The 115343-nt window shown below is 45.5% G+C and carries 119 protein-coding genes, 1 tRNA gene, 1 other RNA gene and 1 pseudogene; 60 read left to right on the top strand and 62 right to left on the bottom strand.

From position 1 onward, the window contains the following. Positions 1-315: 315 nt before the first annotated feature. Genes ICN40_RS08375 through dacB form a run of 4 tightly spaced genes read left to right on the top strand, consistent with a single transcriptional unit; the run spans position 316 to position 5775 of the window. Positions 316-1158 carry a diguanylate phosphodiesterase gene (locus tag ICN40_RS08375; RefSeq protein WP_216243353.1) on the top strand — a complete coding sequence of 281 codons (843 nt, stop codon included), beginning with the start codon at positions 316-318 and terminating at the stop codon, positions 1156-1158. Beyond that, positions 1158-1781, top strand: coding sequence for a response regulator transcription factor (locus tag ICN40_RS08370; protein ID WP_072582788.1), 624 nt, complete (start codon positions 1158-1160; stop codon positions 1779-1781). The genes ICN40_RS08375 and ICN40_RS08370 overlap by 1 nt, the downstream gene beginning before the upstream one ends. A 6-nt stretch (positions 1782-1787) precedes the next feature. Further along, on the top strand, positions 1788-4214 hold the full coding sequence (locus tag ICN40_RS08365; protein WP_216243351.1) for an ATP-binding protein: 2427 nt from the start codon (positions 1788-1790) through the stop codon (positions 4212-4214). A 31-nt stretch (positions 4215-4245) separates the two neighbouring features. After that, the gene (dacB, locus tag ICN40_RS08360; RefSeq protein ID WP_216243349.1) at positions 4246-5775 is read left to right on the top strand and encodes a D-alanyl-D-alanine carboxypeptidase/D-alanyl-D-alanine-endopeptidase; all 1530 of its coding nucleotides are present in this window, start codon (positions 4246-4248) and stop codon (positions 5773-5775) included. On the opposite strand, the gene ICN40_RS08355 is transcribed toward dacB, so the two are convergent. The 7 genes from ICN40_RS08355 to ICN40_RS08325 all read right to left on the bottom strand — a co-directional run bounded on the left by ICN40_RS08355 (position 5721) and on the right by ICN40_RS08325 (position 13251). Further along, positions 5721-6827, bottom strand: a complete 1107-nt coding sequence (locus tag ICN40_RS08355; protein ID WP_072582785.1) for an L-threonylcarbamoyladenylate synthase — start codon at positions 6825-6827, stop codon at positions 5721-5723. The two genes, dacB and ICN40_RS08355, sit on opposite strands and share 55 nt — an antisense overlap. A 2-nt stretch (positions 6828-6829) precedes the next feature. Further along, positions 6830-8014, bottom strand: a complete 1185-nt coding sequence (locus ICN40_RS08350; RefSeq protein ID WP_216243347.1) for a 5-(carboxyamino)imidazole ribonucleotide synthase — start codon at positions 8012-8014, stop codon at positions 6830-6832. 4 nt (positions 8015-8018) lie between these two features. Beyond that, positions 8019-8513, bottom strand: coding sequence for a 5-(carboxyamino)imidazole ribonucleotide mutase (gene purE, locus ICN40_RS08345; protein WP_216243346.1), 495 nt, complete (start codon positions 8511-8513; stop codon positions 8019-8021). A gap of 49 nt (positions 8514-8562) precedes the next feature. Continuing rightward, positions 8563-9462 carry a phosphoribosylaminoimidazolesuccinocarboxamide synthase gene (locus ICN40_RS08340; RefSeq protein WP_216243344.1) on the bottom strand — a complete coding sequence of 300 codons (900 nt, stop codon included), beginning with the start codon at positions 9460-9462 and terminating at the stop codon, positions 8563-8565. Positions 9463-9469: 7 nt separating this feature from the next. Further along, positions 9470-10534: a class II fructose-bisphosphate aldolase gene (gene fba, locus ICN40_RS08335; protein ID WP_216243343.1), complete on the bottom strand. Its 1065-nt coding sequence runs from the start codon at positions 10532-10534 to the stop codon at positions 9470-9472. Positions 10535-10600: 66 nt separating this feature from the next. Continuing rightward, complete coding sequence (gene pyk, locus ICN40_RS08330) at positions 10601-12037, bottom strand: pyruvate kinase (protein WP_216243342.1); 1437 nt, start codon at positions 12035-12037, stop codon at positions 10601-10603. 2 nt (positions 12038-12039) lie between these two features. Next, positions 12040-13251 carry a phosphoglycerate kinase gene (locus ICN40_RS08325; RefSeq protein WP_216243341.1) on the bottom strand — a complete coding sequence of 404 codons (1212 nt, stop codon included), beginning with the start codon at positions 13249-13251 and terminating at the stop codon, positions 12040-12042. Positions 13252-13461: 210 nt separating this feature from the next. Between ICN40_RS08325 and ICN40_RS08320 the strand changes: the two genes are divergently transcribed. From ICN40_RS08320 to ICN40_RS08300, 5 genes are read left to right on the top strand one after another with little or no spacing between them, the layout of a single operon-like run. Continuing rightward, positions 13462-14385, top strand: coding sequence for a branched-chain amino acid transaminase (locus ICN40_RS08320; RefSeq protein WP_072582778.1), 924 nt, complete (start codon positions 13462-13464; stop codon positions 14383-14385). Between the two features lie 35 nt (positions 14386-14420). After that, positions 14421-14609: a zinc-finger domain-containing protein gene (locus ICN40_RS08315; RefSeq protein ID WP_072582777.1), complete on the top strand. Its 189-nt coding sequence runs from the start codon at positions 14421-14423 to the stop codon at positions 14607-14609. Between the two features lie 46 nt (positions 14610-14655). Further along, positions 14656-15696, top strand: a complete 1041-nt coding sequence (waaF, locus tag ICN40_RS08310; RefSeq protein WP_216243340.1) for a lipopolysaccharide heptosyltransferase II — start codon at positions 14656-14658, stop codon at positions 15694-15696. A gap of 17 nt (positions 15697-15713) precedes the next feature. Next, positions 15714-16148 (top strand): nuclear transport factor 2 family protein, encoded by a 435-nt coding sequence (locus ICN40_RS08305; protein WP_215358600.1) that lies wholly within the window; start codon positions 15714-15716, stop codon positions 16146-16148. Between the two features lie 5 nt (positions 16149-16153). Then, positions 16154-16774, top strand: a complete 621-nt coding sequence (locus ICN40_RS08300) for a DUF2946 family protein (protein WP_216243339.1) — start codon at positions 16154-16156, stop codon at positions 16772-16774. Here the strand turns inward: ICN40_RS08300 and ICN40_RS08295 are convergent. Next, a complete protein-coding gene (locus ICN40_RS08295) occupies positions 16771-18471 on the bottom strand; it encodes a M48 family metalloprotease (RefSeq protein ID WP_216243338.1) in 1701 nt (566 codons plus the stop codon). The two genes, ICN40_RS08300 and ICN40_RS08295, sit on opposite strands and share 4 nt — an antisense overlap. Before the next feature lie 23 nt (positions 18472-18494). Between ICN40_RS08295 and moaC the strand changes: the two genes are divergently transcribed. The 3 genes from moaC to ICN40_RS08280 are packed head-to-tail and all read left to right on the top strand — an operon-like array spanning position 18495 to position 20676. Further along, positions 18495-18974: a cyclic pyranopterin monophosphate synthase MoaC gene (gene moaC / locus ICN40_RS08290; protein WP_216243337.1), complete on the top strand. Its 480-nt coding sequence runs from the start codon at positions 18495-18497 to the stop codon at positions 18972-18974. Between the two features lie 20 nt (positions 18975-18994). Further along, positions 18995-19444: a DUF2844 domain-containing protein gene (locus ICN40_RS08285; RefSeq protein ID WP_216243335.1), complete on the top strand. Its 450-nt coding sequence runs from the start codon at positions 18995-18997 to the stop codon at positions 19442-19444. Continuing rightward, positions 19441-20676, top strand: a complete 1236-nt coding sequence (locus ICN40_RS08280; RefSeq protein WP_216243334.1) for a DUF3443 family protein — start codon at positions 19441-19443, stop codon at positions 20674-20676. The genes ICN40_RS08285 and ICN40_RS08280 overlap by 4 nt, the downstream gene beginning before the upstream one ends. 36 nt (positions 20677-20712) lie before the next feature. Here ICN40_RS08280 and ICN40_RS08275 read toward each other — a convergent pair whose 3' ends face one another. The 8 genes from ICN40_RS08275 to ICN40_RS08240 all read right to left on the bottom strand — a co-directional run bounded on the left by ICN40_RS08275 (position 20713) and on the right by ICN40_RS08240 (position 26820). Beyond that, the gene (locus ICN40_RS08275) at positions 20713-21234 is read right to left on the bottom strand and encodes a pilin (protein ID WP_216243333.1); all 522 of its coding nucleotides are present in this window, start codon (positions 21232-21234) and stop codon (positions 20713-20715) included. A gap of 127 nt (positions 21235-21361) precedes the next feature. Continuing rightward, positions 21362-22063: a TerC family protein gene (locus tag ICN40_RS08270; RefSeq protein WP_072582761.1), complete on the bottom strand. Its 702-nt coding sequence runs from the start codon at positions 22061-22063 to the stop codon at positions 21362-21364. Between the two features lie 90 nt (positions 22064-22153). Beyond that, on the bottom strand, positions 22154-23047 hold the full coding sequence (gene sucD / locus ICN40_RS08265; protein WP_072582760.1) for a succinate--CoA ligase subunit alpha: 894 nt from the start codon (positions 23045-23047) through the stop codon (positions 22154-22156). Positions 23048-23062: 15 nt separating this feature from the next. Further along, positions 23063-24232 (bottom strand): ADP-forming succinate--CoA ligase subunit beta, encoded by a 1170-nt coding sequence (sucC, locus tag ICN40_RS08260; protein WP_011903667.1) that lies wholly within the window; start codon positions 24230-24232, stop codon positions 23063-23065. 188 nt (positions 24233-24420) lie between these two features. Next, positions 24421-24942, bottom strand: coding sequence for a recombination regulator RecX (gene recX / locus ICN40_RS08255; RefSeq protein WP_216243332.1), 522 nt, complete (start codon positions 24940-24942; stop codon positions 24421-24423). A gap of 4 nt (positions 24943-24946) precedes the next feature. Further along, a complete protein-coding gene (gene recA, locus ICN40_RS08250) occupies positions 24947-26032 on the bottom strand; it encodes a recombinase RecA (RefSeq protein WP_370623247.1) in 1086 nt (361 codons plus the stop codon). 114 nt (positions 26033-26146) lie between these two features. Then, on the bottom strand, positions 26147-26689 hold the full coding sequence (locus tag ICN40_RS08245; RefSeq protein WP_216120315.1) for a DUF2878 domain-containing protein: 543 nt from the start codon (positions 26687-26689) through the stop codon (positions 26147-26149). A 54-nt stretch (positions 26690-26743) separates the two neighbouring features. Continuing rightward, a tRNA-Met gene (locus tag ICN40_RS08240) sits at positions 26744-26820 on the bottom strand. 229 nt (positions 26821-27049) lie between these two features. Here ICN40_RS08240 and ICN40_RS08235 point away from each other — a divergent pair. Continuing rightward, positions 27050-28108 (top strand): restriction endonuclease PLD domain-containing protein, encoded by a 1059-nt coding sequence (locus tag ICN40_RS08235; protein WP_216243331.1) that lies wholly within the window; start codon positions 27050-27052, stop codon positions 28106-28108. Here ICN40_RS08235 and ICN40_RS08230 read toward each other — a convergent pair. Beyond that, on the bottom strand, positions 28093-29190 hold the full coding sequence (locus ICN40_RS08230) for a DNA cytosine methyltransferase (protein ID WP_216243330.1): 1098 nt from the start codon (positions 29188-29190) through the stop codon (positions 28093-28095). The genes ICN40_RS08235 and ICN40_RS08230 overlap by 16 nt on opposite strands. A 44-nt stretch (positions 29191-29234) precedes the next feature. Next, the gene (locus ICN40_RS08225) at positions 29235-29585 is read right to left on the bottom strand and encodes a polyhydroxyalkanoate synthesis regulator DNA-binding domain-containing protein (protein WP_216243329.1); all 351 of its coding nucleotides are present in this window, start codon (positions 29583-29585) and stop codon (positions 29235-29237) included. Between the two features lie 156 nt (positions 29586-29741). Here ICN40_RS08225 and ICN40_RS08220 point away from each other — a divergent pair, with 156 nt between their 5' ends. From ICN40_RS08220 to ICN40_RS08205, 4 genes are all read left to right on the top strand, one after another. Continuing rightward, on the top strand, positions 29742-30056 hold the full coding sequence (locus ICN40_RS08220) for a hypothetical protein (RefSeq protein ID WP_216243328.1): 315 nt from the start codon (positions 29742-29744) through the stop codon (positions 30054-30056). Between the two features lie 313 nt (positions 30057-30369). Next, complete coding sequence (locus tag ICN40_RS08215) at positions 30370-31338, top strand: YafY family protein (RefSeq protein ID WP_216243326.1); 969 nt, start codon at positions 30370-30372, stop codon at positions 31336-31338. Positions 31339-31415: 77 nt separating this feature from the next. Further along, positions 31416-32687: a phage integrase SAM-like domain-containing protein gene (locus tag ICN40_RS08210; protein WP_216243324.1), complete on the top strand. Its 1272-nt coding sequence runs from the start codon at positions 31416-31418 to the stop codon at positions 32685-32687. A gap of 40 nt (positions 32688-32727) precedes the next feature. Then, entirely contained in the window at positions 32728-33060 is a 333-nt protein-coding gene (locus tag ICN40_RS08205) for a hypothetical protein (protein ID WP_216243322.1), read from the top strand. 80 nt (positions 33061-33140) lie between these two features. Here the strand turns inward: ICN40_RS08205 and ICN40_RS08200 are convergent, their stop codons facing one another. Genes ICN40_RS08200 through ICN40_RS08190 form a run of 3 tightly spaced genes read right to left on the bottom strand, consistent with a single transcriptional unit; the run spans position 33141 to position 34235 of the window. Next, the gene (locus ICN40_RS08200; RefSeq protein ID WP_216243321.1) at positions 33141-33536 is read right to left on the bottom strand and encodes a hypothetical protein; all 396 of its coding nucleotides are present in this window, start codon (positions 33534-33536) and stop codon (positions 33141-33143) included. 55 nt (positions 33537-33591) lie between these two features. Continuing rightward, positions 33592-33741: a hypothetical protein gene (locus ICN40_RS08195; protein ID WP_161484694.1), complete on the bottom strand. Its 150-nt coding sequence runs from the start codon at positions 33739-33741 to the stop codon at positions 33592-33594. Positions 33742-33797: 56 nt separating this feature from the next. Beyond that, positions 33798-34235 (bottom strand): DUF6641 family protein, encoded by a 438-nt coding sequence (locus ICN40_RS08190; RefSeq protein WP_068319951.1) that lies wholly within the window; start codon positions 34233-34235, stop codon positions 33798-33800. A gap of 145 nt (positions 34236-34380) precedes the next feature. On the opposite strand from ICN40_RS08190, the gene ICN40_RS08185 reads away from it, so the two are divergent. Together ICN40_RS08185 and ICN40_RS08180 are read left to right on the top strand one after the other, a co-directional pair. Continuing rightward, entirely contained in the window at positions 34381-34764 is a 384-nt protein-coding gene (locus tag ICN40_RS08185; RefSeq protein WP_216243320.1) for a hypothetical protein, read from the top strand. Positions 34765-35452: 688 nt separating this feature from the next. Beyond that, the gene (locus tag ICN40_RS08180) at positions 35453-36019 is read left to right on the top strand and encodes a site-specific integrase (RefSeq protein WP_216243319.1); all 567 of its coding nucleotides are present in this window, start codon (positions 35453-35455) and stop codon (positions 36017-36019) included. Here the strand turns inward: ICN40_RS08180 and ICN40_RS08175 are convergent. After that, the gene (locus tag ICN40_RS08175) at positions 36011-36793 is read right to left on the bottom strand and encodes a hypothetical protein (RefSeq protein WP_216243318.1); all 783 of its coding nucleotides are present in this window, start codon (positions 36791-36793) and stop codon (positions 36011-36013) included. The two genes, ICN40_RS08180 and ICN40_RS08175, sit on opposite strands and share 9 nt — an antisense overlap. Before the next feature lie 139 nt (positions 36794-36932). Between ICN40_RS08175 and ICN40_RS08170 the strand changes: the two genes are divergently transcribed. Genes ICN40_RS08170 through ICN40_RS08155 form a run of 4 tightly spaced genes read left to right on the top strand, consistent with a single transcriptional unit; the run spans position 36933 to position 39299 of the window. Further along, a complete protein-coding gene (locus ICN40_RS08170; RefSeq protein WP_216243317.1) occupies positions 36933-37724 on the top strand; it encodes a hypothetical protein in 792 nt (263 codons plus the stop codon). A 19-nt stretch (positions 37725-37743) separates the two neighbouring features. Beyond that, complete coding sequence (locus ICN40_RS08165) at positions 37744-38454, top strand: AAA family ATPase (RefSeq protein ID WP_216243316.1); 711 nt, start codon at positions 37744-37746, stop codon at positions 38452-38454. 52 nt (positions 38455-38506) lie between these two features. Continuing rightward, positions 38507-38806 (top strand): hypothetical protein, encoded by a 300-nt coding sequence (locus ICN40_RS08160; RefSeq protein WP_216243315.1) that lies wholly within the window; start codon positions 38507-38509, stop codon positions 38804-38806. Positions 38807-38816: 10 nt separating this feature from the next. Beyond that, positions 38817-39299 (top strand): hypothetical protein, encoded by a 483-nt coding sequence (locus tag ICN40_RS08155; protein WP_216243314.1) that lies wholly within the window; start codon positions 38817-38819, stop codon positions 39297-39299. Positions 39300-39391: 92 nt separating this feature from the next. On the opposite strand, the gene ICN40_RS08150 is transcribed toward ICN40_RS08155, so the two are convergent. Together ICN40_RS08150 and ICN40_RS08145 are read right to left on the bottom strand one after the other, a co-directional pair. Continuing rightward, complete coding sequence (locus ICN40_RS08150) at positions 39392-40381, bottom strand: catalase family peroxidase (protein WP_216234740.1); 990 nt, start codon at positions 40379-40381, stop codon at positions 39392-39394. Positions 40382-40406: 25 nt separating this feature from the next. Continuing rightward, positions 40407-40694: a cupin domain-containing protein gene (locus tag ICN40_RS08145; RefSeq protein WP_255561292.1), complete on the bottom strand. Its 288-nt coding sequence runs from the start codon at positions 40692-40694 to the stop codon at positions 40407-40409. 127 nt (positions 40695-40821) lie between these two features. Here ICN40_RS08145 and ICN40_RS08140 point away from each other — a divergent pair, with 127 nt between their 5' ends. Then, a complete protein-coding gene (locus ICN40_RS08140; RefSeq protein WP_216243313.1) occupies positions 40822-41250 on the top strand; it encodes an organic hydroperoxide resistance protein in 429 nt (142 codons plus the stop codon). 90 nt (positions 41251-41340) lie between these two features. On the opposite strand, the gene ICN40_RS08135 is transcribed toward ICN40_RS08140, so the two are convergent. Continuing rightward, positions 41341-41790 carry a bacterioferritin gene (locus ICN40_RS08135; RefSeq protein ID WP_216243312.1) on the bottom strand — a complete coding sequence of 150 codons (450 nt, stop codon included), beginning with the start codon at positions 41788-41790 and terminating at the stop codon, positions 41341-41343. Between the two features lie 148 nt (positions 41791-41938). On the opposite strand from ICN40_RS08135, the gene ICN40_RS08130 reads away from it, so the two are divergent. From ICN40_RS08130 to ICN40_RS08110, 5 genes are read left to right on the top strand one after another with little or no spacing between them, the layout of a single operon-like run. Next, entirely contained in the window at positions 41939-42853 is a 915-nt protein-coding gene (locus ICN40_RS08130) for a DUF6662 family protein (protein WP_216243311.1), read from the top strand. Positions 42854-42883: 30 nt separating this feature from the next. Next, positions 42884-43063, top strand: coding sequence for a hypothetical protein (locus tag ICN40_RS08125; protein WP_216243310.1), 180 nt, complete (start codon positions 42884-42886; stop codon positions 43061-43063). Between the two features lie 43 nt (positions 43064-43106). Then, complete coding sequence (locus ICN40_RS08120) at positions 43107-43649, top strand: FMN-binding protein (RefSeq protein WP_216243309.1); 543 nt, start codon at positions 43107-43109, stop codon at positions 43647-43649. Continuing rightward, the gene (locus tag ICN40_RS08115; RefSeq protein ID WP_216243308.1) at positions 43646-44458 is read left to right on the top strand and encodes an FAD:protein FMN transferase; all 813 of its coding nucleotides are present in this window, start codon (positions 43646-43648) and stop codon (positions 44456-44458) included. Before ICN40_RS08120 ends, ICN40_RS08115 begins: the two co-directional genes overlap by 4 nt. After that, positions 44455-44889 carry a hypothetical protein gene (locus ICN40_RS08110; protein WP_216243307.1) on the top strand — a complete coding sequence of 145 codons (435 nt, stop codon included), beginning with the start codon at positions 44455-44457 and terminating at the stop codon, positions 44887-44889. The genes ICN40_RS08115 and ICN40_RS08110 overlap by 4 nt, the downstream gene beginning before the upstream one ends. Before the next feature lie 127 nt (positions 44890-45016). On the opposite strand, the gene ICN40_RS08105 is transcribed toward ICN40_RS08110, so the two are convergent. The 4 genes from ICN40_RS08105 to ICN40_RS08090 form a co-directional block, all read right to left on the bottom strand. Then, positions 45017-45679 (bottom strand): hypothetical protein, encoded by a 663-nt coding sequence (locus ICN40_RS08105; protein WP_216243305.1) that lies wholly within the window; start codon positions 45677-45679, stop codon positions 45017-45019. Then, complete coding sequence (locus ICN40_RS08100) at positions 45672-46145, bottom strand: hypothetical protein (protein WP_216243304.1); 474 nt, start codon at positions 46143-46145, stop codon at positions 45672-45674. The genes ICN40_RS08105 and ICN40_RS08100 overlap by 8 nt, the downstream gene beginning before the upstream one ends. Before the next feature lie 43 nt (positions 46146-46188). Then, complete coding sequence (locus tag ICN40_RS08095; protein WP_216243303.1) at positions 46189-46995, bottom strand: TIGR04255 family protein; 807 nt, start codon at positions 46993-46995, stop codon at positions 46189-46191. Between the two features lie 344 nt (positions 46996-47339). After that, the gene (locus tag ICN40_RS08090; protein ID WP_216243301.1) at positions 47340-47771 is read right to left on the bottom strand and encodes a hypothetical protein; all 432 of its coding nucleotides are present in this window, start codon (positions 47769-47771) and stop codon (positions 47340-47342) included. 57 nt (positions 47772-47828) lie between these two features. Between ICN40_RS08090 and ICN40_RS08085 the strand changes: the two genes are divergently transcribed. Together ICN40_RS08085 and ICN40_RS08080 are read left to right on the top strand one after the other, a co-directional pair. Then, positions 47829-48152 carry a DUF6150 family protein gene (locus tag ICN40_RS08085; protein WP_216243300.1) on the top strand — a complete coding sequence of 108 codons (324 nt, stop codon included), beginning with the start codon at positions 47829-47831 and terminating at the stop codon, positions 48150-48152. A gap of 29 nt (positions 48153-48181) precedes the next feature. Beyond that, positions 48182-48793 carry an MOSC domain-containing protein gene (locus tag ICN40_RS08080; protein ID WP_216243299.1) on the top strand — a complete coding sequence of 204 codons (612 nt, stop codon included), beginning with the start codon at positions 48182-48184 and terminating at the stop codon, positions 48791-48793. Between the two features lie 66 nt (positions 48794-48859). On the opposite strand, the gene ICN40_RS08075 is transcribed toward ICN40_RS08080, so the two are convergent. After that, the gene (locus tag ICN40_RS08075) at positions 48860-50530 is read right to left on the bottom strand and encodes an MFS transporter (protein ID WP_216243298.1); all 1671 of its coding nucleotides are present in this window, start codon (positions 50528-50530) and stop codon (positions 48860-48862) included. Between the two features lie 176 nt (positions 50531-50706). Then, on the bottom strand, positions 50707-51336 hold the full coding sequence (locus ICN40_RS08070) for a trimeric intracellular cation channel family protein (RefSeq protein ID WP_216243297.1): 630 nt from the start codon (positions 51334-51336) through the stop codon (positions 50707-50709). Positions 51337-51426: 90 nt separating this feature from the next. Between ICN40_RS08070 and maiA the strand changes: the two genes are divergently transcribed. Then, positions 51427-52107, top strand: coding sequence for a maleylacetoacetate isomerase (gene maiA / locus ICN40_RS08065; RefSeq protein WP_216243296.1), 681 nt, complete (start codon positions 51427-51429; stop codon positions 52105-52107). Here maiA and ICN40_RS08060 read toward each other — a convergent pair. The 3 genes from ICN40_RS08060 to ICN40_RS08050 are packed head-to-tail and all read right to left on the bottom strand — an operon-like array spanning position 52078 to position 54818. Beyond that, the gene (locus ICN40_RS08060; RefSeq protein WP_216860754.1) at positions 52078-53007 is read right to left on the bottom strand and encodes an AEC family transporter; all 930 of its coding nucleotides are present in this window, start codon (positions 53005-53007) and stop codon (positions 52078-52080) included. The two genes, maiA and ICN40_RS08060, sit on opposite strands and share 30 nt — an antisense overlap. A 27-nt stretch (positions 53008-53034) precedes the next feature. Continuing rightward, positions 53035-53559, bottom strand: a complete 525-nt coding sequence (locus tag ICN40_RS08055) for a gamma carbonic anhydrase family protein (protein ID WP_216243295.1) — start codon at positions 53557-53559, stop codon at positions 53035-53037. A gap of 56 nt (positions 53560-53615) precedes the next feature. After that, entirely contained in the window at positions 53616-54818 is a 1203-nt protein-coding gene (locus ICN40_RS08050; RefSeq protein ID WP_216243294.1) for an ammonium transporter, read from the bottom strand. A 136-nt stretch (positions 54819-54954) separates the two neighbouring features. Here ICN40_RS08050 and ICN40_RS08045 point away from each other — a divergent pair, with 136 nt between their 5' ends. Beyond that, the gene (locus tag ICN40_RS08045; RefSeq protein WP_072582900.1) at positions 54955-55317 is read left to right on the top strand and encodes a Rap1a/Tai family immunity protein; all 363 of its coding nucleotides are present in this window, start codon (positions 54955-54957) and stop codon (positions 55315-55317) included. A gap of 47 nt (positions 55318-55364) precedes the next feature. After that, positions 55365-55652, top strand: coding sequence for a glycine zipper domain-containing protein (locus tag ICN40_RS08040; protein WP_215391629.1), 288 nt, complete (start codon positions 55365-55367; stop codon positions 55650-55652). Positions 55653-55720: 68 nt separating this feature from the next. Here ICN40_RS08040 and ICN40_RS08035 read toward each other — a convergent pair whose 3' ends face one another. Together ICN40_RS08035 and ICN40_RS08030 are read right to left on the bottom strand one after the other, a co-directional pair. Then, on the bottom strand, positions 55721-56110 hold the full coding sequence (locus ICN40_RS08035) for an OsmC family protein (RefSeq protein WP_216243293.1): 390 nt from the start codon (positions 56108-56110) through the stop codon (positions 55721-55723). Positions 56111-56154: 44 nt separating this feature from the next. Beyond that, positions 56155-56565, bottom strand: coding sequence for a rhodanese-like domain-containing protein (locus ICN40_RS08030; RefSeq protein WP_216243291.1), 411 nt, complete (start codon positions 56563-56565; stop codon positions 56155-56157). Positions 56566-56623: 58 nt separating this feature from the next. Here ICN40_RS08030 and ICN40_RS08025 point away from each other — a divergent pair, with 58 nt between their 5' ends. From ICN40_RS08025 to ICN40_RS07985, 9 genes are all read left to right on the top strand, one after another. Further along, the gene (locus ICN40_RS08025) at positions 56624-57886 is read left to right on the top strand and encodes a putative Na+/H+ antiporter (RefSeq protein WP_216243290.1); all 1263 of its coding nucleotides are present in this window, start codon (positions 56624-56626) and stop codon (positions 57884-57886) included. A 66-nt stretch (positions 57887-57952) separates the two neighbouring features. Further along, complete coding sequence (gene miaB / locus ICN40_RS08020) at positions 57953-59299, top strand: tRNA (N6-isopentenyl adenosine(37)-C2)-methylthiotransferase MiaB (protein ID WP_216243288.1); 1347 nt, start codon at positions 57953-57955, stop codon at positions 59297-59299. Further along, positions 59289-59762, top strand: coding sequence for an rRNA maturation RNase YbeY (ybeY, locus tag ICN40_RS08015; protein ID WP_216243286.1), 474 nt, complete (start codon positions 59289-59291; stop codon positions 59760-59762). The genes miaB and ybeY overlap by 11 nt, the downstream gene beginning before the upstream one ends. Before the next feature lie 30 nt (positions 59763-59792). Beyond that, the gene (locus ICN40_RS08010; protein ID WP_216243285.1) at positions 59793-60632 is read left to right on the top strand and encodes an HlyC/CorC family transporter; all 840 of its coding nucleotides are present in this window, start codon (positions 59793-59795) and stop codon (positions 60630-60632) included. 38 nt (positions 60633-60670) lie between these two features. Then, positions 60671-62170, top strand: a complete 1500-nt coding sequence (gene lnt, locus ICN40_RS08005) for an apolipoprotein N-acyltransferase (RefSeq protein ID WP_072582899.1) — start codon at positions 60671-60673, stop codon at positions 62168-62170. A 59-nt stretch (positions 62171-62229) separates the two neighbouring features. Then, positions 62230-63120, top strand: a complete 891-nt coding sequence (glyQ, locus tag ICN40_RS08000; RefSeq protein ID WP_068319536.1) for a glycine--tRNA ligase subunit alpha — start codon at positions 62230-62232, stop codon at positions 63118-63120. A 27-nt stretch (positions 63121-63147) separates the two neighbouring features. After that, positions 63148-65286, top strand: coding sequence for a glycine--tRNA ligase subunit beta (glyS, locus tag ICN40_RS07995; protein ID WP_216243283.1), 2139 nt, complete (start codon positions 63148-63150; stop codon positions 65284-65286). Further along, positions 65283-65855 carry a D-glycero-beta-D-manno-heptose 1,7-bisphosphate 7-phosphatase gene (gene gmhB / locus ICN40_RS07990; RefSeq protein WP_216243279.1) on the top strand — a complete coding sequence of 191 codons (573 nt, stop codon included), beginning with the start codon at positions 65283-65285 and terminating at the stop codon, positions 65853-65855. The genes glyS and gmhB overlap by 4 nt, the downstream gene beginning before the upstream one ends. Positions 65856-65862: 7 nt before the next feature. Beyond that, positions 65863-66597: a 1-acyl-sn-glycerol-3-phosphate acyltransferase gene (locus ICN40_RS07985; RefSeq protein ID WP_216243276.1), complete on the top strand. Its 735-nt coding sequence runs from the start codon at positions 65863-65865 to the stop codon at positions 66595-66597. A gap of 48 nt (positions 66598-66645) precedes the next feature. Here ICN40_RS07985 and rsmA read toward each other — a convergent pair whose 3' ends face one another. The 4 genes from rsmA to ICN40_RS07965 are packed head-to-tail and all read right to left on the bottom strand — an operon-like array spanning position 66646 to position 72384. After that, positions 66646-67422, bottom strand: a complete 777-nt coding sequence (gene rsmA, locus ICN40_RS07980; RefSeq protein WP_216243275.1) for a 16S rRNA (adenine(1518)-N(6)/adenine(1519)-N(6))-dimethyltransferase RsmA — start codon at positions 67420-67422, stop codon at positions 66646-66648. Positions 67423-67425: 3 nt separating this feature from the next. After that, a complete protein-coding gene (pdxA, locus tag ICN40_RS07975; protein WP_216243274.1) occupies positions 67426-68433 on the bottom strand; it encodes a 4-hydroxythreonine-4-phosphate dehydrogenase PdxA in 1008 nt (335 codons plus the stop codon). Then, positions 68408-69853, bottom strand: coding sequence for a peptidylprolyl isomerase (locus tag ICN40_RS07970; RefSeq protein ID WP_255561291.1), 1446 nt, complete (start codon positions 69851-69853; stop codon positions 68408-68410). The genes pdxA and ICN40_RS07970 overlap by 26 nt, the downstream gene beginning before the upstream one ends. Positions 69854-69861: 8 nt before the next feature. Next, positions 69862-72384, bottom strand: a complete 2523-nt coding sequence (locus tag ICN40_RS07965) for an LPS-assembly protein LptD (protein ID WP_216243272.1) — start codon at positions 72382-72384, stop codon at positions 69862-69864. A gap of 33 nt (positions 72385-72417) precedes the next feature. On the opposite strand from ICN40_RS07965, the gene ICN40_RS07960 reads away from it, so the two are divergent. The 10 genes from ICN40_RS07960 to ruvB all read left to right on the top strand — a co-directional run bounded on the left by ICN40_RS07960 (position 72418) and on the right by ruvB (position 82030). Beyond that, the gene (locus ICN40_RS07960) at positions 72418-73419 is read left to right on the top strand and encodes an aminoglycoside phosphotransferase family protein (RefSeq protein ID WP_216243271.1); all 1002 of its coding nucleotides are present in this window, start codon (positions 72418-72420) and stop codon (positions 73417-73419) included. Between the two features lie 10 nt (positions 73420-73429). After that, positions 73430-74146 carry an N-acetylmuramate alpha-1-phosphate uridylyltransferase MurU gene (gene murU, locus ICN40_RS07955; protein ID WP_216243270.1) on the top strand — a complete coding sequence of 239 codons (717 nt, stop codon included), beginning with the start codon at positions 73430-73432 and terminating at the stop codon, positions 74144-74146. Next, positions 74139-75506, top strand: a complete 1368-nt coding sequence (pepP, locus tag ICN40_RS07950; RefSeq protein ID WP_255561290.1) for a Xaa-Pro aminopeptidase — start codon at positions 74139-74141, stop codon at positions 75504-75506. The genes murU and pepP overlap by 8 nt, the downstream gene beginning before the upstream one ends. Before the next feature lie 16 nt (positions 75507-75522). Then, entirely contained in the window at positions 75523-76680 is a 1158-nt protein-coding gene (locus ICN40_RS07945) for an FAD-dependent monooxygenase (RefSeq protein ID WP_216243268.1), read from the top strand. Positions 76681-76819: 139 nt separating this feature from the next. Continuing rightward, positions 76820-77836, top strand: coding sequence for a tRNA dihydrouridine synthase DusB (gene dusB / locus ICN40_RS07940; protein WP_216243266.1), 1017 nt, complete (start codon positions 76820-76822; stop codon positions 77834-77836). Between the two features lie 57 nt (positions 77837-77893). Then, positions 77894-78133, top strand: coding sequence for a helix-turn-helix domain-containing protein (locus ICN40_RS07935; RefSeq protein ID WP_072582732.1), 240 nt, complete (start codon positions 77894-77896; stop codon positions 78131-78133). A 51-nt stretch (positions 78134-78184) separates the two neighbouring features. Beyond that, entirely contained in the window at positions 78185-79765 is a 1581-nt protein-coding gene (gene purH, locus ICN40_RS07930) for a bifunctional phosphoribosylaminoimidazolecarboxamide formyltransferase/IMP cyclohydrolase (protein ID WP_216243264.1), read from the top strand. Positions 79766-79791: 26 nt separating this feature from the next. Next, a complete protein-coding gene (ruvC, locus tag ICN40_RS07925) occupies positions 79792-80322 on the top strand; it encodes a crossover junction endodeoxyribonuclease RuvC (protein WP_072582730.1) in 531 nt (176 codons plus the stop codon). Positions 80323-80351: 29 nt separating this feature from the next. Next, positions 80352-80933 (top strand): Holliday junction branch migration protein RuvA, encoded by a 582-nt coding sequence (gene ruvA, locus ICN40_RS07920; RefSeq protein WP_072582729.1) that lies wholly within the window; start codon positions 80352-80354, stop codon positions 80931-80933. A gap of 26 nt (positions 80934-80959) precedes the next feature. Then, a complete protein-coding gene (gene ruvB, locus ICN40_RS07915) occupies positions 80960-82030 on the top strand; it encodes a Holliday junction branch migration DNA helicase RuvB (protein ID WP_072582728.1) in 1071 nt (356 codons plus the stop codon). On the opposite strand, the gene tyrS is transcribed toward ruvB, so the two are convergent. After that, the gene (gene tyrS, locus ICN40_RS07910) at positions 82027-83259 is read right to left on the bottom strand and encodes a tyrosine--tRNA ligase (protein ID WP_216243383.1); all 1233 of its coding nucleotides are present in this window, start codon (positions 83257-83259) and stop codon (positions 82027-82029) included. The two genes, ruvB and tyrS, sit on opposite strands and share 4 nt — an antisense overlap. 76 nt (positions 83260-83335) lie before the next feature. Between tyrS and ICN40_RS07905 the strand changes: the two genes are divergently transcribed. Further along, positions 83336-84463 (top strand): anhydro-N-acetylmuramic acid kinase, encoded by a 1128-nt coding sequence (locus tag ICN40_RS07905; RefSeq protein ID WP_216243263.1) that lies wholly within the window; start codon positions 83336-83338, stop codon positions 84461-84463. A gap of 40 nt (positions 84464-84503) precedes the next feature. Here the strand turns inward: ICN40_RS07905 and erpA are convergent, their stop codons facing one another. The 4 genes from erpA to rplM form a co-directional block, all read right to left on the bottom strand. Continuing rightward, positions 84504-84878: an iron-sulfur cluster insertion protein ErpA gene (erpA, locus tag ICN40_RS07900; RefSeq protein ID WP_068319574.1), complete on the bottom strand. Its 375-nt coding sequence runs from the start codon at positions 84876-84878 to the stop codon at positions 84504-84506. Between the two features lie 68 nt (positions 84879-84946). Further along, on the bottom strand, positions 84947-86005 hold the full coding sequence (gene argC, locus ICN40_RS07895; RefSeq protein WP_216243381.1) for an N-acetyl-gamma-glutamyl-phosphate reductase: 1059 nt from the start codon (positions 86003-86005) through the stop codon (positions 84947-84949). 120 nt (positions 86006-86125) lie between these two features. Beyond that, a complete protein-coding gene (gene rpsI / locus ICN40_RS07890) occupies positions 86126-86527 on the bottom strand; it encodes a 30S ribosomal protein S9 (RefSeq protein ID WP_072582726.1) in 402 nt (133 codons plus the stop codon). 9 nt (positions 86528-86536) lie between these two features. Next, positions 86537-86965, bottom strand: coding sequence for a 50S ribosomal protein L13 (gene rplM, locus ICN40_RS07885; protein WP_072582725.1), 429 nt, complete (start codon positions 86963-86965; stop codon positions 86537-86539). Positions 86966-87371: 406 nt separating this feature from the next. Between rplM and ICN40_RS07880 the strand changes: the two genes are divergently transcribed. Then, entirely contained in the window at positions 87372-87794 is a 423-nt protein-coding gene (locus ICN40_RS07880; protein WP_216243262.1) for an OsmC family protein, read from the top strand. On the opposite strand, the gene rnpB is transcribed toward ICN40_RS07880, so the two are convergent. The 13 genes from rnpB to ICN40_RS07815 form a co-directional block, all read right to left on the bottom strand. After that, positions 87795-88101: RNase P RNA component class A (gene rnpB / locus ICN40_RS07875), an RNA gene on the bottom strand. A gap of 59 nt (positions 88102-88160) precedes the next feature. Next, entirely contained in the window at positions 88161-89219 is a 1059-nt protein-coding gene (gene pyrC / locus ICN40_RS07870; protein ID WP_216243261.1) for a dihydroorotase, read from the bottom strand. Position 89220: 1 nt separating this feature from the next. Next, positions 89221-90573, bottom strand: a complete 1353-nt coding sequence (locus ICN40_RS07865; protein WP_216243260.1) for a glycerate kinase — start codon at positions 90571-90573, stop codon at positions 89221-89223. A gap of 9 nt (positions 90574-90582) precedes the next feature. Continuing rightward, positions 90583-92406 (bottom strand): ABC transporter ATP-binding protein/permease, encoded by a 1824-nt coding sequence (locus tag ICN40_RS07860; RefSeq protein ID WP_072582721.1) that lies wholly within the window; start codon positions 92404-92406, stop codon positions 90583-90585. Positions 92407-92443: 37 nt separating this feature from the next. Next, complete coding sequence (nudB, locus tag ICN40_RS07855) at positions 92444-92887, bottom strand: dihydroneopterin triphosphate diphosphatase (protein ID WP_216243259.1); 444 nt, start codon at positions 92885-92887, stop codon at positions 92444-92446. 21 nt (positions 92888-92908) lie between these two features. Further along, positions 92909-94708: an aspartate--tRNA ligase gene (aspS, locus tag ICN40_RS07850; RefSeq protein WP_215358653.1), complete on the bottom strand. Its 1800-nt coding sequence runs from the start codon at positions 94706-94708 to the stop codon at positions 92909-92911. A gap of 16 nt (positions 94709-94724) precedes the next feature. Continuing rightward, complete coding sequence (locus ICN40_RS07845; RefSeq protein ID WP_072582718.1) at positions 94725-95378, bottom strand: DUF502 domain-containing protein; 654 nt, start codon at positions 95376-95378, stop codon at positions 94725-94727. A 52-nt stretch (positions 95379-95430) separates the two neighbouring features. Beyond that, positions 95431-97017 (bottom strand): ubiquinone biosynthesis regulatory protein kinase UbiB, encoded by a 1587-nt coding sequence (gene ubiB, locus ICN40_RS07840; protein WP_216243257.1) that lies wholly within the window; start codon positions 97015-97017, stop codon positions 95431-95433. A 3-nt stretch (positions 97018-97020) separates the two neighbouring features. After that, positions 97021-97641: an SCP2 domain-containing protein gene (locus ICN40_RS07835; RefSeq protein ID WP_216243255.1), complete on the bottom strand. Its 621-nt coding sequence runs from the start codon at positions 97639-97641 to the stop codon at positions 97021-97023. A gap of 53 nt (positions 97642-97694) precedes the next feature. Then, positions 97695-98603 carry a Tim44 domain-containing protein gene (locus ICN40_RS07830; protein WP_216243253.1) on the bottom strand — a complete coding sequence of 303 codons (909 nt, stop codon included), beginning with the start codon at positions 98601-98603 and terminating at the stop codon, positions 97695-97697. Positions 98604-98673: 70 nt separating this feature from the next. Continuing rightward, positions 98674-99417, bottom strand: a complete 744-nt coding sequence (gene ubiE, locus ICN40_RS07825; RefSeq protein WP_072582714.1) for a bifunctional demethylmenaquinone methyltransferase/2-methoxy-6-polyprenyl-1,4-benzoquinol methylase UbiE — start codon at positions 99415-99417, stop codon at positions 98674-98676. Then, entirely contained in the window at positions 99417-99815 is a 399-nt protein-coding gene (locus ICN40_RS07820; protein ID WP_216243251.1) for a gamma-butyrobetaine hydroxylase-like domain-containing protein, read from the bottom strand. The genes ubiE and ICN40_RS07820 overlap by 1 nt, the downstream gene beginning before the upstream one ends. Next, entirely contained in the window at positions 99815-103654 is a 3840-nt protein-coding gene (locus ICN40_RS07815; RefSeq protein WP_216243249.1) for an FAD/FMN-binding oxidoreductase, read from the bottom strand. Before ICN40_RS07815 ends, ICN40_RS07820 begins: the two co-directional genes overlap by 1 nt. Before the next feature lie 134 nt (positions 103655-103788). Here ICN40_RS07815 and ilvA point away from each other — a divergent pair, with 134 nt between their 5' ends. From ilvA to queF, 3 genes are read left to right on the top strand one after another with little or no spacing between them, the layout of a single operon-like run. Beyond that, positions 103789-105309, top strand: a complete 1521-nt coding sequence (gene ilvA, locus ICN40_RS07810) for a threonine ammonia-lyase, biosynthetic (RefSeq protein ID WP_216243247.1) — start codon at positions 103789-103791, stop codon at positions 105307-105309. Positions 105310-105321: 12 nt separating this feature from the next. Then, the gene (locus ICN40_RS07805; RefSeq protein ID WP_215362217.1) at positions 105322-106230 is read left to right on the top strand and encodes a 5'-nucleotidase; all 909 of its coding nucleotides are present in this window, start codon (positions 105322-105324) and stop codon (positions 106228-106230) included. 39 nt (positions 106231-106269) lie between these two features. Beyond that, on the top strand, positions 106270-107097 hold the full coding sequence (queF, locus tag ICN40_RS07800; protein ID WP_216243245.1) for an NADPH-dependent 7-cyano-7-deazaguanine reductase QueF: 828 nt from the start codon (positions 106270-106272) through the stop codon (positions 107095-107097). Between the two features lie 8 nt (positions 107098-107105). On the opposite strand, the gene ICN40_RS07795 is transcribed toward queF, so the two are convergent. The 3 genes from ICN40_RS07795 to ICN40_RS07785 all read right to left on the bottom strand — a co-directional run bounded on the left by ICN40_RS07795 (position 107106) and on the right by ICN40_RS07785 (position 110201). After that, positions 107106-108341 (bottom strand): hypothetical protein, encoded by a 1236-nt coding sequence (locus ICN40_RS07795; RefSeq protein WP_216243242.1) that lies wholly within the window; start codon positions 108339-108341, stop codon positions 107106-107108. A gap of 138 nt (positions 108342-108479) precedes the next feature. After that, positions 108480-108935, bottom strand: coding sequence for a single-stranded DNA-binding protein (gene ssb / locus ICN40_RS07790; protein ID WP_072582708.1), 456 nt, complete (start codon positions 108933-108935; stop codon positions 108480-108482). An 81-nt stretch (positions 108936-109016) separates the two neighbouring features. Further along, positions 109017-110201 carry an MFS transporter gene (locus ICN40_RS07785; RefSeq protein ID WP_216243241.1) on the bottom strand — a complete coding sequence of 395 codons (1185 nt, stop codon included), beginning with the start codon at positions 110199-110201 and terminating at the stop codon, positions 109017-109019. Between the two features lie 37 nt (positions 110202-110238). On the opposite strand from ICN40_RS07785, the gene uvrA reads away from it, so the two are divergent. After that, positions 110239-113136 (top strand): excinuclease ABC subunit UvrA, encoded by a 2898-nt coding sequence (gene uvrA / locus ICN40_RS07780; protein ID WP_216243239.1) that lies wholly within the window; start codon positions 110239-110241, stop codon positions 113134-113136. A gap of 14 nt (positions 113137-113150) precedes the next feature. Here uvrA and ICN40_RS07775 read toward each other — a convergent pair whose 3' ends face one another. Beyond that, the gene (locus tag ICN40_RS07775; protein ID WP_216243237.1) at positions 113151-115133 is read right to left on the bottom strand and encodes a monovalent cation:proton antiporter family protein; all 1983 of its coding nucleotides are present in this window, start codon (positions 115131-115133) and stop codon (positions 113151-113153) included. Between the two features lie 11 nt (positions 115134-115144). On the opposite strand from ICN40_RS07775, the pseudogene ICN40_RS11730 reads away from it, so the two are divergent. After that, a pseudogene (locus ICN40_RS11730) lies at positions 115145-115343 on the top strand (KpsF/GutQ family sugar-phosphate isomerase); the annotation flags it as partial.

The raw sequence follows: 115343 nt of genomic DNA, 5'->3' as shown, positions 1-115343 counted from the left end.
ACACATTGCAAGAAAATTTGCGAAAGAGTTCCCGGACTTTGAGGGCTCGAAGCAATATTTTCAAGATATATGATAAATATGGGTGTAATTTTCAAGATGCTTGACGAATCGTTTTCAAGCTAACTGATTAAAAATTTGCAACCTATTGATTTATAAGCGCTGACATTTTTAAGATGGCTAAATATCATCAGATTTAGCCTATTTTTATAATAGGGACAGGCTGGTAGGTCAATTCCTACAGATAAATCAGCTTAAAGCCCTTACCGCTCCAATCCGTCCTGCCTAGACTGGATAGTCACCGATTGGAGAATGCTGATGAGCCCGAAATCCCGGCTGTACACGCTTGTAAAGGCATGGAAGAACAAACCCTTCCAAGAAGTACGAGACGCCTGTGGCGATCCCTGGCTTGGCCTTAGTAACCAAGCCCTTGAAGAACACCAATCCTGGTCTAAACGACAAGCGATTAGTCATGAACCCATTTTTAACCGCAAGGGAACCAAACTGACAGGATCTTTATTTAGACCATTACTGACTGCCTCTGACGTGCAATTGCTACGCCTTTTTATGGAAGGCTTGGACACCATCGCATATTGGTATCGCAGTGGTCGCTTTATTCCTGGAATTTTGCCAATACCAACACATGCCATAGCCTCAAGCGGCTACGTGGATGCAATGAGTGAACTGATTTTGAACTCACGCCTACCAGTGGGCTTGGTAAGTATCGGTATTCAAACTATTCCTGAGCCCGACAGCGCTGATGCTTGCAAAGAAGGATTACTTCGTTTGCGACGGCTTGGCGTCTTGTTGCACTTCCTTACATTCACTGGAAGCATTGAAGAGTTGCAGTGGATCACGGAAATGCAATTAGAAGGCGTTCATATCGATATGAGTCAAATACGTGAACATGAGATGGCAAGCGATGCCCTTTCTCAACTCAGGCAATCGCCCTATTCACCTACACAAATTTATGCCAGCAATATTGGATTGGTAAAAGATTTAGAAAACGCCTCCACTCTGATTGCTGACCATTCTTATGGTGGTCTCATGATGTCGCCTGTAAGCCGCCATCAGATGCTGCAGATTAACGATAGCCGTATCGCTAAAGCCATTTTTTCGCTGCACCCTCATCAACACCCAAACCAAAACGGAGACAAGTAATGAGAAAACGCGTGATGTTGGTAGATGACCATCCGGCAATGCTGATGGCTCTTAAAAGTATGTTGCAGGACCAGTTGCTATTTGAGATCGCAGGGCAAGCTCAGAATGGAGAGGAGTGCCTTAGGTCCATGAAAGAGGTGAACCCCAATATGGTGATCTTGGATCTCGATATGCCCAAGACGGATGGCTTTGATGTTATACGCCGTATTGGATTAATGTATCCCGAAGTTCGAATGCTGGTTCTTTCTAGCATGGACGAGGCTGTTTATGGCGGGAGAGTGCGCTCATTAGGTGGACATGGTTTTGTAAACAAAACTGCAGGTGCAGATGTCATCCTAGCTGCCTGCGTTGCAATATCCCAAGGCTATAACTTTTTCACTCACGGCAAAAATGGCAATAGCTCATTAAGTGACAACGATAAGCTTGCGTTAATTTCTGATCGTGAGTTACAGGTTATGAAATACCTGGGCAAAGGGAACTCAAACCAACAAATCTCTGAAATGCTACATATCAGCAATAAGACAGTAGCCACTTATAAGACCAGAGTTTTTGACAAGCTAGGTATTAACAATATTGCAGACTTGATTTTGTTCTGTCGCATGAACAACATTATCGAAAGCTAAATCAGCATGCATCGATCCATCACCCGCATATGCCTCTTTATCCTATTAAATGGGATATTAGGAAATACCTATGCGAACTTACTGAACTCAGCCGAGCAACGGTGGATCGATGCCCATCCCGTAGTACGTTTTAGCATTCATGAAAAATATGCACCTTACTTGGATGCCAATGAAAAGGGTGAGTCTGGGGTTTTCCATTGCTTTCTAAAAAAGCTCAGCGAATTTACCCAACAGGAGTTTTTACCGAAGTGGCGAAAGAGCGATCGAGAGGGGCTTCAGCAACTAGCCAATGGAGAGGTAGATTTCATCATTGATCCGCCCGCTATAGATGATGAGTATCTGAAATTTGGGTCCTTATCAGAAGCAATCTTTTGGGGGCATGACGCTATTCTGACTAAACGGTCCAAAAACGATGCGCCTATTGAGCCAATTAATATCGCCTACTTTGACCGTGGCTTTGAAAATCCACCAATACCCAATCACCCCCAAGCCAGCGTATCCGGCCATGCGGAAAAATTAGTATTTGATCTTCTCAAAAACGATATTGAAGCGCTTGTCTTACCGCTTCGTCTTGCGCAACAACTCATTCAGAAATTAAACGCAGACAAGTTACAGGTTGACGGGCTTTACAGTAGAGAGCCCTTTGAATATCGCTGGCTTATCTCGAATCAAGATGAAGCTTTGCATGGAGTACTTGAGCAGTTTCTCAATAATCTAGATCCAATCGCATCACGAGATCTTTTTAACATCAACGTGTCTACTTTTGAAAGAGGCCACTCATCCCCACCCAACCATTTACCTTGGCTCTCCACTTTGGCAATCCTACTGATAGGCTTTACCTTGCTTTGGCGTATGCATCAGAGACAAACAATTCAAAAACAAGAAGCGAAACACCTTATTTCATCGAAGGAGCAGGCAGAAAATGCAAACGCTGCAAAGTCTGTCTTCCTAGCCACAATGAGTCATGAGATCCGTACGCCAATGAATGCCATTTTGGGAGTGCAGGAGTTATTGCTCAGCAGCTCCCTACCTGCAAATGAAAAAACTTTACTGAAGAGCGCACACTCATCAGCAGAATCTCTTTTGGGAATCCTAAACCAGGTTTTGGATCTATCAAAGATAGAGGCAGGCAAGCTTACACTCAATATTGAGCCCTGCAATCTCAATGCTTTGATTGATGACATCGATTCGGCATTTTCGACCGTGGCCCATAGACAGAGTCTCAAGCTACATACTTCTAAAGATCCGCGCATTGCAGAAGTCTTGTTGTTGGATTCTTTACGTTTACGCCAAATACTGCAGAACCTGATTAGTAACGCCATTAAGTTCACCGATCATGGTGAAATCTATTTCTCTATCAGCGTGCTGGCAGATGATCATGCGGGACAATTAGTTGAATTCAGAGTCATTGATACCGGTGTTGGCATGGGTACAGAAGAGATTGCCATAGCACTCCAAGCTTTTGAGCAAATACCAGGCAATACCGAACAAGCGAATGGCACTGGTCTTGGCCTTACCATTACCAACCACTTAGTTACCTCCATGAACAGCCAACTTTACTTTGAGAGCGCACCTGGCTTTGGTAGCAATATTCATTTTTGCGTTGCATTTCCACGCACCAGCATTGCTGCAAACAGAGCCTCAAGACCTGAACATAGCAATATATCCAGAAAGCTAGTCTCCAAGCATGCTCAAAATAATGAGTCCTCATTACAAGCATTAGTTGTTGAAGATCATGCTGCAAGTCGCCAAATTATCTCGCTTCAACTTCAAGCCTTAGGGATTGAAGTATCGGTTTGCGATAACGCCACCACAGCTCTGGATCTCATCAGTCAACGGCATTTTGATCTTCTGCTAACCGATCAATCTATCCCAGGCATGCAGGGTTCAGAGCTTGCCAAGCACATACGTAATACAGGCAATCAAGATCTCATCATCATCGGCATTACTGCAGATATCTATGCCCTAGATTCACGCCATCAATTCTTGGAGGCGGGCATGAATGGTGTCCTGATCAAACCTTTAAGTCTCATGACTTTAGAGAATGAGCTGTCACGCTATTTCCAAGTCGAAGAATTAACTGAGACTACAACTCAAACTGGAGGTCTGGAGGAGTATTCATTTGATGCCTTTGGAAACCTCCTCAGAAATAGCCCAGAGTACATTCTGGTGATCTTGGAAGAAATTAAAAAGGTGCATGATGAGACCCTACTCACCCTAAGAAATGAAGCCGTAGATGAAGGCGCCTTCAGAAACATGGTTCATAAAGTCAAAGGAGGGGCTCAGCTCCTCAATGCCAAAAACTTTACTAGGGCATGTGAGGTCCTGGAGCAAGAGAAGAATTTAGATGCTCGAATTACCACCTTTATTCAATTGCTGGAGGACCAAAATCTAATTATTACTAGGTATCAATCTCAATATGCAAAGCTTTAATCTTTGATGCGGTGGGTTTATCCTATGGGAGATGCGTTTTTCTCCTCTTCGCCCATCCGCTTTTATCGCAATCCTCCTTTGGACGGCTAGTTCTTTAGCCTTTGCCGGCGAGACTGCATCCCCAGTAATTCCACCATCCGTAGCGAGTAGCCTCGAGCGCAATCAAATTCCTCTTGATACGGTAAGTATTTCAGTTCTAGAGATCGAACCCGGTCGCCCCGGAAAGAATGTAGCTAAGAAAGTTTTAGATTGGCGCGGTGGCGATCCAATGAACCCCGCTTCAACGATGAAGTTATTAACAACGCTTTCTGGTTTAGACATCTTAGGTCCTCAATATCGTTGGCGCACTAATGTCTATACCGATGGTGTTATTCGTCAGGGAGCTCTGAAAGGTAATTTATATTTACAGGGAACTGGTGATCCCAAGCTTGTTCCGGAAGAGTTAGCTAAGATGATGAAGGACCTTCAAGGTCTGGGTATCCAGAAGATTGATGGCAATCTATTCTTTGATCGCAGTGCTTATGCGGCTAATGTCATGGAGCAAAATACTATTGATGGCGAAGCTCTGCGTGCATACAACGTTCCGCCAGATCCTCTGCTCTATGCATTTAGAACTTTGTCGTTTCAACTAGGTAAGTCACGCACTGCGGATTTTATTGACATTAGTTACACCCCATCCCTCTCCCAGCTAAAGGTATCCAACCAAATGCAGCTGGTCGATCGCTCATGCGATAACTGGAAAAGCAATATCCGCTTTAATTTAGATCCGGAAGGTGTCACCAATACCGATCAGCCTTTAACTGCACAGTTCTCTGGGGCGTTCCCAAGCTCCTGTAAGGGAGTGAACTTTAACGTTGTTGCGCTTGACGCCAATACCTTTCTAACGCAAGGCTTCGCAGCCGCCTGGGAATTAGCTGGTGGCAGCTGGGCACAAGCTCCTATCGGTAAAGATGGTTCAGTTCCTTTAGCCGCCCGACTTCTTTTGCAATTTGAAGGCAGCAAACTTGCCGATGATGTCTTAGACATCAACAAGTACTCAAATAACGTCATGGCACGCCAAGTTCTTTTGACTATGGCTTTAGAGAAAATGGGTAAGCCAGCAACAACTGCCAATGGTGAGTTAGTGATTCAGAGTTGGCTCAAACAAAATGGTTTGGACTTTCAGGGGCTGGTGATTGAGAATGGCTCTGGGCTATCTCGCAACGAAGCAATCTCTGCCAGTCAAATGAATCAGCTCTTGCTCACTGCTCGTAATTTACCAGTGGGTGATATTTTATATAACAGCCTACCAATTGCAGGTACCGATGGCACGATGCGCAATCGCTTAATGGTTCAACTACGCAAGTTTTTACATCTGAAGAAAAAACCAGAAGCCAGAATTAAAACCGGTTCTCTTGCAGATGTGCGAGCGATCTCAGGTTATGTAATGAGTAAATCTGGAAAGATGTATGCGGTGACTTCATTCATCAACCACCCCAATGCTTGGAGGGGTCTAGAGGCGCACGATCAGTTGCTATCGTGGCTGCTTGAAGATGGGCCAGAACCAAAGCATGCGCGCTGAAGACGATCTCTAACGCCGTCCCACTCCTCGCCCGCTGGCGGTTCAGGGAACAAAATCAAATCCCAACCTTGCTGATCTAAATCACGCAAGGAGCGATATAGCCGACTCGCAAAGGCACCGCTATCGCTTGGAACCTCAACCTCCTCAAAGTGGGCCGAAGGATGCCCATCTTCGCTTAAGGAGGATTCTGAATCCCACACCGCTACAGCAACGCGCGATTTAATATCTGGATATTCAGTCAAGGCATCCAAGACACGACCCGGGGCATATAGGCGCAAAGGCGTAGTTGGTGCGTAATGGGCTTTGAGACTTCCAGATACCCTTGGTAGATCTGCCGTTGCTTCATTGGGCGCTTCATTCCCTTTTACTTCTCCAGGCTGATAAACCTTTACACCTGTCTTGGTAAAAATTTCACTTGGAGTGATTGCGCCGGGTCTGAGTAGCACAGCCTTATCGCCAGATGACAAATCAATGATGGTTGACTCGATACCGACTTCACAATCGCCACCATCCAAAATCATTAAATCCAACATACCCTCGAACTCATTACGGACGTCGGCAGCACTAGTCGGCGATACCTTACCAAAGCGATTGGCTGATGGCGCAACAACTCCGCCTTTAAATTTACGTAATAACTCCTGTGCAACAGGATGAGAAGGAGCCCGAATCGCTACCGTATCTTGGCCGCCAGTCAGTTCATTTAAAACACTTTTATCTTTCTTGAAGACTAAAGTTAATGGCCCTGGCCAAAAGGCGTTAATGAGCTTTAAGGCTTCCTCGGATAAGTCTCTTACCCACGGTGCCAAGAGCGCAACCCAATCGATTTGAGTTTGATCGAATTTATCTGGCGCAGCTAAATGAACAATTAGGGGGTGATTTGATGGGCGACCCTTAGCGGTAAAGATTTTCTTAATCGCTTCAGGATTTTTAGCATCCGCGCCCAAGCCATAAACGGTCTCTGTGGGGAATGCAACCAAACCACCGTCACGCAAGCTTTGTACTGCCTCATTAATCACTGCAGAAGATTGCAAGTGGGTACTGTCTGCGGACATTTCTAGGGCTCGATCCCTAGTTCGGTAGCAACAGCTACGCAATTTTTCCGAGCCTCATTGAGATTCTCGCCTAAGCAGTTAATGTGACCCATTTTTCTACCAATGCGTGGCGCAGATTTGCCATACAGGTGTAGCTTTGCATCAGGGTGAGCCAGAACTTTATTCCATGCAGGCTCTTTTGGTTGATCTTCACTACCCTCAAACCAAAGATCACCCAACAAGTTCAACATGGATACAGGCGCAAGCTGACGGGTATCACCCAAAGGCAAACGAGCCATTGCTCGTACCTGCTGTTCAAACTGACTGCTCACACAAGCATCCATGGTGTAGTGACCAGAGTTGTGCGGGCGTGGTGCGATTTCATTAGCCACGATGTCGCCGTTCTTCAGCACAAAGAATTCTACGCAAAGAACACCAACGTAATCGATCTTCCGAATCAGCGCCTTGGCTGCATCAATGATTTTCTTTTCCTGAGCAGGCTTCAGTGAAGGGGCTGGCACAGTCGAGGTATGCAAAATACCGTCACGATGGATATTTTGGGCCACTGGATAGGCTACTACAGCATCGTCATAACCACGCACTACCAAAGCTGACACTTCAAAATCTAATTCCATGCGCTTTTCTAAAACACAAGGTACGCGCCCGAACTCATTCCATGCGGTAGTCAATTCTTCTACGCTATAAACAGTCGCCTGACCTTTGCCGTCATAGCCCATGCGTGCAGTCTTTAAGATTCCAGGGAAGAGCTCCTTTGGAGTATGGGCAATATCAGCCTCATGCTCAATTACAAAGTTGGGAGCTGGGCCAATATTGGTTTCTGACTTCCAGGTAGCTAAGAAATTTTTCTCGGCAATACGATTTTGGGCAAGAGAAACGCAGCTACTGCGCGGCGCCACAAACACACCCAAAGACTCAAGCTCATCTAAAGCTTGAGCGGGAACGTTTTCAAATTCAGTGCTCACTGATGAACACAATGCAGCCATCTCTTTTAAAGCGGCGCTGTCAGTGTATTGCGCTTGAATAAATTTTTCGGCAATGGAGCCTGCGGGACTATCAGAGCCAGGGTCGAGTACGCAAACCTTGTAGCCCATCGCTTGAGCGGCTTGAGTAAACATCCGCCCCAATTGACCGCCACCTAAAATTCCTAAATATGAACCCGGCAAAATGGGTTCCATACGATCTGCCATGTAATTAATATCCCGGCAAATTCATTGAGCGTGCAGCATCAGACTGCTTGGCACGGAAATCTTCTAAGCGCTTAGCTAATTCAGCATCATGCAAAGCTAAACCTGCAATCACATGCAAAGCAGCATTTGCTGCGCCGGCTTCACCAATCGCAAAAGTAGCAACCGGAATACCTTTAGGCATCTGCACAATAGAGTAAAGAGAGTCTTCACCACGCAAATATTTACTAGCGACAGGTACGCCATAAACAGGAACAATGGTTTTTGAGGCAAGCATGCCTGGTAAATGGGCTGCGCCACCCGCTCCAGCAATGATCGCCTGCAAGCCATTGGCTTGCGCTTTTTCTGCATACTGAAACATATCGTCTGGCATGCGGTGTGCGGAGAGTACTTTTGCCTCATGAGCAATGCCAAATTGCTCAAGCATTTGAGCGGCGTGCTGCATGGTGTCCCAATCTGAATTGGATCCCATCACTATTCCGACGATTGGCTTCTTGCTCATTTACCTCTCCAAATGCCTTATAACCATTAAGGACTCTATTATCCCTGACTCAAGAAGTCTCAGTAAGACGGGTAAGCGCTTCACGATACTTCTGGGCAGTCTTTTCAATCACATCCGCTGGCAATTGCGGTGCGGGGGCTGTTTTAGGCCATAACTTACCATCCACCATCGCGGTTTCCAGCCAATCACGCACAAACTGCTTGTCATAAGAAGGTGGGTTTGAACCTACATAGTAGGTTTCTGCAGGCCAAAAACGAGAAGAGTCGGCCGTCAGGATCTCATCCATCAGTACCAACTGCCCATTGGCATCTAGCCCAAATTCAAACTTGGTATCGGCAATGATGATTCCACGAGTAGCAGCGTACTCAGAGGCCTCTTTGTACAAACGAATACTCACTTCACGAATTTGATTGGCTAACTTTTCACCAATGAGCTCGATGACTTTTTCAAATGAGATGTTTTCATCATGTTGCCCAAACTCCGCTTTAGCAGCAGGAGTAAAAATAGGCTCAGGTAATTTCTGGGCATTCTCCAAACCTTCCGGCAAAGCAATACCGCAAACCTTGCCAGTTTCTTTGTAGTCTTTCCAGCCACTACCAGCCAAGTAACCACGAACTACTGCCTCAACCAAAATGGGCTTTAAGCGTTTAGCCACTACTGCACGACCCTTGACTTGGTTAACCTCATCCGCTGCCACCACGGTAGCAGGATCAATACCAGTCAAATGATTGGGAATCACTGCAGCTAATTTATCAAACCAAAAATTAGCCATTTGATTGAGAACTACACCTTTCTCAGGAATGGGCTCACCCATCACCACATCAAACGCAGAAAGACGGTCAGTAGTAATCATCAATAACTTGTCGTCATCTAATGCATAAACATCGCGCACTTTACCTTTGGATAACAAAGGTAAAGACTTAATAGAGGTAGCGTACAAAGCAGGCATATTTAAATCACTTCACAATTTGTGTTAATTTGCCGCTCTTGTATAGCTCAGCCATCTGCTCTAAAGAAATCGGTTTAATTTTAGAGGCTTGACCAGCAGAACCAAATGCCTGGAAGCGTGCAATACAAACCTTCTTAGCGGCTTCACGAGCTGGCTTCAAATAATCGCGTGGGTCAAACTTGCTTGGATTTTCAATAAAGTAACGGCGGATCGCACCAGTCATCGCCAAACGAATATCCGTATCGATATTGATCTTACGAACACCGTTCTTAATACCTTCTTGAATCTCTTCTACAGGAACGCCGTAGGTCTCCTTCATATCGCCACCGAATTCACGAATCTCAGCGAGCAATTCTTGTGGGACACTCGAAGAACCGTGCATTACTAAATGGGTGTTTGGGATGCGCGCATGAATTTCTTTAATGCGATCAATTGCCAAAATATCGCCTGTTGGCATTTTGCTGAACTTATATGCGCCATGGCTAGTGCCAATCGCAATCGCTAAAGCATCACACTGGGTTTCTTTCACAAAATCAGCGGCTTGCTCAACGTCAGTCAATAATTGCTCACGAGTCATCTTGCCATCAGCACCATGACCATCTTCTTTATCACCCTGCATTGTCTCCAATGAGCCCAATACGCCTAATTCAGCCTCAACCGTAACTCCGATGGAATGAGAGAACTTCACCACCTCTTTAGAAACCCCTACGTTGTACTCATAACTAGCCACTGTTTTGCCATCAGCCTCTAAGGAACCATCCATCATCACGCTGGTAAAACCACTTTTGATCGCAGCCATACAAACTGCCGGGCTTTGACCGTGGTCTTGATGCATCACCACCGGAATATGCGGATAAGCCTCAACCGCAGCAGAAATCAGATGGCGCAAGAATGCTTCACCAGCATATTTACGTGCGCCTGCTGAAGCTTGCATGATGACTGGGGAGTCAGCTTCATTTGCCGCTTCCATAATCGCCGTTACTTGCTCTAAGTTATTCACATTAAATGCTGGCAGGCCGTAACCGTTTTCAGCAGCATGATCCAAGAGTTGTCTTAAAGATACTAAAGCCATGATGTTCTCTTAATAAATAGTAAGGAGGTTAAAAATAAATCTGTTTTGAATCTTTTTAAATGCGAATTACTTCACATGAATAATCTTGAGGGTATTAGTGCCACCAGGCTCGCCCATGGGCTCACCTGAGGTGAGCACAACGGTATCACCTGTTTTGACAGCGCCCAATTTTTTCAGGCAAGTCTCTACCTCTTGTAGCGCGGTGTCACGATCTTTTGTGTAATCCAAGCCGATTGGGGTGACATTGCGATAGGTGCTTAATGCACGCTGCGTAGCGATCTTGGAGGTCAACGCAAAGATTGGTACGTGAATATTATGACGACTCATCCAAATTGCCGTTGAGCCGGAGTCAGTTAAAGCTGCGATCGCGTCGGCATTCAAATGATGGGCAGTAAATAAGGCTCCCAAGGCAATCGTTTGATCGATACGAGTAAAAGTCTGATCCAAGAAGTCGGTATCGAGTTTCACGCGATCTGACTTTTCTGCCTCAACGCAGATCTCTGCCATTGCCTTAATGGTTTGCACTGGATACATGCCTGCAGCAGACTCAGCAGATAACATCACCGCATCAGTGCCGTCCAATACCGCATTAGCAACGTCGCTGACTTCTGCACGCGTTGGTACTGGCGCATTAATCATCGACTCCATCATTTGCGTAGCCGTAATCGTAAATTTATCTGCCTCACGCGCCCAAGCAATCATGCGCTTTTGTAATGCAGGCACTGCTGCATTACCCACTTCAATGGCGAGATCCCCACGAGCAACCATGATGCCGTCACTCTCAGCAATAATGCTTTTAAGGGCTTCAGGCTCAATCGCTTCTGCACGCTCTACCTTGGCAATGGTTCTGACTTTGCCAACACCATACTTGACGCTTGCAGCATCTGCCAACTGACGGGCATAGGCCATATCAGCACCGTCTTTAGGAAAGCTAATCGCCAAGAAATCTACGCCCATTGAAATTGCGGCATCTAAGTCAGCAATATCTTTTTCAGTCAGCGCAGGAGCAGTTAAGCCACCACCAGCACGATTAATACCTTTGTTATTGGAGAGTGGTCCGCCCTGCTCAACAATCGTAAATATCTCTCCGCCTCTAACACTGTCAACCGTCAGCACCACTAAACCATCATTTAACAAAAGACGGTCGCCCGGCTTTACGTCGCCTGGCAACTCCTTGTAGTCAAGACCAACGCACCCTTGGCTACCCATCTCGCAATCAACATCCAGAGTAAATTTGTCACCTTCTTTCAGAAGAATTTTGCTATCCGCAAATTTACCCACACGAATTTTGGGGCCCTGTAAGTCGGCCATGATGCCAACCTCTTTACCCACTTCAGCGGAGATAGTTCGCACTAAATCGTGACGCGCTTTATGGTCAGCAACGGTACCGTGAGAGAAATTCATGCGCACTACATCTACACCCGCACGAATCATGTCACGCAACACTTCGGGCTTCTCGGAAGCAGGTCCTAAGGTTGCAATGATCTTGGTTGCTCTCAACATATTTAGTCTTTCGCTCTTTCAGCAAGTACCGCAAAGGCTGGCAAGGTTTTGCCTTCTAAGAACTCTAAGAAAGCGCCGCCACCAGTAGAGATGTAATCCACTTGATTCTCAATACCGTACTTTGCAATCGCCGCCAAAGTATCGCCGCCACCAGCAATCGAGAATGCAGGTGAGTGCGCAATGGCTGCGGCCAACATCTTGGTACCGCCTCCAAATTGATCAATTTCAAATACGCCCAATGGACCATTCCAAACAATCGTGCCAGCGTGAGCGAGCATGATGGATAAACGTGCAGCAGTCTTTGGACCAATGTCCAAGATCATGTCGTCTTCTGCAACCTGATCCGCAGGTACGCGGTTTGCGCGGGCTAATGGAGACAACTCATTGGCAACCACTACGTCTTCAGGAATCGGCACATGAGCGCCACGCTTTTCCATGATCTCCATGATCTCTCTAGCTTCATCAACCAAATCAGGCTCAGCAAGAGATTTACCAATAGGCAAACCTTTGGCCAGCATGAAGGTGTTTGCAATGCCGCCACCAACGATGAGCTCATCCACTTTCTCAGACAAGGCCTTCAAAATAGTAAGCTTGGATGAAACTTTAGATCCAGCAACAATGGCGACTAAAGGACGTTTTGGACTGGCTAGTGCACGACTTAGCGCATCTAATTCAGCAGCCATCAAAGGACCGGCACACGCTACTGGTGCGAACTTCGCTACACCGTAGGTGGTGGCTTCAGCGCGATGCGCCGTACCAAATGCATCGTTGACATACACATCACACAATGCAGCAATTTTTTTCGCTAATTCGTCGCTATTCTTTTTCTCACCCACATTGAGACGACAGTTTTCCAGCAGGACTACCTCGCCAGGATTCACTTCAAAGCCGCCATTCACCCAATCGCTAATTAAAGGCACTTTACGATTCAGCAAACTGGCAATGCGATCGGCTACCGGAGCCAAACTATCTTCGGGTTTAAATTCCCCTTCGGTTGGACGACCTAAATGCGAAGTCACCATCACTGCTGCCCCAGCATCCAAACACATCTGTACAGCAGGCATCGATGCCCGAATACGCGTGTCTTCTGTAATGTTGCCTGCCTCATCTTGCGGAACGTTCAAATCGGCACGGATAAATACCCGCTTACCCTTTAATTGACCTGATTGGGCTAATTCACTTAAACGCTTAACTTTAAATAAGGATTCCGGCATGAGTTTTGGTAAAGAAGTGGTTTATGGGGAATGTTCCATTCTAAAGGCTCTTGGCCCATCCACCCCCGAGGATCGGAGCCGACAGACTGCCCTGCCTGCTCTACAATAAGGACTTAAATGCATTCTGGGCCGGAAGACCAAACACTGCCAGCCTAGTGCTCTGCTTAAACCGCTGTTACAGATACTTAATAGACACAAAAGGTAAAGAAAATGTCGATGTCCGACCGCGATGGCTTTATTTGGACTGATGGGAAGCTAATTCCTTGGCGCGAGGCCAATATTCACGTGCTAACCCATAGCCTGCACTACGGAATGGGCGTATTTGAGGGCATCCGAGCCTATAAAACCCCCCAGGGAACCGCGATTTTCCGCCTTCCAGAGCACGTAAAGCGCCTTTTTAACGGCACTAAGATCTTCCAAATGAATATGCCTTACAGCCCAGAAGAGATCACCAAGGGCATTATTGACGTAGTTAACAGCAATAAGCTCGAAGCCTGCTATATACGCCCAATTATCTTTATCGGCTCCCAAAAACTCGGAATCTCCCCCAAAGGCAACAGCATCCACACCTCGATCGCCGCCTGGGAATGGGGTGCTTATTTGGGTGAAGATGGCCTAAATAAGGGTATTCGAGTTAAAACCTCCTCATTTACACGTCATTTCGTCAATTCTTCACTCGTTCGTGCCAAGGCATCGGGCTACTACATCAACTCCATTTTGGCTAACCAAGAAGTGACTGCCAATGGATACGACGAAGCTCTGTTGCTGGATACCGAAGGTTATGTTTCTGAAGGCTCCGGTGAAAACCTCTTTATGGTTCGCAACGGGATTGTGTACACACCAGATTTAGCCTCATGTTTAGATGGCATCACACGTGACTCCGTTATCCAGATCGCCAAAGATCTTGGCTATGAAGTTCGTGAAAAACGTCTGACTCGCGACGAAGTCTATTCCGCTGATGAGGCCTTCTTCACTGGTACTGCTGCTGAAGTAACTCCTATTCGCGAATTAGACGACCGCACTATTGGTGATGGCAAGCGTGGTCCTATCACTGAAAAAATTCAAAAGACGTATTTCGACGCAGTCTACGGAAGAAATGACCAATACAAATCTTGGCTCACTTACGTTAAGTAAAACATTAAGTAATTTCAGCAATTAGGAAACAGCACATGACTCAAGCTCAAGTGGTTATGGTGGATGGCAAAGATTTACCTTTACATTGCCCCACCAATAAAACTCCAGCATGGAACTCGCATCCACGCGTTTTTCTAGATATCACTGAGACCGGTGAAGCCAAGTGCCCATACTGTGGCACTGAGTACAAACTCATTCCCGGCACTGAGCCGCACGGCCACTAAGCCTTATCAGCACCTCTTCTTGAGGTGCTGAGTCGGGATACATTACATGCACGGTATTCTGATCATTGCCCCAAACTGGATTGGGGACGCTGTGATGACTCAGCCATTATTAGCATCTCTCAAAAAACAATATCCAGAAGCAAACATTGACGTACTCGCCAGCACTTGGGTTGCTCCAATTTATCGCGCTTGCTCTGAAGTACATGAAGTCATCGAAGCTAAGTTTGAACACAAACAATTGCAGTGGGGCTTACGCAAAAAACTAGCAAAAGAACTAGCGATAAAAAAATATCAAGCTTGTTTTGTTTTACCCAATAGTCTTAAGTCAGCACTCATTCCTTGGCTCGCTAATATTCCTTTTCGGGCGGGCTATCGCGGTGAATTACGCTTTGGCTTAATCAACTTATCACTAGATAATCCAAGCAAGGTAAATCGCCCGCCTATGGTGGAGCACTATCTTGCATTAAGCCAACTGCTTAATGAAGGGCAATCTGCATCAACAGGAAGCAATCTCGTACCCAAGTTAAATGTATCCTCTACCGCTAATCAATCGGTGAAGACCAAATTACTCAATGCCAAAGTTGATCCAGCTAACGTCTACGTGATGTGCCCTGGCGCTGAGTACGGCCCAACGAAACGTTGGCCCACAAGTCACTTTGCACAATTGGCGCAAAAACTCATTGCCAGCAATCCGCATAGTCAGATCATTCTTTTGGGTAGCAAAGGCGACCATGCACTTGCCCAAGAAATTCAGTCCCAGGCAAAGCAAAATAGTCACATTCATAACTGGTGTGGAGATACTTCACTAGATGAAGCGATTGCCTTGATCGGCATGGGCAAAGCGGTTATCAGCAATGACTCCGGCTTAATGCACATTGCGGCAGCCCTCAGAACCCCTCAAGTTGCCATTTTTGGATCAAGCGACCCAGCCCATACCCCACCTTTATCAGATAAAGCTAAGGTAATTTGGCTCAAGCTGCCTTGCAGTCCATGCCATAAAAGAGAATGCCCACTGGGTCACTTAAAGTGCTTAAACGACATCTTGCCAGAACAAGTATTCGCTACACTGAATGCATTGCAGCCATAACTCAGGAACAGTAAGCCATGACCAAACTTGCCAGACTTTTTCACAGTGCGGACGATGTTGTCGAAGCATGGCGAGATGCCTTACGTCATCGTGATATTCAAGGTGCTCTGGATATTTGGTTAGATGATGACTCCATTACCTGCGTTCTGCCAGAAGGTCATCGCCTAACGGGTCATGCAGAAATTCGTGAGGGCCTAGAGAGATTGCTCGCAAAGCAACCTTTATTCTTAGAGCCCATTGCTTGCATTAGCCATTCCGTTTTAGGTGCTGCGGTATACGACACTACAGAAGCAGTTCATCTGAGAGCCGATCAAGTGGAAGCAGAATTTTTTCTGAATATCACACTCGTGCTTCTACAAGACAGTCAAGGCTGGCGCATCGCGCATTTACATGCCAGTCACTCCACCGAAGAAACTTTCGACGCTCCCTCTACGCCCCACGGCTTGCACTAAACATCATGGATGATCAAGTGCTTCGGTCACTCATGAAGTGGCCCAATGTACCTGATTGCTATGGCTGGCTTGCATTAGATCGCCGCGGCCAATGGCGCATGCGGGATGAGTTCGCACAACAAAATAATCTCCCAGGGCAAGTAATTCAACATGCTGCACTTAATGATTTCATTGAGCGTAACTATGCTTGCGATGAGAGCGGTAGATACTTTTTCCAGAATGGCCCGCAACGCGTTTTTATTACCTTAGATGCGACCCCTTGGATAGTACGAATTATTCCAAGTGACGCTGGAACGCATCTCACTAATCAATGCCATCAAACCATGGAGCCCACTGCTGCTCTAAGCGATGAGAAAGGCAATATTTATATTGTTGGCACAGTAAATCAAACGATTTATAGCAGGAATAAAAATGACAACAATCAATTTGTTAAAAGAGATAGTCAAACAGTTGCCCTGTTACACGATCACGATCTTGATCATTTTGCTGAGCTAGCCAAGCTGCGTGAAGAGGCTTGCAGCTTTGGTGGCTCCTGGACATGGCAAGACAAACAACTGCCTCTAGACCCCATTCACTCCGAAGAGCTAGCCTCTCGCTTTAACTATATAGCGCAGCCACAACCTTAGCCAGGCATCTGCTTGCCCTGCTCCTTGAGCTCATCTTGGTATTGACGCTGCATTTCTCGTAAACGGGCATCAATGCTCGAGCCTTGATAAAAATCGGCGCCACCTGCTGATCTAGCAATACGGAGTTGTTCAATTGCCGAAGGCCAAGCGCCCTCAAGAGCGTATTTTTCTCCGAGCGCGTAATGACGCATGGGAATATTGCCGGCTTGATCATAGGATTGAGATAGTAGATTCCACCACACTACTTCGTTAGGCTGAGCTCTCGTGCGCGCCTTTAACCAAGTAATCGCATCATTGGTGCGGCCGAGTTTTAAATCCGCATTAATCATGGCGGCACCAGCAGCGTATGACTGGGGGTAAGCACGCAAAGTCGCTTGGGCTATTTGCAATGCCTCCTCCCCTTTGCCTTTTGCCAGGGCAAGCTCAGAGGCAGTGATATCCAGAGATAGACTCTGTCTTTGAATAGGTGATCCTGGTGCACTTGCCTTCTGAGCTAGATTGCGAGCTTGCTGCAAATCAGCCTCTGCTTGGTCTATTTTTCCTTGACGTTGCGCTATCAAGGCTAGTCCATAAAAACCCTCTAACTGCTTACCAATCGGCTGCTGTTTACTCAAACTCTCAAAGGTATTTTTTAAGTCGTACATTCCACTAGATGTTCCAGCCTGCTCCATGCGCGCACGAGCCTTAATGAAATAGAACTCAACTGAGGTAGGTACATTACGCGATGCAACAGTGCGCGCCCTATCTTGCATATCTGCAATACGGTCGGTTGTTAAAGGATGGGTGCGCACATAAGCAGGTACACCTTTATCCATAATTCCGGTGGCTTTTTGCAAGCGCTGGAAAAATCCTGGCGCACCATTGACGTCATATCCACTGGCATCTAATATCTGAAAGCCAACACGATCAGCCTCGCGCTCGGCGTCTCTCGAATAAGAGAGTTGATTATTCACTGCCACTGCTTGCCCACCTTGCATCAAGCCAGCTCCGGCCTGCGGGTTGCGAGACATTGCCAATGCACCGAGCACCATACCGGCAATGGCAATCATGGTATTGGTTGTTTGCTTATCCATCTGACGTGCCAAATGGCGCTGCAAAACGTGGCCAGTTTCATGACCCATTACAGAGGCGACTTCAGAATCCGATTCGGCACTCACAATCAAACCCGTATGAAATCCAATAAATCCACCAGGTAATGCAAACGCATTTATGCTGCTGTCTTTAACAGCAAACACCTCAAAGTTATATGCGCCACTGCCCTGCTCATTAGCACCACCGAGTTGTAACTTTTTGGCAGCTTGTAATAAGCGATGCTCCATCTGATTTAAAAAATCGTAGAGCGGCAAATCATTTGAATAGTCAGGATCTGGACGAATCTGGCGCATGATCATTTCGCCATACTTACGCTCATCCACTCGACTTAAGGCATCGCCACCTGGATCACCCATATCAGGCAAAACAATAGTGGGCTGACTTTGCATAGTGCTACGTGTAGGCGCATTAGCGGGACGTGCATCGGGTGACTGCATTGCCCTACCGATATTCTGAATAGCGGCTGAATTACCCTCCACTGACACATCACCAGCAGGGGTAGCTGCATATGCAGGAAACCCAGAGCAAGCCAATCCCAACATCAGCTGAACAGCCAAAGCACGGCGCAAAAAAGAGGTTTTTGGAGCTGACTTTATGTCTTGCATCTCTATATGGTAAAACTTATCCCATGAACAAACTAACTCATTTTGATGCCAGCGGGCAAGCCCATATGGTAAACGTTGGCGATAAACCGAATACCCACCGTATAGCCGTCGCTACGGGCAAGATCACCATGCTTCCCGAGACCTTCAAAATGGTAGAGGCTGGTACCCACAAAAAGGGTGATGTTTTAGGAATCGCCAGAATTGCAGGTATTCAGGCATCCAAAAGAACATCAGATCTCATTCCTCTATGCCATCCGCTGGCGCTAACTCACGTTAGCCTAGAGCTCCAAACCAACCTAGGTGAATACAGCATTACCTGCCAAGTCAGAGCAGAAACCACTGGACCAACCGGTGTAGAAATGGAAGCCCTCACCGCAGTCCAAGTCGCCCTACTCACAATTTACGATATGTGCAAAGCAGTAGACCGAGGTATGGTGATGGGTGATGTCAAGCTACTCGAGAAAAGTGGTGGCAAGAGTGGGGAGTGGAAGTCCGAGAAGTAAATTTTACAAAAGAAGGCTTTATGAAATGCCAAAAATATGTTTTTACTAGCCTTTTCTTTTTAGGACTCGCTCTACCGGTAGTTTGTTTTGCAGAATTAGGCGGCACTACTGCTTCTATATTGGCAGAGCAAAAACAATTTAATTCACAGCTTACTTCTTCACAGCAAAACGGTTATTCGCTTTATACCCAAACCCTCGCTTCTGGAACTAGCTTTCAAGAATACGTATCGCCTAGTGGCATTGTTTTTGCAATCAGCTGGAGCGGTCCAACCCTCCCAAATATTCAAGCTATTTTCGGGAGCTACTATGGCAATTATTTATCTGCTGCCCAGCAATCCCGTCGCTCCATTTACAGCAGCAGTGACTCTCTCGTGATTCAGTCGACAGGGATGATGGGTGCATTTCAGGGCTTTGCTTTTCTGCCTAAGCAAGCCCCTACTGGCTTCACCGTAAACAATCTACCCCAATGAAAACCCAATATTTTTTCAAAGGGGTTTGCATATATCTATTGGTGTTGACGCTCTTTGCCTGTGGCGGTGGAGGCGGCGGATCAAGCAGCTCAAGCACCTCGAGCAACACCCCCACTCCCGATACTCCAGTTCCTATACCTGACTATATAAGCAGCAATATCGCTCCGAACGCAATTAGTTTTAGCGTGCAAAAAAGTTCTGGCAACAGCGTTAATGTTCCTTATGTCAGTGTGACCATCTGTCAACCAGGTACCACTCAATGCCAAACTGTCGGAAATATTATTCTAGATACGGGATCTAGCGGGTTAAGGGTACTGTCATCAGCACTGGGATCCCTACAACTCAATACACAAACAAACAACAACTCACCAGTTCTAGAGTGCGCATCTTTTTTATCTGGACTTACATGGGGACCAGTCAAAACCGCTGATATCAAAATGAGTTCGGAGGTCGCAAGCGCTATACCCATTCAAGTAATCGGTGACACCGACTATCTAAGCGCCCCAAATAGCTATTGCAATGGTTTGCCTCCATTACAGGATACGACTACCCTCAAAGCAAACGGCATTTTGGGTGTGTCCTTACTTATTTCAGATAATCAAGACTATTTCTCCTGCAGCGACACTCAGAATGCTACCTGCACAGCCATCACTCAAACCGCTAGCTTACAAGTCAAAAATCCTGTGGCAGCATTTGCTGCAAATAATAATGGCCTGGTAATGCAAACCCCCGCCATTAGCCCTGCAGGAGCAAGCTCAGCCACAGGGACTTTGTACTTTGGCGTGGATACTCAGAGCAATAACTCCTCAAGTGGAGCAAGCATCATCCCAACCAATAGCATTGGTTTATTCACCACTACTTTTAACGGGCTTAGCTTTAGTAGAAGCTTTATTGACAGTGGAAGTAATGGGCTTTTCTTCCCAGCCGGCAGTCAAAGCACTATCCTGAAAGCATGCAGTTTAAGCGCCGGCTTTTACTGCCCCAGCTCTACGCAAAACTATACCGCTTCAGTGCCACTCAGAAATAATGTGACCGACACCATTAACTTCTCAGTCGCTAATGCAGATACTTTATTTGCTTCTAATAACTATGCTTACTCGAATTTGGCTGGCAACCTACAAGGCCAATTCGATTGGGGTCTGCCATTTTTCTTCGGCAAGACAGTGTTCTTTGGAATTTCCGGAAAATCCAGCGCCAATGCTGGTACAGGGCCTTACTATGGCTATAAATAAAAAAACCGCTTCATGAGCGGCATTTTATTTAGTTGATTATTTACCTATTCTGCATTCCGAAGGCAATAACTGAGAAATCAAATTAGTCTCCGTAGACCTACATGACCAACCACCCGCCCAAGTTGCTCCCTCTGGCTTGGATAGATCTATAGGCTTAGGAGAATTCGCATCAGGCTCGTTAGTTGGCACTAGATGAAGTGTATTTTTACCTTCAGGCGCCACACTGACTTGATAGTCAATCGCAATTGCGCCCGAGGGAGTGATCTCAATTAACTTGACGCTACGTGTTGGCGTAAAAGTAAAAGCCCCATTTGTTGCATCATCCATGGGCACTGTACCGCGACTTGCAAAAGCCTCTGTCACAGCAAGCTTAGCGCTAGAGGATAAATTCATACCTTCCACAACCCTGCTTCGAGCAATGTAGTCTTGATACTGAGGAACGGCTACCGCAACCAAAATGCCAATAATGGCTACCACCACCATCACCTCAATCAAGGTAAAGCCTGTTTCTGGATCGTTTTCTGAATTTTGAATATCTTGAATGTCTTTAATCTGCATATTTTCTAGCTCCCGAGGTCAAATGCCTCATCATCCAGTCTAAGCCTTTAATCCTCAAGAAACTTAGTCGTAAAAAAAGCCAGCTTTTATCGCTGGCTTTTCTGATTCAGAAGAAGGTTGAAGAAGCTTATGCGTTAGCTTGATTCTTTTTCTTCAAATAGGTGCCTAGCAAGATCACAATAGCGACTCCAATACCCTCAAAAATCATATGAGCATCTTCCATCGCGCCTTGAATGGAATCCTTGATCGCCGGATCTTCCACCAACATACCACCAGCCAATAGACCCAATAATCCAGCGCCCAAAGTAATGATGACCGGGAAACGATCCATCACCTTTAAAAGCATGGTGCTACCAAAGATGATCAATGGAATAGACAGGCCAAGACCAATGATTAAAAGGGCTAAACGAGTTTCTTCGGGGCCCTTTTGAGCAGCAGCAGCTACGGCAATAACGTTGTCCAAACTCATCACCAAGTCCGCTACCAAGATTGTGCGTATCGCACCCCAAATATTGGAGTGACCATCCATCTCAGCCTCATCATCGCTATCAGCCAATAATTGCACGCCAATGTAGACCAGCAAAATAGCGCCAACGATTTTTAGATAAGGAAGGCTGAGGAGTTGTACCGCAGTGATCGTCAAAACAACACGTAAAATAATGGCTGCTGCGCTACCCCAAAAAATCGCTTTCTTTTGTTGATTTGCTGGCAGATTGCGTGATGCTAATGCAATCACTACTGCGTTATCACCAGATAACAAGATGTTGGCAACAATGATTGACAAAAGTGCAGCCCAAAATGCAGGGCCTGAAAATACTGAAAAATCCATGAGTTGTCTCCCTGCGTTATTTTTATGTTTTAACTACTGATACAACAAAAAAGGATGCTGTTTAATCAGCATCCTTTTTCTCATTACCAATTACAACATTGCCTTTAGCAAAGCAGCCATTTCTGAAGGGTTCTTGGTTACCTTGAAACCACACTCTTCCATAACGGCAAGCTTAGCATCTGCAGTATCAGCACCGCCTGAGATCAAGGCACCTGCGTGACCCATACGCTTGCCTGGAGGCGCTGTTACGCCGGCAATAAAGCCAACTACTGGCTTCTTCATATTGTCTTTACACCAGCGAGCAGCTTCTGCTTCGTCTGGACCGCCGATTTCACCAATCATGATCACAGCATCTGTTTCTGGATCTTCATTGAACATTCTCATGATGTCGATGTGCTTCAGACCATTGATTGGGTCGCCACCGATACCAACTGCTGTGGACTGACCTAAGCCAATGGCTGTCAACTGACCAACTGCCTCGTAAGTCAAGGTACCGGAACGGCTAACAACGCCAATGCGACCCTTCTTATGAATATGGCCGGGCATGATGCCGATCTTCAGCTCATCTGGAGTGATGATGCCTGGGCAGTTAGGGCCAAGCAATAAAGTCTTCTTGCCACCAGCAGCTTCTTTAGCATGCATCTTGTTACGCACTTCAAGCATGTCGCGCACTGGAATGCCTTCAGTAATACAGATTACGAAGTCAAGGTCAGCTTCAACAGCTTCCCAAATCGCAGCCGCAGCACCAGGAGGCGGAACATAGATAACAGAAGTCGTTGCACCCGTTTGCTGAGCAGCCTCTTTTACAGTTCCATAAATAGGAATATTGAAAATAGACTCGCCCGCTTTTTTAGGATTTACACCAGCAACAAAACAGTTTTTGCCGTTTGCGTATTCCTGACATTTTTCAGTATGGAACTGACCGGTCTTACCAGTAATACCTTGTGTAATGACTTTGGTGTTTTTATTGATCAAAATAGACATATTGAAATTCCTGGATTATTTGTTTTTGGCAACAGCAGCAACTACCTTGGTAGCAGCTTCAGCCATTGAATCGGCGCTAATAATTGGCAAACCAGAGTCTGCAAGAATCTTCTTGCCTAGCTCTTCGTTTGTCCCCTTCATACGCACAACCAAAGGTACTGTTAGGTTGACTGCTTTACATGCAGTAACAACGCCGTCAGCAATCACGTCGCAACGCATAATGCCGCCGAAGATGTTTACCAAAATCGCCTCAACACTCTTGTTCTTCAACATGATCTTGAATGCTTCAGTTACTTTTTCTGCTGTCGCACCACCACCAACGTCCAAGAAGTTTGCTGGCTCGCCACCGAACAACTTAATAGTGTCCATGGTAGCCATCGCCAAACCTGCACCGTTCACCAAACAGCCGATATTGCCGTCCAATGAGATGTAAGCGAGGTCAAATTTAGAGGCTTCGATTTCAGCAGCATCTTCTTCATCAATGTCGCGGTACGCAACGATTTCTGGATGACGGAACAATGCATTTGGATCAAAGTTGAACTTCGCGTCCAAAGCTTTGATCTTGCCGTTACCCTCAAGAATCAATGGGTTGATTTCTACCAATGAAGCATCGGTATCCCAGTAAGTCTTGTACAAGTTCTTGAATACATCGCGAGCCATTGGAATGGAGGCCTCAGGAACCCCAATGCCTTTAGCAACGATGTCGCAATCCGCATCTGTCAAACCAACCATTGGATCAACAAATACTTTGATAATTTTTTCTGGGTGAGATTCAGCCACTTCTTCAATATCCATACCGCCTTCGCTTGAAGCCATGATCACATTCTTCTGTGTTCCGCGGTCTGTAACGATACTGAAGTAGTACTCTTTTTTAATGTCAGCGCCATCTTCAATGAGGAGGCGATTTACTTTTTGACCTTCTGGTCCAGTTTGATGTGTCTTGAGTTGCATACCCAAAATTTCAGAAGCATATTTCTTCACTTCATCCATGCTTCTTGCCAATTTCACACCGCCGCCTTTACCGCGACCACCAGCATGAATCTGCGCTTTTACAACCCATACTGGGCCACCGAGTTTTTCAGCAGCTTTCACCGCCTCATCAACACTGAATGCAGGGATGCCGTTAGGAACTGGCACATTAAATTGGCGAAGAAGTTCTTTGCCTTGGTACTCGTGAATTTTCATAATTACTCCGAAACGGTATCTTTTTTAGCAAGCGATGAGGATTAGTTAAACCGATGTTGCCTTACTCCCATACTTACTCTAGAAATAGCTAAATTAGCCAAATTTGAATAAATGCGAACGGCTTGACCGACTCCATAAGTCTAGCATGCTGCAATGCCGCAAATTGACTCTTTGAATCCGTAATTGCCCTAATCCGGACTCTGCCCACCAATCACTTTTGATACCACTTCAGAGCCAAAACCCTTGGAAGCCAAAAAGCGATATTGCCGAGCTCGCTCCTTTTGGTCCTGAGCGCGTACGCCGTATTTCCTAGTCCAGAGATCAAAGGCACGCTGAAACTCAGTCTCTTTTAAGACCCCAAGGAGTGCGGCTGACTTTTTGGTATCCACCCCAGCCCTGTCAAGCTCATCGGCAATCTTTCTCATCCCGTAGCGCTCACTGCGGCGACGAACCAGCGCTTCAGCAAAACGCTCATCAGACAACCAACCTCTTGCCTCAAAGTCATCCAAAATGGCTTCAATCTGAGAATATCTGGATTCAGGTGTTTGCTCGGCCTGCTCACCGCCTAATTTCCCCCATCTCGCTTCTGATTCCGCCAACTTTGCAGCCAAACCTTTGCGACTGTATTCCCGCTGCGACAAAAGGCGCAAAGCCCGAGCTTTGAGACTCGGGCTTTGTTTAACCTTCTGATTACCGCTTAACTCTTGCATCGAACTATTCGACTTCCTCTTCCTCGCTCAGCACATCCGTTACTACCGCTGAACCAGACTTAACGCCCAACTTCGCACGAATTTTTGCTTCAATATCTTTAGCAATAGCTGGGTTCTCTTTCAAGAACTCGCGCACATTGTCTTTGCCTTGACCAATGCGATCGCCGTTATAGCTATACCAAGAGCCTGACTTTTCAACGAGGTCAGCTTCGACACCCATATCAATAATTTCGCCCTCTCTAGAGATACCAGCACCGTACATGATGTCAAAAATGGCTTCGCGGAATGGAGGAGAAACTTTGTTCTTCACAACCTTCACACGGGTTTCATTACCAACAACCTCATCGCCTTTTTTGATACTGCCAATACGACGGATATCTAAACGCATAGAGGCGTAGAACTTCAGCGCATTACCACCAGTAGTGGTTTCTGGAGAACCAAACATCACACCAATCTTCATGCGAATCTGGTTAATGAAGATCACAGTAGTGTTGGTGCGCTTGATAGCACCAGTCAATTTACGCAAAGCCTGGCTCATCAAACGGGCTTGCAAGCCTGGTAAGGAGTCACCCATATCGCCTTCGATCTCAGCCCTTGGAACCAAAGCAGCAACCGAGTCGATGACGATTAAATCAATAGAACCTGAGCGAACTAATGCATCTGCAATTTCTAATGCTTGTTCACCAGTGTCCGGTTGAGAGATCAACAGATTATTTACATCCACGCCAAGACGTGATGCGTACTGCACATCTAAAGCGTGCTCTGCGTCAATAAATGCGCAAGTGCCGCCAAGCTTTTGCATTTCTGCAATCGCATGTAATGTCAAAGTCGTTTTGCCAGAAGATTCTGGGCCGTAGATTTCAATCACGCGACCACGCGCAAGACCACCAACTCCAAGAGCAATATCTAATCCGAGTGAACCGCTAGACACCACCTGAATGTCTTGGCTAATCTCAGCATCGCCCAATCTCATGATTGAGCCTTTGCCAAACTGTTTCTCAATTTGTGCCAGTGCTGCAGTTAATGCTTTTTGCTTGTCTCCGCTCATTCCTTCAAATTCTGAAGAGGCTGATTGCTTTTTGTTATCCAAGGCCATTTTTTATTCCCTTTTCGCTATGTACTGGGCTTTTTCCCGAAGTTTTATCTACTGTGTAACAACTTAGGAGTTACTGTATATAAAAACAGTGGTCTTTGCAAGCGTCTTTTAAACTGAATTTACGGATTTTTGACTAGGTTGCACTTGATTGACTCGGTCCCAATAGAAAAAGAGGGGTATAGCGAAGGCCCAAACCACCCCTACCAGGATAAATCCAGTGACTTCGCTACCAGGAACCCAGGATCCGGCCCCCATGCGAATACCAGCCTCATAGGACATCGGACCAGCAATGCCACCTAAAATAGCCCCTAAAACAGGTCTGCCGCGCAACCAGGTCAAGGAGCCATTAATGGTGGTTGCCACCAAAACCCACAAGACCCACATCCAGAGAGGCGATAAATACGGTGAAGGCCAATCATTCCGAAAATCCAGGTAGCCCAGATGCATGATGAGAGTATCGGCCACCAAACCAAAGACAAAGGCTTTCAATAAAAGGCTGATTTCTGTTTTGGGAGAAGGTGAACGCCAGGCGTGGAAAGCAATATAGGCTAGGGTAGCAACTACCGCCCAAAGCACGTCTTTATTGGCTGCGCCCAATACACAGGCAAACCAACCAAGCTGGAAAATAACAAAGTTCCAAAATTTAGCCATATACCTAGCAACCTAAGAAAAAGGCCACTGCCGAGGGGCAATGGCCTTTAGATTTGGTGGCGAATCAGGGATTTGAACCCCGGACCTGCGGATTATGATTCCGTCGCTCTAACCAGCTGAGCTAATTCGCCGAGTTTGCTATTTTAGCGTAATTTAGCCTAGAGAGCTATTTCGAGCCGCCTAAATCCTTCTTCTCTTAAAAAACGGTGTTTTTACGGTAAATCTACGGTACACACCTTGTTTACAGAATTTGTCGTTTTAAACGACGTAATTTAAGTGCCCAACCCTCAAAATCTACTAAAAGTTATAAAAGGTTAATATTCATCACCTACCAAAAAATAGCTTCAGCCAAAAATTGTGATGCATACATACCGCGCAAATGATCATCTCATTACTAATGAAAGCGAAATCTTTGAGGCTCGACATTTTGTCTTAAGCAGTCTTAAAGACTGTAAAACAGTAAAAATTGCCAGCGGCTATGTTGGTCTAGGTGCATTCCAAGAGGCACTAGAGCCTTTTAAGAAAGTTCTGAAAGATGGTGGGCAGGTAACTTTAGTTTTTGGCCTAGGCTACTGGGAAGGAATTTCACCAGCACTAGAAAAACTCTTAAGAGAGTTCCATGATTTAGCGGTTACATATAAAAATGATTCCGGCGTATATTTCTGCCAAAAAGATAGGTACCACGGAAAATTTTATATTTTTGAAACCGATACAGATAGATGGGCAAGTGTTGGCTCTTCTAACTTTTCTGATACTGGTTTTGGAAACTGGCTTGAATCCAACATTAAAGTTAACTCAGACCATGAAGTTACTTTGCTTAGCGAGTACTTTTCAAGACTCAAAGAAACTAACGCAAAATCAATAGACCAATTAATCTTCCCAAGTAGAAGAAAAGAATTAAAGAAGAAGTCAGTCAAGCAGAATATTGCTCTACCACCAGGGTTCGATTCGCTACCCATTACATTCAAGCTAAAAATTAAGCCGCAACCAAGGTCTCATATGAATCTCTTTGCTGGCTCAGGAAGAAAGAATACAAAGGGAATTTATATTCTTAGGCCTTGGTACGAAGTGGAAATTGGTGTTACTAAAAGTGAGATGCAGGGTTTAGCAGGTATTGTCCCAGCTCAAAAAGATCCTTTTACCATTAACACAGTGGATTCAAGCGGTAATGTCATGCCGGCTAAATTCAAAAGAAAATCAGAGAGTGCCGACTCTAAGAACACCTTATTAGATGGCTCTGACTTCATGAGTCAAAACAGAATTGAACTAGGCCGCTTTATAAAAGATAGGTTAATTGATGCAGGCTTATTGCGCTACGGCGAACTCATCACCGAAGACACGCTAGATATGTACGGAAATGACTCCCTTGAATTTAGAGCAATACCTGGACGAAAAAACTACTACTACCTGAGCTTCTGAGAAAGTATTTCTAAATTTGATTTCACCGAAGGGTAATCTACACCTTCCAATGTTTTCATAATCGCCTCAAATATAACCTTAGCCCCAGCGGGCGGTACGGCCATTCCGATTTGACGACGAATAGCTTCTTTATTGCCCTCAAATACAAAATCATCAGGGAACGTTTGGAGCCTTGCTCGCTCCCTATTTGTTAATGCACGATGCTCAGCCCAGTGATATACGTGTGTTCCACCACCACCGGAACCCGTAATTGTGTATGCAGGCTTGGCCGGATCCAATCTTTTATAGATCTGACTAATTTGAGCGCCAGTCACATTGAGTTTTAAATCGGCCGGCAAGTTTGCTGTCCAAGCATTTTCCCCTGGCTTTATGTGCTTTAGGCGAGCAACAACCCTTGGATGTTGCTTGGTGAGCTCATGATTTGCGGCATTAGCTTTAATTGGCGGCTTTTCAATTGCCTCTTTACAAGTTTTTTGCTTTTTCAGGTGGGTTGGAGCGGGAGGGTTAAAGGTTAATTTCAAGTCTTTTCTTATGCCTACCATGATGACTCTATGTCTAGCCTGAGGAACACCATACTCCTCAAACTTATACAAGTGTGGAGTGATGACATAGCCTTTTCCAGCCCCTGAAAGATCATCAAGAATCTTTAGGAATGTCTTTCCTTCATTTGCACTACGAATACCGCCTACGTTTTCGGCAATAAAAAACTTAGGATTAAATTTATTTAATATGGGAATGCCGTAGCTATACAGTGGCCCAAACGTACCATCTATACCTTTATGCTCCCCTACTAATGAAAAATCATTGCAAGGAAAGCCATATGCAAATCCATCAATCTTCTTTGATATCTTTACTAAATCATCGGCTGTTATATCCCTAACATCCGCAACGACAGTGGATTTCTCGGTAGCCCCTTTTACATTGCGTCTATATGTTGCAACCGTTTCATCATGGTAATCAACAGCCCAGCCATGCTCAAACCTCAAGTCTGTTGAATCAGCCATTGCTTCGTTTGCCATTTCAGCACCAATTGCGATGCCGCCAGGACCAGAGAACAATTCACCTAAGATAATTTTTTTCATTGCTTGAGTATATTTTAATAATCTGCAAAAAGCAGCCTCAATATTTATTTTTCACTTTTTTCTTTTTTGGAAAAATTTGACAACATTGAAGTTAAGAATGACTGAGATTGATTCAAACTACTTACATAAAAATCTTTTAACGGATTTTCATACATCTTAATAATCATCTTCATTAGCTCAACTGAGAATATCTCATTACCTGAACTACCTTCTTCAAGAATGATGCTTACCAGCACTTCTCTAGTCACATCCTCTTTTGTAGTGTTATCTAAGACAACAATCTCATTACCTTCAACGATTTTTTTACGAATACTAGAGAATGGAACATAGCAACTTGAATTCTTGTCGTAGATTCGCCTGTTTGGATACTTAACGTAATGAATTATGTTTGCCATATAAATCGCCTAGCTACTCAAAAATTAAAAATCTATCCGTAGATTCTAAGTAACTTCCAGAAATGTCGTTTAAAACGACATTATTAATTAGGTGGCTCACTTATTGAGCCTGCACCTATTTAACCTTCTCCCAAAGCCCCACTAAAGGAGAATCCCATGAAATATCTACTTACTATCTTTTTACTGGCCCAAGCCGCACTTTATGCCCAAAAGAGCTTTGCTCAAGCGATGAATTTAGACAATTCGCCCTACAACATGCAAAACAGCCAGTACAACATGGAGAACTCGCCGAACAATATGCGAAATAGTCCATACAACATGGACAACAGCCAATACAACATAAGCTCTAAGAATGGTGTTTATGACAACTCAGGCAATAGGATTGGTTATGAAGTTAAGGCGCCTAGTGGCGTAACCAACTACTTTGATAATTCAGGTAATCGAATTGGCTACACACCCTCTAAGCGTTGATCCATGCTTGCCAGCGCGATCATTCTTAGCATTGTGGTTCCGATGCAAGTATCACTAACTAAGCCTCAATTCGAACCTTTTATTGTTAAGGCAACAATTGATGCTGCTGTTCTTATCGGACTCCCCTCCTCAAAAGCGGCAAGGAAATATGCTCTACAGGCACAAATGCCTGATTTCTTAATGACAGAGGCCCATCTTGCCTCCGAGCCTGTTAGTTGGCGAAGACTGTACTTTAGAAAGCTCTTTTCTTGATAGGCTCACAAAATGAGCTAGTGCAGTAACATTCAATTATCAAAGCCAATAGAGAACAATCATGGGTGACGTAGAGCGATTACACAAAATCAAATACATGATTCAGGCACGTCAGTGTGTCCCGCTTAATGATTTTCTAAATGAATTAGAAATATCCAAAGCCACATTCAAAAGAGATCTGGAGTACCTGCGAAGCAGAATGAATGCCTCCATTGTTTATGACAGATTTAAAGGTGGTTATTGTTTTGATGGGCAGGTCGTTGGTGAAAAGATCGAGTTACCTGGCTTATGGTTCTCAGAGAAGGAAACAACTGCCCTTGTGCTTATGCAACATCTTTTATCGGGGTTAGATAAAGGTGGATTGATTGAACCGCATATTGCCCCACTTACCTCAATCATTGACGGGATCTTAGGGCAAAGCAATACGCCCGCCAAAGAACTACGTAAAAGACTAAAAGTATTTGGCATGTCTGCTCGTAAAGGTTCGATTGAAAATTTTGAAGAAATTGGAAGCGCCTTACTTAAACGCAAACGAATTCAGATAACTTACTATGCCCGCGGAACCAATGAGACTACAGAGCGGGAAATATCGCCCCAGCGCCTGATCTTCTATAGAGATAATTGGTACTTAGATGCCTACTGCCACTTACGAAAAGATCTAAGAAGTTTTGCACTTGATGGAATAAGCAAAGCAATTATTACCAACGCTAAATCAGATGAGATTTCAGAAAAAGAACTGCAGGAGCATTTTGCAGAGAGTTATGGAATCTTTTCGGGCAAAGCAACTCAGCGAGCTAAGTTGAAATTCACTCCTGAAAAAGCAAGATGGGTAAGTGCCGAGACATGGCATGGACAACAAGTGGGCTCCTTTGATAGGGAAGGCAACTATCTTTTAGAGTTTGACTACAACCAGGATCCAGAGCTAGTAATGGACATATTGAAATATGGGTCTGGCGTTGAAGTGCTAGCTCCAGCGAGTCTTCGCAAGCGAGTTAAAGATGAACTTACGAAGGCGCTTAAAAACTACTAACTCTCGTTTAAAACGACATTTTCAGGTTGCCCAAAGCTACACACCGAAATTAAGCTATGTTTTTCAGCTAGAGAAACATGCCCAAAGAAACAGAAGTGCTTGCCCTTTTCTTTAAAAACACCTCTACCCCTGAAAAATCACCCCAACTTAAATACCTAGAAAACCTAGCTACTGGCAAGCTAGTACATATGAGGGATGGCAACATTACCCTCTATAAGCGAGAGCGTAGCAACCAATGGCAAATGCGCTTTCGGCTTTATGACAAGAAGTGGCACAGAGTTAGCACTGGTTACGAGGATCTGGAATACGCCAAAAAGAAGGCGGGCGATATTTACGATAGAGCCCGCTTTATGGAAGAGCTGGGATTACCGCCCTTAAATAAACGCTTTGATTCTGCAGCTGAGGCTACAAAAGTAGAGTTACAAAGTGATTTAGAAAATGGCGTTGGTAAAAAAATCTATGTAGATTACATATCCGTCATAGATAACTATCTAACCCCATTCTTTGGCAAGAAGCATTTAACCAATATCAACCATCAAGATATTGCTGAGTACGAAGTTTGGCGAGCAGAAAAGATGAAACGCAAACTCATGCACTCAACCATGATGACCCACTTCTCCGCATACAACAGGGTATTTGATCTAGCGATTAAAAGAGGCTGGTTAAGTGACAAGCACCCAGTTCCAAGGTTAGGCACTAAAGGAGAAAAGAGCACTCCGAGACCTGCCTTCACTAGAAAAGAAATTGATTACCTATTTGTCTTTATGAAAACTTGGAGTGAAGGCGGCAAAACAGAAGAGGCACATAACGGCAGATTGCTACTTAGGGACTACATAGAGATACTCATGGCAACAGGTATGCGCCATGGCACTGAAGCAAAGAACATTCAGTGGAAACACTTGGAGTGGCATACAGACAAGAGCATTCGATATCTACGCATATGGGTAAGTGGCAAAACAGGTCCACGCTGGCTAATTGCAAGGCATGAAGCAGTACCCGTCATTGAGCGCCTCAAACAACGCTTTACTGAATGGAATCACTTAACGCTAGATCAACTCATAGAAGAAAAGCATGAAGAGTATTTGTGGCGGCATCCTAATGGCGAGCGCCCTTATGATTTTGTCAGTAGCTTTAAGTGGCTTATGAAGGATTCGGGCTTACTGCTATCAACTAACGGCTTAAAACGCACTTTGTACAGCTTTAGACACACCTACGCTACGTTTAGCTTAGTGGAGTGGAATATGGACATCCATACGCTAGCAAAGCAAATGGGCACGTCCGTGCAAATGCTAGAACGCTTTTATAGCAAACTCACAGCTACGCTCGCTGCAGAGAAATTGGCGGGATGAATATTTGTCGTTTTAAACGACTTGCTCATGGCCTGATGCAATGAACGCAAAGAAACTGAAAACTACTTCCGTTGACTCTAAGTTACCTGCACAAGCTAGATTTGAACAAAGTCTACAAGATGCTATTAATTGCCATGAATCCATCTTAAGTATTGGCTACTTGCAGTATGTTGCTCAATATAAGACCTATAACCCCTTTAGCCATTCACACATTACCTACAAAGTGATCCATAAAAATACAGGGTGTTCTGTGCTCATCAAATTAACCAGAGTTTTAAATACTGGCTCAGGGCTACGCAAACGCCAAAAAATCAATGGAGCCTCAAAACGAAAAGCAGTGAAATGGATGCCAAGACTCAAGACGAGGTATTGATTTACGCATTACCTGTCAGACAGACGATCTGTCAACCTAATAAAAGAGTAAACACCAGATCAAACCGCGATTTTGAATCGTTAGAGCGGTTTGGGCGTTTCGCCTCTTAAGTAGTCCCGAAACATTTTTAACTCTTGCGGCGATTTATTAGCAATAGTGAGCCCTGTTACAGCAGGTGACTTAGGTTGCGAAGGTGTAATCGTTTTAGCTTGAGCAACTGGCTTAGCTACTTTTACCTGTACAGCTTGTGCTGGCCTAGCTACTGGAGCAGGCATTGCTCTTTGAGGCAAACTCACCACCTTGGGTTTAGGTAATTTTGGGGCTTTTGGCACCTTAGCTTTGGGCTTGCTGGCTTGTGTCGCCTTTTGTTTAGCCTGTGCGCTAGCTTGTTGGCTAATGGCACTCCAGGTGTTATTCATAATGACTCGCAATAATCCTAGCTGATCTTCTGCATTGGCAATCTCATACATTCTCATGGCCTTCTCCTTTCCTTATATTTATCGAATCGTCTAGGATTTAGACGATCCCCACCTAAACTTCTGTCGGCAAATGCACCACATTGTTTGCACCATACTGCCCTTGCAACAGGAAATAAGCGGCTTGACTGTTATCTGCAACTACTTGAGTTTGTACTACCCAGCCTTGGGGCTGTATGCGTACATAGGCTACATATGTTTTCATCTAATCTATCCATAGAAGAAGCACTAATACTATGATCAGTATTAGTGCTTGGCTGTTCACTTACCAAACCCAGCACGTACAGCGCCACTAGCTTGCTCTATTTGGGTGTCTAACTCTCCCGCCTCCACCGCACCCTTAATGATCTCTAAGGCTTTGATAAGCTCATCTGCAGTAGCAACTTCAACAGCCGTTTTGCCTTTTGCAAACTCAATTACGCGACTTCCATAGCGCACGTTTAAACAAACCTTGCCGTCACTAGACACAAACCACCACTGACGTACACGCTTTTGATGCTCTACGGTTTTACGTGACCCGTCATAGTCTTTCACTGATTTAAATTTCTTCACAGTAAAAGTATTACCTTCGCGCTGGGCTTTAGCTAACTGGATCTGCTCCCATACTTTTGTAGAGAGCTTATTGCGTCGCTGCAAAATGGGTGGAATAGACGTTGGCTTTTTGGAATTAACCATTTTCAAACTGTTTAATGTGCTCATTTCATTTCTCCTTTGTAGTTAATGGGCACACTTAATTTATGGTCAGAGTTTTTGGTTGGACAACCTCTTTTTGCCAATATCTGCCAGAACCAAAGGATTTATGCCAGATCTACTCTTCTTTTATTAGGTTTTGCTAAATACTTTCATGAACTACAAGAAGAAACGATTAACTGACGCACAATTTAAGATTAATAACGATCAAAAATATGACTCGAAAATCACTGATAACTTCTTAAGGGAGTGCGGACTAAACCCGCAAACCTTTACAACCATGGCAAAAGAGTTAGTTCAGGCTCGCTTAGCGGCAGTGGATTTACTCAAAAATTACTCTAATTTTTTAAACAAACATCAAACCAAGGCACTCAATAAATTCAAAGGCAAAACCGCTAACAAAAAGAAATGCAATCAACTTAGCCCTACCTTGGCTTATCCAATACTAAATCTAGCTACCAAAATCAAAAGACAGGCTCATAAACAAGAACTGCAAGCAAGGCAAACTATTCAGGAACTAAGGTACAACCAACCTTAACAAACAGGTACAAACGCGGGTTGTAATACGTCGGCTAATGAGCCCGCACTTGGCATAACTGCTCTAAAGGTTATGCGCTACAAGTAGGCCGCAGGATTCCTAGGTTTTCTAGGTTTGAAGTTTTAATTCATCTGTCTTCAATAAATCTTTTTAGAGTCGTGTTGCTGGGGAATACTTAGTACCAATCTACACGTAGCGGCGGCTATAGTACTTTTATAGTGCTATAGCCGTCGTTTGACAGAAGAATCTATTGCCCAATCAGCTAAAAGACAAAATGTGTGAGCGAAAGCGAAACACAGGACGAATGCAGTTCGTCCTTATATGTGCTCTAGCAATATGGGGTATAGACGCAAAATCACCACCATGAATCTGTAAGTACTTCATATAAATTTTTCGCAGCTCTATTTTTACAGGGCACAGGACCCATTTGGGTATCAAATCACTCGTTTAAGCGGCGATCTAGCTCACTCGCATACACGGGTAGCTGAGGGCTAAATATATGTGCTTATACGAAGGATTTAGCTGTGGCATTTAAGCCACGAAATGTAATAGTTCTGTGTTTCTATTACATTTTTCAGTTAAGTCATTGAAATTGAAAAGATCTTTGGCTGTGCCATTTTCGGTTGCCCAAACCAAACCAAAGAAAACATACTGTATTCGCTATTTCATTACTTTTTGGGAGATACATATGTCGCAAGCAAAAACATTAAACGCAACAGAACTACGCAGAGTGCTAGATCACATTGCTACACGCAAGCATTCAGCCCGCAATAGATGCGCCCTACTTTTGACCCATTTTTCGGGGATGCGTGTCGGCGAGGTTGCCGCCCTACGTATTTGTGACGTTTTAAACGACAGCGGAACGATTAAGGATGAAATTCGCTTAAAGCCAGAACAAACCAAGGGCAAATACGCCAGAACTGTATACATCAACGCTCGTATGCAAAAAGAGATTGCTCAGTACATCAAGCTAATCCGCATTACAGATACCAATAAGCCTTTGTTCTACACCCAAAAAAGAGCTGGGTTCTCAGCTAATACGCTCACTCAGTATTTTCACTTCTTATACAGACGTGCTGGACTTGAAGGTTGCAGCTCACATTCAGGCAGAAGATCATTCTTAACTTCGTTGGCGAATAAAGGTACAGCAATACACATACTGAAATCTCTTGCAGGCCATCGCAATATTAGTACGACCGCTGGATATTTGTACTCCAGCCCAGACCAAATGAAAGCCGCCGTAGAGCTAGTTTAATAACTCTCTTGCTTCTGGAAGATAGTCGCTAGTGTCCGGAAATCTGCCAACAGTTGCATTAGTGATTAACTTTTTTGTATTTTCCAGGCTATACATCAACGCACCATGTAACTTAGATCTATCGGCATCAGTCACTCTATTGGTTACTTCAGGGCTACCTAATAGTCCATGCTTTTGAGCAAACTGATATGCGATAAAACCTTCTTTAACTGATTCGGTTTGATAATCAGAATAAATTTCAAGGTCCTTTTTGATAACTTCGTAACCAAACTTTTGTCCCAGTTGGAATATTTTTGCATTGGCAGTAGTGTTATCAAAGATGCTAAATTTTCTACGCTCCTGGTAGGCTTCTTGCATCCTCAAGATTTCATCAAACTGTCTTCTCAATATTTTTATATCCAAGTGCAATGGCACCTCAAGCAGAAGCGTTGGAGGCTCATTCGGGTCTTTAGCCTGTTTAAATTTGTAGTCCAAATCCACCGGCTTAATTTCAGTAAAAGGAATTCTTTCCTTAAATATCTTATAGCCCATAACTTTCCACCACTTCTCAAAAGTCAGATTACTCAGGTCGCCAAATAACTTGCAAGTATCAGCAATTGCCTGATTCTTGAACTCTTTAGTCTTTTGGGCTTCAGCATACCAAGGCGATGCTTTAAGCACATCAAACCATGACTCATATATGGAGTTTTTAGCTTTAGAAGCTGCTGCTTCAAGGCTAAATCCGTAGATATCGTCTTCTACTGGAAAGCCTTTATAAAAATGTAACTCGTCCATAAATCCCTTCAGAAAAAGCTCTTTGAGGCGAATTCTTAAGTCGATTTTCTCGACCGAACCCCACTTTTCAAACGAAAATTTTTCTATCGCGAATAAGCAAATTTATTCGTGATTTTTTCTTAACTTAAAGGAGCATACCATGGCAACAACTAAGCAATTTATTCCATCCATTCAAAACAATGTCTTTGCTAAAAAGATTATTCAGTCTTTAAATAAACTCTCTGAGCTTCGCCAAGAGTGGGAACAAACAACGTACAAGAAGGCAACTGATGGCTTGTACTCCTTGCTCACTCACTGCTTTAAAACTTACGACTCAAATTTCGTTAATGCTACTGACGCAGATCGTAAAACCTTGCGCTTAGAGCTAATGAATCGTCTGAAAAAAGAACGTATCAAGGTAGTTCCATCCACAACAACACTAACGATGTTAATTCGTTTCGTGTTTCAGTCTGACCGCAAACGTGCTCACGTATATGGTTACGCAATCAAAGCTGCTATCTCTCATGGCGTTACTCCAGATAACTTTACCCAATGGTTGATTACCAATCATGGTATCGAGGAAGTAAAAGCAGAACTAAAAGAGTCTGATGAGACTAAGAAGAAAAAAGCTGCTTTCAAAGAGGCTAAAGATTTAGTAGATGCAGATATCGAAGAGAAAACTGCCAATCCAATCATGCAGTTTGCTCTAAAGGGAATCAAGGGTACGCACGGCATTCTGCTTGTAAAGGCAACGCCAGATGGTGAAGTAGGCGTTGTTGGCGTAGTGACCGACCCTAAAGAGTCTTTGGTAAAGGCCGTCGTCAAACAAATGGCCCAGGAAAAGACTGCGGACATGGCTGTTGATAAGGCCGTGTCAAACGAGTCTCACGATCTGTTAGCTCAGATGAAAGAAGAGGCCGCAAATCACCCGCAGCTTCGTAAAGCCGCTTAATTAAAAAGGAGAAGGAATCATGCGTGTAGCAGACAAACATAAACCAAAGAACCTCGACGAGGTGATTTACCCAAATCAAACAGTAAAGGAGCGCATCATGGCTCATGCTACTGGCGGGTTAACTGGCAACCTGATGTTATGGGGTCCCAATGGAACCTCCAAGTCAACCGTTGCTAATTTACTCCCAGCAGCAATTAGCGGTGAAAATGCCTTCGTTGAAACTAAGTCTCTCAATGTATTGATGGATCACCCTCAATTTGAAGAGATTATTTCGAAGTCTTGCCTTTTAACGACATTTACTGATAGCCATCAGTACTACATCGTTTCCCATGAGCTTGATAACTACAAAATCAAAGCCCATGAGTTTTGGGTATTGATGGACAAGTACAGCACACAAATGAAGGTCATCATCACAACCAATGACCCAATGAAGGTGCATCCAAGCATTCGTTCACGCTGCACACCAGTGCACTTTCCTGCCGTGCAGCCGCATCAAGTGCTTAAACGTGCTCAATACATTTTGCAACAAGAAGGAGTACACCTTACAGATGCGGCTGTAATGCACTATTTGAGCGCAGTTCAGCATCATGGCGATCTGCGTAAGTACTTTGAAAAGCTAGATGACCTCATCTTCTTACAAAGTAAAGGTACGCCATTTCCACCAGTACCAACGGGAACTCAGGCCGCCAATCGCCTTTCTGTAGTGCCTGTTATCAAGAAAGCTGCATAACTTAAATCACGGAACGTCTAAATCCTAGACGTTCCTCCATTGGAGATCAGATATGAAAAACGCCCCTTATACAAAAATCAATGCCTCACCTACAGAATTTGCTCATGTAGCCAATACCACCGTCATTCAAGTAACCAATGCGAAATATCGTAATTCCACGATCAATGGAGTGTTGGAACTTGCTAATGGCAAGGACTCATTTCAAATTCACGGGTCTAAGCTCTGTGCGAAGGCAAAGTTAGGGTGGTTTGGAATGGAGTTTAAAAAGGGTTTTCGCCTAATTGAGCTAAACATGGCTCAGGTGAAGGTATTGCAAAACTACACCGGCAATGTCATTGCCAAACTCGCTTAAGGAGACTGCCATGACAAAACTATGGATTGTGGCTTGCGATAGCGATGGGCATGTATTAGGGGTTTTTGACAATCAAAAAGCTGCTAATGATTGCAATGAATATTGGCATGAATACCATGAGTTAACCACAACTGAAATTGATATTACTAAAACAATGTCCGAATTTGTTGGAGTTAAAACAGAGCACGATATTGCTACCATAAGCCGCTATTACGAAGTAAAAGATGCATTGCATAAAGAGACTTCAAAGTTTCGTGATGAGTTCTTGGTTGCCAAACGCAATTATCAAAACTCAATGATCTCGTTTGTAGAAAAATACGTCGTTAAGGATAATGTAGACTTTAGCGACTTTTTAAGCGAGCAATTTAGCACCCTAGAAAGTATTCACGTCAAAAACTCAGGCGCAAATTATGTAGATATTGAAATGGTTTTAGAGTGGATCATTCGTAGCCATCTAAATTTTGTAAAGCTAGAGGAAATGCTTGAACAGTAATGAAAATAGCCTTGGTTTATATCAAGGCTATTTTTTAGTGCGATCCATTACCACTCCGAGTGGCCTAGCCTACACTTGAAAGAAAAGGGGCGCTATCTGCCAGTCAATCTTTTTGCATAAGAATCAGCATAAGCTGGAGATCTAAACAGTAGCACTGGATCACTAGTTGGGGCAATACCAGGCGCCATTACCAATGGATCAAAGTTAATTTTTTCACAAGTACCACCCTGTTGCGGGCTAGCGGAAGTTAAGGTCAAAACACCTGCTTTAATTTGCTTGCGATCAGTTGGCCAGTAGACCGTTGGGTTAAGTTGCTCATCTGTTGGCTCACCGATTGTCACAAACATATCCCAGCGAACTGCCCCTGCCTGTGTTTTGGCTGTAATGTCTTGATCCAAGAATCGAGCAGGTGCTGTTTTTAACTCCTCGTCACTAAGGCGCTTAACCCCATCCTGAGGTACAAAGTGCCACTTTACTAAAGTAGTCTTCTTATCTTTATTAATAAACTTAAAAGTATGCACGCTATAAAAATCACTATTAGCGTAACTCACTACCGGATTATTTTTCGCTAGATATTCACCAAGTGCCTTTGCATCTGGATGACTTGCTTTAAAGGCTGCCTGCTTTTCAGGATCGGGCTTTCCAGTTGCAGGATCTGGCGTATTCGCAATCACGGCATCGTAAAAAGAATTTGGAGTGGCAGCACCAAACACCGGCACATTGAGCATCGTGAAATGCTGTACGTTGCGATTAGGTAATTCAAACTCAAGGGCTAGACCGCGTGGATTTCGGGCAGTATCAGGTATTTTTAAACTACCGCCCGCTAATGAGAAGCGCCCAATAACCGGAATCGTTTTCCCGGAAAATAAGGGTGAAGTTGTATAGGCTTGAATGGACTTATCGCCAACAAAAGAGCCTGCAACGCACACTCCATTAATGTGATTTCGTCTTTGGCCTGGGGTGGTACCGAACTGCTTCTCAATGGCACCTACAACCTGATCAGCGGTTACCGCTTCTTCAGCAAGACAGGAGAATGAACTTGCCAAAGCCACAAGGGAAATAAATTTCTTCACATTATTCATGCAATCACTTTCTTAATGAATTTTTTTAGTTTTTTGCTTCTTTACGACTGACCAAATACTGCACACCCTGTGGCCCGTAGCTTTCAGAATGTTTTATATGCGGCAATAAATGAAAAACATCTCCAGGGTTATATTGGGTGGAGAACCCATCAATTGTTAAAGTGATATTGCCATCCAGTATCAAGGCATTGGCTTCAAAAGGGTGGGAATGCTCACCCATTTGCCCAGCCTTACGCTCAATCAAGATCGGTTCTGGTAACCCCTTTTCTAAAAGGGCTAATTTAAAGATTTCTTGATCCATGGTTACTTTCATTGTTATTGAGCTTTAATGTAAATAGACCAAAATCAAATACCAAATTTATGAAAAGGGAATTTGATCCAGGCTCTATCAACTGTATTTAAATGTAACACCAACCCAATAAAATTTCAGAAAGAGGCCTATGCCCGTTAAATTAGAAAAAATACTTTATACAGCTCATGTCCATACTACTGGTGGCAGGGATGGCAAAGCAGTGAGCGATGATGGCTTGCTCAATGTAGATCTTGCTCTGCCAAAAGAAATGGGGGGTGCTGGAACAGCAACCAATCCGGAGCAATTATTTGCTGCTGGCTACTCTGCATGCTTTATGGGCGCCTTAAAACGTGTAGCTGGCCTCAAAAAAGTTTCAGTACCAGCCGACATTGCTGTAGATGCCAGTATCTCAATTGGCCCCGTTCCTTCAGGTTTTGCCCTTGCGGCTAAATTGGTGGTGAGCTTGCCAGGATTGGATCGCACGGTTGCTCAGGACTTAATTGAATCCGCCCATCAAGTTTGTCCTTACTCAAATGCAACACGCGGAAATATTGAAGTAGATATTTCTTTAGCCTGATGTTAGGCAAGCCGTAATACTGTATTTGTTACATAGTAAAAAGCCCCAATTTTCTGGGGCTTTTTACTATGCAGTGCTACTAATTGCTACTTACTGCTTAAATGGCTCAAGATCGCCTGGCTTACGAAGCATCTTATTAACTTCATCCAAATGCAACTCTTCTTGAACAATCATTTCTCTTGCATACTCTTCTAATAAAACTGAATGAATTTCTTCGGCAACTTTCAGCAAATCGTAATATGCGGTTAATGCTACTTTTTCATGCGCAAGGCTTTCACGCAATATATCGCCGATGTCGTGCTGCTCTGTTTCTAGTAAAGAACCAATTTTCAGAGATGGATGGCCACCGAGAAGCGTGACCAATTCGCCAGCCTTATGAGCGTGAGCAAGACTTTCATCCGCATTGCCCTTTAGCCAAGAAACAATAGGGATGCGGTTATAGCCATAAACCATTAGCGAGTAGTGGGTATATTTCACGACCCCAGCCAATTCCAATTCCATGATTTTGTTCAATGCCTTAATTGCTAAATCGTTGCTCATAGCTTCTCCTTGATTGATTTACTTCATTTATACCCCTTTTTAAAAGGGTTGGATAAAAGCTCATCTCCAAATAAATGAGAATGATTATCACTTATGTTATATTAATGACAATCATTCTCATTTAAGCCAAAGACATTCCACAAGCCTCATGAAACTTAGCATTCAAAAATTAGTCCTTTTCACCATATTCCTAGCAACAACCTTGCTCTACTCTTTGGCCAATGCGGGTGAAGGTAACTTTGGCTGGATTTACACCCTAGACTTACAACCCAAAGGTAAAGCTGAGTTTGAACAGAGATTGCAGCTGAATAATGGGCAAGCGGCGGGCACCTATCAATCTTGGTACTCAAGATCTGAAATTGAATATGGGGTTACGGATAATTTTCAACTTGCCGGCTATTTAAATGCCTATAAAGTTACTGCAAAGAATAACTACCTCAATCCGGAAGTTTGCGACACTACCCCTTGCACGGCTGGGGCTGGCGTTCCACAAAGCGTGACGGATTCTGGAGCATCTAGCTATAGCAAGACTGGTTTGGATGGCGGCTCCATTGAAGCTATCTATCGTATCACCGACCCTATTACCTCTCCCGTTGGCATTGGCGTGTATTTCGAGCCAACCCTTGGAAGAAATGCAAACTCACTCGAGTACCGCTTATTGATGCAATCCAATTTCATTGATGATCGACTAATTTTGGCAGCGAACATAGTGGCAGAACAAGAGCAATTAAAGTCCAATGGTTTTCTACTGCAAGAATCTCAAATCGATCTTTTAGTTGGCGCTAGTTATCGTTTTATGCCAAAGCTATCCGCAGGTGTTGAAGCTCGCTTTCATAACGACTTTTATGGCTATATGTGGCAAAGCCCCACTCAAAATGCAATCTTTGCTGGCCCAAACATTCACTATGCTGAAAAGGATTGGTGGGTGACCGCCGCCTGGCGTGCTCAACTCAGCGGCGGTACTTGCCATAACAGTGGAACTGGCGACTGCTGGGGCAATAAAGTCTGGGATGGGCATACCCAAAATGAGTTCATTGTAAAAGTAGGCTTTCCACTCAACTAAATTTTCAGCAATATCAATGGAGGCAATTGAATGGGATCTCAAAACTTATTAATTGGGGCATTAAGTTACATGATTGAGTTTCAAGAAACACATTGTGGCGCCGCTAGAGAGCGGGCATATATTGCGTTTGAAGCTCTATCAGAATCCAAGGATAGCAATCCCGAGCTACGTGAGCTTTGCTTTAAAGCAAGCGAACTGCTTGCTCGCTGACTTTAAAACAGATCCTCCACTATTCTATCTATAGCACTAAAACATGAAATGGAACCCCAACCCCCTGCTGGCACTTACTGGAGTTGCTCTAGTCGGCGCACCAATCTATGCCCACGCAAAAATTTATGTGTCAGCAGATCAAGCACAAAAACTCATCTTTCCTAACAAGCAGTTCACTAAATACCCCTTAGTGCTTACTGAGGATGTCCAGGACAAGATGCAATCAGCATCAAGCGTAAGCCACCCATTTAAAGGCGATAGAACTTGGAAGGCGGCTGATGGTAGCTGGTTCATTGTGGATGAGGTAGTTGGCAAACATGAAATGATCACCTATGCGGTTGGCATCAATCCAAATGGAACTGTGCAAAACATTGAAATCATGGAGTATGTTGAATCCTATGGTTATGAGGTAGCCGAAGATAGTTGGCGCAAACAGTTTGTCGGAAAAACAGCTGAAGACCCGATCAAGTTAAAAAAAGATATTCAAAACATCTCTGGCGCCACCCTCTCTTGCAAGCATCTTACCGATGGCGTGAAGAGAATTATGGTGATGTACGAATTAGCACTAAAACCTAAGTCCAAATGATTCGCTGCAAGCCGCTACTGGGCACCTATGTAGAGATATCAATCGATGACATCTCGCATGAAGATCCTATAACAGCCATTGAGAAATCCTTTGCCGCAATAGAGCAAGTGCAATCTTTAATGGGCTTTCATAACCCCAATTCTGAATTGAGCAGAATTAATGCTCGCGCTCATCTGGAGGTTATAGAAATTCATAACTGGACTTATGCCGTACTCTCAATCGCTAAGGATATTTATCAAGCATCTAATGGCGCTTTTGACTGCGGAGTTGGCGCTCAATTGTTAAAGGCTGGACTTTTGCCAAGTCATTGCAGCAATAAGTCAGCAGAGTACGGTGGTCTGGGTGATGTTGTTCTGATGGCTCCTAACAAAATAAGATCAATCAAGCCTTTGCAATTGGATCTTGGTGGCATTGCAAAAGGATTTGCAGTAGATAAAGCTGTTGAAGCCCTTCAATCGGGTGGCGTGAGATCAGGCGCAGTAAATGCCGGTGGAGACTTAAGAGTATTTGGCTCTAGCTCTCAGTTGATTACAGTTCGCTCCCCAAAAAATCCCGAGCAACTAGTAAATGTAGGCACTCTAGAAAACGGATCTATTGCTACTAGTAGTCTATATTATGCAAACCCTCATCTAAGCCCCATCATTAATCCTACCGATATGAATCACATTCAATTTGGCGAGTCCTATTCTGTCCTTGCTCCTGAATGCGTCTATGCAGATGCTTTAACTAAAGTTTTAACAATCTCACAAGACATCAACCACCCCTGTTTTACAAAATTCTCTGCCCAAGCATTAAGGATTGCCGCATGAGAAAGCATGGTCTTGGAAAAATGCCCACTTGGCAACGCTGGTTTACGATTGCCAGCCTTACCATTTGCTCTTTATCAGGCATTGCATTTTTAGTAGGTCACGAATTCCATATTTCAAAAGCGATACTGGGGGACCATTCAGTGCTGGCTCTTCATGGAATCGCAGCAGCCTTCGCCCTCATGGCTTTTGGAACAGTGATGCCGTTTCACATCAAGGCCGGCCTTAAGGCCCACAAAAACCTAATTAGCGGACTCTCGCAATTAGCAATCTTGGCCATATTAGTTGTTACCGCTCTTTTGCTTTACTACGGCCCAGAAGAATGGCATGAAACTAGTGAGCTGACTCACTGGGTGCTGGGCCTGGCCTTCTTCGGCTTCTTTGTATTTCATGTTGTTAATTATTCAATTAAACAACCTCTAGCAAAGACTTGAATTTATCTTACAAGATTAGTAATGTCGTTTAAAACGACACTTCATTACACGCCCACTTAAATCACTTATAAGCACTTGTATTTCTTGCTGAAATTATTAGCGCGATCCATTACCGCTCCGAGATAGATTATCTTGTTCTAATTTTCGATAAGTCTTTGATGATGTCTGCGGCCATTTTTTTTGCCATTTTGAAATCAATAGGGTGAATTTTACTTATAACTGCGGCACAAGCCTCTTCCGGTCTAAGTCTTGATGCACCAATATTCTTCTCTAGGGCCTCAATATGATCTGATGATCCGCCCTTATCTCTTAAAGTTTGAATTATTTTTCTTTGCCAAATTACATCATCAGTTCTGTTAGACCACGTAGAAAAATTTACCAACTTAAATCCACTATTTTCAAATAAAGCCAAGACGAAAGTGGCGCAAGTTAATCCGGTGCCAGCGGATATGGGGAGATATTTACCCGTATCGTCAAAATAAGTATCGCCATCAAAGACAATACTATACGGAATTTCTTGCGGGAAATTAGCGACGCGAGATGCCAGCGAAACCATGTACATTTTATTAAATCGATCTAAATCACTTAGTCCAATGAAGTAGTCAGATGGCAATTCAACATCTTTCAGATCATGATGCCATGCAAGATGCAGTAGTCGAGGCGGGGCTTCCTCTTGCTTATAAAGCAAGCCTATGTGATATTGCTCACTCTCAATATTTTTAATTCCGACTCCTAGATCGATGTCGGCATTTATGATGTCTCTCGAACAAGTGACATAAAGACTACTCATCAAGCCCTTTTAATATGACTTCGGATGGTAGCTCTCGATGCCTTAACTCTCTATCAACATCATCCCTAAATTGGAACCAAGATCTAGCAAGAGACCCTTTGACGGTATAAGTTGATCGAAGTAGCGCAACAAAAACTTCAGGGGCAACAGTCTTTAGTTTTACTGATTTAAGCAAAATACTTATTTGATTAAATGATTTTTGCCCAACCAACAAATGAATTCCAGAAATTATCGTTGCAATCTCATTTGAATTAATTTTTCTACTTATAGAATTTTCAACAAGTAAGAACCAAGTTAGATCAAAATTGTGTCTCGTTGAAGGCAACTTAGATACAAAAGAACGGAAATTTTCACCAACTTCTGCAAATAAGTACTTGCCAGTTGCAGCAAGATCATCAGGAATTAAGTCCAAAGACTGAGATGAAAATTCACCTGATGTTTGCCAGCCTTCAAGACCTTTTCTCAAAAAAGGTGTGCCAGATGTTGTTGCAAGCTCCGCGTAAAGAGACTTATGGTTTGATTTTTTTGGGCTCCATTGCTTCGTGAAGCTCGTCTTGAATGCATCCCCTAAAAAGAGATCCGGCATTTGCATGGAATTGTTCGAGTAGCTCTCCAACAGCATTTACATTCATCCCTTCTGGATTCTGTTTATCCACATAAAAATCCGAGTCAATCATATACGCGGTTTTGGTCGGATCTTCCTGCCTTTTAATTAAACCATGCCTGAGGCCGACATTGCAATATTCAAGCCTTAGATTGACAAATCCCTGCTGCTCCAGCACGTCAGACTCACTTACCCTCTCAGAGTCAGCAATCTCATCCGCAATCGCAAATCCCAATAAATGGGAAGAAATTAAATCGCGCCAGTGACGGCCCTCCAATCCAATATCCTCCCTGACTATCAAGTCACGATAGCGCAAACCCAAGCGAGTCCAAAACTTTATTGGATAAAGCTCAATCAAAAGGTTGATAGCTGCTGTAAAGCGTGGCTTGAAGTCCTCCCACCCTTGGTACTGAGAACAACTCAAAGCTAAGTAGTCGCTAGCTAAAGAAATTCGCCAACATTTATCTGCGGAAGAAAAGTTATATATCGGACTAGCTGGAATATCTTCCAATCTACTGCCAGCACCTCCGATAACCACTGAAAGGGCCTCATTGAGAACTTCTAAGATCGGATAATCGCTAGCGATCTTGTTTTGAAACTCCAAAGGTAGTTGCTCTTGTATTTGTAGCAGCCTAGGAAATCTAAGTTGCACCAACACCTCAACTAGCGGATTTTTTGCGTATTGAAATCTTTCGATTGGTTTCAATTTCATTTTTTGATTATATTCTTGAGGCTTATAAAAAATGTCGTTTTAAACGACACTTTCTTCCACTACCCCCCGATAGAAGCCATAAGCTAGAAGGGTTTTTGCCAGCGAAGCCTTATTCTTCGGTACTTTGCGGGTGGTGTGTCACACGGTGTGTGCTACGGTGAAAACCTTGGTTTTCTAAGTGCTTGATTTTATTGGGGAAAGGGTCGGAAACCTCAGAACCTTGTGCTTTATGATTCCGTCGCTCTAACCAGCTGAGCTAATTCGCCGAACTCGTTATTGTAAATGATCGGCATGCATCTGTCTAAACGAATCAAGCCTTTTTGCCTTCAGGGGCGTCTAAGCGCCTATTTGATCTGAAAGGTGCTGACAGCCTCATCTCGGCCATAAAGGACATTAAATTCGATTTTCTTGGCTAAAAAGAGCTTTTTAAGGACTTCATCCTTGTTCTCAAACACAATCGCGGTTTGTTCAGGGTAATGCGAAAAAGGGTCGCTATTGACGTCTACTGCTACCCCATCAATCTTGATTTGCTTGATTGAGCGCTTATAGAACTTATCGGGACGTATAAAGATCAGACGCTTTACATATTTATCCAAGACAAGCTTTTGACCCTGCTCATTAGTCTTGAAATAGTAGACCAACTCCTCTTTGCCATTGGTAGTCATATCACGCTCTTCATCCCACTTAGCGTAAATACTCGAACTCATGGTGGCACAAAGAAATACCAAGGCCAATTGGCTCAATGCAAAAACGGATTTCTTTTGAGAGGAATTCATCCTGTGATCATATCAGCCAGATGAACACCTAAAAAGTAGAAGGCGTAATATTCTCAAATGATGAATTCATTTCTCTTGCGCCTTCTCAGTTTCCTGCTCTTGAGTAACTGCTTCCCTATCGCCGCTTCTGCAGCCCAAATCTTCATCACCAATTACCCATCAGAGGCCAATGCCAAAGTCTTTGTCACAAAGTACCAATCAGAAGCAAACTGCATTGTGTATGACGCCCAATACTCCAGTGATAACGAGCCGGGTGTTTGGTTCTATACGAAATACAAGGGCGATGCCCGTGCCGTGATTTATTACACCCAATATAAGTCTGAAGCTGATCTCATTGTGTATTTCACGAAGTACAAAAGTGATGCTCGCTGCCGTTACTAATAAATATCTCTTAAGCCCCCATTCATCTCATGAGACTTCTTTCTATATCCACCGGCAAAGTAGCTCCTTTGTTTGGCAATCACCACCCTAATTACAAATCAGTTGCTTCAGCTATTCGCAAGCAGGTGGTAAGTGATTCAGAAAATCCTGCTCCAGTTAAAATTACTCCACTAGGCATTAAAGGCGATGAACAAGCTGACCTATCGGTACATGGCGGAATTGAAAAAGCCATTTATGTTTATCCAGCAGAGCATTACATTTTCTGGAATCAACTACTCACCAGAGAAACTAAGCAGCCAGTTGATTTGCAATATGGTGCCATCGGCGAGAACTTCACGATCGAAGGCCTGCTAGAAACAGAAGTGTTTGTTGGGGATAAATTGGTTGTTGGCGAGCTTGAATTTGCTGTAGTCAAACTACGTGAGCCTTGTTTCAAATTCAACGCTGCCGTTGGTTATAAGGGTGCAAGCAAAGCCATGCTGCAGTCTGGCTTTAGTGGTTGGTATTTGCGAGTACTCAAAACTGGAGCTCTCACTGCTGGAACTGAAATTACTTTAATTCCAGGTCCAAGAGAAACCTCTATTGCCCAGCAAAATCAAAAGCTCTTAAACGGTCGCAATCAAAAAGATTTGTGGGAATAAAAAAACCCGACCATTTCTGATCGGGTTTCTTATTTGATGCAGACTAAGGAATCTTAGTCAATCCGCTTAGTCACGTGCGTAGATATCTACGTCTTTAGTTTCACGTATAAACAGTGTACCGATTACCAATGTCATCGCAGCGATGATGATTGGGTACCAGAGACCGTAGTAAATGTTACCGTTTTGCGCTACCAAGGCGAAGGAGATCGTTGGCAACAAGCCACCGAACCAACCATTACCAATGTGGTATGGCAAGGACATAGAGGTATAACGAATACGAGTTGGGAACATCTCAACTAACATCGCAGCGATTGGGCCATAAACCATGGTTACCAAGAGCACTAAGTAGACCAACAAGAGCAATACAGCAACGTAGTTAATCTGTGCTGGATCAGCCTTAACAGGATAGCCTTCCTTGTTCAAAGCCTCACGAATTGCCTTTTTAAACTCAGCATCTTTCGCTTTTGCTTCAGCAGGATCAATGCCCTTAGATGTATATCCAGGGATTTCGATATCACCAATTTTCACAACAGCAGTGGCACCAGCTGGAGCCGCAACAGTTGTATAGCTAGCAGAGTTCGAGGCCATCACTTGTTTTGCAATATCGCAAGAGCTTGTGAACTTCGCTGTACCAGTTGGGTTGAACTGGAATGTACATTCAGCCGGGTCAGCAGTAATAGTTGCTGGCGCTGTTGCCATTGCCTTTTCCAACGCTGGGTTAGCAAAGTGTGTCAAAGCATTAAACACGGAAACAGGGGTGTTAGGGATGTAAGTAATTACAGCCAATAACAAACCGCCCATGATGATCACTTTACGACCGATCTTGTCAGACAAGCTACCGAAGACCACAAAAAATGGTGTGCCGATTACTAATGAACCAGCAATCAACAAGTTCGCTGTCTTAGCATCTACTTTCAACACTTGTGTGAGGTAGAACAAAGCGTAGAACTGGCCTGTGTACCAAACTACCGCTTGACCTGCAACCAGACCAAACAATGCCAAGATCACAATCTTCAAGTTCTTCCATTGACCGAATGACTCTGTCAAAGGCGCTTTAGATAATTTGCCTTCTTCTTTCATCTTCTTGAAAGCTGGAGATTCATTCATGGACAAACGAATCCATACAGAAACTGCCAACAATCCAATAGAAACGATGAAAGGAACGCGCCAGCCCCAAACCTCAAAGTCTGGGCCAGTGAATTCACGTGTGAACAAAATCACTAGCAAGGAGAGGAACAAGCCTAAGGTAGCTGTTGTCTGAATCCAAGCTGTGTATGCACCACGACGACCATGAGGAGCGTGTTCTGCAACGTAAGTAGCAGCACCACCGTACTCACCGCCCAAAGCCAAACCTTGAAGCATACGCAATGCGATCAAGATCACTGGAGCAGCAACGCCGATAGTTGCATAGTTAGGCAGAATACCCACGATGAAAGTTGCGCCGCCCATCAATAAGATGGTTACCAAGAAGGTGTATTTACGACCAATCAAATCGCCGAGACGACCAAACACCAACGCGCCAAATGGACGCACGATGAAACCAGCAGCAAACGCTAACAAAGCGAAAATGAAGGCAGAGCCAGCATCTAGGCCAGAGAAGAATTGCTTAGCAATAATTGCCGCAAGTGAACCGTAAAGATAAAAGTCGTACCACTCAAAAACCGTACCTAAAGATGATGCAAAGATAACTTTGCGTTCTTCAGCGGTCATTGGGGCTGCTTTAGTTGATGTTGACATCAGTAGCTCCTAACTATTTTTATTAAATAAATAACAACGGATCGATTATGCTTTGAAAAAATTCAAAGAAATCCACTAGTTAGGGTAATTCCCCATCAAATAGGATCGGGGTTTTCCCGAGATATTTAGGAATTAGAGCTAGCTACGCAGCACCTATGAGCCCAGCCTTGGTGCAATTAGCGTGTTTTAGTAATAAACATTTTGGGTACGTGCAGATCCCAGTAAATAGCAGCTGCGCGCAGCCCAAAAATTCCGAGCATGCAAATCACAGAGCCCTCGACAACATACTGAGGCAAGAAGTTCAGCACCAGGACATATGCACAACAACCGAAAGTCACTGGAATGGCATAAAGCTCATGCGACATGATGAGTGTTTTTCTGCCAGCCAAGACGTCCCGTAATAGGCCGCCGCCAATTGCAGTAATCACACCCAGGATGACTGGCGCCACAGGCAGACCATAACCCATGCTCCATGCCTTATCAGCCCCCTGAATCGCAAAGAGAGCTGCGCCAAAACCATCGATATACAGCATCCACCGATAAATTTGCGGCTGGGTGAAGAAAGATTCTGCGAAGAAGGTGAGGATGCTAGCGCCGAGCGCAAGCCACACATACATTTGGTTCTCAGACCAGAAAATGGGTGCTTCTAAAATAATGTCACGAATGGTACCGCCGCCAATGGCGGTAATTAAACCCAGCACCAAGACGCCAAAGAGGTCTACACCACGATCTGCAATAGCTAAGACGCCTGTTACCGCAAAGGCCATGGTTGCGATGATGCCAATCCAGAAATTAATGTCTTCCATAACAATGAGTCTAATGCACTTTGTGAGAGCGCAGACTGGAATGACCATCCTCAATATACTGTTAGCTATGAGTGCAAATAAGGTGTTGATATGACCTCCAAGCTGTATAGCTTTTGGCGCAGCTCCGCCGCTTTTCGTGTTCGCATTGCCCTCAATCTCAAGGCTATGGATTACGAAATCATTCCCGTACATCTCGGTAAAAATGGCGGAGATCAATTGGGTGAGGAGTATGGCAAGAAAAATCCCAATCACTTAGTACCTCTTCTGGAAGATGGTGAAAAAAGCATTCATCAATCCTTAGCCATTATTGAGTACCTCGAAGAGATTCAATCTGAGCCACCACTCCTACCAACAATAGCAATTGACCGAGCATGGGTTCGCTCTGTCGCAATGGATATTGCAAGTGATATTCACCCAATCAATAATTTGCGGGTCTTACGCTACCTCATCAAAAAACTAGGTATCAGCAGTGAGGCGAAAGATGAGTGGTATGGGCACTGGATCAAGGTCGGACTGGAGAGCCTAGAAAAACAATTAAGCATTGATTCTCGTGTTGGGAAATTTGCCTATGGAGATCAACCAGGCTTGATTGATGTCTGCTTAGTGCCTCAGCTATTTAACGCACTGAGCGCAAAAGTGGATGTGAAACCCTACCCCACTCTCATGCGAATTTTTCATGAGTGCATGACGCTACCCGCCTTTATTGATGCCTCTTGGGAAAAACAATTGGATGCTGAAGGATTAAATCCCGCTGTTCCACCACAAAAATAAAGAGAGCGTCAGCAAAGAACTCACAGTAGTAATTAGTACCACTCTAGAGATCACGCTACCGTCAGCTTTGTAGTACTGCGCCAACATAAAGGGCCCCGTACCAGTTGGTAGCGCACTAAGTATCACGATAGCGCTCACCCATAATGCTGGTAGCCCCAAGATGGGGGCCGCAATGACCCAAGCAATCAAAGGTTGCAGAAGCAGCTTTGCCAAACTGATACCCCAAGCCTGAGCAGGACCGGCAGTACTTTTTTGCATCAGGAATAGACCGATGGAAACAAGAGCGCAAGGTGTCGATGCGGCTGCTAAGAATGCAATCACTTGTGCAATGGGATCGTATAAAGTTAAATCGCTGGAAGACCATAACAGGCCCGCCACTGGAGCTACTAATAAGGGATTGGTGCAAAGCGATTTAATGACGCTCAACCCAATCTCATGCGGCTTCTTATGCGACAAGATGCCAATCTCAATCAAGACTGTTGCTAAAGCAAACATGACAAACACAATGAAGGTGGAAATAATCGCGGGTGCCAAACCATCTTGGCCAAGGGCAAGTGCACACAAAGGAATGCCCATATACCCAGTATTTGAATAAGAGGCGCTGAGGCCATCGAAACTGGCTGCCGCCAAATCGCGATGACATACCCAGCTTACCAAGAGCACCAGTAGAAAAACAATTAAACAACTTAGAAAAAAAGCAGTGATGAAACCAGGCTGCCAAAGAGTTTGCCATCCGCTATTGGCGGCAAAGTTAAAGAGTTGCGCAGGCAATGCCAACCAAACTACAAAACGATTGAGCTCAACTGAAGCGTTAATACCCAACTTACCGGATCGCCCACCAATATACCCAATCAATATGAGTAGAAATACTGGGAGAACTACATTAAATACGTAGAGCAAAATATTTAACGGGTGATAGTTAAGAGATTAGGAAATTTTCTTCAGCGTCTTCATATAATGCTGCGCATTTTTGACATATCGACCAGCGATATCTTGGATGCCAGCGATCTGCTCTGGGGTCAACTCTTTTACCGCCTTAGCGGGAGTTCCCAAAATCATGGAGCCATCTGGAAATTCTTTTCCTTCGGTAACAAGCGCGCCCGCACCAACGAGACAGTTTTTTCCAATCTTTGCGCCATTCAAAATCACCGCGCCAATTCCAATCAAGCTACCGTCTCCGATGTGGCAACCATGCAGCATCACTTGATGACCAACAGTGACGTGCTTACCAATAATGAGTGGGTAGCCTGGGTCAGTGTGTAAAACAGAAGCGTCTTGCACATTACTGCCTGCGCCGATTTGAATGAGATCGTTATCGCCACGGATAACCACTTTGGGCCAGATACTCGCATCTTGATGAAGTTCAACCTTACCGATCACTTCTGCGCTGTCGGCAACCCAAGCACCCTCAGCTAAATGAGGGGCATTTCCATCTAGTTCAAATATAGCCATGACTCATTATAGGTATGAATCAGGCTATAGATGAACGACTATGCACTAAAAGCACATTACCAGTTTGGCTCGCGATCGGGCGTAGAGGAAATGCGGTGCACGCTTAAATCCGCACCTTCAAATTCTTCTTCTTGAGACATGCGAATACCCAATACTGCTTTCAGGGTGCCATAGACAATAAAGCCACCAAGGAATGCAATCCCAACACCTAAAGCACTGCCAATTAGCTGGCCAGTAAAAGTCACGCCACCAATTCCGCCCAAGGCTTTGGTGCCGAAGATGCCAGCAGCCAATCCACCCCAAAGACCGCACAAACCATGTAAGGGCCAAACACCGAGAACATCATCAATCTTCCAGCGGTTTTGAACCAACGTAAACATATATACAAACAATGCGCCGGCAACTAAGCCAACAAACAAAGCGCCAAGCGGATGCATTAAGTCTGACCCTGCGCACACTGCAACCAAACCAGCAAGTGGCCCGTTGTAGGTAAAGCCAGGATCGTTACGACCCACCGCCCAAGCAGCCAATGTTCCACCAACCATTGCCATCAATGAATTCATCGCGACCAAACCACTGATCTTGTCGATCGTTTGTGCACTCATCACATTAAAGCCAAACCAACCTACCGCTAAGATCCATGCACCCAAGGCCAAGAAAGGAATGCTTGATGGTGGATGAGCAGAAATTTGACCTTCTTTTGTGTAACGGCCACGGCGCGCGCCCAGCAAAATAACAGCAGGCAAGGCAATCCAACCACCTACTGCATGAACTACTACTGATCCTGCAAAGTCATGAAACTCTTCACCAGTAAATCCCTTGATCCAAGCCTGAATACCGTAATGCTGATTCCAAGCAATGCCTTCAAAGAATGGGTAGACAAAACCTACCAATACAAAAGTGGCAACTAGTTGCGGATTAAATTTAGCGCGCTCTGCAATGCCGCCAGAAATAATGGCAGGGATAGCAGCGGCAAAAGTCAGTAAGAAGAAAAATTTGACTAACTCGTAGCCATTCTTTTCCGCTAGCAACTCCGCCCCAGAGAAAAAGTTCACGCCATAAGCAATGCTGTAGCCAATAAAGAAATAGGCAATTGTTGAGACCGCAAAGTCCACCAAGATTTTGACTAAGGCATTGACTTGGTTCTTCTTCCGAACCGTTCCTAACTCCAAGAATGCGAAGCCTGCATGCATGGCAAGAACCATGATGGCGCCAAGCAAGATAAATAAAGCATCACTTCCAGATTTCAAAGTTTCCATGCAATTTCCCCTCTTATTTTTTGCCTCATTATGGGGAATGAAAAATCCCAAAAAGGGGCATAGCGCACCTATTTAGTGCATATGGAGAGATTTCTATGGTTTATCATCGTTTTTACATACACCTAAGGGAGAACCCATGAAAAAAATCCTCATCGCATTGGCCGCTTTAGCCGCATTTTCCGGTCTTGCTCAAGCACAAGAAACCATCAAGGTATTAAGCACTCAAGAACTTGCGAATGTTTGCAAACTTCCTGCAAGCCCAGAATCTCGTAGTTTCTGTATTGGCTTTACTACCTCTGTTTATGAAACCTATTTAGCTACTCGTCACCCACAACGTGCAAAGCCATTTATTTGCGTTAAACAACCTGCTCCAGCGCGTGATGAAGTCATTGGTGATTTTGTGAAGTTTGCAAACAACACCCCACAAGTTGCAGACAAACCAGCAGCAGGCGTTTTCTTGGGCTTCTTAGCTTCACGCTTCCCTTGCGCCAGAAAATAATCTAAGTAACTTAGACAAACGAATACCCATTTAAAGGATCAGTTGAGATGAAAAAAATTATCGCAATTACCGCAGCAACTTTAGCAATCGCTGGCTGCTCAAACATGAGCAATACAGAGCAACGCACACTTTCGGGCGCAAGCATTGGCGCAGCAGCTGGTGCTGTTGGCACCGCAATCTTCCACGGCAATCCTATCTGGGGCGCAGTTGGTGGTGCAGCAGTTGGCGCAGCATCTGGATATGTCTATGATGCTTACAAGAAAAATGAAGCTTCTAATTACAACTCTGGCTATAACGCTGGTAAAAATAATCAGCCGGCTCAGGCGCCTAATTAATAGGCCTAGCTAAGCAGAGCACCCAGGCCTATTGAGGCCCGAGTTCAGCAATACCAACCCAGCTAGTATTAATTTACCAGCTGGGTTTTTATTTGGATCTGGCCTGCCAATGCTTTATGGATAGGGCATTTATGCGCAATCTCCAATAAGCGCTCCTTTTCCTCAGCACTCAAATTGCCTTGCAACTGAATCTCGCGGAAGAATGTTTCAACATCATCATTCCGCTCGATATCCACAGTCACAATCGCATTATCTAATTTCATTTCTTTGCGCCCAGCGTACATCTTGAGAGTCATTGAGGTACAAGCAGCTAAAGCAGCACCCAGATACTCGTGAGGACTCGGGCCCGTACCAGAGCCGCCTTTAGATACTTCTGCATCAGAAAAAAAATGCAAATCACCAGCGCTTAATTTCTGCTGAAGGGGTCCTTGGCCAAATTGCGAAACTACTTTTCTCATAAGAATCCTAAAAAATTAATGCAAAAAAATCATCAAGACCGACTTTAACCGGAATGGGATTTGCTTGCTTTTGCTACGATGGGTAATTGCGCCTTCTTCCAGGCACTAAAACCACCTTCCAAATGGCATATATTGGGTACTCCCATTCTCTGGAGAGTTTGCGTTGCTAAGGCTGAACGCCAAGCCGAGGCGCAATACAACACCAACCTCTTGCCTTCGCCAAATATGGGTTTGTAATAAGGGCTGTCAGGATCAACCCAAAACTCCAACATTCCCCTGGGGGCATGCAGCGCATTTGGAATCATGCCCTCTCGCTCTAATTCACGAACATCCCGTATATCTACAAACACCACATTTGTGTCCGCCACTAAATCCGATGCTATTTCTACGGAAAGAGTCTCAATTTCAGCCATTGCCTCCTGAATAAGCTCTTGATACCCAATCTTTAATTTCACCAAAATCTCCTAAATCAACAATGCCTAAATCTCATGAAGCACCTGCTACCATTCTGCTATGAACTTTACCCCCACAGAACTTGGTGCGAGCATTATTTTTGCAATTGCTGTTTTGCATACCTTTTGCACAGGCTATTTTGAATCGATTGCTAAAAAATCTCCTCGGCATGCTGGCCTTTGGCATCTTCTTGGAGAGGTAGAAATTGTCTTTGGCTTTTGGGCTGCCATATTGGTTATTTTCATTTCTTTCTACGATGACTTAGGGACTGCCAAGAACTTTCTCAATAAACGCAATTTCACAGAACCACTCTTTGTTTTTGCCATCATGATTGTGGCGGGCACAAAACCTATTCTGTATTTTTCTACTTTAATTTTGCATGTGCTAGCTAATGGCCTGCAATACCTATTCCGCATCAGAAGCGCTCCTGCATTATATTTTTTAACCCTAGGAGCCACACCACTCCTTGGCTCTCTAATTACTGAACCTGCAGCGATGACCCTGGCTGCATTTTTATTACGCGATCTTGTCTATCGCCACCAATGCTCCAAAGCGCTTCTGTTTGGCACTCTTGGCGTGCTCTTTGTAAACATCTCAATTGGGGGCACGCTCACCAATTTTGCTGCTCCGCCCGTTCTGATGGTGGCCTCCACTTGGGGATGGAGTTCAGCATTTATGTTTAGCAACTTTGGTCTAGAGTCTTGCATTGCAATCTTTATCAATGCTCTGGCAGCAACTCTTTTATTTCATCGCCAATTAATCGAACCTAATACCGATAAACAGGAAGTCAAAATTCCTTTAGCAGTTATTTTGACGCACCTGCTTTTCCTCTTTGGAGTGGTTTACTTTGCGCATGATCCAATTATTTTCACGTGGATTCTGCTCTTCTTTATTGGTTACACCACGGCATATCCAAAACATCAAAGTCCTCTTATTCTGAAAGAAGCGCTTTTGGTGGGATTCTTCCTGGGTGGTTTAGTAGTATTGGGTGCATTACAAGGATGGTGGCTGCAACCCATTCTCGAAATGATGAGTCCTACTGCAGTCTTTTATGGCAGCCTTGTTCTGACTGCCTTCACCGACAATGCAGCGCTGACCTATCTAGGATCATTGGTTACGGGAACCTCACCGGAGTTCAAGCTGGCATTAGTGGGTGGAGCGGTTGCCGGTGGTGGCCTCACCGTCATTGCTAATGCTCCCAACCCAGCAGGTATTGCGATCTTGCGTGGCCACTTTCCTGGACATACGGTTTCAGCACTATATCTATTGATGGCAGCTATTCCGCCCACTATCGTGGCAATTTTGGCCTACAGGCTCATATAAGAACAACTTGGGTCTTAGGCAGTAAAATCTGAGCTTCGCCCCCAGCTATAAACCTGAGAACGGCATATGAAAAAGCTCTATATCAAAACCTTTGGCTGTCAAATGAACGAGTACGACTCGGGAAAAATGGCAGACCTCCTGCATGCCGATGAAGGCATGGTCATGACGGATCGCCCTGAAGATGCCGACGTGGTTCTTCTCAACACCTGCTCTATTCGCGAAAAAGCGGAAGACAAAGTCTTTTCAGATTTGGGACGGCTGCGTGAACTCAAAAAAACGAAGCCCGACTTACTGATTGGCGTTGGTGGCTGCGTTGCCAGCCAAGAAGGTCAACAAATTGTTAGTCGTGCTCCTTACGTCGATGTTGTGTTTGGGCCTCAAACACTCCATCGCCTATCCGACCTCATTGCACAGCGTCGCAAAACTGGAGTCTCTCAAGTAGACATCTCTTTCCCCGAAATCGAAAAGTTTGACCATCTTCCCGCATCTCGCCAAACTCGTGGCTCTGCATACGTCTCCATCATGGAAGGTTGCTCTAAGTATTGCAGCTATTGTGTTGTGCCCTATACGCGTGGCGAAGAAGTCTCCAGGCCATTTGATGATGTGCTGACAGAAGTCGCTGGCCTTGCTAGCAAAGGCGTCAAAGAAATTGTGCTGCTTGGTCAAAACGTAAACGCTTATCTTGGCAAGATGGGTGATACCGAAGAAATCGCTGACTTTGCTCTATTGATTGAATACATCGCTGACATTCCTGGGGTTGAACGGATTCGCTTTACCACCAGCCACCCTAAAGAATTTACACAACGCCTCATTGACGTCTACGCTAAAGTGCCTAAGCTTGTAAGTCACCTACATCTGCCTGTACAACATGGCTCGGATTCTATGCTCTCAGCGATGAAGCGCGGCTATACAGCCCTAGAGTTCAAGAGCATTATTCGTAAGATGCGCGCTGTTCGCCCCGACCTGACACTGTCGAGTGATTTCATTGTGGGCTTTCCAGGTGAAACTGAGGCTGACTTTGAAAAACTATTGAAGATGGTGAAAGAGCTGAACTTTGATAACAGCTTTTGTTTTATCTTTAGCCCACGCCCAGGAACTCCTGCGGCAAACCTTCACGATGACACACCTTACGAAGTAAAACTCAAGCGCCTCCAAACTTTACTGGCATTAGTTGAGGGACAGGCAAACCAAATTAGCCAAAAAATGTTGGGCAATACTGAAAGAGTATTGATTGAGGGTCTTGCTAAGGATGGCATCAACTTACAAGGTCGCGCTGAAAATAATCGTGTCATTCATTTCACAGCACCCGATCAAGATATTGAAAGTCTCATTGGTCAATTCGTAGACATTCGCATTACGGAAGTTCTAAACTACACCCTTAGAGGCGAGTTAGAAGAAGCCCATGCCAACTAATAACAAAAGCAATTCCCCCAAGCTAACAATTGATCTGCAATACGCTAGCCTAGCGATTGAGTCCGCCATCAATAAAACAGCATCCTCTGCGCTAATTAAGAAATGGGTGAAAAGTACCACAGCTCTTAGCGGCTTAATCACCCTTCGCTTTGTCAATACTGCAGAAGGCAAAAAGTTGAACTTGGCTTTTCGTCAAAAAGATTACGCCACCAATGTTTTAACTTTTCCTTACGAGCTTTCAAAAGATGCTGTGGTGGCAGATATTATTTTTTGCTTACCAGTTCTACAAAAAGAAGCCAAAGAGCAAAGTAAATCACTGAAAGCCCATTTGGCCCACTTAATTGTGCATGGCTGCCTTCATGCTCAAGGTCACGATCACGAGGTCAGTCGGGACGCCAAAAAAATGGAGGCCCTGGAAATCCAAATTCTCCAAAAATTAGGCTTTGCCAACCCCTATTCTTGATTTGCCATATTTCTACGCTATTCTTGCTATATGCCTGACCCCAATAAATCCCTTTTAAATCGCTTGGCTGATTTTTTAACTCCGCAGCCAACTGAACCCAGTGAACGCCGTCAGGAACTAATTGATACCCTTCGAGAAGCTCAAGCCGAGGGATTGATTGATGCGGATGCCCTCTCCATGATTGAAGGTGTTTTTCAAGTGGGGCAGTTGTGTGCCCGCGATATCCTTGTACCCCGCGCCCAAATTGACTGGATCGATATTGGTCAACCTCTCGCTGAAATTATTAAGAGCGTTATTGAAGCGGCTCACTCACGCTTTCCTGTATTCGAAAGCAGTCGAGATAACGTCATTGGTATTTTGTTAGCGAAAGATTTATTACGTCACGCTACAGAAAAAGATTTTCAGGTGCGGGATTGGCTACGCCCAGCCGTATTTATTCCAGAATCCAAACGTCTTAGCGTCTTATTGCGAGACTTCAAAGACAACCGCAATCATTTAGCCATCGTAGTTGACGAATATAGCGGCATTGCCGGCATTATTACTATTGAAGATGTGCTCGAGCAGATCGTTGGCGACATTGAGGATGAACATGACGTCGATGAAGAAGCCGATAACCTCATCGCCTTAGATAACGGCGACATTCGCGTTAAAGGTATTACCGAGCTTGAGCAATTCAATGAAAGACTTGGTACTGATTTTGAAGCGGATGAGATTGAGACGGTAGCGGGCTTGGTGATTCAGCATTTAGGCCGCGTTCCTAAAATGGGTGAGATCATTGAAATAGGTGGCATTGAATTTGAAGTACAGCGCGCCGACCCAAGACAAATTCACATTCTGCTTGCACGACAATCCAATAAAAAATCAGACTGAGATTTACATTGTTTGATCAGCACTCCAATCATTCGGGCATGAGCATCAAAATCTTTTCAGTTTGCATTCTGTTTGTATTGGGAGCGGTCCTTGCTGCCGTTGCTGAGTTACCCTATGGTGGCTGGATTCAGATCCCCGTTCTCAGCCTTCTGTGGTGGCGTCTTGATCAGAAGCCCATCTCCTTTAAAAAACAATTTGTCTTAGGCCTCCCATTCGGCATCGCTTATTTTGTTGTAGGTCTATGGTGGCTTTACATCAGCCTGCATGATGTTGGTGGCATGAGTGCGCCACTTGCTTGTATGGGTGTATTCCTGCTCTCTGCTTATGTGGCGCTCTATTTCTCATTAGCAACACTTGCTATTCCACTGTTTAAACAGAGTCGCTTATTTGGTCTGCTGCTGGGAGCGAGTTGGGTTCTTGCGGAATTTCTACGAGGCTATATCTTCACTGGATTTCCTTGGATGGGCTTTGCAGAAACCCAGTTCAATGGCCCATTTGCGCCTGTCGCACCCTTCTTTGGCGGGCTAGCATGTACCTTTTTGGCAGTATGGGCCTCCTGGGAAATTTACCAAGCCCGTAAGCATGTCATTTCTAGCATGTTCCTCATATTGGCTGTCATTGGGATTTCTCAAAGCGCTAATTTATTTACTTTCACCAAGCCAGTTGGAGAGCCAATTAGCGTTCGCTTAATTCAAGGCAACTTTGAACAAAGTCTGAAATTCAATCCTCAAGCTATTGGCAGGCAAATCGATTTCTATGCTGGAGAAATTACTAAAGAAGCAGCCAACCTTATCATCATTCCTGAGACTGCGTTTCCATGGCCACTTCCCAATTTGCCAATTGGCTTATTTAATTACCTGCAAGATTTTTCCAATAAAGGTAACAGCAACATTCTGCTTGGCTTGATCGGCGAAGTGCCTGGAGAAGGCGGTATGCAGTATTCGAATCGCGCTACTGGACTCTCGCCCAATGCATTGCCCTATCAATACGATAAAGCCCACCTCGTTCCCTTTGGAGAATTTATCCCTCTAGGTTTTCAGTGGTTCGTTAAAGCCTTTCATGTACCCATGAGCGACTTTGCAAGAGGAAAACTAGATCAACCCCCCTTTGCGATTGTGCGCAAGGATCAAGATGATCTTCATGCGGCAATTACGATTTGCTATGAAGACGTCTTTGGTGGCGAACTCGCCTCCCGCATTCAACATAGCGACCAGCCAGTCAACCTACTTATTAACATGACCAATCTAGCCTGGTTTGGGGATTCTCAAGCATCCACTCAACAACTCAGGCTTTCACAATTGCGCTCCCTGGAAACTGGACTTCCCGCCTTGCGTGCCACCAATACCGGAATTACTGCAGTTCTTGGTCCTGATGGCAGAGTACTAAAAGCGCTCCCGGAATTTACCCAAACAACCCTCAGCACCCAGGTTCAGGCGTATTCTGGAAAAACACCTTATGTCATTTGGGGCAATTTACCGATTTTGGGTATTTCTTGCCTGCTCTTGCTTTGGGGTCTGATTCGTCACAGGCGTTTTTAAGCATTTTTAACTCTAGAGTGCTCTAGCCATGTAAAATCAAAGGCTTAGCCAGGTTAATCATGCTTACTTTTCAGCAAATCATTCTCAAACTTCAAGATTATTGGGACCAACAAGGTTGTGCCCTATTGCAACCTATCGACCTCGAGGTTGGTGCCGGTACATCCCATACCGCAACCTTCTTACGCGCCATTGGTCCTGAGCCTTGGAAAGCAGCTTACGTTCAGCCATCCCGCCGACCTAAAGATGGTCGCTATGGTGAAAATCCAAATCGCTTACAACACTACTATCAATATCAAGTAGTCCTCAAGCCAGCACCTGAAAATATTCTCGATCTTTACCTAGGATCTCTTGCCGCTTTAGGCTTAGACCTTAAAGAGAATGATGTTCGTTTTGTAGAGGACGATTGGGAAAACCCAACACTGGGTGCATGGGGTCTTGGCTGGGAAGTTTGGCTCAATGGCATGGAGGTGACGCAGTTCACTTACTTCCAACAAGTAGGTGGCTTAGATTGCAAGCCTGTTCTTGGTGAGATTACCTACGGTATTGAGCGTTTGGCAATGTATATCCAAAACTGCTCTAACGTCTACGACTTAGTATGGGCCGACGGCATCTCTTATGGGGATGTATATCACCAGAATGAAGTGGAGCAATCTTGCTACAACTTTGAACACTCCAATACTGATTTACTCTTTGCCAACTTCACAAACTATGAAAGTGAAGCAAAGCGTTTGATGGAAGTTCCACTGGCACTACCTGCTTACGAGATGGTACTTAAAGCAGCGCACACATTTAATTTGCTGGATGCGCGTGGCGCTATCTCGGTGACTGAGCGTGCAGCCTACATAGGCCGCATTCGTAATCTTTCTCGGGCAGTGGCGCAGGCCTACTTTGAGTCTAGAGAAAAACTGGGCTTCCCAATGTGTCAACGTCAAGCTAAAGCTCAGGCTTAAGCGCATCGAGATTTTTGTATTCCACTTATGAGCACATCTAATTCAAATCCTCAATCAGCGACTTTATTGATCGAGGTATTTACCGAAGAACTGCCACCTAAGACTCTGCGTCGCTTGGGCGATGCATTTAGCGAAGGCATCTTTGCAGCACTCAAAACAGCCGGCCTTGCATCCGAATCATCCAAGATGACCGGCTTTGCAACACCGCGTCGTTTAGCCGTACAAGTCACTAAGGTTCTTGATCAAGCGCCTGACTACCCTGTGCGGGAAAAATTATTACCTACTAGCATTGCATTTGACGCTGAAGGTAAAGCAACCCCACCACTACTCAAGAAATTGGGTGCTCTAGGGTATGGAGATATTGATCTTGCCACTTTAGAAAAAGCGGGTGAGGGTAAGAATGAAGCCCTGTACCTTAATGTCATTGCTAAAGGTGCTGCTCTTGAGCAAACGGCGCAGACTGCGCTTGAACAAACATTAAGCAAGCTGCCCATTGCAAAAATGATGCACTACCAAGTGTTACAAAAGGATGGTCGATTGGCCGACGTGCAATTTGCTCGCCCTGCCCACCGTATCATTGCACTACATGGCGCCACTACTTTAAACATCAGTGCTTTAGGTATTGATGCAGTCAATCAAACTGAAGGCCATCGTTTTTTAGCTCCCGGCCTCATCACCATTACGAATGCAGACCAATACGAAACCGAACTCCAGTCCAAAGCCAAGATTATTGCTAGCTTTAATCAGCGTCGGGCGCAAATTGAAGCTGCCCTATTAAAAGCGGCTGGCGAGGATCTGGTATTAATGCCGGATAGCCTTCTAGATGAAGTAACAGCCCTTGTTGAGTGGCCGGCCATCTACGAATGCCATTTTGATCAAGAGTTCTTAGAGGTACCTCAAGAATGCTTGATTTTGACCATGCAAACCAATCAAAAGTATTTTGCATTGACAGACAAACAAGGCAAATTACGTAATCGTTTCTTGATTGCTTCTAATATTGAAACAAGTAAGCCAGACGCCATCATCTCAGGCAATGAGCGCGTTGTACGCCCACGCTTGTCCGATGCTCGCTTCTTCTTCCAGCAAGATCAAAAGCGCCCTTTGGCTTCTCGTGTGGCAGATCTTGGCAAGGTGGTTTATCACAACCAGTTAGGCAATCAGCTAGATCGCACAAAGCGCGTTCAAGGGTTAGCTGTAGGTATCGCCAAAAGACTGGGTGCCGATGAAAAGCTAGCTTCACGCGCTGCAGAAATTGCTAAGACAGACTTACTAACTGATATGGTTGGCGAGTTCCCAGAGTTGCAAGGCATTATGGGGCGTTATTACGCTACTCATGATGGCGAGCATGCTGATGTTGCTAGTGCTTGCAGCGAACACTATATGCCGCGCTTTGCAGGCGACACTCTGCCGCAAACCCAAACTGGCACGATCTTAGCTATTGCCGACAAATTAGAAACCTTAGTTGGCATTTGGGGTGTTGGACTGGCCCCTACTGGCGATAAAGACCCGTATGCACTACGTCGTCATGCCTTAGGCATTTGCCGTTTGCTCTTAGAAAAGAATCTTTCGCTGAATTTGCCTGAATTAATCGAATTAGCTCGTGCGCAGTTTCCCCAAGCGGATGTAAAAGATAAAGCAAAAGCCGCCGATATCTATGCGTTCATTATTGATCGCTTGCGCGCCTATTTGCGGGACCAGTCAGTTGCTGGTAAAGCCTTTACTAGTGCGGAGATTGATGCCGTCCTGAGCCAAGAACCAGCACAAATTAATGACTTGATCGAGCGATTGACTGCCCTGCGTGAATTTAATGCTCTGGCAGAAGCTGCTCAACTAGCTGCCGCAAATAAGCGCATCAGTAATATTCTGAAGAAAACCACTACCGCTATTCCTGCAGCGTGTTCAGCCAAATTACTGCAAATTCCAGCAGAGGCAACACTACACAAGGCATTGGAAGCGGTGATTCCTGCACTCAATGCTGCTTATGAAAAACGTCAATTTGTTGAGCTCTTAAGAGCGCTAGTCGCCTTGAGCGGACCAATTGATCAATTCTTTGCAGATGTGATGGTCATGGATCCTAATCCTGAGCTACGAGATAATCGCCTCGCCCTCCTGCAACAACTTCACCAGAAAATGAATCTCGTTGCCGATCTCGGCAAATTAGCATGAGCTCCAGCTCTTCTAAATTAGTCATTCTTGATCGCGATGGCGTGATCAATGAAGATCGCGATGATTATGTGAAGTCAGTAGATCAATGGATTCCCCTTCGAGGAAGCTTAGAGGCGATAGCCTTACTCAATCAAGCGGGCTATCAAATTGCTTTAGCAACCAATCAGTCAGGTCTTTCCAGGGGCTACTTCACAATTAATGATTTACATGCCATGCATAGCAAAATGGAGACTTTGCTAAAGCCATTAGGCGGTCATATCGACAGCATCTTCTTTTGCCCTCATCAAGATTCACATCAATGTGATTGCCGTAAACCGGCACCAGGCATGATGAAAGAAATTGCATTGCGCTATAAGAGGACGGATAGCACCAAACCACTGACAGGCGTTCCTATAGTGGGGGATTCTTTACGGGATCTTCAAGCTGGAGTAGCCTTAGGAGCTTCACCTCACCTAGTGCTCACAGGTAAGGGTGAAAAAACGCTTACAAAAGGTGACCTACCTGAAGGCACACAAATTCATGCTGATCTACTGGCTTTTGCAAATGCACTTTTAGAAAATAAGGCTTAGACCCATCGTGAAATTGATTCGCTCCATCCTCTTTGCCTTATTTTTAGTTATCTTTACACCCATCTGGTCAGTGCTATGCATGCTGGCCTTTCCATTTCTGAGTCCTGAAAACCGCTATACCTTTATTGGACTCTGGAACAAAATCGTTATCGCCTTATTAAAGCCATTGTGCGGCATTCATTATGAAATCCGCGGCATGGAAAACATGCGGGCTGTACTCAATGAGCGGGTCATCATCTTAAGTAAGCACCAGTCCGCTTACGAAACTATTGCATATATCGCGCTACTACCAAAACAACTTTGCTTTGTATTTAAGCGTGAACTTCTCTGGATTCCTTTCTTTGGTTGGGCCCTAGCGCTACTGAAGATGATCCACATTAATCGTTCCAATAAACAGACAGCAGCCCATTCTGTAGCGACTCAAGGCCGTAAACGCTTAAGTGAAGGCAAATGGATCATGATGTTTCCAGAAGGCACTAGAACCCCTATTGGTTCAACCAAGCCTTACCGCAAAGGTGGAGCACGCCTTGCGAGTGCTACAGATGCACTAGTGATTCCGATTGCGCACAACGCTGGTCGTTGCTGGCCGAAAAATAGCTTTATCAAGCAACCGGGCACAGTCATCTTTTCAATTGGGCCTGCGATTAGCTCAACCAATAAGTCAGCTGAAGAACTTCAACGCGAGGTAGAAGGTTGGATTGAAGCTGAAATGCGTGTGATTGACCCCAGCGCTTATAAATAATTCACTAGAAGGCAGTAATTCAGTGCTGAGTCAGGACTGAATATTGATTTATGAGGCTAGAACTTTAGCCCACTCGATATAGCGGTCAACGGAAATATCCTGGGCTCTCGCCTTAAGCTCTATCTCCGTCAAACCCAATCTGTCTGAAAAAACACTCAAGTTAGTCCGCAACATTTTTCTTCTTTGAGAGAAGGCGGCAGCAACTACTTTTTCCAATGAATTCCATTGAGCATCTGTCAACGTAAAGCCCCTTCTTGGGATCATTCGCACGACAGCAGAGTTCACCTTAGGCTGAGGATCAAAAGCCTCAGGAGGAACCTCTAGCACCAACTCCATATCGTAACGAGCTTGCAGCATGACCGACAGACGACTGAAATCAGAGCTTCCCGCCTTCGCAACCATTCTTTCCACCACCTCTGCTTGCAACATAAATACCTGTTCATCGATTGAGGCTGCTGCAGAAACCAAATGGAACAATAAAGGTGAAGAAATGTTGTATGGAAGATTACCAACTACCTTACATAAGCCTTGCTTAGTCGATCTATTCTGAGCCCATGTCAAAAAGTCAAACTTGAGCGCATCACCCTCAATCACCGAGAGGCCTTTGAGATTTTTCTCATTCCAAAAAGCTACCAAATCACGGTCAATCTCCAAAAGGTCTAGGTGATCAAGATTACTCAACAAAGGGAGTGTTAGCGCACCCAGGCCAGGACCAATCTCAATGACATGCATATCCGCACTAGGATTGATAAGCGCAACAATAGAATAAATAATTCCGTTGTCCTGCAAAAAGTTTTGGCCAAATCGTTTGCGAGCGCGATGCATAGATTAGTCTTGCTTTCGTTTATTCAGAGCCAACTTATATGCCAAGCGCAAAGCCTCAAGCATGCTCCCCGAGTCAGCCAGCCCTTTGCCAGCAATATCCAAGGCGGTTCCGTGATCTACGGAAGTTCGAATAATAGGTAATCCTAAAGTGACATTCACGCCATTACCAAAGGTAACAAACTTGAACGGTGCGAGTCCTTGATCGTGGTATATCGCAATGAAAGCATCTACTTGCGCAACAGATTCTGGATCAAACATGGTATCGCCGGGATAAGGACCAGAAACAAGGATTCCCATCTTCTTAGCTGCTTCAATGGCCGGAGAGATGATTTCAATTTCTTCTTGGCCCAAATAACCAGACTCTCCTGCATGTGGATTTAAACCCGCCATCCGAATGATAGGCTTAGCGATTCCGAATTTCTGCTGTAAATCTTGATTAACGATTTGAATCGTTTCTAATATCAAGTCATAACTCAGTGCTTGTGGAACTTCCTTTAAAGGAAGATGGGTTGTGACAAGAGCAACACGTAAATCTCTGGGTGTCTTGAGCCCCAAAAAACCGATGGGCAACGGCGCACATAACATCATCACCACATGAGAAACCTTGCAGCGCTGTGCTAGGTATTCCGTATGCCCTGTAAATGGCATACCAGCCTCATTAATAATACTTTTTTGAAGGGGTGCGGTCACCATGGCATCAAAGCGCCCTTGCTGACAACCATCAATCGCCCGATCTAAAAGATGCACTACATACTGGGCGTTTTGAGAATTCAAGCTACCCAAAACGACAGGGGCCCCGAGGAGGACGGATTGGATTTGTAATCGACTAGATAGGTCTGAACCAAGGCCCCCAGGTATTCTCAGTAACTTATCGTTACCTAATAAAGTGATGTGAGCATCTGCATGTGAACGTAGAAACTCAAGCGAGGCAGCTAAAGAAACTTCAGGCCCGATACCGGCTGGTTCACCGGTGGTTACAACGAGATTAACGAGGTGCGCTACTTGCTTCATCTTCCACGTTCAGAATTTTTACAGTTGCGTTATCACGCAGCTCACGCATCCACTCTTGATAAGCTTGATCAAACTTTTTCTCACGAATTGCTGCTCGTGCAAATTGACGTTGCTTCTCAACGGTGAGCTGACCTTCGCGACGCTCCAATACCTGAATTAGGTGCCAACCAAATTCAGTTTTAACAGGATTACTAACCTCGCCAATTTGCAGACGATTCATGGCCTGCTCAAATTCGGGAACCAAATCCCCAGGACTCATCCAACCTAGCTCACCGCCATTTGGCGCAGATCCATCTTCAGAATATTTCTTTGCAAGTTCCGCAAAGTCTGCAGTCTTTGCCCGTATCTGATCACGGTAGCCTTGCAAACGCCTCTCTGCATCTTGATCACTTAAGCCAGCACGACTACGCAATAAAATATGACGGGAGAGAGTTTGTGTAATAGGAATATTTTGCGGAGTAGGTGAGCCAGCATCAGGTGCTGCAGCCTGCTGCGGAGGCGCACTTGCTCCTGCTGCACGGCGATCCAAAACTTTAAGCACATGGTATCCAGCAGGACTTTTCACAACCGTATTAGCAACCTGTCCACCACCAGTATTGCGAATTGCTTCATAAAATAATTGTGGCAAACGATCAGGAGTGCGATAGCCTAATTCTTGAAACTTAATCTTTGGATTATCTTTTGCAGCCATTGCGCCCAGCTGCAGAAAATCAACATCTCCACGAGCATCCTTTAATAGAGCGTCCGCTTTCTTTTTTGCTTCAGCCTGAGCTCCAGCACCTGCACCAGCATCAACAGGGATAAAGATTTGAGCTAGGTCGATTTCTTCGGGTTCGCCTTTGGCAGCAGGTGCCGACCTCGTAGCTCCAGCGCCAGAAGTTGCCCGCGTACGTTCAGCAATAAAGTTATCAATTTCAGCATCTGAAACCTTGAGCTTGCCCTCGACTTCTCTTTCGCGATAACGGGTAATCATGACGTCATCCCGCAATAACTGCTTATAGCGCTCAAAGGTAGTGCCGGAGGCAATTACTTTTGCCTTGAACTCAGCAACAGATAGCTTATTTTTTGCTGCAACATCACCAATAATCTTGTCTAACTCTTTGTTGCTGACAGCAACGCCCTCCTGGTCAGCATTTTGTAGTTGAATTTTTTCAAGGATGAGTCTATCCAGAATGATTTTACGCACCGTGCCATCTTCCGGCAATTTCACACCTTGTTTTTTAAGTGTAGCAATTCGGTCATCAATTTCTTTGCGGGTTACATAACCCGTGTTGACGACTGCAGCTACACCATCGATATTACGAATTTTGCTTTCTGCAATAGCATTCGCCTTTGCCGAATCCTGAGCAAGTGCAACATTCGCGAATAATCCAATGCCAATGAAAATGGCATGAACACTCATTTGTTTAAAACGTTTCATACAAAGCATTATTGATAGTTCTCATATGTTGAGGGTGGTATAGGCTTAGAGGTAGGCATATATCCAGGAACATTTAGCTTCATGATATCAACTGGATTGCTTCCAGCGCTACCAAAGCCCCTAAATTCGACCTGAAAGAGCACCTGGGTAGTGGTTATTTGAGAAGTATTCAAGACTTGAGAGTAGGCGCCACGAAAAGTCCAGCAGTCCCTACTCCACTCCAAGGCCACTAAGGTGTTCAAAGTCTTGGTAGTCAAGGCATCGTATCCCCAGCGCCCTAAAACAGAAACCTCACGGGTAATAGGCCACTGCCCAGAAATATTGTATTGATCGGTAGTCGTAGATGCGGGCACGAATGCTTGATTATTTTGAGCGAATGCCTGAACTGGTGGCGACCAAACGTTACGGTAGCCGAAATTTAAACTTCTGCCCGGAGTAGGGCGCCAACTACCGCCCACGGTAGTTTGAACCAAACGATTGAGCTGCGTGTTGTATTGACCGAATACATCTGCACTAAAGTTACCAAGTAAGCGCACTGAACCAGAGCCCAGAGTGTCTGAATAAGTAGTGGGATTCACAATCGTGCCATTCAATCCAACCCGCTGCCCAGTGAACTGCTGCTTCTGCGCAAGAGTGACCGTGGCACGCTCTGCACCAGTGCTAGCTTCAATCATGCGGCTAGTTAAACCAAGCGTGGCTGCATTGTTATCTGCCACACGGTCATTACCAATAAAGGTATTTTCACTAAAGATCTGCGAAACACCGAAGCCCGCATCCGCAGTATCAAACAAAGGCGTTTGTGATTGATTTTGATAAGGCGTATAAACATAAAAAGCGCGAGGCTCCATAGTTAACAACATATCGCGACCGTAGAAGCCCCTCAATTCGGCAGCATCTCTTTCAAATGCCAATCCAGAATCCAAACTGAATGTAGGGATGGTAAAGCCTTGTGCAACAGGCGCTCCACCAGTTGCAAAAGGAGTGGCGTTATACGTGTTCGATTGGAAGCTCATCTTTGGAGTGATGTAATAGCCTGGTGTTACCTGAGGCAAAGCCATCGCACCCTTAACGACTGTTCTATCGGCCTGACTGTAAACACCAGGCGCAGTAGCAGCCAAGTTGCCGCCAATGTTATATGAGAATCTTGTGTAATCTGTAGAGAACGTAGTTGCCGGTCCAGCAGGCAAAGTAACGTACTTACCGCTGGTATCAGCTACTGCAGGAGTCAGGCGGTTGTTATAGGCGGCGGTAATGTTTGGCAACACGTTGTAAGGAGCTTGAACTAAAGCGGTTGGGTCCGGCTGCAAAGTTTGAAACGTTAATGCTCTAGCTGACACTACCCAGTTACTTAAATCGCCCGTCAACCCTTTAGTGGTACCAACCTCTTGACGGAACTGACTAGTAACAGCCCCAGCAATACTCTGCGAGAAATCCGTTGGATATAAATTATCTGAAACACGTGACATATTTGCATAGCCCGACCATGAGCCTGGCATTGGAATTCCACCAGGCGCCACACCTCCGCTAAAAACCTCTCTCTGCTGCCAGTCATAGCGCCAACGGTTGGTTCCTGTCTTATTGTCATGTGCGAGGTAGTCACCGCCTAGGGTGCCGCTGTCCTTGCTTTCCAGAAACCGGTAGTTTGCGCCCACCTGCAGACCCCGCTCACTCATGTAACGCGGAAGAATTAATAAGTCCCTATTGGGAGCTATGTTGACGTAATAAGGCTGAGTAATATCAAAGCCATTATTGGAGTTGTATCCTGCTACCGGCGCCAAGATGCCCGAACGACGCTCATTGGAAGTGGGAGCGGTGAAGTAAGGAACGTATGCAATGGGAACATCAAAGAAGCGCATCACGCCATGCGTTCCAACCATTTCTTTTTGCTCATTATCAATTTCTAAAGTACTGGCCGAAAAATACCAGTCCATATTTTGCGGCGTACATGTTGTGTAGGTCGCTTTATCAAAAACAAAAATATCTGAGTTTTCAATAGTGAGTTTTTTAGCCGTACCATTGCCGCGCGTATCTCGTAGCTCGTACGAAGGCGTTTCCATTTCGCCTTCACGCGCATCTACTTTGAATTTGGCAGTTGGCCCCTTAAAAGTAGTATTGCCTTTGTTCAACTCAGCATTGCCTACGAGCTCAGCAATATCAGTATCGGGGTCATAAACAATCTCATCCGCTTTAATCACTGCGCCATTGCGTCGCATTTGTGCGCGACCTTTTAGCTTCATCTTCCGATCGACCACTCCATCAATGGAATCGCTTGAGGTAAAAGTGAGCGCCTTACTATCATCCAAGGGAACCCCGACTCGCAGCTGATCATCCAACTTTAAAACAGTGACATTGCCACGATCAGGCAATAAAACCGTATTAGCATTAGCTTGTGCGCTTGGAGTTAATGGAGCAGGTGCTTGAGCGCGGACGCAGAGGGCAAATTGAAGCAATGCCACCCCCATCAAAACGCGCAGGGTTACATGCAAAAAAAGAGGGGCGCAATGGCCGGCGCGACGGCGATAATGACTCATAGATCCAGACCCGCCTTATTATACGAATCGACCATGACTGACTCACGCTTAAACACCCTCCGTAACTGGCTAAAAGCCCTAGAAGCTAGCTGGCAATTAGATCTCGACTCTTTGGTGCCAGCCTCGGCTGACGCCAGCTTTCGACGCTATTTCCGAATTGAGTCCAAAAACCCCAAATTTGGGACTTTGATCGTGATGGATGCCCCGCCCCAACACGAGCCTTTGGATGCCTTCATAAAGGTCGATTTATTACTGGCTGAGGCTGGTTTAAATGTACCAAAAATCCTAGAGCAAAATCTTGCTGAAGGCTTCTTGCTGTTAAATGATTTAGGCACAAAAACCTACTTAGCCGAACTCAATCATGAAACGGCTGACCATCTCTATAAAGATGCAACTCATGCCCTAGTACTCTTGCAGCTGGCAAGCAAACCAGGGGTTTTGCCAAACTATGATGAAGCGCTATTACAACGAGAATTAGATTTATTTCCAGAGTGGTATCTAAAGAAGCATCTCAATATCAATCTGAGCGAACAACAAACAGAGCAACTCAAAAAAGCTTTTGAGCTCATTATCGAAAATAATTTAGCGCAAGCTAAAGTGTATGTGCATCGTGATTACCATTCTCGTAACTTAATGGTGACCGAAAGAAATAACCCCGGAGTGATTGACTTTCAGGATGCAGTTTATGGTCCTATTACTTATGATGCTTCTTCACTGTGGCGCGATGCTTACGTTGCATGGCCAGAAGAACGTGTGATTGATTGGGTCATTAAATTTTGGGAAGAAGGTCGTAAAGCAGGATTACCAATGCCAGATGATTTTGGACAGTTCTATCGTGATTTTGAATGGATGGGATTACAGCGCCACCTTAAAGTCTTGGGCATTTTTGCAAGACTCTTTCATCGTGATGGTAAGGATGGCTACATCAAAGATATCCCACTCGTACTGGAATACGCGATTGCGACGGCGAACCGTTATATTGAACTAAAACCATTGGCACGGATTCTGGAATCCACTCGCGTCAATCAAGCGTAATTCATCAGCCATGAGTCAGCTCAATTCCATACCTTGTTTTTTACTGGCGGCTGGACGCGGTGAGCGCATGCGGCCCCTCACGGATAATTTACCCAAACCGTTACTTCGCATTCAGAATAAATCGCTGCTGGAGTGGCATTTGGAAGCCCTAGCGAAAGCAAAGATTCAAAACGTGGTGATTAACCATGCTTGGTTAGGTGAAAAAATTGAGGCAACCCTAGGTGATGGAGAGCAATTTGGTCTTCACATTCAATACTCCCCGGAAGGCAAGGCCCTCGAAACCGCTGGAGGTATTTGCAAGGCGCTCCCCATCATTGCGCCCGAAAACTACTTCTTGGTGATTAATGGGGACGTATTTAGCCCAAACCTACCAATTACCCAGCTTGTGGAAACAGCTGCCAAAATGCGCATGGATGAGAACAAGCCTTTGGCCCACTTATTGATGGTCCCAAACCCAGTCCAGCACCCTGAGGGTGACTTTTACCTCCAAGGTACGTCCGTCAGTGATACCAGGCCTGTCGACGCTGAAAAGCTCACCTTCTCTGGAATAGGGATTTATCACAAAGATTTATTTAAAGACCTGGTATTCGGGGCCCCAGCCAAGCTCGCGCCCCTATTGAGAACTGCAATGGAGCAAAATAAACTGTCTGGTGAAAAATATCTCGGTCCATGGCACGATGTAGGCACACCACAACGCTTACAAGAGCTTAATGCAGCATATGAATAAAAAGAATATTTATCAGCTTCGTAGAAACCAATTAGCAGAACAAATCTTTGCCAAGACTGGCGGAGGCATTGCCGTCATCTCAACTGCTCCTGAACTATCTCGCAATCGTGACAGTGAATTTCCTTATCGTCACGATAGCGACTTTTATTACTTGACGGGTTTCGAAGAGCCGGGCGCAACACTGGTCATGAAGGTTAGTGGCAATAGAAAAAACTACCAACTGCAATCTCACTTATTTTGCAGACCCAAAGATCCTGAGCGAGAAATTTGGGATGGCATTCGCCTTGGACCTGACGCAGCACCTGACGCTTTGGGTATTGACTATGCGCACAGCAATCAAGAGTTAGACCAAAGACTGAGTGACTTATTAGCTGATCAAGATGCGGTATATATTCGCCTTGCTGAGAGCGCCGAAGCCGATAGACGGCTGCGTCACTGGATGAAACAGGTGCGTGGACAAGCACGTTCTGGCGTAAATCCACCATCTGAATTTCATGATGTTGAAACACTGATTCATGAAATGCGTCTGTTTAAAGATGCGCATGAAATTGACATCATGCGTCGTGCTGCAGCCATTTCTGCTCGTGCGCATATCCGCGCCATGCAAATCTGTAAGCCCGGAATGCGTGAATATCAACTCGAAGCTGAAATACTGCATGAGTTTCGTAATAGTGGCGCACAAAGCGTTGCCTACAACAGCATTGTTGCTGGCGGTGCAAACTCATGCATCCTTCACTATCGCGCCGGCTCAACTGAATTACGTGGTGGCGATCTTTGCCTGATTGATGCGGGATGTGAGCTTGATGGCTATGCATCAGACATCACCCGTACCTTTCCAGTCAATGGGAAATTTACGGGGCCGCAACGCGCCTTGTATGACATTACATTAGCTGCGCAAGAAGCTGCGATTGCGATGACCAAGCCTGGTAATACATTTATGCAGCCACATGAGGCGGCACTTAAAGTCCTTACCCAAGGTCTATTGGATGAAAAGCTTCTCAAAATTTCAGAGCTGGGTTCTTTAGAGAACGCCATTGAAACTGGCGCCTACCGTCGTTTCTATATGCACCGCACGTCGCACTGGCTGGGTATGGATGTCCACGATGTGGGCTCCTACCGTGAAGCTAGCCAAAATTCATCAAGTGAAGAAAAGCCTTGGCGCATTCTCAAGAGCGGCATGGTGATTACGGTAGAGCCAGGCCTCTACATCAGACCTACCGATGATGTTGATGAAGCCTTTTGGAATATCGGCATTCGCATTGAAGATGACGCCGTCATCAATGATTCTGGGTGTGAGTTGATTTCTCGAGGCGCGCCTGTCAATGCCGATGAAATCGAAGCACTCATGAAGAATGCTTAAGGCCACCAGCATAAAAATGAATTCATCTAGTTGCGATATCTTGATTCAGGGCGGCGGTCCAGTTGGACTCGCTTGCGCGGCTTGGACATTGCAAAAATTTCCTGATGCAAAAATCCTTTTACTTGATCGCAATCCCGCCAACGACAATGATCTGGCAAATGCTGATAGTCGAGGTATAGCGCTATCTCATGGCAGCAAACTCTTGCTCGATACGATTAATGCATGGCCAAAAGAGTTCGCAGAAATTCATCGAGTACACGTTTCACAAGCGGGTCGCTTTGGCCGCGCGCTGATGACGCGTGAAGAGCTCAAGCAAGATGCATTGGGACACATCATTCGATATCGCGATATTCATATGGCTCTGCGTCACGCCTTACGTGCCATTCAAGCAAAGAGCCCTAACTTTATTTGGGAGCACATCAACAAAGATGGCGAGGAAAATAGCATCCACGCAAAATGCGTTGTACATGCTGAAGGTGGTTTATTTAAGACCCAGGACTGGGTTGAATCTGGACGTGACTATGGGCAGTCAGCCTTAGTAGGCATAGTTGCAGTAGAAAATGCAGAGCCCCATCAAGCTTGGGAACGTTTTACTGCTGAAGGACCGTTAGCTGTTTTACCAAGTCACTACGGACATAATGTTTTGAATCTGGTTTGGTGTGGATCACCAGAATCCTCGCAGCATCGTTTACAAATGAGTGATGCAGACTTCTTAATCGAACTACAAAAAGAATTTGGTTCACGGATTGGCCGCTTTCTGAAAATTCAAGATCGTCGTTTATATGAACTTGGCTTGAACTATCGCAAAGAGATCACTCATGACAATGCGGTATGGATTGGCAATGCCGCTCAAACTCTACACCCAGTGGCGGGCCAAGGTTTGAACTTAGGATTACGGGATGCCTTCTTGCTGTCAGAGAAGTTAGTTGAGGTATTTTCTGGGGCCGCAGAGAAACAATCTCCAGCAGATGTCGAAAATGCACTCCAGAGTTATGCGCAAAGTCGCAAAGTAGATAGAAAAACCACAATTGGTCTTACAGACTTTATGGCTAGAGTATTTACATCTAATTTAGCTCCAGTTGTTGCAGCCCGTGGACTGGCTTTAAGCGCCCTGCAGTGGCTTCCGCCAGTCAAGACAGCCTTAGCTCGCCAGATGATGTTTGGTAGGCGCTAAAGCCCTTAAATCACCCTCAAAATTTAAGCATTCTCCGTTTGATCTGAAATACGCATTTACCAATTATTCTGCCTAAAAAATAGGCATATAAGGGTCTGAATGTGCTAAAGTGTCATGCTTTCCGCCCAAGCCCCTTTAGATGAACATTGGTCCTCACCTCCTCGCAAATAAGTTATTTGTGGCCCCTATGGCTGGGGTAACGGATCGCCCATTTAGACAGCTATGTAAGAAGTTGGGGGCCGGGTATGCGGTTTCTGAAATGGTGGCCTCAAATGCCCTGCTTTGGAAAAGTGAAAAAACACAGCGTCGCGCCAATCATGTTGGTGAATTCAAGCCGATTGCTGTTCAAATTGCAGGGGCTGATCCAGCAATGATGGCGGCAGCAGCAAAAATCAATGTTGATCACGGCGCTCAGATCATTGATATCAATATGGGATGTCCTGCAAAGAAAGTTTGTAATGTTGCGGCTGGCTCTGCCCTATTGCGTGATGAGCCTTTGGTGCAACAAATTCTAGAAGCAGTTGTGAATGCTGTCGGTGTCGGACCAGATGCGGTACCAGTTACTTTGAAAATTCGTACAGGCTGGGATCGTGAACATAAGAATGCCATTGAGATAGCGCGTCTTGCAGAAAAATCTGGCATCTCCATGCTGACCGTCCATGGTCGCACGAGAGCAGATCTGTATCACGGTGAAGCGGAATATGAAACGATTACCGCAGTCAAAAATAGTGTGGGCATTCCGGTGGTGGCTAATGGCGATATCACCAGCCCAGAAAAGGCAGAGCAAGTCTTAAAGCTCACCGGCGCTGATGCCATCATGATTGGACGAGCCGCTCAAGGTCGCCCTTGGATCTTCCGTGAAATTAACCACTATCTTGAAACTGGTGGCAAGCTGCCAACCCCGGAGATCAATGAGATACAGGGCATCATGAATGCGCATCTCTTAGACCACTACGAGTTCTATGGTGAGCATATTGGCCTGCGTACTGCTCGTAAGCATATTGGCTGGTACTGCAAAGGGCTGCGTGACTCCCATGCCTTCCGCCAGCGTATGAATACTGCCGACGATTGCAAAACCCAACTGCAAATGGTCAATGATTATTTTGACGAAATGAAATCCCATTCTGACCGCTTGTTATTTTTAGAAGCGGCATAGTTCTAGCTTAATTTAGTTTCTTTATTTATTTTTTTGTTTTTGTATTGATAGATTGTTATGACCAATAAGCACCCGATTACCGAATGTATTGAAACCCAATTACAGGGTTACCTGAATGACCTCAAAGGAACTGCACCAACTGATATCTATGACATGGTATTGGCTGTTGTTGAAAAACCAATGCTGGAATTAGTGATGCAGCATGCCAAGCAAAATCAATCACTGGCAGCGCAGTATCTGGGCATTAATCGCAACACCCTGCACAAGAAGTTGGTTGAACATCAACTTCTGAAGTAAGCGCAAACTTTACTAATAACAAAGCCATTCTTTAAATTAAGCTCCGAAACCATGATCCGTACAGCCCTACTCTCCGTCTCCGATAAAAATGGCATCGTGCCTTTTGCTAAAGCCCTCCATGAGCAAGGCCTTAAGCTTATTTCTACTGGCGGCACCGCAAAACTCTTGGCCGAAAACAATCTGCCTGTTGTTGAAGTTTCTTCTTTAACGAAATTTCCGGAGATGCTGGATGGTCGCGTCAAGACCCTCCACCCGATGGTTCATGGAGGACTATTGGCTCGTAGAGATTTCCCAGAACATATGGCAGCCTTGAAAGAGCATGGCATAGACACCATTGATATGCTCGTCATCAATCTTTACCCCTTCAATGAGACTGTTGCTAAGGAAAACTGCTCATTCGAAGATGCCGTTGAAAACATTGATATCGGCGGCCCAGCAATGCTTCGTGCAGCAGCCAAAAATCACCAAGATGTCACTGTGCTGATCTCACCAGAAGATTACGCTCCTGTCTTAGCCGAAATGAAGGCCAATAAGAATGTTGTTTCTTACAAAACCAATTTGGCTTTAGCGAAAAAAGTATTTGCACATACAGCGCAATACGATGGTGCGATTGCTAACTATCTCTCAGCATTAGGCGATGATCTTGATCATAAAGCCCGTTCTGCCTACCCAGAAACTTTGCACTTTGCCTTTGAAAAAGTACAAGAGATGCGTTACGGTGAGAATCCACACCAGTCTGCAGCGTTCTATAAAGATATTTACCCAGTCGATGGCGCTTTAGCCAATTACAAGCAGTTGCAAGGGAAAGAACTTTCTTACAACAATATTGCCGATGCAGACTCTGCCTGGGAATGCGTTAAGAGCTTTACTGGCAACGCTGGTGGTGCAGCAGCTTGCGTCATCATCAAACATGCCAACCCTTGTGGTGTAGCTGTTGGTGCTACTGCGCTTGAAGCCTATCAAAAAGCCTTCAAGACCGATCCTAGCTCCGCCTTTGGCGGCATCATTGCTTTTAACGTACCCTGCGATGGCGCTGCAGCTGAAGCGATCTCTAAACAATTCGTGGAAGTATTGATTGCGCCTAGCTTTAGTGATGAAGCTAAAGCGATCTTTGCTGCGAAACAAAATGTACGTCTTCTAGAAATTCCATTGGGTACTGCATTTAATACCTTTGATTTCAAACGTGTTGGCGGTGGTTTGCTGGTGCAATCTCCTGATGCTAAGAATGTTCTCGAAAGTGAAATGCGCGTTGTCAGTAAGCGTCTGCCAACCCCAAGCGAAATGCACGACATGATGTTTGCATGGCGCGTAGCCAAGTTTGTGAAATCCAATGCCATTGTGTATTGCGCTAATGGAATGACTCTTGGTATCGGTGCCGGTCAAATGAGCCGCGTAGACTCTGCGCGCATGGCTAGCATCAAGGCTGAGAACGCTGGCTTAAGCCTCAAAGGGTCTGCAGTAGCAAGCGATGCCTTCTTCCCGTTCCGTGATGGCTTAGATGTCGTTGTGAATGGTGGCGCAAGCTGCGCCATTCAGCCAGGTGGCAGTATGCGTGATGATGAAATCATTGCGGCAGCAAATGAGCATGGTATCGCCATGATCTTTACTGGCACACGTCACTTCCGTCACTAAGAAAACAAGAAGCCATAAACAAACTCATGCGCTGGATAGGAATCGACCCAGGTTTACGGACTACTGGTTTTGGAGTCATCGATGTCGATGGCCAAAAGCTGACCTACGTAGCCTCGGGGACGATTGAAAGTGGCGATCCAGCTAAAGGCCTGCCTGAACGCTTAGGCACCCTCTATGCCGGTGTTAAGGAAGTTCTGGAGACCTATAGACCAGAGTCTGCTGCGATCGAAGAAGTCTTCTTAAACGTCAATCCTCGTTCCACACTCATGTTGGGTCAGGCACGGGGTGCTGTTATTGCCGCTCTCGTTTCAGAAAAACTCCCGGTAGCTGAGTACAGCGCCTTAAGAGTCAAGCAGTCCATTGTTGGCACTGGTAGAGCAGCTAAGCCTCAGGTCCAAGAAATGGTCAAGCGTCTTCTCAGACTGAGCCGCGCCCCAGGGACTGACGCCTCTGATGCACTAGGCGTTGCCATCTGCGCCGCCCATCATGCGCAGATGCCAAAAGCAATTACTGCAGCTTTAGCACCTAAGCTAACGCCTAAGAAACGTAGCAAGTAACAATACACATCACAGGTTAAGATCTCTACATGATTGGTCGCATTCAAGGTACCCTCGTTTCAGTTCACCCTCCTCGCCTTTTAGTCGATTGCCAAGGTATTGGTTATGAGGTTGATGTGCCTATGAGCACTTTGTATCAACTACCTCAGGCTGGTCAAAAGATTACCCTATTGACACATTTTCAAGTTCGCGAAGATGCGCAGCAACTTTTTGGCTTTGCTACTGAAACTGAGCGTGAAGCATTTAGACAGCTCATCAAGATTAGTGGCGTCGGCTCACGCACAGCACTCGCAGTTCTTTCCGGCATGAGTGTTAATGAACTAGCCCAAGCCATTGCACTTCAAGAAGCTGGGCGCCTCACTCAGGTGCCTGGTATCGGCAAGAAAACTGCTGAGCGTCTCTGCCTAGAGCTCAAAGGCAAGCTAGCTCCAGACTTAGGCATTACAGGTGACAAACCTCAGGCAATTGAGGCTAGCAGTGAAGTGTTACAAGCCCTCCTTGCTCTGGGCTATTCAGAAAAAGAAGCACTTTTGGCACTCAAGCAAATCCCGCCCGATACCAGTGTTTCCGATGGAATCCGTATGGGATTGAAGTATCTATCTAAAGCTTAATAGTCAAACGGCACTAAACTCTCAGCATGGCAATACATACAGACGACCTCAGCTCTATTCCTGAAGATTTACCGGAAGGTAATGCCCGCATTGTGAGCGGTGCAGCAGGCAATACTGAAGCCGTCTTTGAAAGAGCCCTTCGCCCTAAACAACTCGATGAGTATGTTGGCCAAACTAAGGCCAGAGCACAATTAGAGATTTTCATCAGCGCTACGAGAGCGCGCCAAGAAGCCTTAGACCACGTTCTCTTGTTTGGGCCTCCTGGACTTGGTAAAACAACTCTTGCTCACATTATTGCAAGAGAGCTTGGTGTGAACATGCGCCAAACGAGCGGCCCTGTTCTAGACAGGCCTGGCGATCTTGCTGCCTTACTAACAAATCTAGAAGAAAACGATGTTCTCTTTATTGATGAGATTCATCGTCTATCTCCAGTTGTGGAAGAAATTCTGTATCCCGCGCTAGAGGACTACAGCCTAGATATCATGATCGGCGAAGGCCCTGCAGCGCGCAGCGTGAAGATTGATCTCAAACCATTTACCCTGATCGGCGCAACTACTCGTGCCGGCATGCTGACCAATCCATTGCGTGATCGTTTTGGTATTGTGGCCAGACTCGAGTTCTACACGACTGAAGAACTCACTAAAATCATTAATCGCTCAGCTAGCTTACTTAAGGCTGATATCGATCCAGAAGGCTCCGTAGAAATTGCAAAGCGTGCTCGTGGCACTCCTCGTATTGCTAACCGTCTATTACGCCGCGTACGTGACTATGCAGAAGTAAAGGGCACCGGCACCATTACTAAGGCTATGGCCGACGCTGCACTCAAGATGCTGGACGTGGATCCAAGTGGCTTTGATGTGATGGACAGAAAACTCTTAGAAGCGATCTTGCACAAGTTTGATGGTGGCCCGGTAGGTATCGATAACTTGGCAGCAGCCATCGGTGAAGAGCGCGACACGATTGAAGATGTTCTTGAGCCCTACCTCATTCAGCAAGGCTACCTACAAAGAACCTCAAGAGGCAGAGTAGCAACCCGCCAGGCTTATGAGCACTTTGGATTAACTCCGCCTAGCGGAAGTGCTAGCTTAGATATTTAAGCTAGCGTTACTTTCGCAAACTTTCGTTTGCCGACTTGCACCACGTAAGCTCCAGCTTCAACCTTTAATTGCTTATCAGCAACGGTTACACCATCAATCTTTACGCCATTTTGCTCGATATTGCGATTAGCCTCTGATGTGGATGGGGCCAAGCCTGCAGCCTTCAAGAGGCTGGCGATTTGCATTGGAGCCCCAGAAAGAGCTACTTCTGGAATGTCGTCAGGTACGCCACCTTTAGCGCGGTGATTAAAGTCCTCTAAGGCTTTTTCTGCTGCAGCTTGCGAGTGGAAGCGTGCCACGATTTCTTGGGCGAGCAGTACTTTGCAGTCTTTTGGGTTTCTGCCAGCAGCAACCTCTTGCTTCATCAAATCAATCTCAGCCATTGGACGGAATGACAGTAATGTGAAGTAGTCCCACATCAAATCATCCGAAATGCTCAAGAGCTTGCCAAACATATCGCCAGCAGGCTCGCTGATACCAATGTAATTGCCTTTAGACTTACTCATCTTCTCAACACCATCAAGACCAACGAGTAGTGGCATCGTCAAAATACATTGAGGCTCTTGGCCATACTCACGTTGGAGTTCACGACCAACTAGAAGATTGAACTTCTGGTCCGTACCACCAAGCTCTAAATCACTCTTCAGTGCAACGGAGTCATAGCCTTGCATGAGTGGATATAAAAACTCATGAATCGAAATAGGCACACCATTGCGATAGCGCTTCGTAAAGTCATCACGCTCGAGCATACGAGCAACAGTATGTTTAGCAGCCAACTGAATCATGCCGCGCGCGCCCAAAGGATCACACCACTCGCTGTTGTAACGCACTTCGGTTTTAGAAGGATCGAGCACCATACTCGCTTGACGATAGTAAGTCTCTGCATTGACTGCGATTTCTTCTGCGGTCAATGGAGGGCGGGTAGCGTTACGACCCGATGGATCACCAATCATGCTAGTGAAATCACCGATCAAGAAAATTACGGTATGACCTAAGTCTTGTAACTGGCGCAACTTGTTCAAAACAACGGTATGACCCAGATGAATATCAGGAGCCGTAGGATCTAAACCTAATTTAATCCTGAGTGGAGTCTTGGTAGCTTGGCTACGAGCCAGTTTCTGAACCCAGTCTGCCTCAACCAATAGCTCATCGCAGCCACGTTTGGTGACTTCGAGCGCCGCAAAGACTTCAGGGGTCAAAGGATATTTTTGTTCTGGTTTAGCCGTCATGCTGATTCGGATTGCTGATTCAGTTAAATTAGTAGTTAAATTGCTAAAGCATAATTGTCGCATTCCTGAGAGCTAAATGAACAAACTCCATTCCCTCTATATCGGCCTAATGTCTGGCACCAGCCTGGATGGGATAGATGCTGTTCTAGCGAAGATAGGGGCTAATGGGGAAGCTAGTGCGCTAGACGCCATTAGCGCCCCTTTCTCAGCGGAGCTCCGCAAGACCCTATCCGAGCTTCAAAGCCCTGGCCCAAATGAGCTTCACCGAGAAAAACAGGCAGGAAATGCTTTGGCCTTGGCTTATGCAGAAGCCGTTAGCCAGTTACTCAGAAAAGCAAATCTACAGCCTTCTGATATCGCTTCCATCGGCGCACATGGGCAAACGATTCGCCACCAACCGTATCTTGGGGATATGGCTTACACACATCAAACTCTCAACCCAGCCCTCTTGGCAGAAAAAACGGGCATTGATGTCATCGCCGATTTTAGAAGTCGAGATTTAGCTGCGGGTGGACATGGTGCACCTTTAGTTCCTGCATTTCATGCGCAGCAGTTTGTAGAAGATAAAAATTTAGCCATTCTCAATATCGGTGGCATCGCTAATCTCACCTTACTTCCTCAGAATGGCGAAGTAACTGGTTTTGATTGTGGTCCAGGCAATATGCTGATGGACGCCTGGATACACGAACATCAAGGTAATGCCTATGATGAAAATGGTAATTGGGCATTGCAGGGAAAAGTGAATGAAGAACTGCTTGCAAAAATGCTGTCTGATTCTTTCTTTGCAAAAGTTCCGCCCAAGAGCACTGGTAGAGACGACTTTCACCTCACTTGGTTACAAGAAAAATTGAATGGTGCAAATTATCTTTGTGAAGATGTGCAGGCTACTTTATTGCATCTCACAGCACACTCAGCCCTTGAAGCTTTAGCACGTCATGCCCCGCAAACCCAGAAGCTGATTGTCTGTGGAGGCGGCGCTAAAAATAATGCCTTGATGAATTTATTCAAAGTGAAGTCGCAGAATTTCTTCAAAAAGCCATTAGAAATTACTACGAGTGAATCCGCAGGAATTGATCCGCAACTTGTGGAAGGCCTTGCTTTTGCATGGCTAGCGTGGGCTCATAAAGAAAAACGGCCAGCAAATTTGCCAGCCGTTACGGGAGCGAAGGGTCCTAGAATTCTAGGCGCTTGTTACCCAGCTTAACTTCGCTGTTTAATTAAATATTAATTAAGTTCTTTTTTAATTAAGCAGAGAAAGAAGATCCACAACCACAAGTAGTTTGCGCATTCGGATTCTTAATTACAAACTGTGAGCCGTTGATATCTTCTTTGTAGTCAATCTCAGCGCCAACTAAATATTGGAAGCTCATTGAATCTACCAACAAGGTAACGCCATTCTTTTCAAAGAGAGTGTCATCTTCATTCACAGCGTCATCAAATGTGAAACCATACTGAAATCCTGAGCAACCACCGCCTTGTACGAATACGCGCAGCTTCAATTCTGGATTGCCTTCTTCAGCAATCAAGTCCGCCACTTTCGCAGCAGCGCTATCCGTGAACACCAATGGGGTTGGCGGCTCGGCTAAATCTTGTGCAGGTTGTGTAGCTAATTCGGTCATGATTTACTCCCAATTCAAAAGGCAATGTCTTATTTTAGGCTTTTAATGCCCAGTTTGCTGAAGGGTCATTATGGGGAAACAGCGATCTGGGTAAGACCCATAGTCTCTGGCAACCCAAACATCAGGTTCATGCACTGAACGCCCTGGCCTGAAGCACCTTTCACCAAATTGTCCTCAACTACCAAAATAACTAAAGTGTCACCACCCCCTGGACGATGGATCGCAATCCGAATGCCATTGCTACCCCGTACAGAACGCGTCTCTGGATGACTGCCTGCCGGCATAACGTCGACAAATGGTTCATCCTTATAGAAGCTCTCATACAGCTTTTGGTAATCAACCTCTTTACCAGCCTCAGTCAAACGGACGTACAAGGTCGAATGAATGCCTCTAATCATCGGGGTTAAATGCGGCACAAAGGTCAAACCGATCTGATCATGGCCAGCAATGGCTTTTAAGCCCTGTTCGATTTCAGGGAGATGGCGATGGCCCTTGACGCTATAAGCCTTGAAGTTATCGCTAGCCTCAGACAATAGGGTGCCGATCTCTGCTTTTCGGCCAGCACCAGAAGTGCCTGACTTTGAGTCAGAAATAATATGCGTGCCATCGATGAGGTGTTTGCCGCCAGTCGATTTAGGTGATAGCAAAGGCGCTAGACCTAGCTGCACTGATGTTGGATAGCAACCCGCCAAACCAACTACGCGCGCTTTCTTAATGTCCTCACGGTTAATCTCCGCCAAACCATAAACCGCTTCAGCCAAAATTTCTGGGCAGGTGTGCTCCATGCCATACCACTTTGCAAATTCTTTGACATCCTTCAAACGAAAGTCTGCGGCAAGATCCAAAATCTTCACATTGTTAGCGAGCAATTCTTTTGCTTGTGCCATTGCAACGCCATGTGGAGTTGCGAAGAACACCACATCACATTCATTCAGCTTGGCTTCATCTGGTGTCGTAAATTTGAGAGCAACACGGCCACGCAAAGATGGAAACATCTCAGCCACTGGCATGCCAGCTTCTGTGCGAGAAGTAATTGCAGTGAGCTCTACCTCAGGATGCTGCGCCAATAAACGCAATAACTCTACTCCGGTATATCCAGTGCCACCTACGATGCCAACTTTAATCATGCCATTCTCCAAAATACCGATCATGAGAAGTTTCTTTTAAAACTTCTGAATACCTCAATTGTAGAAACAAAAAGGGCCGCTTGCGCGACCCTTTCGATAAAACTTGAGCGACTGAAAGAATTAGCGCTTGCTGAACTGCTTACGACGACGCGCGCCGTGCAGACCAACTTTTTTACGCTCAACTTCACGAGCATCGCGAGTTACCAAACCTGCTTTAGACAGGGCTGGCTTCAAGGCGTTGTCGTAGTCGATTAATGCACGAGTAACGCCGTGACGAACTGCACCAGCTTGGCCAGTTTCACCGCCACCAGAAACGTTTACTTTGATATCAAAGGTCGTTAAGTGGGCTGTGAGAGCCAAAGGCTGACGAGCGATCATGCGTGATGTTTCACGAGCAAAATAGGCATCGATAGGCTTACCATTAACAATGATTTCGCCTTTGCCAGATTTAATGAATACACGCGCCACAGAACTCTTGCGACGACCAGTACCGTAATTCCAATTTCCGTAATTAATAGCCATTTGGGTTCCTTAAATCTCTAACGCTTTAGGCTGTTGAGCCGTGTGCGGATGATTAGCGTCGCCATAAACTTTCAATTTCTTGATCATGGCATAGCCTAGTGGGCCTTTTGGCAACATACCCTTCACAGCCTTCTCCAAAGCGCGACCTGGGAAACGGTCTTGCATCTTGTCGAAGTTAGTCGAACTAATACCACCTGGGTATCCGCTGTGACGGTAATAAATTTTGTTCAAGCCTTTTGTGCCTGTGACACGGAGCTTAGATGAATTGATGACAACGATAAAGTCGCCAGTATCAACGTGTGGGGTGTATTCAGGCTTGTGCTTGCCGCGTAGACGGAGTGCCACTTCACTGGCGACACGACCGAGGACTTTGTCCGTAGCGTCAATCACGAACCATTCATGCACTACCTCATGGGATTTTGCAGAAAAAGTTTTCATGATTTCTCAAATTGTTATAGTCAAAAAAATTACCCCAAAATTACATCCACCTTGGCCCTGCTTATGTTTGCAAGCTCGCAGATTCTGCAATTTACTTGGTACAACAAATTACCGCTGACCGGCTCGGTAATTCAGTAAAGCCTTGAATTGTAACCTAAAAAAAACCCAGGAACGAGTCCTGGGTTGGAATCCACCTATGTTTGGGTGGAGGAGACACTGGGAGGTAAGTCGCAGTCTTATACAAGACTGACTACCAATATGGTTATTGTATCCATATGCATGGTGCGATGCAAGAATATTGACCAAAATCAATAATTTTATGTTGCTGTGCAGCAACTTGATTTCCCATAAAATAGGTAAACTATTGATAATATTGATTAATTTAGTAAGTTAGGAATCACTAATAATGGAATGTCGAGTAAGTTGGTTGGGTAATGGCGGCATGGCTTTTTCTGGGGAAACTGGCAGTGGCCACCTCGTAAACATGGATGGTGCCCCTGAAGCTGGTGGCAAAAACCTCGCTCCAAGGCCAATGGAGCTGCTTTTAGTGGGTGCAGGCGGATGCTCTGCATTTGATGTGGTTTTAATCCTACAAAGGGCCCGTCAGGCCATTAGTGGCTGTGAAGTAGCTCTCCAGGCTGAGCGAGCAACAGAAGACCCTAAAGTCTTCACTAAGATCAATTTGCACTTTATGGTCAAAGGGAAAGACTTGGATCAGGCAAAGGTAGATCGCGCCGTAAAGCTCTCACATGAAAAATATTGCTCAGCTACGACCATGTTGGCTAAAACTGCAGAACTGACCTACAGCGTCGAAATCATTGCGGAATAAGTGCAGAGTCAATCGATAAGCCGGATTCTGTCGCCTAGATTTGCATCTAGGGGCAATCATTCCTCTAGGCCGGCAGTTACCTGACGGCTCAAGCTCCCTACCCGCAGACTCAGCGGGACGCCTCATCGCCTGCTTACTTGGGATTGCTCCAGGTGGAGGTTACCGCGTTTCACCGTAACTAAATACGCTCGTCTCTGTGGCCCTATTCCTCACGTCGCCGTGGATGGCCGTTAGCCATCACCCTTCCCTATGGAGTCCGGACTTTCCTCCCCCTCAATAAAGAGGCGGCGATTGCCCAATTGACTCTGCGCCTGCAGTCTAACGCAGTCAGGCCAATTTGGCTAAGAAAGTAATGATTCGTGTTTTTTAAACGAGTGACCAGGCGATGGTTTCGCCAGCACGCAGCGGAACGATAGTGGTATCACCTAATGGCAATTCAGCAGGGATGCTTTGCGCTTGCTTTACCAGAGTAATTTTTTTGCTATTGCGTGGCAATGAGTAGAAGTCGGGGCCAAAGAAACTAGCAAAGCCTTCTAACTTATCCAGTTTGCCAACACCCTCAAATGCTTCGGCATATAAACCTAAAGCATTAAAGGCGCTATAGCAACCCGCACAGCCACAAGCCGCCTCTTTGGCACCCTTAGCATGAGGCGCACTATCAGTGCCCAAGAAGAAACGAGCATTTCCACTAGTGGCTGCCTCTAATAGAGCAACGCGATGTTCTTCACGCTTAAGCACTGGCAAACAATAATTGTGCGGACGAATGCCACCAGCAAAAATAGCATTGCGATTCATGAGTAGATGCTGCGGAGTAATCGTGGCTGCAATCGTATTCTTTCCACCCGTTGCTGCATCACGCACATAGTGGGCTGCTTGCTTGGTAGTGATGTGCTCAAACACAATCTTGAGCTCAGGAAATTTTTTACGAAGAGGCTCTAAAACCGTATCAATGAATACCGCTTCACGATCAAAGATATCGATTTCAGAGCTGGTTACTTCACCATGCACTAAGAGCGGCATACCAACAGCTTGCATCGCTTCTAATGCCGCATGGCAATGTTTAAGATCACTGACACCGGCGTCACTATTCGTCGTTGCACCTGCTGGATATAACTTAAAACCTACAATGCCTGCAGCCTTGGCCTTACGAACCTCATCTGCAGAAGTATTGTCAGTGAGATACAAAGTCATCAAAGGCGTGAAGTCACTGACACCCAGAGACTTTAAATTCGATTCAATGCGAGATTGATAGGCCTTAGCCAAATCCACAGTAGTTACTGGTGGTTTGAGATTGGGCATGATGATCGCACGCGCAAATTGACGCGCAGTGTCTGCCAACACATCTTTCATCACTTCACCATCACGAATATGCAAATGCCAATCGTCCGGCTGAATCAGTTGAATTTGTGTAGGGCTATTAGACATATTATTTATCGAGCAAGATGATGCGGAAATCATTCACATTGGTAAGTGTAGGGCCAGTTTCCACTAAAGCGCCTAATTCTGCAAAGAAGCCATAGCAATCATGCGCTGATAAGAATTTCTCTGGTACCCGGCCTGCAGTCTGGCTAGCTTGGCGCACGGCGCTATCAAACCAGGCTCCAGCGTTCTTTTCGCTACCATCAATGCCATCGGTATCCGCAGCCAAAGCAGCTATTCTTGGCAAATCAGAGCTAGCAGCCAAAAGTGAAAGCAGGTATTCGCTGCAACGACCGCCACGGCCTTTTACGCCTGCTGGAATCGTCACAGTACATTCACCACCTGAAATGAGGGCAAGCGGCTTATCAATTCTCTTAGCTATATAGTCACGAGCTAACGCAGCCTGCTCCACACCCACTTCTTGCGCTTCACCAGTAATAGTGTCTCCTAAAACAATAGGCTCATAACCCTGCGTGCGCACATAGTCAGCGGCAGCCTCTAAACTTTTATAAGCAGTTGCAATCACATGGTTGGCCACTTGGGCGGAGATTAAATCAGAATCTTTCAGAGTCTCCGGCTTTTCACCAGCCAAACCTTGTTTGAGATGATTCAATACTGATCCAGGGATAACCGAATCATCTAAATCATATTTTTGCAAGATGTTGAGTGCATCTAAATAGGTTGAGTAGTCTGCAGCACACGGGCCGCTAGCAATATCGGCTGGTGAGTCGCCTGTGACATCAGAAATTAATAAAGCCTCGACTCGTGCGCCACGGGCGATAGCTACTCTAGCTAAATTGCCACCCAAGATTGCAGATAAATGTTTACGCACCACATTCATTTCTTCAATAGGTGCACCACTACGCAAAAGTGCTTCCGTGGTCTTACGCATATCATCAATCGAGATACCCTCTTGCGGCAGGGTAAGAAGGCTTGATCCACCACCAGAGACTAAGGCGATCAATACGTCGCCTTTTTCCAACTGATTGGTTAAGGCAAAAATTTCTTTAGCTCCATCCATGCCAGCTTGATCGGGCACTGGATGGCCAGCCTCTACGATCTTGATGAAGGAGGTTGGTGAGCCGTGACCATAACGCGTCAGCACAACGCCCTCTAACTTCACCTGTGGCCAATGGGATTTGGCATAAGCTTCTAATGCACTAGCCATCGAAGCGCTAGCCTTACCTGCACCTACTACCAAACATTTACCCTTAGGCTCTTGCCCAACTGGAAATATCTTTGCTAAGTACTGGGGAACAATGACCTGTGGATCAGCCACTGCCACTGCAGCAGCAAATGCATTTTTAAGAATTGCTTCTTTACTTGCTGCCATAGAGGGAAAAGAACTGTTTTGAGTCATCCAGCTATTCTAATCAACCGTGGCACGCTCTTGCATCTGCCACATCTCCGCGTACCTTCCTTGAGCTGCAAGCAACTCTTCGTGAGTTCCTCGCTCCACAATCTGACCACGGTCCATCACTAAAATTTGATCGGCATGAATAATAGTTGAAAGACGATGGGCAATAATGAGGGTTGTCCGGTTCTTGGCCAAACTGAGTAGTTCTTCCTGAAAAGCGCGTTCTGTTTTGGAGTCTAGAGCTGAAGTCGCTTCATCAAAAATCAACATGGCCGGTTTTTTGAGGAGTGTTCGCGCAATCGCTACGCGTTGTTTCTCACCCCCAGAAAGCTTCAAACCTCTCTCGCCAACCTGTGTGTCATACCCCTCTGGCAAGCGCTTAATAAAGCCATCGATTTGTGCTGCCCTAGCTGCCTCTTGCACCTCCTCAATCGTCGCCGAAGGATCGCCATAGGCAATGTTGTAACCAATCGTGTCATTAAATAGAACGGTATCTTGCGGGACGATACCGATTGCTTTACGCAAGCTAGCCTGAGTCACATCTTGAATATTCTGCCCAGCAATCAGAATTTCTCCTGACTGCACATCATAAAAACGGAATAGTAATCTGGCGAGAGTACTTTTACCTGCGCCACTTTGACCCACTACCGCCGTAATGGTTCCAGCAGGAATATTGAAGCTGACATCACGCAGAATTTCACGCTTCGCATCATAGTGAAACGATACATGCTCAAACCTGACGTCCGGGCCATGTCCCTGGTCATGAACTTGTAGTGGCCTTGCATCTGGAGAATCAGCAATCTCTTTATCGGTATTCAGCAGAGAAAACATTCGATCCATATCAGTCAATGACTGCTTAATTTCTCGATATATCACCCCTAAGAAATTGAGTGGGATATAGAGTTGAATCATCAAGGTATTTACCAGCACCAGATCGCCCAAAGTCATCGTGCCATTGACAACCCCGACAGTAGCGCGCCACAGAATCAACATTAAGCCCGTGGCAATAATGATCTGCTGGCCGAGATTTAACACGGCCAAGGTCTTTTGTGACTTCACTGCTGCAGATTGATAGCGCAGCAAGTTTTCATCGTAACGCCTGGCTTCAAAGGCCTCGTTACCAAAATACTTCACTGTTTCAAAATTCAAGAGCGAGTCAATGGCTTTTTGATTGGCCTTTGAATCCATATCATTCATAGTGCGGCGGTAATGGGTACGCCACTCAGTAACCATCACCGTAAAAATAATATAGAGGACTAAGGCTATAAATGTAATTGCAGCAAACCAAATATCGTATGAATAGGCAAGGTAGCCCAACACCAAACAAAACTCAATTACTGTTGGCAAGATGCTATAGAGCGAGTAAGAAATCAGTGACTGAATACCACGTGTACCGCGCTCGATATCTCGACTCACGCCACCCGTCTGACGGGCTAGATGAAAGCTCAGCGCCAATGAATGCAAATGCTCAAATACCTGAAGCGCCACTTTACGAACTGCATTCTGGGTAACCTTGGCAAACAAAGCTTCACGCAACTCTGTAAACAAGGATGCGGAAATTCTTAATAAGCCATAGGCCAAAATAATTCCCAAGGGAACAGCCAAAAGGGCTTGGGGAGAACTTGCTTTGATATCCAAAGAGTCAATTAACTCTTTCATCACAATTGGAATGCCGAGATTAACGACCTTGGCAGCTATTAAACAGCTCAGGGCAATAATTACCCGAAAGCGATACTCCAGAAGATAAGGGAGGAGATCACGAATGACGCGCCAATCACCGCGCCCTGGTGTTTTTGAATCTGCGCTACCGTGATGATGTCCTGATGAATGTCTCATCGCTCTATCTTATTCCTAATCGGCTATTTGACTCGGCTTAGTTCGCAGAAAATAATTTCAAAATAGCCTCGCCATTGCTACGAGAAAAACATTTCTTAGCGGCCTCTTCATAAGGGAGCCACTCATATGCAACATGCTCCCTTGGGGCAAGTGTGATTGGAGTGCTATCCGGAACTTCTAGCGCAAACCAATGTTCGATATTTCGGGTAACACCTGGGGCATAACGAAATCGCCACTCAGGATAGATTTCATACTCGATGTGATGATGCAGGTTTTGCAACGCCTCTTTTGGTAGGCGCACCACCGCAATCCCCGTCTCTTCAAATACTTCTCGCGTAGCTGCTAAAGCCAGATCCTCATCGAGAGCATCAAGACTACCAGTGACAGATTGCCAAAAGCCAGAGCGGTCAGCACGCTCTATCAATAAAACATCCCTATTCGATTTGTAGATAACGACTAAAACCGAAATAGGGATTTTCAAGATGGTATTACTGAAGTTGCTTTATGCGGCAGGGGTAGCTTGACGCAAACGGATATGCAACTCACGCAGTTGACGCTCGTCTACTGGGCTTGGGGCCTGAGTTAACAAGCACTGCGCACGTTGTGTTTTAGGGAAAGCAATCACATCACGAATGGATTCTGCACCAGTCATCATCGTTACGATGCGATCCAGGCCGAACGCAATACCGCCGTGAGGAGGCGCGCCATACTGAAGTGCATCTAACAAAAAGCCAAACTTCGCTTGCGCTTCTTCTGCATCAATTTTCAATGCGCGGAATACCTGGCTTTGAACCGCCTCTTGGTGAATACGGACTGAGCCGCCACCAATTTCACTACCGTTCAACACCATGTCATACGCTTTAGCTAAACACTTACCTGGATCGGATTCCAGATATTTCATATGCTCATCTTTAGGGCTAGTAAACGGATGGTGGCAAGCCACCCAACGTGCTTCGCCTTCATCGTAGTCAAACATTGGGAAATCCACCACCCACAATGGCTTCCAACCTTCTGTAAAGAGACCATGGGCTTTACCCCAAGCAGACTGACCAATACGTAAACGTAAATTACCAATCGCATCGTTTACTACTTTTTCTTTATCGGCACCAAAGAAAATAATGTCGCCATCTTTTGCACCAGTGCGCTTCAAGATGCCTTCAATCGCTGCATCATGCAAATTCTTCACGATTGGTGACTGCAAGCCATTGCGGCCTTCAGCAACGGAATTGACCTTGATCCAAGCCAAGCCTTTAGCGCCATAAATACTTACGAACTGAGTGTAGTCATCGATTTCGCTACGGCTAATTTCAGCGCCGCCAGGCACGCACAAGCCCACCACTCGTCCACCCACTTGGTTAGCGGCACCTGAGAACACCTTGAAATCAACATCTTTCATTAAATCGGTCAATTCGGTGAATTCAAAGTTCACACGCAAATCTGGCTTATCGGAGCCAAAACGCGCCATGCCCTCTGAGTAAGGCATGGTCGGGAATGGATTAGGCAACTCAACATTCATCGTCTTCTTGAAAATATGACGAATCATGTTTTCAAACAAATCACGAATTTCTAACTCACTCAAGAAAGCAGTTTCACAGTCGATCTGAGTAAATTCAGGTTGACGATCCGCACGCAAGTCTTCGTCACGGAAACACTTGGTGATTTGATAGTAGCGATCAAAGCCAGCGACCATTAACAACTGTTTGAATAACTGTGGAGACTGTGGCAGCGCAAAGAACTGGCCATCATGAACACGGGAAGGCACCAAATAATCACGCGCGCCTTCTGGGGTGCTCTTAGTTAACATCGGTGTTTCGATATCGATAAAGCCAGCATCATCTAAATAACGACGACACTCCATCGCCACGTTGTAACGCAAACGTAAATTCTTTTGCATTTGTGGGCGACGCAAATCCAATACGCGATGAGTCAATCGAGTAGTCTCGGATAAATTTTCATCATCAATCTGGAACGGTGGAGTTACAGAAGCATTCAGAATCACCAAGCTATGGCAGAGGATCTCTACTTTTCCACTAACTAAATCCGTGTTCTCAGTGCCGGCAGGACGTGCACGTACAAGACCTTTAATCTGTATACAGAACTCGCTACGAACTTGTTCAGCAAGAGCAAACATTTCTGGGCGATCAGGATCGCAAACAACCTGTACAAAACCTTCGCGGTCACGCAAGTCAATAAAGATCACGCCTCCGTGGTCACGACGGCGATTAACCCATCCAGCAAGAGTGACTTCTTGACCAATCAGTGAATCGGTTACCTGGCCGCAGGTATGGCTTCGCATTGACATAACAATTTCCTATAAATCAAAAATGGTGTGGCAACTGGGATGCAGTTAAACCACTAGAACTATTGGGAGGAACAGAGCCCATTGAAACAATATGTTTCAGAGCCTCTTCCACACTCATCTCTAATTCAATCGTTTGTGCACGTGGCACGATCATGAAAAAACCAGAGGTTGGATTTGGGGTTGTAGGCAAAAATACGTTGACGTAATCTTCACCCAATTTGGCAGTTACTTCTCTTGCAGGAATGCCAGTTTGAAAAGCAATCGCCCAAGAATCCGCATGGGGATATCGAATCAGCAAGGCTTTGCTAAAAGCTTGCCCACTTCCAGAAAATAAAGTGGATGAGACTTGCTGAACGCTGGAATAAATGGAACGAACAATCGGTATGCGATTAACAAATTTATCCCAAACTTTTAACCACCACTGTCCGGCAAAATTAATTGCGGTCAATCCAGTGAGAAGGATGACCACAATCACAATCAGTATTCCAACGCCCGGGAGGTCACGGAAATGCTGCAAATCTCTAGCGGCATCTTCAGGGAGAACAATAATAATGGCGTGCATTACAGAACCAAAAACACCATCGAGCAGGCCCAAGCCCCAAGCAATCACCCAAATGGTGATCGACAATGGTGCCCAAACGAGGATGCCAGCGATAAAGTATTTTTTCATGTGTTCTGCCTAACCCGCTATTTTAGCGGGTTAGCAGCCAATCAGCGAGAGACTAATAAATGCCAAGGCTGATGATCAAAATTCCGGCCAAAAACCCGCCAGCAAAGAGTAAAGCGCCTGCCAAAAGGCGATGTGTACGTCTTTCTTGCAATAAAAGGGCCTTTAAGACCTCTAATTCACCATTTTGGTCTTTTATAGGGGAGCGAACCTGCGCTAGGCTATCCGCAATCAAACGGGGCAATGTTGGCAGAATTTTGGCCCAAGTAGGCGCCTCTTCCTTGATGCCATCAATGAGACCGCGCCACCCCAACTGCTTACTTACCCATTTTTCCAGAATCGGCTTAGCCGTTTTCCAAAGGTCTAGATCAGGATCCAACTGACGGGCCAACCCTTCGACATTCAGAAGGGTTTTTTGTAGCAAAGTGAGTTGCGGCTGAATTTCCACCTTAAAGCGACGCGATGTTTGAAATAGGCGCATCAGCACGATGCCCAAGGAAATTTCTTTCAGAGGGCGATCGAAATACGGTTCGCAAACTGAACGTACCGCACCCTCTAATTCTTCAACGCGGGTATTCGCCGGAACCCAACCCGATTCAATATGTAACTCAGCAACTCGGCGGTAATCGCGATTAAAGAATGCCAGAAAATTCAAGGCTAAATAATTTTTGTCAGATTCGCTTAATGCGCCAACGATTCCAAAATCTAGAGAAATAAAGCGGCCAAATGTTTCTGGCTCTAAGCTAATCATGATGTTGCCGGGATGCATATCCGCATGGAAGAAACCATACTCAAAGACTTGAGTAAAGAATATTTCTACACCATCCGAAGCTAATTTCTTAAAGTCAACACCTGCTTCTCTGAGCGCTGCAGTTTTACCAATCGAGACGCCATACATTCTTTCCATGACAATCACATTGGTGTGACATAAATCCCAATACATCTCAGGAATCATTAACTTATTCGAATCCGCAAATTGCCTACGTAGCTGACTCGCATTAGCGGCTTCGCGCATGAGATCAAGCTCGTCATGCAGATAAGTGTCGAACTCCGCGACGTTCTCGCGTGGCTTTAAACGACGACCATCTTCGGAGCTTTTTTCAATCACCTTGGCTAAGTCGTACATCAAGGCCAGGTCACCATTAATCACCGGCAAAATACCGGGGCGCAAGACCTTGATGGCTACTGAACGACCCTCCCATTCAGGATGCTTATCTGTGCCACGCAAGACTCCGAAGTGCACCTGTGCCACTGAGGCACTAGCGACAGGTGTTGCATCAAAGCTAATAAACACTTCTTCAATTGGTTGACCTAGATCCGCTTCAATCAAGCGACGAGATTCTTCATTTGAAAATGGTGGTACTTGATCTTGTAATTTAGCCAATTCATTGGCAATATCTTCTGGCAATAAATCGCGGCGCGTAGAGAGCACCTGACCAAACTTCACAAAAATAGGGCCTAGTGCCTCGAGCGTTAATCGAATACGCTCGCCTCTAGGCAAATGACTGCCAGGAGAGATCCAGCAAAGCATGGTTAAGAATCCGCGACGAATGCCCGGCTTTAGAAGATCACGAAGTAGTGGCAATAAACCATAACGCCATGCGGTAAAGAAAATGAAAAAGAGACGAGCAATTCGACGCACGATTTATTTAGCCTTTTGCTCTAGAAGTTGAATACGTTTTTCCATACGATCTACAGACTCGCGCAAATCACTTAATTCGGATTTACGAACCATAAAGTCTCGTTTATTTAAAAGCACTTTCTTTTCTTCGCTGACATACTCCACTACATTGTCCAGCAAATCGCTTGCAGCAGAACGTGTGGCAGACACAAACTTTTTACCCTGCCTTACGGCAAAGTTTGCAGGTGCATCTCCAACCAGACGAGCTAAATCTTCCTCGTATTCCCAGCGCAACTGTCCTGCAAGACGGCCCAATAATTGGGCCAAGTCTGCATCACCAGTAATTTTGACTGCTTTGAAAGCCTGCTCTCGCAAAGAACCGGTACTGCCTGCCAAGTCACTCAATGCCTTAGCAGAAACCTCCAAAGTGAGCGAAGGTGCCTCAATCTCTTTTAAGCTAGCCAATAAACCATCTGGCTTAATCTCAAAACACAGATTGCCTAGCGGAAGTTGTAACAAGATTGTTTTGTTGGCATGACGAGCCAATTCAGCAGACGCCCAAGGCTCGCTACCCAACACGTGATTAATCCCCCGGCAGGCTGCGCCAGAAGCAATCGTATGGGTAGTCGAAAAATATCTGTTCATGAGTGTAAAAAACCCGCACTAGTGCGGGTTTTCCGACGGAAAGTACCTAAAGCTTAAACCAACTGGGAAATACCCGCCAGTACCCAGCCGCCAGGACCTTCCACAGGCTTGCTTAAATTCCAGATTTCGGAGAAGTCGCTCGCTGGAGCTCCCTGCTGCTCACGAATCATGCCGCTGAACTGAACGCTACAGAAATAATGGGCATCTGCCGTCTCAACCCCTAAGAGCTGAGCATTAATAGTCACGACATCTGTTTGATTGCTGCCATCAGTTCTACCAGCTAAATCTTGCTGAATCGTGGCAAACATATCGGGAGTTGTAAATTCACGTAAGGATGCAAGATCACCTTGGTCCCAAGCTTTTTGCAAAGTGACAAAATATTGTTTTGCATTTTCCAAAAATGTTTGCTGATCGAAACCAGGGGGCAAGGTTGACTGAAATACCTCAGGCTCTGCACTCACCCCACCGAATGCATTTGCAGCAGGAGTGAATGCAGGTTCTTGTCTGGGCATCTCAACGCTATTGCGCTGCATGCCTTGTGATGGCGCATTTGAGTTTTGACCAGCACCAGACATCGCTGGCAATAATCTACGAATCACAAACATAATGACAAAGCCAGCCAACATTGCGATCAGCAAACCAGTAATTAATGAAGAGGCTGCTTCACCTAAACCAAAATGCGATAAGAGGTAACCAATTCCCAGGCCCGCAGCTAAGCCACCCAAAATACCACCCATGCCACCAAAACGACTAGGCGCAGGTGCTTGAGGGGCGGGGGATGGGGAAGTCGGCTGTGCTTGCTGAACTGGCTTTTGCACAGGAGCAGTCTGACGTTGCATTGGTGCACTTGGCGCGCGTCCAAGACTTCTTCCGCCACCTAAGCGAGCAGCATCAACCTGACCAACCATTGCAATGATCAAAGTAAAGCTCAAGAGAACTGCTTTAAAAAAATGTTTATTCATTTTTAGATTTACCCCTTCTGATAACTACTCAACTTCTTTAGTTTTTAAGACTTTAAAAACTATACGACTATTAGTATTTAATACCAATATGTAAGGCAACGATACCCCCAGTCATCCTGTGGGTTTCCACTTCATCAAAACCAACCCCCAACATCATTTCTTTAAGGGTTTCTGCATCGGGATGCATGCGAATCGATTCAGCTAAATAGCGATAGCTTTCTGAATCTTGTGCAATCTTCTCACCCAACCAAGGCAAAACCTTAAATGAATAAGTGTCATATACGGGTTGCAAAAAGGCATCAGGCTTAGAGAACTCCAATACCAAAACACGGCCACCAGGTTTGATCACACGGCACATTTCACCTAAAGCGATCTCTTTATGTGTCATGTTACGCAAACCAAAGGCAACGGTCACCACGTCAAAATGATTATTCGGAAAAGGAATTTTTTCGGCATCAAACTGAACGCAAGGCAAAGCCATACCGCGATCCAATAGGCGGTCACGCCCCACACCCAACATAGAAGCATTGATATCACTTAACCAAACTTGAGCATCTGGGTTGCGTCCCCAATCAGCCGCTTTTGCGAAAGCCGCGGCGAGATCGCCAGTACCGCCAGCAATGTCCAAGATCTTTTGGCCAGGACGAACATTTGCACGAGCAATCGTCACTTTTTTCCAAACACGATGCAGGCCGAATGACATCAGGTCATTCATAACGTCGTACTTGCTGGCTACCGAATGAAAAACCTCGGCAACCTTGCCGGCTTTTTCAGCTTCATCAACACTTTGATACCCGAAGTGCGTTTTACTCATTAGTGACTTCCACAAGAATGGCCTGATGCACTGCCTGCTTGTGTCATCGGTGTATCGCGGTCTAAGCCAGCAGCGGCCAATTTATCTAAATGCTCTTTCCATAACTGCTCCTGGTTCTCACACAGAAACAATAAGTAATCCCAGGTAAACAAGCCAGAGTCATGCCCATCCGAAAAGCTGGGCTTGAGTGCATAGTGCCCAACAGGTTCAATATTGGCGATCAAAACATCACGCTTACCCGTCTGCAATGTTTCCTGCCCAGGCCCATGGCCCTGAACTTCGGCGGAAGGAGATAAAACCCTTAACAATTCAAAAGGCAGGCGATAAGTCTTGTCACCCTCATAAGAGAGCTCCAAGACCTTGGATTGCTGATGTACAACGATATTGCTCGGAATCATTAAACGAGGACCCTCTCAATACCACCTTGGTTAGCCTTTGCTACATAGTCCTGCATCCAGTCTTTACCAAGTAGCTTCTGAGCCATTTCAACAACAATGTAATCGGCTGTAGTGTCGCTATCTGCATCAAAACGTGTCAGACCTTGTAAGCATGATGGGCAACTAGTTAACACTTTGACTTCGCCAGTGAAATCATCTTTGCGCAATTCAGTCGCCGCTTTTTCCATCTCAATCTGTTTGCGGAAACGCACTTGAGTAGAAATATCAGGACGTGTGACGGCTAATGTGCCAGATTCACCGCAGCAACGATCATTCTTCGCAATCGCCTTACCATCTTCGAGTTGAATTAACTCATTCACCGTCTTCAAAGGGTCTTGTAACTTCATTGGAGAGTGGCAAGGATCGTGATACATATACTTCACACCCGTTACGCCAGAGAGCTTAACGCCCTTCTCTGCCAAGAACTCATGAATATCAATAATGCGGCAGCCAGGGAAAATCTGTTCGAACTGGTAGCCAGCTAACTGGTCATAACAAGTGCCACAAGAAACAACCACGGTCTTGATATCCAAGTAATTGAGGGTATTGGCAACACGATGGAATAACACACGGTTATCCGTGATCATCTTCTCTGCTTTATCAAAGTCGCCATTACCACGCTGTGGGTAGCCGCAACAGAGATAGCCTGGTGGCAGAACCGTTTGAACACCTACATTCCACAACATCGCCTGAGTAGCCAAACCAACCTGAGAGAACAAGCGCTCAGATCCGCAACCCGGGAAGTAGAACACCGCCTCAGTATCTGCAGAAGTTGTCTTAGGATCACGAATAATTGGAACGTAGTTCGCATCCTCAATATCCAACAAAGCACGCGCCGTTTTCTTGGGTAGATTGCCAGGCATCTTCTTATTTACAAAAAAGATCACCTGCTCTTTAACGCTCGGCTTTCCTACTGTTGCAGGCGGATGGGCAGTTTGTTTTTTCGCAAACTTCCGTAAGACATCATTACCCAGGCGTTGCAACTTATAACCCCAACCGATCATCGTCTTGCGAGCAAGATTAATCGATTCTGGGCTGGTGGCATTCAAGAAGAACATGGATGCTGCTGTCCCAGGATTAAAGCGCTGCTGTCCCATCTTACGCAAAAGATTACGCATGTTCATGGTCACGTCGCCAAAGTCGATATTGACCGGACATGGAGTTAAGCACTTATGGCAAACCGTGCAATGCGCTGCGACATCATCAAACATTTCCCAATGGCGAATCGAAACACCACGTCGAGTTTGCTCTTCATATAGGAAGGCTTCAATCAAAAGTGATGTTGCGAGGATTTTGTCGCGTGGGCTATAAAGCAGGTTTGCACGTGGTACATGGGTTGAGCAAACAGGTTTACATTTGCCGCAACGTAAACAATCTTTTACGCTATCAGCAATAGCACCAATATCGCTTTGCTGCATGATGATTGACTCATGGCCCATCAAACCAAAGCTAGGCGTGTAGGCTATGCTCAGATCAGCATGTGGCATCAACTTGCCTTTATTAAAGCGGCCTTCTGGATCAACGCGATTCTTATAGCTGCGGAAATCTTTGAGTTCAGCTTCTGTTAAATACTCTAATTTAGTAATACCAATACCATGCTCACCAGAAATCACACCGTCTAATGAGCGGGCTAATTTCATGATCCGATCTACGGCGCGATGCGCATCTTGCAACATCTCGTAGTCATCCGAGTTCACCGGGATATTGGTATGAACGTTGCCATCGCCAGCATGCATGTGCAACGCGACGAATACGCGCTTACGCAACACGTTTTTGTGAATTGCTTCTAGCTCGGCCAGAATCTGCTCAAATGCCAAACCACCAAAAATGATGCGCAACTCTGAGCGCACTTCCTCTTTCCATGAAGCGCGCAGACTGTAATCCTGCAGTCGCGGAAAATAAGAGTCCATCTCAATGAGCCACTCAGCCCAACGCCCACGGACCTTGGCAATAAGCTCTAAGGCTTGCTGAACACGATCTCCCAAGATTTCTGCTGTAGGGATCTCATACTCAGCATCACTCTTACCTAGCGGTAATGCGCTCTTTTTCAAGAAAGTCTCAAGACCATCGAGTACTTGCAACTTGTTCTTGAGAGAGAGCTCAATATTGATGCGATCGATACCGTCGGTGTACTCACCCATACGTGGCAAAGGAATCACGACGTCTTCATTAATCTTGAAAGCATTGGTATGACGGGCAATCGCAGCTGTGCGGGCACGATCGAGCCAGAACTTCTTACGAGCCTCAGCGCTGACTGCAACAAAACCTTCGCCAACACGTAAGTTCGCCATCCGCACTACTTCACTAGTAGCTGCAGCAACGGCTTCTTCATCATCGCCAGCAATATCGCCAATCAATACCATCTTCGGCAAGCTATTGCGCTTTGATTTAGTTGAATAACCCACCGCTCTTAAATAGCGATCGTCCAAGTGCTCGAGACCGGCCAAGATTGGGCCACCTTGCTTGCTTAAGCCATCTAAGTATGCTTTGATCTCCACAATACTGGGGATCGCTTCTCGCGCTTGACCAAAAAACTCCAAGCAAACCGTGCGCATAAATTTAGGCATGCGATGCAATACCCAAGTTGCGCTAGTAATCAAACCATCACAACCTTCTTTTTGCACACCAGGTAAACCTGATAAAAATTTATCAGTAACGTCTTTACCTAAACCTTCTTTGCGGAAACGTCTGCCTTCAACTTCTAATAATTCTGTTTTTAGAATGCGCTGACCTGGCTCGCTATTGCCATCAGACCAAGTGAGCTGAAAACGGACCGTTGCCACGTCATGGATCTTGCCCATATTGTGTTCAAGACGCTCGACATCCAACCAATTGCCTTGCGGATCCACCATGCGCCAGCTAGCCAGATTATCTAAAGCTGTTCCCCAAAGAACCGCCTTTTTACCACCAGCATTCATGGCAATATTGCCGCCAATGCAGCTTGCATCGGCAGAAGTAGGATCAACCGCAAACACAAGACCAGCATGCTCTGCAGCATCAGATACGCGACGGGTCACAACGCCTGCGCCAGTAAAGATGGTAGATACTTCGCGATCTAAGCCTGGTAGTTTTTTAGCTTTTACACCGTCAATATCTTGCAACTTCTCAGTGTTAATGACTGCCGACATTGCATACAGCGGAATAGCGCCACCGGTATAACCAGTACCACCTCCACGAGGAATGATCGTGAGACCTAATTCAATACAAGCTTTAACTAAACCGGGAATCTCTGATTCGTAATCAGGCTTTAGAACAACCAGCGGAAACTCAACACGCCAGTCTGTTGCATCCGTAACGTGAGCGGCGCGAGACACACCATCAAAACAAATATTGTCTGCAGCAGTGTGGCGGCCTAACTCCTTACGGGCACGCTTACGAATCACTTCAACTTCTTTAAATCCGTTTTCGAAATTTTCGATTGCGCGATAAGCGGCACTTAATAGAATTTCCACTTGGTCAGCAGAATCACCACTATTACGCTTCTTGACTTCGCCCAAGCGATGCCAGAGCGCATCAATTAATTGTTTGCGGCGATTGGGGCTGTCCAGCAAATCATCTTGTAAGAAAGGGTTGCGCTGAACTACCCAAATATCACCCAGAATTTCAAACAGCATGCGAGCGGAACGACCTGTACGGCGAACGCCACGCAAGTTGTTGAGAACATGCCATGACTCCTCGCCCAATAGGCGAATCACAATCTCTCGATCAGAAAAGGAGGTGTAGTTGTAGGGAATTTCGCGAAGACGGGGGGAGCCCGCCTCAGCATCCAACAACTGGTTCAAAGCTAATGGTGCGTTCATAGCGACATATTTGATAAATAAGCATTTTAATTGAGTGAACCTGATAGTGGCAGGATTCCGAGAAAGTTGCTCCCCAAAGGGATAAACCCTTGCAAATCTAAGGGCTTAGGAGCCATCCGTGGTACGCTCATCGGATGGCAACGAACTATTTAAAGAAAATTTTATCGGCTCGCGTCTATGACGTAGCCAGAGAAACCGAACTTCAGCTCGCCCCAGAACTGACTAAGCGTTTGGGCAACCAGGTCTTACTCAAAAGAGAAGATAACCAGCCGGTTTTCTCCTTCAAACTCCGTGGCGCCTACAACAAAATGACCCATTTACCCCCAGAAGCCCTAAAACGCGGGGTTATTACAGCTTCTGCAGGCAATCATGCCCAAGGTGTAGCCCTTTCGGCCGCCAAAATGAAGTGCAAAGCCGTCATCGTGATGCCGGTCACGACCCCTAGCGTCAAAATTGATGCAGTCAAGGCCAGAGGCGGATCCTGGGTAGAAATCATCCTTCATGGTGAATCCTATAACGATGCCTTTAAACATTCTGAGATTCTCGGCAAAAAACGGGGCTTAACTTTTGTCCACCCTTTTGATGATCCAGATGTCATTGCGGGTCAAGGAACGATTGCCCACGAAATTTTTACTCAATACGAAAAGCCGATTGATGCAGTCTTTGTCGCGATAGGTGGCGGCGGCCTGATCTCCGGTATTGGTGAATACATCAAAGCCGTTAGCCCTAAAACAAAAGTGATCGGCGTTCAAGCCTCTGACTCTGATGCCATGAATCAATCACTCAAAGCGAATAAACGGATTGAGTTGAAAGATGTTGGTTTGTTTTCTGATGGTACTGCTGTGAAATTGGTTGGCAAAGAAACATTTCGTATCTGCAAGAAAGTAGTGGACGAAATCGTCACTGTCGATACAGATGAAATCTGTGCAGCTATCAATGATGTGTTTACCGACACCCGCAGCATTCTTGAGCCTGCTGGTGCACTCGCCATTGCGGGCATGAAGAAGTATGTCGAGAAAAAACGTATCAAGAAGAAAACCTTAGTGGCTGTGGCTTGCGGGGCCAACATGAACTTTAGTCGCCTACGCTTTGTGGCTGAGCGCGCAGACGTTGGTGAGTTCCGCGAAGCAGTATTTGCAGTCACTATTCCTGAAGAACGTGGCTCCTTTAAACGCTTCTGCGAATTACTCGGCAAACGTAACGTGACTGAATTTAACTATCGTATTGGCGATCAAAGTGAAGCCCATATTTTTGTTGGCATCAGCACACAAAAATCCGGTGACAGCGAAGCGATTGCAAAGCATTTCCGCAAAGCCAAGTTTGCAACGATTGATCTCACGCATGATGAGCTAGCAAAATCGCATTTACGTCATATGGTTGGCGGGCATTCTGCACTGGCTAAAGATGAATTGCTCTATCGCTTTGAGTTCCCAGAGCGCCCAGGTGCTTTGATGAAGTTCTTAACCAGCATGGCCCCTAACTGGAATATCAGTTTGTTCCACTATCGCAATCACGGAGCCGACTATGGCCGCATTCTGATTGGTATTCAAGTACCGAAAAATGAGCAGAAGAAATTCCAAAGCTTCTTGGCAACCCTAGGCTATCCACACTGGGATGAGACTAACAATCCCGCCTATCGCCTGTTCCTGAAATAAGTCCAATCTCAAATGTCATACACACTCACCGGAAAACTCGTCGTCGCGATCTCTTCGCGCGCCCTGTTTGATTTCGAGGAAGAAAATCGCATCTTCGAGTCAACCGATGACAGCGCTTATATGAAGTTGCAGTTAGAGCGCCTCAGTGAGGCCGCTCAAAAAGGGGTGGCATTCCCCTTGGTCAAGAAACTCCTCGCTTTTAATGATGAGGGTGAGCAACGTGTCGAAGTGGTCATTCTTTCTCGCAACGATCCGGTCAGCGGTCTGCGTGTATTCCGTTCAGCCGAGCATCATGGTCTACATCTTGAGCGTGGCGTATTTACAAGAGGTAGGCCTCCGTATCATTACTTGCGCTCCCTACATGCCAATCTCTTCTTGTCTGCAAATGAAGATGATGTGCGAGCAACGATTGATGCAGGCTTTCCTGCCGCTCGTGTGTATCCAGAGTCCAGCAAAACCGCCGAGTCCCATCCTAATGAAATCCGCATCGCGTTTGACGGAGACGCAGTTCTTTTCTCCGATGAAGCCGAACAAGTCTTCCAGAAAAAAGGTCTTGAAGCCTTTGTGGATCACGAAAGTAAGAAGGTCGATATTCCCTTGCCTCCCGGCCCATTCAAACCTTTGCTAGAAGCCCTACACAGACTGCAACGCTCCACTAGTGAAAACGGTATGCGCATTCGGACAGCATTAGTTACAGCACGCTCTGCACCTGCCCATGAACGAGCTATTCGTACACTGATGGCGTGGGGCATTGATGTAGATGAAGCGATGTTCTTAGGCGGCCTCTCGAAGAGCGAGTTCTTACGAGAATTCGAACCAGACTTTTTCTTTGATGATCAAACGGGTCACTGCCAATCAGCAGCCTCTGTAGCGCCCACAGGCCATGTTGTATCCGGCGTCTCGAACAAGCCTAAAAGCTAAAAATATCCCGAATCAAAACGAAAAGAAATAAAGTCATTCATGGCAACAATCCCCCTCGGACAATCAACGCAATACCCAGACCAATATGATCCGAGTGTGCTGTTTCCCATCCCCAGATCTGAGAACAGAAAAAAGCTAGGCCTTAAAGAAGGGCAAGACTTACCCTTTGTCGGTGTTGATATTTGGAATGCTTTTGAACTAAGCTGGCTTAATCCAAAAGGTAAACCGCAGATTGCTTTGGCAGAGTTTCAGATTCCTGCGGACTCACCAAACATGATTGAGTCTAAATCTTTCAAGCTTTATCTCAACAGTCTTAACAGCGCACGCTTTGAGGATGAGAATGAAGTTAAAGAGCGACTCATTACTGACTTATCTGCAGTTGCTGGCAGCAAGATCACCACCCGCATCAACCTAACAGAGGCAGTCTCAAAAAAAGGGATGCAAGAAATGGGTGGCATTTTGATGGACAGATTAGATATTGAAGTAGACCCAAACCTACCCGCAGACCCAGGCCTACTTGGCGTCAATGAATCATTTGGTCCAATAGAGCAGTGTCTTGTCTCGCATCTCCTTAAATCCAATTGCCCAGTTACCGGTCAACCAGACTGGGCGAGCGTGCAAATTCGTTACCAAGGCAGGCCGATCCTTGAAGAGGGTTTATTACGCTATCTCATTGGCTTTAGGCAGTTAGGTGAGTTCCACGAGCATTGCGTGGAAACCATCTTTACTGACATCAAGCGTCAGTGCAAACCAGAGAAACTATCTGTCTATGCGCGCTACACAAGACGCGGCGGCTTAGATATCAATCCATTCCGCACAGACTACAACTCCCCTTGGCCAGAAAACATTCGACACGCACGTCAATAAGTCAAAACTTAAGGCGTCGTAGTCTGGATGCTTACTTGTGCGGGCTTGCCATATATCTTTTCCAGATTTGTATGAATACTTGGGGCCTGAGAAAAGCAGCTTTTCACTAAAGCTGGGTTCAAGTACCAGCCTGCATCCCCTTTTGCCTCATCAATAAATGACTTCATCACAATTGCACTGTCAACGTCATCAAGACCTGCTGACTTCAATTTCGATAAGGCAATGGAGCAGGCGCGAGTGAGATCGGCCCCCTCCACTTTTGTCACTTGCTGCAAAAGACTTGGCGCTGAACTATTTAAGAGTTGCATAAAGTTTTGACTAGAACCAGGCACCTGGAAATTTAAAATATAATCTGATGACAGGTTTTCACGGGTAGCCAAATCCACAATGTTCGCCACGGTTGGATAGAAGATGCTTCTGAAGTATTGAACCTCTAACTTCACTGTAAACATTAATTGCTTATCTGCTTTGGGATCTTTTTGTAGTTGCTGAATTTGTTTATCCGTCAGACTACTTACGCTTTGATCAATCTTGTATACAGGGATTTGCACTGCGCTAATTCCTCGACGCAACTCTGACCAGCTAAATGTCACGGGCACTTTTGCATCAATCATTCCCTGCAAAAGACTATTGGCTTTTTTCTGGGTATCGCTCATCACTGAATTACCAACAGTCGCTGAAATACCCCCAATCGCCGCTGCTGATCCGCCTGTTGCCACCATTGCCGCTGCGCCGAGAAGTAATTTTGCAGAACCCACAAAGTCTTGATTGGAATCATTCGAGCTTCTGACATTCAGGACCAAAGATAGATTTCCTGGATTAAATACTGAGTAAGCACCAAGACTGGTGATTGGCACTATCTGCAATGGTGTAGTGCTCAGAGAAGAGCACTCAGAGCCACTATCTCTACCATCAAAAGTCCCAATTGGAATGTCTACTTTATCAAGCTTACTCTTAAACCCATAGGTAACAACCGATAGAACAAGCTGAGTTTTATCCGATCCCCAGAAACTACGACTAGCCATCTGCGTGCATGTATTAACTGGAATCACTTCAGAAGTAATTGTTAGGTAGCCGTCATTGCCCCGGCCTTCTTGCAACCATTCGGGGGAATCTCCTTTAACAAAGGAAGGATTCATATCCGGAAAGAAGAAGGGGGCACCATAAGATAAGCTAGGCATGATGGCCGCAAGCACTACTGTGCATAGCAAAAATACTAACTGCCTTATTCCTCTGATATTCATATGGTTATTTTAAGGTCAATAGTGAATGTTAGATTTACATGCACCCAAGAATCCTGATTACATAAAAGAAAACCCCAATAACTAATTGGGGTTTTCTTGATTTTTAGTAAAAACTACTTACTAGGCATTCTGAAATTATCAAAACGGAATATCGTCGTCCATTGCACCCAATGATGCAGCGTTTGATGGTGCTGGGGCAGACTGCTCAGCCGGCTTTGAACGGCTGTAGCTCTCGCCGCCATCACCGCTTCCGCCTACTGGCTTGCCACCAAGCATTTGCATTGTTTCTGCAACGATTTCTGTGGAATACTTTTCTTGGCCACTAGCGTCAGTCCATTTGCGTGTACGCAAACGACCTTCAACATAAACCTGTGAACCTTTTTTGAGGTACTGACCAGCGATTTCTGCAAGCTTGCCAAAGAATGCAACACGGTGCCATTCTGTGGTTTCTTTCATTTCGTTAGTTTGTTTGTCTTTGTAGCGATCAGATGTTGCTACTGAGATGTTTGTCACTGCGTCGCCGCTTGGCATGTAACGCGTCTCTGGATCACGTCCTACGTTACCTACGATGATGACCTTATTTACCGAAGCCATGTTGTCTCCCGAAGAAAAATACTACTGTTATTACTGCTAAAAAATAAACTGCTCGCTTTAATTTAATCAATGAAGCTGCGGTTATGTCGTTGTGCTTACATCCTTAGAATCTGTTGCTCTCGTTGGCATTTCACCCATCGACCAAGCAATTATAAGCCAGCAAACCAAGAGTGCTGCGCCCATGGCAAAGACCGATAAATCACCATGGCTATCCATCAAATAACCCCCAATGACCGCCCCTGAGAACAAACCAATCGATTGCGTAGTGTTGTAAACGCCTAATGCAGTGCCCTTGGATTCTTTAGCAAAACGAGACACCAAAGAAGGCTGTAAGGCTTCGAGCAGATTGAAGCCTACAAAATAAACCAGCAATGCAGTTGCAATCGTCAACACTGAATTGGCTTGCGTAAAAATCAATTCTGCAACCAGCAACAAAACAATTGCGACTAACAAAATGGTTCTTAACTTCTGCTTCTTTTCGCCGTAAATAATTGCGGGCGCCATGAAGACAAAAGACAGTAGCACGACAGGAAGATAAATTTCCCAGTGTGAAGAAAGTGGTAATCCTGCCTGCACTAACAATCTAGGAACTACTAAGAACATCGCAACTTGAGTTGCATGTAATACAAATACACCGAGATTCAAGCGCATCAAGTCCGGACGAAAGAAAACTTCTTTCAATGAAGCCTGTTGAACTTTTGCTTCAGGCGCACTCGTTGGCAAAACGTAATAAGTGACAAACATCGCAATCACACCCAAGACTGCTAGAACGATAAAAATTCCACTCAGACTAATCGCTCGATAAATCGGTGCAGCAATGACTAAGGACAGCGCAAATGAAAGGGCAATACTGCCGCCTACCAATGCCATAGCTCGAGTGCGCACCTGCTCGCGAGTCAAATCTGCTACCCAGGCAGAAATCGCTGCTGAGACGGCACCAGCCCCCATAATCCCGCGGCCAATCGCAATCCAGAGCAAATCATCTTTGGCAGCACAAATTAAGGCTCCGGCCACAAACAGGGATAGACCCCATAAAACAACGGGTTTACGCCCAATTCGGTCCGATAAACGGCCTAAAGGGATGTAAAAACAGGCCTGAATAATATTAAAGATTCCGAGAGTCAAGCCGACCCAAAGTGCGTGCTCACCACCCGGCAAGCCACGCGCATGGAGGCTAAAGATGGGCAATAGCAAGAATAGGCCCAGCATACGGAGGCCAAATATGCCTGCTAAGGCCAGAGTGGAGCGAAGTTCAGAAGGATTCATGGGAAAGAGCTATATTAACAAGTTACGCTAAAAAATCATGAATAACGAAATCAAGATCCGCGGTGCCCGCACCCACAACCTCAAAAACATCAATCTAGACATCCCTAGAGAGAAACTCGTCGTCCTTACTGGCTTATCTGGCTCAGGCAAAAGCTCATTGGCTTTTGACACTCTTTATGCAGAAGGCCAACGCCGCTACGTAGAATCTCTCTCAGCTTATGCCCGCCAGTTTTTGCAACTCATGGAAAAGCCAGATGTCGATACGATTGAAGGGCTGTCTCCAGCGATATCGATTGAACAAAAAGCCACTAGCCACAATCCCCGCTCGACCGTTGGTACCGTCACCGAAATTCATGATTACTTGCGTTTGTTATTTGCCCGCGCAGGCACGCCGCATTGCCCAGACCATGATCTACCTTTAGAAGCACAAAGTGTTTCTCAAATGGTAGATACCGTACTCTCGATGCCTGAAGATACGAAGTTGATGATTTTGGCTCCCGTCGTCAGCGAACGCAAAGGTGAATTCGTTGATCTCTTTCAAGACCTGCAGGCACAAGGCTTTGTGCGCTTCCGTGTGCGCTCTGGTGGTGGCACAGCAAACGTAGCGAAAGCCGAGATTTTTGAAGTGGATCAATTACCGACTCTCAAAAAGAATGATAAGCATTCGATTGAAGTGGTGGTTGACCGCATCAAGGTACGTCCCGATATTCAGCAACGTTTGGCAGAATCTTTTGAGACAGCCTTGCGTTTGGCGGATGGCAAAGCCATGATCGTCGATATGGATACTGGCAAAGAGATGATTTTCTCCAGCAAGTTTGCTTGCCCAGTTTGCTCATACTCCTTACAAGAATTAGAGCCGCGCCTCTTCTCCTTTAATAACCCAATGGGTGCCTGCCCTTCATGCGATGGACTTGGACACCAATCCTTCTTTGATCCAAAGCGTATCGTTGCGCACCCTGATTTATCGCTCGCTTCAGGCGCTATTAAAGGCTGGGATCGCCGCAATCAGTTCTACTTCAAACTCCTTCAGACCCTGGCTAAGCATGGCGGCTTTGATGTGGAGAAGCCATTTGAGACGCTCAACAAAAAGCAGCAAGATCTGATTCTCTTGGGATCTGGTGATGTCACTATTCCTTTCGAGTACATCAATGAGCGTGGTAAGAACAGCATTCGCGAACACGCTTTCGAAGGCATTGTTGCCAACTTTGAAAGACGCTATCGCGAAACCGATTCCATGACAGTTCGTGAAGAATTATCACGCTATCAAAATGTTCAAACCTGCCCAGAATGTAACGGCAGCCGTTTACGCAAAGAAGCGCGCTTTGTCAAAGTGGGTGAGAAGAAACAATCGCGTGCCATCTATGAAATTAGTGCCCTACCACTCAAAGAGGCCAAAGAATATTTTGAAACACTGGAACTCAAAGGCGCTAAACGAGAAATCGCTGACAAGATCGTCAAAGAGATTGGCGCACGTTTGCGCTTCTTAAATGACGTAGGCTTGGACTACCTTTCCCTCGAGCGTAGTGCCGACACTCTTTCTGGTGGAGAAGCCCAACGCATTCGCCTTGCAAGCCAGATTGGCTCTGGCTTAACGGGGGTAATGTATGTATTGGATGAGCCCTCTATTGGCCTGCATCAACGCGATAACGATCGACTGATTGGCACCCTGAAGCACCTGCGTGATTTAGGCAATAGTGTTTTAGTCGTTGAGCATGATGAAGATATGATTCGCGCCTCTGACTGGGTTATTGATATCGGTCCTGGTGCTGGTGTTCATGGTGGTGAAGTAGTGGCTCAAGGCACGCCTGCCGAAGTAGAAGCAAACCCAAATTCCTTAACAGGCGCTTACCTTGCCGGCCGTGAAGCAATCGCGGTTCCAGAAAAACGTATTCCTGTAAATGATCGCTTTTTAGAAATCATTGGTGCGCGCGGCAATAACTTGCAATCTGTTCATGCAAAGATTCCCGTTGGTTTGTTAACTTGCGTGACTGGTGTATCAGGTTCTGGTAAATCCACCTTAATTAACGACACCTTGCATCATGCAGTTGCTCAGCACCTCTATGGTTCTAATGCAGAGCCTGCTGCGCACGATGCAATGAAGGGTTTAGAGCATTTCGATAAAGTCATTAGTGTTGACCAATCCCCGATTGGTAGAACGCCGCGCTCTAACCCTGCTACCTACACGGGACTATTTACCCCGATTAGAGAACTCTTCGCAGGCGTTCCTGCATCACGTGAACGGGGCTATGAAGCAGGTCGCTTCTCCTTTAACGTGAAGGGCGGTCGCTGTGATTCTTGTGAGGGTGATGGCGTCCTCAAAGTAGAGATGCACTTCCTACCAGATGTCTATGTTCCTTGTGACGTTTGTCACGGCAAGCGCTACAACCGTGAGACTTTAGATATTCGCTACAAGGGTAAGAATATTCATGAAGTACTCTCGATGACAATCGAACAAGCCCATGAGTTCTTTGAAGCGGTACCCGTTGTTAAGCGCAAACTCAAAACATTGCTGGACGTAGGCCTGGGCTATGTGAAGCTTGGACAAAGTGCAACTACTTTATCCGGCGGTGAAGCACAACGCGTAAAACTCTCCCTTGAACTCTCCAAGCGTGACACCGGCAGAACCTTATACATCTTGGATGAGCCAACTACTGGTTTGCATTTCCACGATATTCAGTTGTTGCTAACTGTGATTCAAACACTCAAGAAACAAGGCAATACGATTGTCATCATTGAGCACAACCTTGATGTGATTAAGACTGCGGATTGGATTATTGACTTAGGGCCTAAGGGCGGCGCCGGTGGTGGGCAAATCATTGCTACCGGCACACCAGAAGACGTCGCGAAAAATGAATTGAGTTTTACAGGTCATTACTTAGCACCTTTGCTAACTCGCAAAGCGCCTACTCCTGTAGCCAGCAAAAAGAAAAAGTAATACGTCAAAAGATCTCAGAGTAATTTAGCTTCAGCCAAATCGGTTGCCTCTGAATTGCCTGAGATCACTAAAATGTCGTTGGCCTCAAGCCTGAGATCCGGAATGGGGTCCAACTTCACATAATCTGCGTTTCGACCCTTGCGACGTACTGCCTGAACATTGACGCCTTCTTTCTCTAGGTCAAGCTCGCCTAAAGCTTTACCAATCGCTTTTGACTGGGGTAGCAGCGTAATGGCATGTAAACGCCAAGATTCATTGGAGCCAAAGTCATCGTCCGCAGATCCCCGGAAGTAGCCCCTCAATAGGCTGTAGCGCTCCTCCCTTGCTGTTGTGATGCGTCGTACTACCTTACGCATTGGCACACCCATAATCAATAGAACATGGGAGGCAATCATTAAGCTACCTTCAATGAGTTCGGGCACGACCTCAGTAGCTCCAGCTGCCTGCAACTTGGCGATATCCGCATCATCTCTAGTACGCACCAATACCGTCATACCAGGACGTAAGCGCTCTACCTGACGCAAGACTCGCATACTTGCTGCGGTATCGGCATAAGTAATCACGACCGCCTTTGCCCTTGAAAGGCCAGCAGCTACTAAATAGTTTTCACGACTAGCGTCGCCATAAACCACATTATCTCCAGCAGCCGCAGCCTCTTTAACGCGATCAGGATCTAAATCCAAAGCAATGTATGGAATTTTTTCTTGATCAAGCATGCGGGCCAAACTTTGACCTGAACGACCGAAGCCACAAATGACCACATGGTTTTCATTACGAACACTCTTGGAAGCAACACGAGTTAATGCAAGCGATTGCAGCAACCATTCGTTACTGGCAAAACGCATCGCAATGCGATCGCTATATTCAATCAGAAATGGTGCGCAGAACATGGAGATCAACATCGCTGCCAATACTGCTTGACTCAAGGTGGGATCAATTAGATCCAGGCCATCAATTTGATTGAGCAAGACAAAGCCGAATTCACCTGCTTGAGCTAAGCACAAGCCTGTTCTAATAGAGATGCCAGGACTAGAGCCAAAGCCCCGTGATAGCAAAGCAATAAGGCCAAACTTGAAGATGAGTGGGCCAACGAGTAAAACCAAAACCAATAACCACTGCTCACGAATGACGTTGAAATCGAGCAACATGCCAATCGTCACAAAGAAGAGGCCGAGCAAAACATCGCGAAACGGCTTGATATCCTCTTCCACTTGATGGCGGTAAGGCGTTTCAGAAATCAACATGCCAGCTAAGAACGCACCAAGCGCTAGCGACAAACCAAAGTGCTCGGTAAGCGCCGCCATACCCAAAACAATCAACAATAGATTGAGCATGAACAACTCTTGTGAGCGCAATTTAGCAACCAACTTAAACCAATGGCTCATCAAGCTTTGGCCAATGAAGAAAATCAATACCAAGGCGATGGTGATTTTGATAGACGCTGCAGTTAACGCAACGAACAAATCGGAAGGATTTTTCCCGAGCGATGGTAATAGGATCAACAGGAAGACCACTGCTAAATCCTGGAATAACAAAATACCCACGACATTGCGACCATGCTCTGTCTCTAATTCAGCGCGATCAGAAATCAGCTTGGTCACAATTGCAGTTGATGACATTGCCAGCGCACCACCTAAGGCGATCGCAGCATGCCAAGAGATGGGATAAATCCAATTCATTAGCAAACTGGCGGGGATTGCTAAAAGCATTGTCAGAATGACTTGGCTGCCACCAAGGCCAAATACGATCGATCGCATTGCCCTTAATTTATGCAGGTTGAATTCCAAGCCAATCGAGAACATCAAGAAAACCACGCCAAATTCAGCCAAATACTTCACTGTGGCTGAATCATTCGCCAAGCCCAGGGCATTAGGCCCAATCAGCACGCCAATGGCCAAATAGCCCAAAATGGGGGGTAAGCCAAAATAGCGGAAAATAACCACTCCGGCCACACCCGAGGCCAGGAGAATGAGGGTTAATTGAAGGACTGACGGCATATACTTACTTGATGATAGCTAAGACTCGTGAACGTACCCTAAAGCTTGCGCGCGACACCCTCACTATTGAGGCTGCTGCACTGCAAACTATGCGTGATCGCCTTGAGGGCGCTAATGCTGATGCCCTCGTCCTGGCGGTTGAGCTTTTACATGGCTGCAAAGGCAGAATCGTAGTTTCTGGAATCGGCAAATCAGGTCATATTGCCCGCA

This window comes from Polynucleobacter sp. Fuers-14 (genome assembly GCF_018882045.1).
Classification (GTDB): Bacteria; Pseudomonadota; Gammaproteobacteria; order Burkholderiales; family Burkholderiaceae; genus Polynucleobacter.
Note: the sequence above shows the minus strand (reverse complement) of the source record. Positions and strands in the feature narration are given on the sequence as shown.

Bases quoted from the DNA above. Each gene is read 5' to 3' on its own strand.
- ICN40_RS08375 (WP_216243353.1), top strand. From the start codon at position 316: ATGAGCCCGAAATCCCGGCTGTACACGCTTGTAAAGGCATGGAAGAAC.
- ICN40_RS08370 (WP_072582788.1), top strand. From the start codon at position 1,158: ATGAGAAAACGCGTGATGTTGGTAGATGACCATCCGGCAATGCTGATG.
- ICN40_RS08365 (WP_216243351.1), top strand. From the start codon at position 1,788: ATGCATCGATCCATCACCCGCATATGCCTCTTTATCCTATTAAATGGG.
- dacB (WP_216243349.1), top strand. From the start codon at position 4,246: ATGCGTTTTTCTCCTCTTCGCCCATCCGCTTTTATCGCAATCCTCCTT.
- ICN40_RS08355 (WP_072582785.1), bottom strand. From the start codon at position 6,827: ATGTCCGCAGACAGTACCCACTTGCAATCTTCTGCAGTGATTAATGAG.
- ICN40_RS08350 (WP_216243347.1), bottom strand. From the start codon at position 8,014: ATGGCAGATCGTATGGAACCCATTTTGCCGGGTTCATATTTAGGAATT.
- purE (WP_216243346.1), bottom strand. From the start codon at position 8,513: ATGAGCAAGAAGCCAATCGTCGGAATAGTGATGGGATCCAATTCAGAT.
- ICN40_RS08340 (WP_216243344.1), bottom strand. From the start codon at position 9,462: ATGCCTGCTTTGTACGCTACCTCTATTAAGTCTTTACCTTTGTTATCC.
- fba (WP_216243343.1), bottom strand. From the start codon at position 10,534: ATGGCTTTAGTATCTTTAAGACAACTCTTGGATCATGCTGCTGAAAAC.
- pyk (WP_216243342.1), bottom strand. From the start codon at position 12,037: ATGTTGAGAGCAACCAAGATCATTGCAACCTTAGGACCTGCTTCCGAG.
- ICN40_RS08325 (WP_216243341.1), bottom strand. From the start codon at position 13,251: ATGCCGGAATCCTTATTTAAAGTTAAGCGTTTAAGTGAATTAGCCCAA.
- ICN40_RS08320 (WP_072582778.1), top strand. From the start codon at position 13,462: ATGTCGATGTCCGACCGCGATGGCTTTATTTGGACTGATGGGAAGCTA.
- ICN40_RS08315 (WP_072582777.1), top strand. From the start codon at position 14,421: ATGACTCAAGCTCAAGTGGTTATGGTGGATGGCAAAGATTTACCTTTA.
- waaF (WP_216243340.1), top strand. From the start codon at position 14,656: ATGCACGGTATTCTGATCATTGCCCCAAACTGGATTGGGGACGCTGTG.
- ICN40_RS08305 (WP_215358600.1), top strand. From the start codon at position 15,714: ATGACCAAACTTGCCAGACTTTTTCACAGTGCGGACGATGTTGTCGAA.
- ICN40_RS08300 (WP_216243339.1), top strand. From the start codon at position 16,154: ATGGATGATCAAGTGCTTCGGTCACTCATGAAGTGGCCCAATGTACCT.
- ICN40_RS08295 (WP_216243338.1), bottom strand. From the start codon at position 18,471: ATGCAAGACATAAAGTCAGCTCCAAAAACCTCTTTTTTGCGCCGTGCT.
- moaC (WP_216243337.1), top strand. From the start codon at position 18,495: ATGAACAAACTAACTCATTTTGATGCCAGCGGGCAAGCCCATATGGTA.
- ICN40_RS08285 (WP_216243335.1), top strand. From the start codon at position 18,995: ATGAAATGCCAAAAATATGTTTTTACTAGCCTTTTCTTTTTAGGACTC.
- ICN40_RS08280 (WP_216243334.1), top strand. From the start codon at position 19,441: ATGAAAACCCAATATTTTTTCAAAGGGGTTTGCATATATCTATTGGTG.
- ICN40_RS08275 (WP_216243333.1), bottom strand. From the start codon at position 21,234: ATGCAGATTAAAGACATTCAAGATATTCAAAATTCAGAAAACGATCCA.
- ICN40_RS08270 (WP_072582761.1), bottom strand. From the start codon at position 22,063: ATGGATTTTTCAGTATTTTCAGGCCCTGCATTTTGGGCTGCACTTTTG.
- sucD (WP_072582760.1), bottom strand. From the start codon at position 23,047: ATGTCTATTTTGATCAATAAAAACACCAAAGTCATTACACAAGGTATT.
- sucC (WP_011903667.1), bottom strand. From the start codon at position 24,232: ATGAAAATTCACGAGTACCAAGGCAAAGAACTTCTTCGCCAATTTAAT.
- recX (WP_216243332.1), bottom strand. From the start codon at position 24,942: ATGCAAGAGTTAAGCGGTAATCAGAAGGTTAAACAAAGCCCGAGTCTC.
- ICN40_RS08245 (WP_216120315.1), bottom strand. From the start codon at position 26,689: ATGGCTAAATTTTGGAACTTTGTTATTTTCCAGCTTGGTTGGTTTGCC.
- ICN40_RS08235 (WP_216243331.1), top strand. From the start codon at position 27,050: ATGCATACATACCGCGCAAATGATCATCTCATTACTAATGAAAGCGAA.
- ICN40_RS08230 (WP_216243330.1), bottom strand. From the start codon at position 29,190: ATGAAAAAAATTATCTTAGGTGAATTGTTCTCTGGTCCTGGCGGCATC.
- ICN40_RS08225 (WP_216243329.1), bottom strand. From the start codon at position 29,585: ATGGCAAACATAATTCATTACGTTAAGTATCCAAACAGGCGAATCTAC.
- ICN40_RS08220 (WP_216243328.1), top strand. From the start codon at position 29,742: ATGAAATATCTACTTACTATCTTTTTACTGGCCCAAGCCGCACTTTAT.
- ICN40_RS08215 (WP_216243326.1), top strand. From the start codon at position 30,370: ATGGGTGACGTAGAGCGATTACACAAAATCAAATACATGATTCAGGCA.
- ICN40_RS08210 (WP_216243324.1), top strand. From the start codon at position 31,416: ATGCCCAAAGAAACAGAAGTGCTTGCCCTTTTCTTTAAAAACACCTCT.
- ICN40_RS08205 (WP_216243322.1), top strand. From the start codon at position 32,728: ATGAACGCAAAGAAACTGAAAACTACTTCCGTTGACTCTAAGTTACCT.
- ICN40_RS08200 (WP_216243321.1), bottom strand. From the start codon at position 33,536: ATGAGAATGTATGAGATTGCCAATGCAGAAGATCAGCTAGGATTATTG.
- ICN40_RS08195 (WP_161484694.1), bottom strand. From the start codon at position 33,741: ATGAAAACATATGTAGCCTATGTACGCATACAGCCCCAAGGCTGGGTA.
- ICN40_RS08190 (WP_068319951.1), bottom strand. From the start codon at position 34,235: ATGAGCACATTAAACAGTTTGAAAATGGTTAATTCCAAAAAGCCAACG.
- ICN40_RS08185 (WP_216243320.1), top strand. From the start codon at position 34,381: ATGAACTACAAGAAGAAACGATTAACTGACGCACAATTTAAGATTAAT.
- ICN40_RS08180 (WP_216243319.1), top strand. From the start codon at position 35,453: ATGTCGCAAGCAAAAACATTAAACGCAACAGAACTACGCAGAGTGCTA.
- ICN40_RS08175 (WP_216243318.1), bottom strand. From the start codon at position 36,793: ATGGACGAGTTACATTTTTATAAAGGCTTTCCAGTAGAAGACGATATC.
- ICN40_RS08170 (WP_216243317.1), top strand. From the start codon at position 36,933: ATGGCAACAACTAAGCAATTTATTCCATCCATTCAAAACAATGTCTTT.
- ICN40_RS08165 (WP_216243316.1), top strand. From the start codon at position 37,744: ATGCGTGTAGCAGACAAACATAAACCAAAGAACCTCGACGAGGTGATT.
- ICN40_RS08160 (WP_216243315.1), top strand. From the start codon at position 38,507: ATGAAAAACGCCCCTTATACAAAAATCAATGCCTCACCTACAGAATTT.
- ICN40_RS08155 (WP_216243314.1), top strand. From the start codon at position 38,817: ATGACAAAACTATGGATTGTGGCTTGCGATAGCGATGGGCATGTATTA.
- ICN40_RS08150 (WP_216234740.1), bottom strand. From the start codon at position 40,381: ATGAATAATGTGAAGAAATTTATTTCCCTTGTGGCTTTGGCAAGTTCA.
- ICN40_RS08145 (WP_255561292.1), bottom strand. From the start codon at position 40,694: ATGAAAGTAACCATGGATCAAGAAATCTTTAAATTAGCCCTTTTAGAA.
- ICN40_RS08140 (WP_216243313.1), top strand. From the start codon at position 40,822: ATGCCCGTTAAATTAGAAAAAATACTTTATACAGCTCATGTCCATACT.
- ICN40_RS08135 (WP_216243312.1), bottom strand. From the start codon at position 41,790: ATGAGCAACGATTTAGCAATTAAGGCATTGAACAAAATCATGGAATTG.
- ICN40_RS08130 (WP_216243311.1), top strand. From the start codon at position 41,939: ATGAAACTTAGCATTCAAAAATTAGTCCTTTTCACCATATTCCTAGCA.
- ICN40_RS08125 (WP_216243310.1), top strand. From the start codon at position 42,884: ATGGGATCTCAAAACTTATTAATTGGGGCATTAAGTTACATGATTGAG.
- ICN40_RS08120 (WP_216243309.1), top strand. From the start codon at position 43,107: ATGAAATGGAACCCCAACCCCCTGCTGGCACTTACTGGAGTTGCTCTA.
- ICN40_RS08115 (WP_216243308.1), top strand. From the start codon at position 43,646: ATGATTCGCTGCAAGCCGCTACTGGGCACCTATGTAGAGATATCAATC.
- ICN40_RS08110 (WP_216243307.1), top strand. From the start codon at position 44,455: ATGAGAAAGCATGGTCTTGGAAAAATGCCCACTTGGCAACGCTGGTTT.
- ICN40_RS08105 (WP_216243305.1), bottom strand. From the start codon at position 45,679: ATGAGTAGTCTTTATGTCACTTGTTCGAGAGACATCATAAATGCCGAC.
- ICN40_RS08095 (WP_216243303.1), bottom strand. From the start codon at position 46,995: ATGAAATTGAAACCAATCGAAAGATTTCAATACGCAAAAAATCCGCTA.
- ICN40_RS08090 (WP_216243301.1), bottom strand. From the start codon at position 47,771: ATGAATTCCTCTCAAAAGAAATCCGTTTTTGCATTGAGCCAATTGGCC.
- ICN40_RS08085 (WP_216243300.1), top strand. From the start codon at position 47,829: ATGATGAATTCATTTCTCTTGCGCCTTCTCAGTTTCCTGCTCTTGAGT.
- ICN40_RS08080 (WP_216243299.1), top strand. From the start codon at position 48,182: ATGAGACTTCTTTCTATATCCACCGGCAAAGTAGCTCCTTTGTTTGGC.
- ICN40_RS08075 (WP_216243298.1), bottom strand. From the start codon at position 50,530: ATGTCAACATCAACTAAAGCAGCCCCAATGACCGCTGAAGAACGCAAA.
- ICN40_RS08070 (WP_216243297.1), bottom strand. From the start codon at position 51,336: ATGGAAGACATTAATTTCTGGATTGGCATCATCGCAACCATGGCCTTT.
- maiA (WP_216243296.1), top strand. From the start codon at position 51,427: ATGACCTCCAAGCTGTATAGCTTTTGGCGCAGCTCCGCCGCTTTTCGT.
- ICN40_RS08055 (WP_216243295.1), bottom strand. From the start codon at position 53,559: ATGGCTATATTTGAACTAGATGGAAATGCCCCTCATTTAGCTGAGGGT.
- ICN40_RS08050 (WP_216243294.1), bottom strand. From the start codon at position 54,818: ATGGAAACTTTGAAATCTGGAAGTGATGCTTTATTTATCTTGCTTGGC.
- ICN40_RS08045 (WP_072582900.1), top strand. From the start codon at position 54,955: ATGAAAAAAATCCTCATCGCATTGGCCGCTTTAGCCGCATTTTCCGGT.
- ICN40_RS08040 (WP_215391629.1), top strand. From the start codon at position 55,365: ATGAAAAAAATTATCGCAATTACCGCAGCAACTTTAGCAATCGCTGGC.
- ICN40_RS08035 (WP_216243293.1), bottom strand. From the start codon at position 56,110: ATGAGAAAAGTAGTTTCGCAATTTGGCCAAGGACCCCTTCAGCAGAAA.
- ICN40_RS08025 (WP_216243290.1), top strand. From the start codon at position 56,624: ATGAACTTTACCCCCACAGAACTTGGTGCGAGCATTATTTTTGCAATT.
- miaB (WP_216243288.1), top strand. From the start codon at position 57,953: ATGAAAAAGCTCTATATCAAAACCTTTGGCTGTCAAATGAACGAGTAC.
- ybeY (WP_216243286.1), top strand. From the start codon at position 59,289: ATGCCAACTAATAACAAAAGCAATTCCCCCAAGCTAACAATTGATCTG.
- ICN40_RS08010 (WP_216243285.1), top strand. From the start codon at position 59,793: ATGCCTGACCCCAATAAATCCCTTTTAAATCGCTTGGCTGATTTTTTA.
- lnt (WP_072582899.1), top strand. From the start codon at position 60,671: ATGAGCATCAAAATCTTTTCAGTTTGCATTCTGTTTGTATTGGGAGCG.
- glyQ (WP_068319536.1), top strand. From the start codon at position 62,230: ATGCTTACTTTTCAGCAAATCATTCTCAAACTTCAAGATTATTGGGAC.
- glyS (WP_216243283.1), top strand. From the start codon at position 63,148: ATGAGCACATCTAATTCAAATCCTCAATCAGCGACTTTATTGATCGAG.
- gmhB (WP_216243279.1), top strand. From the start codon at position 65,283: ATGAGCTCCAGCTCTTCTAAATTAGTCATTCTTGATCGCGATGGCGTG.
- rsmA (WP_216243275.1), bottom strand. From the start codon at position 67,422: ATGCATCGCGCTCGCAAACGATTTGGCCAAAACTTTTTGCAGGACAAC.
- pdxA (WP_216243274.1), bottom strand. From the start codon at position 68,433: ATGAAGCAAGTAGCGCACCTCGTTAATCTCGTTGTAACCACCGGTGAA.
- ICN40_RS07970 (WP_255561291.1), bottom strand. From the start codon at position 69,853: ATGAAACGTTTTAAACAAATGAGTGTTCATGCCATTTTCATTGGCATT.
- ICN40_RS07965 (WP_216243272.1), bottom strand. From the start codon at position 72,384: ATGAGTCATTATCGCCGTCGCGCCGGCCATTGCGCCCCTCTTTTTTTG.
- ICN40_RS07960 (WP_216243271.1), top strand. From the start codon at position 72,418: ATGACTGACTCACGCTTAAACACCCTCCGTAACTGGCTAAAAGCCCTA.
- murU (WP_216243270.1), top strand. From the start codon at position 73,430: ATGAGTCAGCTCAATTCCATACCTTGTTTTTTACTGGCGGCTGGACGC.
- pepP (WP_255561290.1), top strand. From the start codon at position 74,139: ATGAATAAAAAGAATATTTATCAGCTTCGTAGAAACCAATTAGCAGAA.
- ICN40_RS07945 (WP_216243268.1), top strand. From the start codon at position 75,523: ATGAATTCATCTAGTTGCGATATCTTGATTCAGGGCGGCGGTCCAGTT.
- dusB (WP_216243266.1), top strand. From the start codon at position 76,820: ATGAACATTGGTCCTCACCTCCTCGCAAATAAGTTATTTGTGGCCCCT.
- ICN40_RS07935 (WP_072582732.1), top strand. From the start codon at position 77,894: ATGACCAATAAGCACCCGATTACCGAATGTATTGAAACCCAATTACAG.
- purH (WP_216243264.1), top strand. From the start codon at position 78,185: ATGATCCGTACAGCCCTACTCTCCGTCTCCGATAAAAATGGCATCGTG.
- ruvC (WP_072582730.1), top strand. From the start codon at position 79,792: ATGCGCTGGATAGGAATCGACCCAGGTTTACGGACTACTGGTTTTGGA.
- ruvA (WP_072582729.1), top strand. From the start codon at position 80,352: ATGATTGGTCGCATTCAAGGTACCCTCGTTTCAGTTCACCCTCCTCGC.
- ruvB (WP_072582728.1), top strand. From the start codon at position 80,960: ATGGCAATACATACAGACGACCTCAGCTCTATTCCTGAAGATTTACCG.
- tyrS (WP_216243383.1), bottom strand. From the start codon at position 83,259: ATGACGGCTAAACCAGAACAAAAATATCCTTTGACCCCTGAAGTCTTT.
- ICN40_RS07905 (WP_216243263.1), top strand. From the start codon at position 83,336: ATGAACAAACTCCATTCCCTCTATATCGGCCTAATGTCTGGCACCAGC.
- erpA (WP_068319574.1), bottom strand. From the start codon at position 84,878: ATGACCGAATTAGCTACACAACCTGCACAAGATTTAGCCGAGCCGCCA.
- argC (WP_216243381.1), bottom strand. From the start codon at position 86,005: ATGATTAAAGTTGGCATCGTAGGTGGCACTGGATATACCGGAGTAGAG.
- rpsI (WP_072582726.1), bottom strand. From the start codon at position 86,527: ATGGCTATTAATTACGGAAATTGGAATTACGGTACTGGTCGTCGCAAG.
- rplM (WP_072582725.1), bottom strand. From the start codon at position 86,965: ATGAAAACTTTTTCTGCAAAATCCCATGAGGTAGTGCATGAATGGTTC.
- ICN40_RS07880 (WP_216243262.1), top strand. From the start codon at position 87,372: ATGGAATGTCGAGTAAGTTGGTTGGGTAATGGCGGCATGGCTTTTTCT.
- pyrC (WP_216243261.1), bottom strand. From the start codon at position 89,219: ATGTCTAATAGCCCTACACAAATTCAACTGATTCAGCCGGACGATTGG.
- ICN40_RS07865 (WP_216243260.1), bottom strand. From the start codon at position 90,573: ATGACTCAAAACAGTTCTTTTCCCTCTATGGCAGCAAGTAAAGAAGCA.
- ICN40_RS07860 (WP_072582721.1), bottom strand. From the start codon at position 92,406: ATGAGACATTCATCAGGACATCATCACGGTAGCGCAGATTCAAAAACA.
- aspS (WP_215358653.1), bottom strand. From the start codon at position 94,708: ATGTCAATGCGAAGCCATACCTGCGGCCAGGTAACCGATTCACTGATT.
- ICN40_RS07845 (WP_072582718.1), bottom strand. From the start codon at position 95,378: ATGAAAAAATACTTTATCGCTGGCATCCTCGTTTGGGCACCATTGTCG.
- ICN40_RS07835 (WP_216243255.1), bottom strand. From the start codon at position 97,641: ATGAACAGATATTTTTCGACTACCCATACGATTGCTTCTGGCGCAGCC.
- ICN40_RS07830 (WP_216243253.1), bottom strand. From the start codon at position 98,603: ATGAATAAACATTTTTTTAAAGCAGTTCTCTTGAGCTTTACTTTGATC.
- ubiE (WP_072582714.1), bottom strand. From the start codon at position 99,417: ATGAGTAAAACGCACTTCGGGTATCAAAGTGTTGATGAAGCTGAAAAA.
- ICN40_RS07820 (WP_216243251.1), bottom strand. From the start codon at position 99,815: ATGATTCCGAGCAATATCGTTGTACATCAGCAATCCAAGGTCTTGGAG.
- ICN40_RS07815 (WP_216243249.1), bottom strand. From the start codon at position 103,654: ATGAACGCACCATTAGCTTTGAACCAGTTGTTGGATGCTGAGGCGGGC.
- ilvA (WP_216243247.1), top strand. From the start codon at position 103,789: ATGGCAACGAACTATTTAAAGAAAATTTTATCGGCTCGCGTCTATGAC.
- ICN40_RS07805 (WP_215362217.1), top strand. From the start codon at position 105,322: ATGTCATACACACTCACCGGAAAACTCGTCGTCGCGATCTCTTCGCGC.
- queF (WP_216243245.1), top strand. From the start codon at position 106,270: ATGGCAACAATCCCCCTCGGACAATCAACGCAATACCCAGACCAATAT.
- ICN40_RS07795 (WP_216243242.1), bottom strand. From the start codon at position 108,341: ATGAATATCAGAGGAATAAGGCAGTTAGTATTTTTGCTATGCACAGTA.
- ssb (WP_072582708.1), bottom strand. From the start codon at position 108,935: ATGGCTTCGGTAAATAAGGTCATCATCGTAGGTAACGTAGGACGTGAT.
- ICN40_RS07785 (WP_216243241.1), bottom strand. From the start codon at position 110,201: ATGAATCCTTCTGAACTTCGCTCCACTCTGGCCTTAGCAGGCATATTT.
- uvrA (WP_216243239.1), top strand. From the start codon at position 110,239: ATGAATAACGAAATCAAGATCCGCGGTGCCCGCACCCACAACCTCAAA.
- ICN40_RS07775 (WP_216243237.1), bottom strand. From the start codon at position 115,133: ATGCCGTCAGTCCTTCAATTAACCCTCATTCTCCTGGCCTCGGGTGTG.